General features: G+C 45.4%; 85 protein-coding genes. 63 read left to right on the forward strand and 22 right to left on the reverse strand.

Going from position 1 to position 115,343, the window contains the following annotated elements; translation table 11 throughout:
- The 3 genes from J2736_RS10955 to J2736_RS10965 form a co-directional block, all read left to right on the forward strand.
- A partial coding sequence (locus tag J2736_RS10955; RefSeq protein WP_310226391.1) for a hypothetical protein occupies positions 1–209 on the forward strand: 209 nt, incomplete at its 5' end.
- A 158-nt stretch (positions 210–367) separates the two neighbouring features.
- On the forward strand, positions 368–1,828 hold the full coding sequence (locus tag J2736_RS10960; RefSeq protein ID WP_310226393.1) for an RICIN domain-containing protein: 1,461 nt from the start codon (positions 368–370) through the stop codon (positions 1,826–1,828).
- Between the two features lie 198 nt (positions 1,829–2,026).
- The gene (locus J2736_RS10965) at positions 2,027–4,240 is read left to right on the forward strand and encodes a sugar-binding protein (RefSeq protein WP_310226395.1); all 2,214 of its coding nucleotides are present in this window, start codon (positions 2,027–2,029) and stop codon (positions 4,238–4,240) included.
- Between the two features lie 57 nt (positions 4,241–4,297).
- Here the strand turns inward: J2736_RS10965 and J2736_RS10970 are convergent, their stop codons facing one another.
- A complete protein-coding gene (locus J2736_RS10970) occupies positions 4,298–6,160 on the reverse strand; it encodes a right-handed parallel beta-helix repeat-containing protein (RefSeq protein ID WP_310226397.1) in 1,863 nt (620 codons plus the stop codon).
- A 214-nt stretch (positions 6,161–6,374) separates the two neighbouring features.
- Between J2736_RS10970 and J2736_RS10975 the strand changes: the two genes are divergently transcribed.
- Positions 6,375–13,007, forward strand: a complete 6,633-nt coding sequence (locus tag J2736_RS10975; RefSeq protein ID WP_310226400.1) for a chitobiase/beta-hexosaminidase C-terminal domain-containing protein — start codon at positions 6,375–6,377, stop codon at positions 13,005–13,007.
- Positions 13,008–13,090: 83 nt separating this feature from the next.
- Positions 13,091–13,456 carry a helix-turn-helix transcriptional regulator gene (locus J2736_RS10980; protein ID WP_310226402.1) on the forward strand — a complete coding sequence of 122 codons (366 nt, stop codon included), beginning with the start codon at positions 13,091–13,093 and terminating at the stop codon, positions 13,454–13,456.
- A gap of 55 nt (positions 13,457–13,511) precedes the next feature.
- Here J2736_RS10980 and J2736_RS10985 read toward each other — a convergent pair whose 3' ends face one another.
- On the reverse strand, positions 13,512–13,733 hold the full coding sequence (locus J2736_RS10985; protein WP_310226405.1) for a hypothetical protein: 222 nt from the start codon (positions 13,731–13,733) through the stop codon (positions 13,512–13,514).
- 420 nt (positions 13,734–14,153) lie between these two features.
- Here J2736_RS10985 and J2736_RS10990 point away from each other — a divergent pair, with 420 nt between their 5' ends.
- Positions 14,154–14,774 carry an IS1595 family transposase gene (locus J2736_RS10990; protein WP_310226407.1) on the forward strand — a complete coding sequence of 207 codons (621 nt, stop codon included), beginning with the start codon at positions 14,154–14,156 and terminating at the stop codon, positions 14,772–14,774.
- 35 nt (positions 14,775–14,809) lie between these two features.
- Here J2736_RS10990 and J2736_RS10995 read toward each other — a convergent pair whose 3' ends face one another.
- Both J2736_RS10995 and J2736_RS11000 read right to left on the reverse strand, forming a co-directional pair.
- Positions 14,810–16,468: a response regulator transcription factor gene (locus J2736_RS10995; RefSeq protein ID WP_310226409.1), complete on the reverse strand. Its 1,659-nt coding sequence runs from the start codon at positions 16,466–16,468 to the stop codon at positions 14,810–14,812.
- Positions 16,465–18,228, reverse strand: a complete 1,764-nt coding sequence (locus tag J2736_RS11000) for a sensor histidine kinase (RefSeq protein WP_310226411.1) — start codon at positions 18,226–18,228, stop codon at positions 16,465–16,467. The genes J2736_RS10995 and J2736_RS11000 overlap by 4 nt, the downstream gene beginning before the upstream one ends.
- A gap of 271 nt (positions 18,229–18,499) precedes the next feature.
- On the opposite strand from J2736_RS11000, the gene J2736_RS11005 reads away from it, so the two are divergent.
- From J2736_RS11005 to J2736_RS11085, 17 genes are all read left to right on the forward strand, one after another.
- Positions 18,500–19,999 carry an ABC transporter substrate-binding protein gene (locus tag J2736_RS11005; RefSeq protein WP_310226413.1) on the forward strand — a complete coding sequence of 500 codons (1,500 nt, stop codon included), beginning with the start codon at positions 18,500–18,502 and terminating at the stop codon, positions 19,997–19,999.
- A gap of 90 nt (positions 20,000–20,089) precedes the next feature.
- Entirely contained in the window at positions 20,090–21,079 is a 990-nt protein-coding gene (locus J2736_RS11010) for a carbohydrate ABC transporter permease (protein WP_310226416.1), read from the forward strand.
- Positions 21,076–21,918, forward strand: coding sequence for a carbohydrate ABC transporter permease (locus tag J2736_RS11015; protein WP_310226417.1), 843 nt, complete (start codon positions 21,076–21,078; stop codon positions 21,916–21,918). The genes J2736_RS11010 and J2736_RS11015 overlap by 4 nt, the downstream gene beginning before the upstream one ends.
- Positions 21,919–21,963: 45 nt before the next feature.
- A complete protein-coding gene (locus J2736_RS11020) occupies positions 21,964–25,095 on the forward strand; it encodes an alpha-mannosidase (RefSeq protein WP_310226419.1) in 3,132 nt (1,043 codons plus the stop codon).
- A gap of 25 nt (positions 25,096–25,120) precedes the next feature.
- Positions 25,121–26,236, forward strand: coding sequence for a type I phosphomannose isomerase catalytic subunit (locus tag J2736_RS11025; protein ID WP_310499096.1), 1,116 nt, complete (start codon positions 25,121–25,123; stop codon positions 26,234–26,236).
- A gap of 75 nt (positions 26,237–26,311) precedes the next feature.
- On the forward strand, positions 26,312–27,049 hold the full coding sequence (locus J2736_RS11030; RefSeq protein ID WP_310226422.1) for a GntR family transcriptional regulator: 738 nt from the start codon (positions 26,312–26,314) through the stop codon (positions 27,047–27,049).
- Positions 27,050–27,265: 216 nt separating this feature from the next.
- Positions 27,266–28,234 (forward strand): phosphotriesterase family protein, encoded by a 969-nt coding sequence (locus J2736_RS11035; protein WP_310226425.1) that lies wholly within the window; start codon positions 27,266–27,268, stop codon positions 28,232–28,234.
- A 19-nt stretch (positions 28,235–28,253) separates the two neighbouring features.
- Positions 28,254–29,027, forward strand: coding sequence for an SDR family NAD(P)-dependent oxidoreductase (locus J2736_RS11040; RefSeq protein WP_310226426.1), 774 nt, complete (start codon positions 28,254–28,256; stop codon positions 29,025–29,027).
- Between the two features lie 22 nt (positions 29,028–29,049).
- Positions 29,050–29,841, forward strand: a complete 792-nt coding sequence (locus J2736_RS11045; RefSeq protein ID WP_310226428.1) for an SIS domain-containing protein — start codon at positions 29,050–29,052, stop codon at positions 29,839–29,841.
- Positions 29,810–31,135, forward strand: a complete 1,326-nt coding sequence (locus tag J2736_RS11050) for an FAD-dependent oxidoreductase (protein WP_310226430.1) — start codon at positions 29,810–29,812, stop codon at positions 31,133–31,135. Before J2736_RS11045 ends, J2736_RS11050 begins: the two co-directional genes overlap by 32 nt.
- 123 nt (positions 31,136–31,258) lie before the next feature.
- Positions 31,259–32,902: a response regulator transcription factor gene (locus tag J2736_RS11055; protein WP_310226433.1), complete on the forward strand. Its 1,644-nt coding sequence runs from the start codon at positions 31,259–31,261 to the stop codon at positions 32,900–32,902.
- A 37-nt stretch (positions 32,903–32,939) separates the two neighbouring features.
- Complete coding sequence (locus J2736_RS11060) at positions 32,940–34,640, forward strand: sensor histidine kinase (protein ID WP_310226435.1); 1,701 nt, start codon at positions 32,940–32,942, stop codon at positions 34,638–34,640.
- Between the two features lie 159 nt (positions 34,641–34,799).
- Positions 34,800–35,774 carry an ABC transporter permease gene (locus J2736_RS11065; RefSeq protein WP_310226437.1) on the forward strand — a complete coding sequence of 325 codons (975 nt, stop codon included), beginning with the start codon at positions 34,800–34,802 and terminating at the stop codon, positions 35,772–35,774.
- A gap of 24 nt (positions 35,775–35,798) precedes the next feature.
- On the forward strand, positions 35,799–36,710 hold the full coding sequence (locus J2736_RS11070) for a carbohydrate ABC transporter permease (RefSeq protein ID WP_310226438.1): 912 nt from the start codon (positions 35,799–35,801) through the stop codon (positions 36,708–36,710).
- Between the two features lie 72 nt (positions 36,711–36,782).
- Entirely contained in the window at positions 36,783–38,357 is a 1,575-nt protein-coding gene (locus tag J2736_RS11075; RefSeq protein WP_310226440.1) for an ABC transporter substrate-binding protein, read from the forward strand.
- A 22-nt stretch (positions 38,358–38,379) separates the two neighbouring features.
- Entirely contained in the window at positions 38,380–39,732 is a 1,353-nt protein-coding gene (locus tag J2736_RS11080) for a hypothetical protein (RefSeq protein ID WP_310226442.1), read from the forward strand.
- A gap of 700 nt (positions 39,733–40,432) precedes the next feature.
- Positions 40,433–44,653 (forward strand): glycoside hydrolase family 9 protein, encoded by a 4,221-nt coding sequence (locus tag J2736_RS11085; protein WP_310226444.1) that lies wholly within the window; start codon positions 40,433–40,435, stop codon positions 44,651–44,653.
- Between the two features lie 151 nt (positions 44,654–44,804).
- Here the strand turns inward: J2736_RS11085 and J2736_RS11090 are convergent, their stop codons facing one another.
- The gene (locus J2736_RS11090; RefSeq protein ID WP_310226446.1) at positions 44,805–45,224 is read right to left on the reverse strand and encodes a MarR family winged helix-turn-helix transcriptional regulator; all 420 of its coding nucleotides are present in this window, start codon (positions 45,222–45,224) and stop codon (positions 44,805–44,807) included.
- Between the two features lie 204 nt (positions 45,225–45,428).
- Here J2736_RS11090 and J2736_RS11095 point away from each other — a divergent pair, with 204 nt between their 5' ends.
- Complete coding sequence (locus J2736_RS11095; protein ID WP_397340470.1) at positions 45,429–45,884, forward strand: CBS domain-containing protein; 456 nt, start codon at positions 45,429–45,431, stop codon at positions 45,882–45,884.
- A 29-nt stretch (positions 45,885–45,913) separates the two neighbouring features.
- Positions 45,914–47,749 carry an LTA synthase family protein gene (locus J2736_RS11100; RefSeq protein WP_310226448.1) on the forward strand — a complete coding sequence of 612 codons (1,836 nt, stop codon included), beginning with the start codon at positions 45,914–45,916 and terminating at the stop codon, positions 47,747–47,749.
- A gap of 224 nt (positions 47,750–47,973) precedes the next feature.
- Here J2736_RS11100 and J2736_RS11105 read toward each other — a convergent pair whose 3' ends face one another.
- Positions 47,974–48,636, reverse strand: coding sequence for a DNA-binding response regulator (locus J2736_RS11105; protein ID WP_310226450.1), 663 nt, complete (start codon positions 48,634–48,636; stop codon positions 47,974–47,976).
- A gap of 151 nt (positions 48,637–48,787) precedes the next feature.
- On the reverse strand, positions 48,788–49,681 hold the full coding sequence (locus tag J2736_RS11110) for an AraC family transcriptional regulator (protein WP_310499097.1): 894 nt from the start codon (positions 49,679–49,681) through the stop codon (positions 48,788–48,790).
- A 127-nt stretch (positions 49,682–49,808) separates the two neighbouring features.
- On the opposite strand from J2736_RS11110, the gene J2736_RS11115 reads away from it, so the two are divergent.
- From J2736_RS11115 to J2736_RS11145, 7 genes are all read left to right on the forward strand, one after another.
- Positions 49,809–52,322: a glycoside hydrolase family 2 TIM barrel-domain containing protein gene (locus J2736_RS11115; protein ID WP_310226452.1), complete on the forward strand. Its 2,514-nt coding sequence runs from the start codon at positions 49,809–49,811 to the stop codon at positions 52,320–52,322.
- Positions 52,323–52,346: 24 nt separating this feature from the next.
- Complete coding sequence (locus J2736_RS11120) at positions 52,347–53,501, forward strand: glycoside hydrolase family 88 protein (RefSeq protein WP_310226454.1); 1,155 nt, start codon at positions 52,347–52,349, stop codon at positions 53,499–53,501.
- 126 nt (positions 53,502–53,627) lie between these two features.
- Entirely contained in the window at positions 53,628–55,931 is a 2,304-nt protein-coding gene (locus tag J2736_RS11125; RefSeq protein WP_310226456.1) for a helix-turn-helix domain-containing protein, read from the forward strand.
- Between the two features lie 219 nt (positions 55,932–56,150).
- Complete coding sequence (locus J2736_RS11130) at positions 56,151–57,770, forward strand: extracellular solute-binding protein (protein WP_310226458.1); 1,620 nt, start codon at positions 56,151–56,153, stop codon at positions 57,768–57,770.
- A 76-nt stretch (positions 57,771–57,846) separates the two neighbouring features.
- Positions 57,847–58,815 (forward strand): ABC transporter permease, encoded by a 969-nt coding sequence (locus tag J2736_RS11135; protein ID WP_310226460.1) that lies wholly within the window; start codon positions 57,847–57,849, stop codon positions 58,813–58,815.
- Positions 58,816–58,845: 30 nt separating this feature from the next.
- Positions 58,846–59,742 carry a carbohydrate ABC transporter permease gene (locus J2736_RS11140; protein ID WP_310226463.1) on the forward strand — a complete coding sequence of 299 codons (897 nt, stop codon included), beginning with the start codon at positions 58,846–58,848 and terminating at the stop codon, positions 59,740–59,742.
- Between the two features lie 13 nt (positions 59,743–59,755).
- A complete protein-coding gene (locus tag J2736_RS11145) occupies positions 59,756–62,017 on the forward strand; it encodes a glycosyl hydrolase family 95 catalytic domain-containing protein (RefSeq protein ID WP_310226465.1) in 2,262 nt (753 codons plus the stop codon).
- 186 nt (positions 62,018–62,203) lie between these two features.
- On the opposite strand, the gene J2736_RS11150 is transcribed toward J2736_RS11145, so the two are convergent.
- Both J2736_RS11150 and J2736_RS11155 read right to left on the reverse strand, forming a co-directional pair.
- Entirely contained in the window at positions 62,204–62,680 is a 477-nt protein-coding gene (locus tag J2736_RS11150; RefSeq protein WP_310226468.1) for a CBO0543 family protein, read from the reverse strand.
- Positions 62,681–62,790: 110 nt separating this feature from the next.
- Positions 62,791–63,867 (reverse strand): YncE family protein, encoded by a 1,077-nt coding sequence (locus J2736_RS11155; RefSeq protein ID WP_310226470.1) that lies wholly within the window; start codon positions 63,865–63,867, stop codon positions 62,791–62,793.
- Positions 63,868–64,035: 168 nt separating this feature from the next.
- On the opposite strand from J2736_RS11155, the gene J2736_RS11160 reads away from it, so the two are divergent.
- Positions 64,036–64,926 carry an SMP-30/gluconolactonase/LRE family protein gene (locus tag J2736_RS11160; RefSeq protein ID WP_310226473.1) on the forward strand — a complete coding sequence of 297 codons (891 nt, stop codon included), beginning with the start codon at positions 64,036–64,038 and terminating at the stop codon, positions 64,924–64,926.
- Positions 64,927–64,973: 47 nt separating this feature from the next.
- Here J2736_RS11160 and J2736_RS11165 read toward each other — a convergent pair whose 3' ends face one another.
- Positions 64,974–65,840: an AraC family transcriptional regulator gene (locus tag J2736_RS11165; protein WP_310226475.1), complete on the reverse strand. Its 867-nt coding sequence runs from the start codon at positions 65,838–65,840 to the stop codon at positions 64,974–64,976.
- Between the two features lie 144 nt (positions 65,841–65,984).
- Here J2736_RS11165 and J2736_RS11170 point away from each other — a divergent pair, with 144 nt between their 5' ends.
- On the forward strand, positions 65,985–67,967 hold the full coding sequence (locus J2736_RS11170; RefSeq protein WP_310226477.1) for a glycoside hydrolase family 127 protein: 1,983 nt from the start codon (positions 65,985–65,987) through the stop codon (positions 67,965–67,967).
- A 65-nt stretch (positions 67,968–68,032) separates the two neighbouring features.
- Here the strand turns inward: J2736_RS11170 and J2736_RS11175 are convergent, their stop codons facing one another.
- Positions 68,033–68,899 carry a phytanoyl-CoA dioxygenase family protein gene (locus J2736_RS11175; RefSeq protein WP_310226479.1) on the reverse strand — a complete coding sequence of 289 codons (867 nt, stop codon included), beginning with the start codon at positions 68,897–68,899 and terminating at the stop codon, positions 68,033–68,035.
- 139 nt (positions 68,900–69,038) lie between these two features.
- On the opposite strand from J2736_RS11175, the gene J2736_RS11180 reads away from it, so the two are divergent.
- The 3 genes from J2736_RS11180 to J2736_RS11190 all read left to right on the forward strand — a co-directional run bounded on the left by J2736_RS11180 (position 69,039) and on the right by J2736_RS11190 (position 72,765).
- The gene (locus tag J2736_RS11180; protein ID WP_310226482.1) at positions 69,039–69,893 is read left to right on the forward strand and encodes an AraC family transcriptional regulator; all 855 of its coding nucleotides are present in this window, start codon (positions 69,039–69,041) and stop codon (positions 69,891–69,893) included.
- An 89-nt stretch (positions 69,894–69,982) separates the two neighbouring features.
- A complete protein-coding gene (locus J2736_RS11185) occupies positions 69,983–71,899 on the forward strand; it encodes a glucosidase family protein (protein WP_310226485.1) in 1,917 nt (638 codons plus the stop codon).
- A 155-nt stretch (positions 71,900–72,054) separates the two neighbouring features.
- Positions 72,055–72,765 (forward strand): YebC/PmpR family DNA-binding transcriptional regulator, encoded by a 711-nt coding sequence (locus J2736_RS11190; RefSeq protein WP_310226487.1) that lies wholly within the window; start codon positions 72,055–72,057, stop codon positions 72,763–72,765.
- A gap of 75 nt (positions 72,766–72,840) precedes the next feature.
- On the opposite strand, the gene J2736_RS11195 is transcribed toward J2736_RS11190, so the two are convergent.
- From J2736_RS11195 to J2736_RS11210, 4 genes are read right to left on the reverse strand one after another with little or no spacing between them, the layout of a single operon-like run.
- A complete protein-coding gene (locus J2736_RS11195; RefSeq protein WP_310226489.1) occupies positions 72,841–73,533 on the reverse strand; it encodes an LrgB family protein in 693 nt (230 codons plus the stop codon).
- Positions 73,530–73,928, reverse strand: coding sequence for a CidA/LrgA family protein (locus J2736_RS11200; protein WP_310226492.1), 399 nt, complete (start codon positions 73,926–73,928; stop codon positions 73,530–73,532). Before J2736_RS11200 ends, J2736_RS11195 begins: the two co-directional genes overlap by 4 nt.
- 49 nt (positions 73,929–73,977) lie before the next feature.
- Positions 73,978–75,786: a cache domain-containing sensor histidine kinase gene (locus J2736_RS11205; RefSeq protein WP_310226495.1), complete on the reverse strand. Its 1,809-nt coding sequence runs from the start codon at positions 75,784–75,786 to the stop codon at positions 73,978–73,980.
- 3 nt (positions 75,787–75,789) lie between these two features.
- Complete coding sequence (locus J2736_RS11210; protein ID WP_310226498.1) at positions 75,790–77,409, reverse strand: response regulator; 1,620 nt, start codon at positions 77,407–77,409, stop codon at positions 75,790–75,792.
- A gap of 223 nt (positions 77,410–77,632) precedes the next feature.
- Between J2736_RS11210 and J2736_RS11215 the strand changes: the two genes are divergently transcribed.
- The 8 genes from J2736_RS11215 (at position 77,633) to J2736_RS11250 (ending at position 86,910) form a co-directional block, all read left to right on the forward strand.
- Positions 77,633–79,033: an ABC transporter substrate-binding protein gene (locus J2736_RS11215; RefSeq protein ID WP_310226500.1), complete on the forward strand. Its 1,401-nt coding sequence runs from the start codon at positions 77,633–77,635 to the stop codon at positions 79,031–79,033.
- An 81-nt stretch (positions 79,034–79,114) separates the two neighbouring features.
- Positions 79,115–80,011: a carbohydrate ABC transporter permease gene (locus J2736_RS11220; protein WP_310226502.1), complete on the forward strand. Its 897-nt coding sequence runs from the start codon at positions 79,115–79,117 to the stop codon at positions 80,009–80,011.
- 11 nt (positions 80,012–80,022) lie between these two features.
- A complete protein-coding gene (locus J2736_RS11225) occupies positions 80,023–80,853 on the forward strand; it encodes a carbohydrate ABC transporter permease (protein ID WP_310226504.1) in 831 nt (276 codons plus the stop codon).
- A gap of 45 nt (positions 80,854–80,898) precedes the next feature.
- Entirely contained in the window at positions 80,899–81,819 is a 921-nt protein-coding gene (locus tag J2736_RS11230) for a dihydrodipicolinate synthase family protein (protein WP_310226507.1), read from the forward strand.
- 16 nt (positions 81,820–81,835) lie between these two features.
- A complete protein-coding gene (locus J2736_RS11235) occupies positions 81,836–82,516 on the forward strand; it encodes an N-acetylmannosamine-6-phosphate 2-epimerase (protein ID WP_310226509.1) in 681 nt (226 codons plus the stop codon).
- Positions 82,517–82,532: 16 nt separating this feature from the next.
- Positions 82,533–83,489, forward strand: a complete 957-nt coding sequence (locus J2736_RS11240; protein WP_310226511.1) for an ROK family protein — start codon at positions 82,533–82,535, stop codon at positions 83,487–83,489.
- 176 nt (positions 83,490–83,665) lie between these two features.
- Entirely contained in the window at positions 83,666–84,520 is an 855-nt protein-coding gene (locus tag J2736_RS11245; RefSeq protein WP_310226514.1) for a helix-turn-helix domain-containing protein, read from the forward strand.
- Between the two features lie 101 nt (positions 84,521–84,621).
- Positions 84,622–86,910 (forward strand): copper amine oxidase, encoded by a 2,289-nt coding sequence (locus J2736_RS11250; protein WP_310226516.1) that lies wholly within the window; start codon positions 84,622–84,624, stop codon positions 86,908–86,910.
- Between the two features lie 96 nt (positions 86,911–87,006).
- Here the strand turns inward: J2736_RS11250 and J2736_RS11255 are convergent, their stop codons facing one another.
- Positions 87,007–87,807, reverse strand: a complete 801-nt coding sequence (locus J2736_RS11255) for an AraC family transcriptional regulator (protein ID WP_310226518.1) — start codon at positions 87,805–87,807, stop codon at positions 87,007–87,009.
- 139 nt (positions 87,808–87,946) lie between these two features.
- On the opposite strand from J2736_RS11255, the gene J2736_RS11260 reads away from it, so the two are divergent.
- On the forward strand, positions 87,947–88,717 hold the full coding sequence (locus J2736_RS11260; RefSeq protein WP_310499098.1) for a phytanoyl-CoA dioxygenase family protein: 771 nt from the start codon (positions 87,947–87,949) through the stop codon (positions 88,715–88,717).
- 54 nt (positions 88,718–88,771) lie between these two features.
- On the opposite strand, the gene modB is transcribed toward J2736_RS11260, so the two are convergent.
- Entirely contained in the window at positions 88,772–89,443 is a 672-nt protein-coding gene (gene modB / locus J2736_RS11265) for a molybdate ABC transporter permease subunit (protein ID WP_310226520.1), read from the reverse strand.
- Between the two features lie 2 nt (positions 89,444–89,445).
- On the reverse strand, positions 89,446–90,276 hold the full coding sequence (modA, locus tag J2736_RS11270) for a molybdate ABC transporter substrate-binding protein (protein WP_310226523.1): 831 nt from the start codon (positions 90,274–90,276) through the stop codon (positions 89,446–89,448).
- Between the two features lie 171 nt (positions 90,277–90,447).
- Between modA and J2736_RS11275 the strand changes: the two genes are divergently transcribed.
- From J2736_RS11275 to J2736_RS11300, 6 genes are all read left to right on the forward strand, one after another.
- Positions 90,448–91,401, forward strand: coding sequence for a helix-turn-helix transcriptional regulator (locus J2736_RS11275; RefSeq protein WP_310226525.1), 954 nt, complete (start codon positions 90,448–90,450; stop codon positions 91,399–91,401).
- Between the two features lie 447 nt (positions 91,402–91,848).
- Positions 91,849–92,895 carry an ABC transporter ATP-binding protein gene (locus J2736_RS11280; protein WP_310226529.1) on the forward strand — a complete coding sequence of 349 codons (1,047 nt, stop codon included), beginning with the start codon at positions 91,849–91,851 and terminating at the stop codon, positions 92,893–92,895.
- Positions 92,895–93,704 (forward strand): ABC transporter permease, encoded by an 810-nt coding sequence (locus J2736_RS11285; RefSeq protein ID WP_310226532.1) that lies wholly within the window; start codon positions 92,895–92,897, stop codon positions 93,702–93,704. Before J2736_RS11280 ends, J2736_RS11285 begins: the two co-directional genes overlap by 1 nt.
- A gap of 4 nt (positions 93,705–93,708) precedes the next feature.
- A complete protein-coding gene (locus J2736_RS11290) occupies positions 93,709–94,530 on the forward strand; it encodes an ABC transporter permease (protein WP_310226534.1) in 822 nt (273 codons plus the stop codon).
- A gap of 444 nt (positions 94,531–94,974) precedes the next feature.
- Positions 94,975–95,703 (forward strand): hypothetical protein, encoded by a 729-nt coding sequence (locus J2736_RS11295; RefSeq protein ID WP_310226537.1) that lies wholly within the window; start codon positions 94,975–94,977, stop codon positions 95,701–95,703.
- Positions 95,669–96,502 carry a hypothetical protein gene (locus J2736_RS11300; protein ID WP_310226539.1) on the forward strand — a complete coding sequence of 278 codons (834 nt, stop codon included), beginning with the start codon at positions 95,669–95,671 and terminating at the stop codon, positions 96,500–96,502. Before J2736_RS11295 ends, J2736_RS11300 begins: the two co-directional genes overlap by 35 nt.
- 313 nt (positions 96,503–96,815) lie before the next feature.
- Here the strand turns inward: J2736_RS11300 and J2736_RS11305 are convergent, their stop codons facing one another.
- Entirely contained in the window at positions 96,816–98,327 is a 1,512-nt protein-coding gene (locus tag J2736_RS11305; RefSeq protein ID WP_310226541.1) for a sulfatase family protein, read from the reverse strand.
- Positions 98,328–98,480: 153 nt separating this feature from the next.
- Between J2736_RS11305 and J2736_RS11310 the strand changes: the two genes are divergently transcribed.
- The 7 genes from J2736_RS11310 (at position 98,481) to J2736_RS11340 (ending at position 107,203) form a co-directional block, all read left to right on the forward strand.
- Positions 98,481–99,323 carry an AraC family transcriptional regulator gene (locus J2736_RS11310; RefSeq protein ID WP_310226543.1) on the forward strand — a complete coding sequence of 281 codons (843 nt, stop codon included), beginning with the start codon at positions 98,481–98,483 and terminating at the stop codon, positions 99,321–99,323.
- 100 nt (positions 99,324–99,423) lie between these two features.
- Entirely contained in the window at positions 99,424–101,172 is a 1,749-nt protein-coding gene (locus tag J2736_RS11315) for a sensor histidine kinase (RefSeq protein ID WP_310226545.1), read from the forward strand.
- Between the two features lie 3 nt (positions 101,173–101,175).
- The gene (locus J2736_RS11320; protein WP_310226546.1) at positions 101,176–102,738 is read left to right on the forward strand and encodes a response regulator transcription factor; all 1,563 of its coding nucleotides are present in this window, start codon (positions 101,176–101,178) and stop codon (positions 102,736–102,738) included.
- A 95-nt stretch (positions 102,739–102,833) separates the two neighbouring features.
- Positions 102,834–104,168 carry an ABC transporter substrate-binding protein gene (locus J2736_RS11325; protein ID WP_310226548.1) on the forward strand — a complete coding sequence of 445 codons (1,335 nt, stop codon included), beginning with the start codon at positions 102,834–102,836 and terminating at the stop codon, positions 104,166–104,168.
- A gap of 220 nt (positions 104,169–104,388) precedes the next feature.
- On the forward strand, positions 104,389–105,291 hold the full coding sequence (locus tag J2736_RS11330; RefSeq protein WP_310226550.1) for a carbohydrate ABC transporter permease: 903 nt from the start codon (positions 104,389–104,391) through the stop codon (positions 105,289–105,291).
- Between the two features lie 64 nt (positions 105,292–105,355).
- Positions 105,356–106,135, forward strand: coding sequence for a carbohydrate ABC transporter permease (locus J2736_RS11335; RefSeq protein ID WP_397340652.1), 780 nt, complete (start codon positions 105,356–105,358; stop codon positions 106,133–106,135).
- A 24-nt stretch (positions 106,136–106,159) separates the two neighbouring features.
- Entirely contained in the window at positions 106,160–107,203 is a 1,044-nt protein-coding gene (locus tag J2736_RS11340) for a glycoside hydrolase family 88/105 protein (protein WP_310226554.1), read from the forward strand.
- A 127-nt stretch (positions 107,204–107,330) separates the two neighbouring features.
- Here J2736_RS11340 and J2736_RS11345 read toward each other — a convergent pair whose 3' ends face one another.
- Both J2736_RS11345 and J2736_RS11350 read right to left on the reverse strand, forming a co-directional pair.
- A complete protein-coding gene (locus J2736_RS11345; RefSeq protein ID WP_310226556.1) occupies positions 107,331–108,089 on the reverse strand; it encodes a YheC/YheD family protein in 759 nt (252 codons plus the stop codon).
- Positions 108,090–108,202: 113 nt separating this feature from the next.
- On the reverse strand, positions 108,203–110,197 hold the full coding sequence (locus tag J2736_RS11350) for a beta-galactosidase (RefSeq protein ID WP_310226557.1): 1,995 nt from the start codon (positions 110,195–110,197) through the stop codon (positions 108,203–108,205).
- Positions 110,198–110,450: 253 nt separating this feature from the next.
- Here J2736_RS11350 and J2736_RS11355 point away from each other — a divergent pair, with 253 nt between their 5' ends.
- From J2736_RS11355 to J2736_RS11365, 3 genes are read left to right on the forward strand one after another with little or no spacing between them, the layout of a single operon-like run.
- A complete protein-coding gene (locus J2736_RS11355; RefSeq protein ID WP_310226559.1) occupies positions 110,451–111,422 on the forward strand; it encodes an ABC transporter permease in 972 nt (323 codons plus the stop codon).
- Positions 111,423–111,455: 33 nt separating this feature from the next.
- Positions 111,456–112,340, forward strand: coding sequence for a carbohydrate ABC transporter permease (locus tag J2736_RS11360; RefSeq protein WP_310226561.1), 885 nt, complete (start codon positions 111,456–111,458; stop codon positions 112,338–112,340).
- A 48-nt stretch (positions 112,341–112,388) separates the two neighbouring features.
- Entirely contained in the window at positions 112,389–113,975 is a 1,587-nt protein-coding gene (locus J2736_RS11365; RefSeq protein ID WP_310226563.1) for an extracellular solute-binding protein, read from the forward strand.
- 87 nt (positions 113,976–114,062) lie between these two features.
- Here the strand turns inward: J2736_RS11365 and J2736_RS11370 are convergent, their stop codons facing one another.
- Complete coding sequence (locus J2736_RS11370; protein ID WP_310226565.1) at positions 114,063–114,485, reverse strand: VOC family protein; 423 nt, start codon at positions 114,483–114,485, stop codon at positions 114,063–114,065.
- A 206-nt stretch (positions 114,486–114,691) separates the two neighbouring features.
- Between J2736_RS11370 and J2736_RS11375 the strand changes: the two genes are divergently transcribed.
- The gene (locus J2736_RS11375; RefSeq protein ID WP_310226566.1) at positions 114,692–115,240 is read left to right on the forward strand and encodes a hypothetical protein; all 549 of its coding nucleotides are present in this window, start codon (positions 114,692–114,694) and stop codon (positions 115,238–115,240) included.
- The last annotated feature ends 103 nt before the right edge of the window (positions 115,241–115,343 follow it).

The following is a 115,343-nucleotide window of genomic DNA, read 5'->3' on the forward strand; positions in this document are numbered from 1 at the left end:
AATGCGGCACCTTCTCCGGAATAATCGGATTAGGTGCCGCATTTTTATTTTCTCGCTTGAATTTACTCAAAAACCTTAAGTTTTTCAGTGGCCTCCTGCTCAGCGAGGCTCTTTTTTTTGTTGTTCTTGAGCATTTCCTTGAAAAGGACAAGCAAAAAGTTCAGGAATGTGATGAAAGTGGGGAAGCCCATTGTTCGAATTGTTCATAGAACTTGTAATTATTCACTAGGAGTCAGCCTATAAAAGCGATAGCATGAATCTTAGAAAGACAATAGGAGGTGAGCTTAAGGAAGACACGAATCAAGTAGATGGCCATGCAAGACAAGAATCACCGCTTGTCCCACATTAGGACGAAAGGATGAGAGCCGTGTACGTACATTCAATTCGAAATGTAAGGAAGTTAGTGATCATAAGTTTAATCATTGCTCTATTTGTATCCTTGTTTCTATCCGCACAAAAAGCAGAAGCAGCGAGCGTAACCATTCCAAGTAATGGTGTTCAAATAAAGGATTCGGCAGGCAATCTTTTGCAAGCGCATGGTGGGGGCATCATTAAAGTAGGATCGTATTACTACTGGTTTGGTGAGAATAGAAGTGGAGATAACTTAGTCGCTTGTTACCGCTCAACAGATCTCAAAACATGGGAGTTCCGCAATAATGTACTCAAGCATTCTTCAGCTCCTGAACTCGCGACTGCGAATATTGAGCGTCCGAAAGTCATTTATAATGCTTCTACAGGTCAATTCGTCATGTGGATGCATAAAGAAAATGGTGTTGATTACAGTGAAGCAAGAGCAGCGGTGGCGTACTCTTCGACCGTTGATGGCAACTACACCTGGCAGGGCAGCTTCCAACCACAAGGTCAATACATGTCTCGTGACGACACCTTGTTCGTAGATGACGATGGTTCGGCGTATTTCATTTCTTCTGCCAGAGAGAATTTAGATACGCATATCTACAAGCTTTCATCCGATTATAGATCCATTGCCTCCTTAGTTCAGAAGGTTTGGGTGGGAAGTCAACGTGAAGCGGCAGCGATGTTTAAAAGGAATGGCGTGTACTTCCTTGTGACCTCCGGAGCGACCGGCTGGGCGCCGAATCAAATGAAGTATGGGACAGCAACGAGCATTGCTGGCACATGGAGCGCCTTGAGCAATGTTGGAGACGGTACTTCGTTTGATTCCCAGCCTGCGTATATTCTCCCTGTTCAAGGCACTTCAACAACCTCCTATCTCTACATCGGAGATCGGTGGGCTGGGGCATGGGGCGGCATTGTGAATGACTCGCGGTACGTTTTCCTGCCGATTTCATTCCCTTCCAATACATCGATGAGCCTAACGTATTATGATAAAATAACGATCGATACAGCGACTGGCACCGTTTCTGGATCCAATTATAGTTTTAACACCACAACGAATTATAAGATTCTCAACCGGAATAGCAATAAGTCTCTAGCTGTCAGTGGAACGGATAAAAATCTCAGTGCAGCGCCAATCCAGCAATTTACGGATACGACTGCGCTTTACCAAAGATGGCAACTTGTGAAAAAGGCGAACGGCTACTACAGTATTATCAACAAACAAAGCGGTAAATACATGGATATCAATGGTCAATCCACGGCGGATGGCGCCACGAACATTCAATATGCAAGCAATGGTGGTAAGAATCAAGAATGGCTGTTGGTTGACCTAGGAAATGGTTATTATGCCATCGAGAATCGTAATAGCCGTAAATTTATGGACATCAGTGGCAGCTCTACAGCCGATGGGGGTCAGAACATTCAATATACGTGGAATGGTGGCAATAATCAGCAATGGACGATTAATTAAACAGTTCGAGAAGCGAGGCATGGAGCAATTCCATGCTTCGTTTTTTATTTTCTTCGTGCTGTGATTCTGTCTATATCATAGAAATATACACATCGGTCGTAGTAGCGTCGGATATAAAGGGATAAGCATCGTTGTTACAATACTGTTGAGAAAGCGCATTCATTAGTAGATGCAATTATTAAGTAGGAGGAAATCAGAATGAAACGTACTTTGTTCGTAAAATGGATGTCCTGTATGACGTTAGCAGGCATGCTAGTCACATCAGTGGGGACGGCTAGTGCAGCCGGAGTTTCCACAACATCAACCGATCAGCCTATTTCCAGATCGGAATTCGTCACATTAATGAATCGTACTTTCGGATTTACGGAAAAAGCGAATATTTCATTCAGTGACGTGAACCCGGGCAGTGCCAATTATGATGAAGTAGCCAAAGCTGTGAAAGCTGGATACATTCAGGGATACGAGGATGGCACCTTTGGCGCGAGTAAGTCCATCAGCCGGCAGGAAGCTGCTGTGATGATCGCTAGAGCGAGGGGCTTATCCTCAGCTCCAAGTACAGCAACTCAGTTCTCGGATAACAATTCTATAGCGAGTTGGGCGAAGGACGCGGTAAATATGACTGTCGCTCGTCGCATATTAATTGGGAATGCTGTCGATCAAACGTTGCGACCTCTGGACCCTATTAACCGTGCTGAAGCGGCGCTCGTACTGCATCGGGCTGCAGCACCGTTGCAGAGCTTGTCCATTCTGGACTATGGTGCCGTTCCGAATGATGGTAAAGATGATTTGCCAGCCATTAAACTTGCGGTAGAAGCGGCTAAAGCGAAAGGGAAGGGCGTTTACGTACCAAGTGGAGAATTTAATTTGAACGGTGTGCTGACACTAGATGCCGTCGATCTGACAGGTGATGGAGATACATCCATTCTAAAAAGCATGGATCTTAAATTCCAAGCCATCATTTTAACGGGTGAAGGCACAGATCTGAGTGCAGTAAAGTTAACCTCTGTGCCAGCTTCTGTTCGATTGACCAACGATGATTCCGCTCGGGTACGTGTAGGTCCGAATGCGAAGAATTATTCGATTACCAACATTGTGATTGATGGTGGATCTTCCGTAGGGTTTTTTAATGCGGGGACGAACGGGGTCATCAGTGGGAATACAGTCAAAAATATGCTGGCAGACGGTATTCATATCACCGCCTTATCCAGTGAAATTCTCGTTGAGAACAATACCGTCAATCGTGTCGGGGATGATTTCATTGCTGTAGTATCCTATGAGAAATTTGGCGGTTGGGTAAAGAATGTTACCATCCGAAACAATAATGTTTCTGATGGCGAGGCGCGAGGGTTAACTGTTTCAGGCGGGGAAAATGTGCTTGTAGAGAATAATAAAGTGTCCGATATTGATGGGGCTGGTATTTATCTCAGCTCGGAGGGCAATTACAAGACGTATGCGGTGAAAGATACCTTCGTACGCAATAACACAGTTGTGAATGATAGTCGTGATGGAGGAAGTCCGACACAAGGTGGTCTTAATATTACGGCAACGAACAAGAATCCAAGTTTGGTTAACGTCGTGATTGAAAATAATACATTCACAGATTCACACGATAATGGTGTATTGATTGCGGGTACTTTTGAAATTAAAGGTGTTCAGTTTAAAAACAACACCATTGTGAATCCGAAGAATTACGGTATTCTTATTGTGAAAACAATCGTTGGCGACATTAACATTGCAGGAAATAAGGTAACGAAGTCAGGCAAAGCCGTGTATGCCAATCAGTCTAGTGATAAACGCATAACAAGTGATCTGGCGAGTGAAGGAAGCGGCAGTGGAGGCGCAGGGACAAGTAGTGTAGCCGCATATGGGACACCTAAGATTGACGGTGAAATCGATGGGTTATGGGCAGATGCAAGCGTTCTGCAGATGAATACGGCAGCAACAGGTACGACAGGCACAGCTAAAATCGCATGGGACGAGAAAGCCCTGTACTACTTATTTGAAATGAAGGATACCACGCCTTATGCTGTAGCGGTTAATGAGAAAAATGACTCCGTTGAAGTGTGGGTGGATGAGCTTAACAAGAAGAACGGGGCCAAAACAACAGGCGACTACCAGATGCGTGTCGATTTGAAGAATGCGGTAACCACTTCAATGAAAGGCTTGAACTTAACCAATGTGGTTAGTGCTGTAAAAGAAGTAAAAGGCGGCTACATCATAGAGTTCGCCGTACCTTACAGAGAGCTGAAGCCTGCGGCTGATACCATCATCGGATTCAATGCCAGTGCGAATGATGATTCGAATGGCGACGGTGTGCGTAACGCTTTCGTTACTTGGGTAGATAAGAACCTGCCGTATTGGGCAGATACGAAGGTTTATAATGAAGTGAAGTTGGCAGCGCCGAAAAAATAAAGCATGAAAGAGGCTAGCTCAAGGGTCGAGGACCTTAGAGCTAGCCTTTTGCGTGCGTTAAGGTGTCGGTACAGCAGCGCCGTTAATGTAAGATTGCAGTGGCGAGCTATTGCCACTATAGGTTTGCGTGGAGCCGTTCACGAGCTCCTCTAGGAAGTAATTGATCGCATAACCAGCAGGATTGGTATGTGTGTTGTTTTGGATTTTGACACTTGTAACAGTGCCTGTTTCCAACTTAATGACATCGTTTGCTGCTGTATTCGAGGTGTTAATGTCTTGGAACGTATTGCCTTGAACATTCAATGTGCCTGCGGTCATGCCGTTTTTCCATTTCAAACCATTCGTTGCGGTGCGGACAAAAGTGTTGCCGGTAAACGTAGCTGTACCTACAAAGCTGGAGTCAATAAGGGCTCCTTCGGTACTCGTGCTGGATACGCTAGGGGATGTGCTTGTAATGGTATTATTCGAAAAAGTTACGCTTTGAACATGGTCGCCGGTAACATTAATCCCCATTTTGCGAGAGTTATATAACTTATTATTCGAAAAAGTGACGTTGGAAACGTTGTTAAAGCTAGATGAAACCATTAAAGCACCATGACTTGTCGTTGTACTACCTCCATTTGTAATCGTGTTGTTGTCTACGGTAACGTTATTTACACCGAAGGTGGAATAGGCAGATTCAGATGCAATTAATATGCCTGCATTCAGCGGATTCGTAATCGTGTTGTTTTGAATCGTTACATTGTTTCCGCCAATGACTGTCATTCCCCGACCTGCTGTTGGTTGGTTAGAAAACTGGTTATTCGTAATCCACACATCGTGGACAGCTTGAGGATCTTTTAATTGGTAGCTGACAACCGCAATCCCATCGTCACCTGTGTTGCTGACATTATTATTATGGATACGAATATTGTAAGAGCCTGCTGTTGTATGGATTCCATCAGCTAATGTGTTTGTCACCGTATTATTTTGAACGAGCCCATTGCTGGCCCCTTTAATCATTATACCAGCGCCATTTGCGCCATCTACCGTTACTCGCTCAATCAGAAAATAGCCAATGTTGCTCGTACCGCCTGTAACAGCGCCTTCCACATAAATGCCGCAGGTCGTGTTAGCTGCTGAACGAGTAGAGGTGACAGCCGTCAGCTTAAGATCAGTTAATACAGCATTCGTATTGGTCATGCGTACGGCTTGATTCGTTTGATTCGTAGCAGCGAGGATGGACGACTGTCCACTTCCGTACATAACAACACCGTCTAATTGAATGAGACCAGCGTGCTCGAACCGACCACTTGGGACATAGACCGCGGAGCCTGAAGCTTTCGCTGCGGTAATGGCATTGTTAATCGCAGTCGTATTGTCCGTGCCTGATGTCGCAACAGCACCGTAGCTCGTAATATTGACATTTGGTTTGCCATAAACCTGGATTTCATTCGCCGAAGCAAATGCATTAGCTACCGATGAGCCAGTCACGGTAATTCTTACATACCTGCCCACATCCAGAAAGTTATCGTTTGTATCTCCTAACGTCGTGTTGCTCGTTTTATCGACAACGGTTGTAAAAGTGACATTGTCTGGGCTTACTTCGATTTTATATTTGTAAGAACGACTAGCGCCTAAGTACCATTGCGAGGAAACCTTGGTTAATGCTCTCATTTCGCCGAGATCGACCTGCCACCATTGGGGCATGGTGCCGCTGGATGATGCCCAGCGAGTAGCGGTGTCACCATCATTGGCATTGCTGCCTGGATTGCCCGTTTGAGTTGAGCTTACGGTTACTGCTTTCCCTTGGGACAAAATGGCGTCTGCGGCCAATACAGTAGAAGGACTCAATCCGCTAAGACCGACGCTAAGTGCGACGATCAGCATAAACGAAAGAAATCTCCTCCATGCTTGATGGAACTGAAATTGAATCATCATATTCATTCTCCCTTTCTAATTTGGATTAACGTACATCCTAAGTATACGGGGGAGAAATTGCACTTTTTTGCTTGGAAATAGCACTATTTTACGAATGTACAAACTTCATAGAAATATGCACATCATTCGTAGCATCATCGGATATTGAGGCAAAAAGACTGTTGATACAATAATTGAGAAAGCGTATTCATGTAAAAAATTAGGGGGGATTTATTTGAAGGCGTTCAAGCAAAAATGTTCGCTTCTTTTGGTTTTGGCCATGCTCTTAAGCTTACTGCCATTACCTGTAGTTGGGGATGTAACCACAACGCCCGCTTACGCGGATAGCGTCATTCCGACAGCTAATCTTGATCTTTGGTTAAAAGCAGATGCTGGAGTTACCGCTGATGCGAATGGGAAAGTAAGTCAGTGGGCTGATCAGTCCGGTCAAGGCAATCATGTATCTCAAACAGTAGACGGAAAGTTTCCTAGTCTTGTCACGGATGCTGTTTACGGTAAACCAGCTATTCGGTTTGATGGAGATGTGAATGGAAATAAAAAGCAGTTTCTGAGCAAACAGTTGTCAGTACCCTATACTGGAAACAGTACCGTTATTATGGTTATGAAGTTGAATTCGCTTAAACAATTCAGCAATAAAGGAATTTTTGCTACTGATATTGCCAGCAATATTGGCGCGTGGGCTATCGCGACCAATTATACGAGCGACCCTTCTACTGCGGTGCAGAAGCTGATTGCTTTTGGGCCGTTAAGTTCGGGAACAGCCAACAGTGACTTGGAAAGCGCTTCTACCTTGAACACAGCGATACTCACTGTTACACATGATCAGGATAAAGGTGAGGTGAAGGCGTATCAGAACGGTGTGTCATCCGGGGGCAGGACGAATGATTCGTTGAAGACCATGGGAACCTTTAAACACTATGTGATAGGTAAAAGCTACAGTCCTAGTAACTTGCACATGGCTGCTGATGTATCTGAAGTCCTTGTATACCAACGTGTTCTATCTACTTCGGAACGTCAAGCGGTTGAAAACTATTTAACGAATAAATATTACGCAGTTTCACCTGTTGTTGCAAATGTACCTTCGGGTGCAATAACGGCTGGTCAGGCAGTGACACTTTCCACTCCGACCGTTGGAGCATCTGTGTATTACACGCTTGACAGCAGTGACCCGCTGACTTCAGGTACTCGTCTGTTGTATTCGTCTCCGATTGTTATTTCGAACAACACGACGATTAAAGCGGCAGCAAAAGGGAATGGACTAACGGACAGTCCTGTCTCCACTTTTACGTATACCCTAACAAACAAGTTGGTAGCACCGACTTCATCTGTACCTACGGGTAACGTGTCATTCGGTAAAATGGTAACGTTGACCTCATCTGCAGGGACAACGATTCGCTATACGATTGATGGTACTGATCCGAAAACATCAGCTAGCGGCAAGGACTATACGGCTCCTTTCTCCATTGTTGCAAATACCAAGCTCCGTGCGTATGCAATCAAAGCGGGCATGACAGATAGTGACGAGTCCGTATATAACTATACAGTAACTTTAGCTGAGCCCGTGAAGGCCAATGCAGTTTCAGGGGCGATTTTTAACGGTGGAAAAATTAAGCTGACATCAACGATTGACGGGGCTTCCATTTATTATACGTTAGATGGCAGCGATCCTGTTTCTTCGGGAACCAAGCTGTTATATACAGCGCCAATCGTCGTAACAGCAGCAACAACAATTAAAACGTACGCAGAATTAAACGGTACTGTCGGCACGGCTGTTGCACAATATGAATATACCATTTACACGCCAACGTCAACGTCATCTGTGACGAACTTGCCTGACAGTTACTACAACAGAGACGGGCTTGAAAACATGCCACATTTGAATTATGAAGCTATGAAAGTGGCCAACGTAAAAGATTTTGGAGCAATTGGGGACGGCAATGCTAGTGATGCTGAGGCATTTGAAAAGGCGATTAATGCCTTGAATTCTGTCGATGGCGGTGTTGTCTACGTACCAAAAGGATTTTACTATTTCCCGTTTGACTTGACCGATCCATTGAATCGCTGGGCATGGAAGCGCAATTACAACAATGTTCATTTTATTGGTGAAGGTGATGAATCGGTTATTCGCTTCAAACTTCCTGGTATTCCAACATTGCCAGAAGGAAGAACATGGACGAATAGAAACGGTGTATTCTCAGGATTTGCTTACGGTTGGAGGATTGATGGCAAGGATATCTCCTATAAGGATCTGGCCTTCTCCTGGTACCCTAGGTATGACGCGAGAGGTGGAGCAGGAGGGTATACGGTTGCAACATCCGGCGAGAATATCCAAATGAATCGCGTAACAATCGATCAAGGGAATATTGGAGCGGTTTTTTGGCAAAATACGAAAAACGTCTATGTCGTCGATACGCAAGTCCGTAACACGGCGGCAGACAGTATTCACTTTGCGAACGTTGCAAATGTAGTGGCTGCTTACAACCTCGTCGATGGAGCCAATGACGATTCCATCGCTAGTATCGATGACAAGGAATACAATGTTGCAGATAATCATCAATATTTGCACAATACGATCTTAAACAGCTATTGGGGACGCGGGATTACCGTCACGGGGACGAATAGTCGTGTTGAAGACAACTGGCTTGAAAATATTAAGTCATCCGGCGTCTATACAAACAACGGCGGTCAGAGCAGTGTGTCCGGTAACGGTCATGATACGGAGCATTTATTAATTAAGAATAATACGATCGTTCGCTCCGGGCTCATGGGCTTGAATGATAATCAAAAAGGTGCCATTGCATTTAACCAGTATAAAGATGATCTAATCGTTGATAATAACCATATTTACGGTGGGCAATCGCATGGGATATATTTCAATCCGTGGGGACCTGCATCCACAATCAGCAACGTTCGTATTAAAAATAACGAAATTGCAGCTGTTGCTGGAAGTGCCATGGTATTTAATTCCAATATCAAAGTGAATAACATTGATATTATGAATAATGACATGTTCGGCAATGAATTACGTTTACCTCCCATTGATCCTAGCATTAATTTTAATGCTTCCGTCTTATCAGGAAACGTAAATTTGTCAAATAATAAGGTTTCAGGTACGGTCTCCAACACGACATATGCATACGGATTCCCAAAAGTTACGACCCAGCCTGTGTATACGGATCCGTATGCAGCAATTGCTGCAGAGCCTTCTGAGATCGCTTGGGCAGGAGCTCCAATCGTCACAACTGCTGCAAATGAAATCAACGTCAAGAATTATGGTGCAAAAGGCGACGGATCAACGAATGATACGCAAGCTTTTTATGATGCCTTAGATGCGATTCCAGCTTCTGGCGGCACACTTCGCATTCCAGCTGGCACCTATGTATTACCTCCAATGCCAGGCAAAGAAACACGACCATATAGTCAAATCAAACATCATCTGCTGCTTGAAGGTCGTGACAATGTCCACATTGTAGGGGATGGCGATAGCTCTGTACTGCACTTTACAAGCGCGGATCATTATGGCATTCGTCTTCTGAATGCAACGAATTCATCCATACGCAACGTGAAGCTAGAGCTTGCGAATAAGCCGTTTTTACGCCATAATCGTTCGCTGCTTGATATTACTGGCAGCAAAGGCATCGTAGCTGAGCATGTGACAGTGGCGAATTCAGGTGGTTCCGGTATACAAGTGGATGCATCCACTGGCGTATCTATTCAAGGAAGTACCGTAATCGGCTCCAACATGAGTGGTATCCTTCTAGTGGCTTCCAGACAAGTATATGTGGAGAATTCGACGTTGAAAGGCAATCGTGACCATGCCATCTTTGTGAATAAGCAGGGCAGCCTCGCCCGTCAATCCGAGTACATTCGACTTGCTGGAAACGTAATAGATGGTGAAGGGAATTCAGAACAAAGCGGTATCGCGTTTGCTTCTGGCGACAATATTTTAGCTACCGGCAATACAATTAAGAACACGCACATGGCTGGAGTCTTGTTCTATTACACAAGTGAAGTCTATCCGACAGATAAGATTACAGTGACGGGCAATACACTGATTAATACGAATACGGGGACAAATACGCTTACATACGGCGCAATAAGCTCCATGATGTCCAAAGGCGGGAATTTCACGATTACTGAAAATACGATTCAATCTACGCCTTATTCGGGAATTTGGGTCAAAGACAGTACACTTCAATCGCTGAAGTTAACTGCCAACTCATTTACCGATACTGCAACGAAAGGTGGGGCGATTATTGATATCGCCAGTGATCAATTAAAGACTATTCAGCAGTATACAGCTAATACGGATCAAATTGCGGTTCAGACCAAACCCGAACGGATTTCTAGCGGCTCTGGTTGGGCAATCGAAGTTACGATTCAAAACTTAATGACACTACAACCAAGCTCTGGAGGTACTGTCAGTGTAACAAGTCCAATGGAATGGGCAGCTAGCTTTGCTCCTGTCACTTTTGGCGAGATCGCTCCTAGTCAATCCACAACAGTACGGATTCCAATTCCAGCACCACTTCCAGCCAACATTGGAGCTGTACCTTATTCATTGAAGATTGATCAAATCGGCACGATCACCAATCTTACCAGAAGCGTGAATTTCTATGCCTCCGCTGAGACGCAAATGCCGCCAGTCATCGATGGGACTGCATCAGAATGGATGGATACGAATGCTGCAATGCTGAATCAGGCTAGTCAGGTTAAATTCACTGCATCGGATTGGGCAGGTGCTGACGATTTGAGTGCAACGGGATACGTGAAGCATGATGCAACGAACCTGTACTTCTCTGTAGTCGTCAAAGATAACGTACACACTCAAACGAATACGGGCTCCGATATTTGGCGAGGAGATAGCTTGCAACTTGCGATTGATGCGGGTAGAGCTACAACAAGTGGGCAGTCTGGCTATTCGAGCGAGCTTACATTTGCATTAACAGCGGATAATCAGCCTGCAAAGTGGAGATCAACAGCTCCAAACGGCAAAGCAACAGGTAATCAGTTCAGCAGCGCGTTAGCTGTTAAACGGGATGAAGCTAATAAAACGACAACATATGAGCTCGCATTGCCATGGACTGAAATCTTACCAGATGCTTTAATAAATGCACCTGAACGGATCGGCATCTCATTCTTGATTAATGATGACGACGGCGCAGGAAGACGTGGATGGATCGAATACATGAGTGGTATCGGATCTAGCAAAAATCCAAGCTTATATGGTGATCTATTACTTGTACAAACGCCAACTAACATTGCTGCAACAGGTGTCATGTTAGATAAGGGGACCTTACAGTTTGATTTGGTTAATCCACAAACAACACAAAAACTGACAGCTGCTGTGCTTCCAGCTAACGCGACCAATAAAGACGTGACGTGGATCTCAAGCAATCCTGCGGTAGCAACCGTAGCTGTAGACGGAACGGTGACTGCACATGCTGTAGGTAACTCTGTCATTACGGTAACAACAGTAGATGGTGGTTTTACTGCAACAAGTCAAGTGACAGTAGGGAACTCGACGACTACAAATTCATCATCCCCTATTGGTGGATCAGTCGGAATTAAAGAAGGAAAGGTTGAACTTACTGATGCGGGTATTGTGATTTCGCTGGATGCGGCTAGTAAGGTTAGCGAGTCCAAAGACGGGAACAAGTTGACGAGCATCCAAGTCAATGACGATTTAATGGCTAAAGCACTGGACGCTATCGAGAATAACGGTAAAGGAAATAAAACGATTATAATCCAAGAAAATGAAAGTAGCGGATTACAACTAGAAATTAGCGGGAAAGCAGCAGCGGCACTAGAAAAAGAGAAGGATACCATGCTAACGCTAATCGTTGGCAAACAAACAATGAATGTGCCAGCTAGTCTTTTGGATTTTGAACAATTAGCCCAAGAGTGGCAAGTAAAGCAGGATGATCTGAAGGTGAAGTTTGTTGTAAAGCCTGCATCACAAGATGACAAGAAGAAAGTGAACTCACTCGCTACCACGACAGGAGTTACGCTTGCCACTGAAGTTATCAACTTCGGGATCCTCGTAGAAGCGGGAAATCGTCAACAAGACATTCATAGTTATGGAAGTATGTATTTGACACAGACTATGACATTTCAAGCTATTTCGAATGTCAATAAGGTAACAGGTGTTATGATCGATCAGACAACTGGAGAGATGGTATTCGTGCCTGCGACATTCACCGTGGTGAATGGTCAAACAGTAGCTACCTTGCGTAGTAACGGAAGTGGAATCTTTGCCATTGTTCAATCGGATAAAAACTTCAAGGATATGAAGGGACATTGGGCGGAAGATGACGTCATTACATTGGCCTCGAAACTACTGGTCAAAGGAATGACATCTGACGGGTTTGATCCAGAAGCGGCTGTGACAAGAGCGCAATTCGCGGTTATGCTGTCACGCTCCCTTGGATTAACACATCAAAAAAGTACTAAGCAAGAGTTTAAAGATGTCCACGAAGCAGACTGGTTCAGTAGACAACTTAATGCAGCCCTACAAGCAGGGTTAATCGATGGTTATGCTGATGGAACCATGAGACCGAATGACACGATCACTCGTGAACAGATGGCTGTCATGATTGCAAGAGCATTACAATTTACAAAAAGCGATATTCAACTTGTAAATGGTCAGAAACGACCACTAGTATCAAGCTTTGCAGATCACGCCTTAATGGAAGAGTGGGCGAAAGATGCCATTAACAAATGCTTAGAAACTGGCCTTATGCAGGGAATATCAGAAAGTAGCTTTGGCGCTGATGCAAATGCTACTCGTGCACAAGCGGCAGTAACATTAAGCAGACTACTCAAATACGCGAAATTTATCAACTAATTACTAGAAGAGACAGGCTGAATAACTTAGCCTGTCTTTTCTAGCCGTTTCTAATCAAGCCCAGCTAGAAGGAGGGAAAGAAATTGAAAACGGATGTGCTGTTGTCAGAAGCAAGTTTTTTCAAACGCTCCACTCAGTATTCAATGAAAATGATGGAATGGGTGGATGCCAATTATCATCATAAGTGTGTATTAGAAAGACTAGCGGCCGTACTTTACCTATCGCCATCTCATATTTCACATCTCTTTCATCATGAAACAGGAGGGACCTTATCGGAGTATCTAACCACAAGGAGAATGCACGAAGCAAGCAAGTTACTGAAATCTACCTCCTTACCCATTCAGGAAATAAGTAAACAAATCGGATATAACAGCGCGTCCTATTTCACTCGCGTATTTAAACGCCATAAGGGTATTACCCCCTTTCATTACCGACAAGCAAAACCCTAGTATTAGGTAAAACTAACTCGATCCCCAGAACCATTCCAATGTTTTACTAAACTGCTCACGAACCTCCTAAGAACCACCCAAGAACCACCCAAGGACCACCCAAGAACCACCCAAGAACCACCCAAGAACCGCCCAAGGACCACCCAAGAACCACCCAAGGGCCACCCAAGGACCACCCAAGAACCACCCAAGAACCACCAAAGAACCGCCAAAGAACCGCCCAACGAACCATCCACGAACCACCAAAGAACCACCCAAGAACCACCCAACGAACCATCTACGAACCACCTCCATGTCGCTCGAATTGGGGACTAGAGATTCTATGGGAACTAATTGGAAGATCTCTTGTGTGCCAGGAGGTTATTATATCAAAAAAAACAATTTTCTGAGGTATCTACAAAGAAAAGAATTATGTCTGTAGGGAATTTAAAACACCTACCACTATCGACGCATGGGGGGCCTGAGCGAGCGTTGTGTCTTCCGGATTCAAATGTGTTCTTCGCACCCTTATTCCTATCTGTATCAGTTGTTGTTGCGCTGAATAGCTATACACTTTAATGATTAACCCAATTTGTAGATATCTCAGAAAGTGTTCTAATTCGAAATATAATTCCATAATATACATTTTCTTCTTTACATGGAAACAAATGTTTGGTATAATAAGAACATAAGTTCTTATGTCGAGGTGGTTGTGATAATGGACATGTGTTTTGTAGATTCGTTGGACGATACTTTCCAAACAGAGGAAGATTGTGAGATGTTTTTGATGAAAAATCGCTGGGCGAATGGGTTCTGTTGTCCGCGATGCGATCATGATTCTTTTTATAAAGTAAAAACGCGCAGCTTACTTGAATGCAAGGAGTGCCGCACACAAGTGTCTATTACGACTGGCACTGTTATGCATAAATCGAAGTTATCTTTATTACTCTGGTTCAAAGCCATTCGTTTATTAATTCAAGACGATTCTACTTATTCGATTCCAACGTTTGCCGGTTTACTTGGTGTAAATTATCGAACTGCTAAGTTGATGATAGAAAAAATTCAATTAGCTTTATATAAGCAATACGCATGTAGGAGCAATAAGAAGTTAGTGAATCCCCTGGAAATAACAATAGAAGAAGACGGAGCGCAGTCCTGCAGTGAAAATGAAACCCCCAAGTCTGCCCAACCCAAAGGGAATACAAGTGTTCTGGCTGCGTATTTATTTAAAACCCGCAGAAATATCAGATACGAAGAACAAGATATGTTTAGAAAATGGATGAATGGGTTCTTTTCAGTGCGTTTATATCCACATTTTTTACGGTATTTCCAATTATAAAAACCCCTAACACGAATAGCATGATAGGGGAAGGATTATGTCGGAATTTTGGATTGTTCGCGGAAGGCGCTAGGTGTTTGGCCCGTGGATCTGCGAAATAACCTAGTGAAATATTTGTAATCTGGAATGCCAACTCGTTCAGATATTTCTTGGACTTGCAGTGTAGTTTCCTTCAGTAACTTTTTAGCAGCTTGCATGCGATAGTGCGTGACGTAATCAGAGAAGTTACTGCCTGTTTGGGCTTTAAATAAATGACTAAAATAATTTGGACTTATTTGATGATGTTGACACACATCAGTGACGCTGATCGGTTTATGGAAATGAGTATTAATATAATCAAGCGCATCCTGAATTTCGATGCGATAGTGATGATCTTTGCTGGATAAGACTTGAACGGTTCGTTTCCAGTGCATTAATCGAAGTAAGTAAGCTTCAACATCCTGAAGGACCTCAACAAGCTCAAGGGAATCGATTAGCGCTGTAGCACCCAACGGGTCATTCGCTGTCCAATACTTGCTGAGCTCCTCAAGCCAGCTAATCAGCTGTGCGGGCTGAACATGCTGCTCTTGAATTTTACTGATGACTTCCTCATGGAGGCTTCTTCGCAGACTACTGTCATCTAGGAATGGATTAATACTTTGCAAACTATTGTTTAAAGCTTGTTTCTGAGCTTCACCTAATGTGTGATAGGGCACGAAATGGGAATAAGTGTACACCATGCCTAAATTATTGTAGAAGCGCTGTGAAGTAGCGCTAATAGCTTCATTCACTGCTTCCTTCAAGCGTGTAGGAAGCTGACCGTGATCCAAAGAAATTCTCTTTGCCTTACTGAAACCGCTAGTCACGGTAAAGGGCAAATATAGCTTGATAAATTCATTGATTTTTTGAAACAAGGCATAGACTTGCGACTCCGCTTGTTCCATTTGATAGGCTGAATCCCAATGAAGCCATAAACAAAGTGAGTTCTCTTCTGTCCAAGGGAATAGATTGCCATTGTAGTGGGTTGAACTAACCTCTTCGATCATCTGCATCAATACATATTTGAATAAGGAAATGTCCCGCGAATGAAAGGTTTGTTTCAGTTCAGGAAATTTATCAATTTCCAGGTAGGCAATCGTAAAGCCATAAGATAATGGATGAAGCTCGAGCATAGTGAATTCCTTATAAAGGGATTCTGGCGTAGCATACATCTGGTCCATCACATTCATGATGAATTGTTTGCGAAGCAGAGGTTTACTTTGCTGGAAGCGATGACGTTCTTGTATTTTTTCTAGTAATAATTCACGGTCTAATTCTATTTCTTTTCTTGCGCGTTCAAGCAGGTCGAGGAGCTCGCGATGACCGGAAGTGATTTTTAAAAGATAGCCAATCGCTCCAAGTTGAACTGCTTTGCGAGCAAAATCGAATTCTTGATAGTTGGACAAGATGATGACTTTTACACGTGGCATCAAGGTTTTTAAGTGTTCAGTCAACTGCAGTCCGTCCATCCTTGGCATGACGATGTCGGTAATGACGATATCAGGATTGAGCTGCTTGCACAGCTCTAGGGCCTCTTCGCCATCTTCTGCTTCCCCCACGATTTCAAAGCCATTCTCAGCAAGCGGAAATCCGATACGGAACCTTTCCCTCACCAAGTCTTCATCATCCACGATAATGCAACGTATATTTTCGCTTATAATCACATTCGATTTCATAAGCTGTCATCTCCTTTCATGGCTGGCATGAGAAGTTCAACCCGAGTGCCTAGTCCTTCCTGACTCGTAATACTTAATCCATATTCCTTCCCATAGTGAAGCTGGTAGCGCTCATGTACGTTTCGTAAACCAATTGAATTAAATCCACTTGGCCTAACAGGCGAAGGGGCTCCTAAATTATCAATAAGCAGCTGTGCGAGCCGCTCTGGGGTTATTCCTGTACCGTTGTCTTCCACAAATAATAGGATTGTGGTTTTGCCATTCGTGAAGCCGCCTCCGATGGTTATGAGGCCTTCGCCTTTTTTCTTGCCTTTAATACCATGGAATATCGCATTTTCGACGATCGGTTGCAAGGAGAGCTTTAGCATTTTGTAGGATAATAATTCATCATCAAAGGAATAGTGTACCTCAAACTTATGTTGGTAACGTATTTGCTGGAGATAGACATATTGCTCAAGACCTTCTAGTTCCGCGCTTAACTCTGTAAATTCAAGCCCATGATCCATTGTATATTGAAACAATCGTACGAGCGCATTCAGCACTTTGGGAATCTCATCTGTGCGATTCAGATCGACAAGTGCGTTAATCGAATTTAGTGTATTGTATAGAAAATGAGGATTAATTTGCGAACGCAGCGCTTTGAGTTCAAATTTCTTTTTAGCTTTCTCAATGAGTACTTTTTCATCTACTAAGGTTTCGATCCGGTCGAGCATTTCATTAAAAGAGTCTGCTAAGGATAAAAATTCATCCTGACGCTTAAGGCGAATACGGATATGCAGATTGCCATTTTTGATTCGATTCATTTGAATGATTAACTTTTGGATCGGTTGATTAATCGACCTCGCCAAGTAGAGGGAAAGGATGAACACGATTAAGGTGAAGACACCAGCGAACCAAAGTGTATAATTTTTAAACTTTTCCACTTCACCCAAGAAACGATCTTTATTAACGAAGTGTAGCAATTTCAATTTGAACAAATCCGGTGTACTGATCCGTACGATATATTCATCATTATGGATATTAACAATTTTGGTTTCATTATTTGCTGTGTACACGAGCTCCTGTAGAGCGGGAAATAGCTCGGAGTATTCCTGCTGTTGAAAGGTGCCACGCAGCTTGATGTCACTAAGAATGGGACGAAGCTCACTATTAAACACGAGTGTAGAAATTTCTTTATCAATGTTACTATCCATGAATAATTTGTTGATTTTCTCGGAGTTGATATCTATTGCAAGTATTCCTTTGATTTCAGTTCCTTGTCTGACATTCGCTGTGACTGTACTTATGAGACCTTTGGATGGTGAATAGTAAGGTCCGATGTAATTGATTAGTTTACTGCCTGTCTGGTTAATAATGTAATCTGAGATATCAGCTGGAACGGTATATGTGCCGCTAGATTGAATAACATGGCCTGAAGGCTCTATAAAAAATAAACTCTGTGTCAGAGGATATAATGAGTAATTGTACGTTTTGAGAATAGCAGCGATTTCTTTCTCCGATAAATTGGATTGGGCAATCTCACTGGAGATTAAAGATAGTGCTTGTTGTAAGTCACTTGTTGTTCTTGCTAATTGTTCCTCAGTCCGATCTGCTAGTATTTCCATTCGCTCTAACTGACTTTGCGTTACAATTTGGAGCGTGTATCGGTAAGCGAATAAGCCTAATAGCAGTACAGCAGCAATAACGACAGTTGAATTTAGGATAAAAATTTTAAAACGAATGCGTTTAGTGGAACGCAGATAATGTTGAATGATTCCCATGTTGCACCTGTCCTGTTTCGTAATCGTTCCTATAAGTAATTGTTAAGCAAGCAAGGGTGCATGTCAATGAATTTTGGGGTGTCCATAGATTAATCCACACAGTTTGTAGGATTTTTATATACGAAGCATCTTTGAGCTAGTCTATGATGGAACCGATTCTATAGATTTATCCACCTCGTTTATAGTAGGGTGGGATACTGCACAAGGGTTACGATTGCTACAATAAAGTTGTAAACAAAATCAAACTAGCAAATAAGGGGAGTCGAACACATTGAACAAAAAAGTCAAAACGTCGGCATTGGCAGTATTAGCCTTATGCACAACGATCGTGTCCGCTGGCTGTTCCAATAACGCTGCAGAACCTGCTCAAAGCGTTGCTCCAGCAACAAGCAAACCTACTGCTCAACAGCCGCCAAAAACGGTTAAAGTTGTATTGCCTTCATCTAGAGCAGAAGATGAAGCTTTCTATAAATCAGAAGTTAAGAAGTTTATGGACAAAAATCCAGACGTTAAAGTTGATTTGCAAATGAACCCTTCCGCACAGTATAACAATGCGGTGCAATTGATGTTTGCGACGAATGAAGGGCCAGACGTATTCTTCATCGTAGGTGGTAAAGCCCAGTGGCAGCTTGCTTCCGATAATGGTTGGATTCAACCGATTGATGAATATTTGACACCGGAATTCAAAGCCAGATATCCGCAAGGTACCTTCGACAAGGATAGCTGGTTGCGTTATAAAGACAAGGTGATCGGTGTGCCTTTGGCGGATCCGCGCTACAGTAAAGTGAGACCTTTATTCTACAATGTCGACATTTTGAAACAATACGGAATTGATACACCTCCGAAAACGTATTCCGAATTCAAGAATATGTCTGCAAAAATCACCAAAGAAGGCAAAGGACAAGTGTATGGTACCTCCATCATGGGCAAAGACCTTGGCGCTTTCTCCGCTACCATCGCAGGCTTCGCCGTATCTAACGAAGGTGGGGTTCTTCAGCAAGAAGGAGACTGGCCGATTAGCCTCCTAACGGGTCAGGCAAATGCAGCTTCCATGGCTCCTGCGGTTGAAATTTTCCGAGATTTGAATGCACAGAAAGTACTGGCACCTGGTTGGGAGAACTGGGATCCAGCGCAAATGCATCAGCAATTTGCTGCAGGCAAAGTGGCGATGTTCGTTGGAGCAGCGTGGCAAGCTGCTGAAATTCTAAAGCTGAAACCAGATATTAAGCTTGGTATCGCTGCAGCACCAGTACCTGACACAGGACGCAAAGGCTTTAGAGATGTGCCTACACCAGCTGAGCCTAAGTTCGTGATTGGATCTGGCTCCAAAGTGAAGGATGCAGCTTGGAAAGTACTTGATTATTTCGGATCTGCTGAATTCCAAAAATCATACTTCCAGTCTTCCAAGGAAATGGTAGTTATTCCTAAGGCATATGATGGTATTGAGTTGGATAGTGTATCGAAACAAGTGTTGCAAGTGATGAACGAGACGTTGCGTTTGGCACCACATGTAAGCTTGAAAAATGCCGATATGGATAAGTTATCCAAACCAATCGCTGACGGATTGCCAAAACCAAGAATCAAAGACCTTGGCGTAAAAGCGATTATTAACAATGAAGATGTGAAAGCTGTATTTAGCGATTATGACAAGAAAGTCAATCAATTAATTGAAGCAGAAATGAAAAAGGCTCGTGATGGTGGAAGTAAAATCACAATCGATGACCTTAAATTCTCAGATTGGGATCCAATGAAAGATTATCTTAGAAAATAAGTGATTTCGTGGGGAGATTCCCTCAAGAGTGAATAATCGCTTGAGTGGAATCTCTTTTCACCTAATGGCTCGGGAAAAGGAGTGGAAGGAATGAACGCACACCAAGAGAGGACATTACCATCCTCGACCTCAGTAATTGGAAGTAGAACATCGACATCTGCTTTATGGAGACGGATCAAGCTGCATCGCTGGCATTACTTGTTTATATTACCTATGCTGGTTTTATTTCTTATGTTTTCAATATGGCCTATTGTTGGCAGCTGGTACTACGCTTTCTTTGACTGGGACGGAACAGGAAGACCAACGAACTTTATTGGTTTCGCCAATTTTATAGAGATATATACAGATCCAGGATTTTGGAATGCTTTCAAAGTTACCTTCTCATTTGCAATAAGTAATGTATGCATTCAATTACCGCTAGCGTTAATTGTGGCTGTTATACTTAATCACCCTGGCGTAAAAGGAAGAAATATTTACCGTTTGCTGATCTTTTTGCCAGTGATCTCGACGACAGCGGTTGTCGGAATCGTATTCGTCATTTTGTTAAATCCGCTTGGCGGGCCAATTAACGATGTGTTGCTGAAAATGGGATTAATCGATAGCCCGATTAATTTCCTCGGGTCTCAGAAACTAGCATTACCTACCTTATTGTTTATTTCGCTATGGAAAAGCTTTGGTACGCCGCTCATTTATTGGCTTGCAGGCTTACAAACCATTCCTGCAGAACTGTATGAAGCTGCGAAAATCGATGGAGCAGGCGCTGTTCAACGTTTTACACGTATTACGATTCCGTTGCTCGTGCCCATTGGTATTATCATTGTCTTGTTGACATTCATAGGCAATCTTCATCCCTTTGACTTAGTCAAAACGATGACGGAAGGCGGACCCGTCAAATCCACCGATGTCATTGATACCTATATTTATCGCTATGCGTTCGAAACAACGGAGTATTCGACTACACGTTATGGTTTCGCGTCTGCTGCGGGGATCGTTTTTAGTATGGCCGTATTCCTAGTCGTACTTGTTCAAGCGGCTGTCATGAAGAAAGTAAGACCTGGTAAAGGAGGACAATCGGCATGAGAACACTACGTAGGGGTAAAACACTGGCTCAGACCGCCATGCATCTTCTCTTTATTGGGATTACCTTCTTGTGGAGTTATCCGTTCTTATGGATGATCTCCTCGGCGTTCAAATCGCAAGGTGAAATGTTTCTAGGCGGCTTACGGTTAATTCCGAAGGAACCGACCTTAGTGAATTTTGTCCGGGCGTGGGAAAGCGCGAAGTTCTACTTATACTTTTTTAACACAGTCTTCGTTACTCTGATGGTCATCTTAGTCGTACTCCTTGTTTCATCATTGGCTGGCTACGCACTCGGTCGCGGTAATATGCCAGGAAAGAAGATCATACTAGCTGCACTTATTGTGGCTATGTTTTTGCCAAAGGGTTTTACGATTATCCCGTTATTTGAACTGATTGTAAAATTAGGTTTTAACAACAGCCTAATGGGCGTTGTATTAGCCGAAGCGGGACCTTCCAATGTGGTCTCCATTCTACTGTTCATGGGCTTTTTCAATTCAATTCCAAAAGAAGTTGAAGAGTCTGGCGTCATGGACGGTGCGAGTCAACCTCGTATCTTCTTCAATATTATGCTTCCTTTAACGAAGCCTATCATAGCAACGGTTAGCATTTTTACTTTTATTGCCGCATGGAATGCTTTCTTAGTGCCATTGATCTTTACCTTAGGTAAACCAGAGCTTCGCACGCTTGGGGTTGGGATGTATAACTTCTTTGGTACGAACACAGTGGACTGGACGGGAATTGCAGCGGGGGCATGTATGTCCTTGATTCCAATTATCATCGTTTTCTTATTCCTACAAAGATACTTTATTGAGGGAATTGCAGGTTCAATCAAAGGGTAATGGCTGGATATTGGGTAAGCAAATGAGATAGGAGAGAATACAAACATGTTGTATACGATAGAAAAATTAGATAAACGAATTGCCGAGCTCTCAGAATATCGTTATAGAGATGCTATTGCCATTCGTTCTCTACAATGTGCATCAGATGAGGAGGGAAATATTGGGGAGCGACCTCCAACTGCATTTGAACAAGAAGCACTCCAACTAGGTGATTCCTGGGAAGGCAATGATACGTATCTTTGGCTCCGTACGGAAATAAAAGCTCCTGAAGCTTGGCAGGGTAGAAAAATTGTCGGCCGTTTCGACTTCGGGACCTCCGGTCCCAATCATATATCGGGCTTTGAATCGCTGCTTTATGTGAATGGCGTACCCTATCAAGGCGTGGATACGAACCATCAAGAGGTGCTGCTGCCGCAAGCATGCGCGATGCAGACGCACACACTCGCATTCCGCTTGTGGTCAGGTTTGAAGGGCTATGGCAGCTGGGGTCCACGGAATAAAGCAGAGCATAAAATGCTCAAGGCAGAGTTGACGTGGCTGGATGAAACCGCAGATGATGTATATTTTACTGCAAAAGCGGCGTTGGAAACGATTAAACGTCTTCCCGAAAACAGTGCAGACAAGCAAATGCTGCTTGCAGCGGTGAATAAAGCATTTTTGCAAATCAGCTGGGCAGAACCTGGGTCCCCAGCGTTCTATGAAAGCGTCGCAGCTGCGAGTGATGTGCTTCGTAGTGAGCTGGATTCACTAGACAAGAACTCTGCGATTACGGTTCACTGCGTAGGGCATACGCATATTGACGTAGCGTGGTTATGGCAATTGAAACATACGCGCGAGAAATGCGCGCGTTCATTCTCAACCGTGCTGCGATTGATGGAGCAGTATCCGGAGTATTTGTTTTTACAAACGCAGCCGCAATTGTACGAATATATGAAAGAAGATTATCCAGAGATTTATGAACAAATTCGTACACGAGTCCAAGAAGGAAGATGGGAAGCGGACGGTGCGATGTGGTTAGAGCCGGATTGTAACCTGACTTCAGGTGAATCCTTGGTTAGACAAATCTTGTATGGCACGCGATTCCTTCGTGAGGAATTTGGCGTGGAATGCAGCTACTTGTGGTTGCCCGACGTATTTGGTTACAGCTGGGCGTTGCCGCAAATCCTGCAAAAATCAGGCATTCATACATTCATGACGACCAAAATTAGCTGGAACCAATACAATCGCATGCCGCATGACACTTTTATGTGGCGGGGGATTGACGGTACGGAGATTTTAACTCATTTTATAACGACACCTGAACCTAATAATACGATCTACACGTACAATGGCATGGTTACCCCTGAAACGGTGCAGGGGATCTGGGATAATTATAAAGATAAGGCGCTCAACAAGGATTTATTGCTTTGTTATGGGTATGGAGACGGCGGTGGCGGTGTAACGCGCGAGATGTTGGAGATGCGGAGACGTTTGGATGAGCTGCCTGGCTTACCGAATGTGAAGACGAGTCGGGCTGATGATTACTTCGCAGGACTTCAGGAGCGGGTAGCCGCAAGTGACGAATATGTCCATACTTGGGATGGCGAGCTATATCTCGAATATCATCGCGGGACGTACACAAGTCAAGCACGCAATAAGCTTTTGAATCGTAAAGCGGAGCTTCTATTGAGAGAAAGTGAATTTACTTTCGTCCTAGAAGGGCTTCTGAAAGAAGATTGGTCTACGTATCCAACGGACGAATTGTTAAAGATTTGGAAAACCGTTTTACGCAACCAGTTTCATGATATTTTGCCAGGAACTTCGATTCGTGAGGTGTATACGGATAGTTGGAAGGAATACGAAGAAGCGGATTACTCCCTTGTTCATTTGTGGAAGCAAGCATTAGCAGAGCTTACTCGGGTTGAAAGATCCGCAGCTAGGAGCACTTATACGATTTATAACTCCGCATCATGGGAGCGAGGGGAAACCGTATACATCCCTGAGGCTAATTCAAATGGGATATGGCTAGCTGCCAACGGGTCTGAACTGCAGGCTCAGCGCAGCGGAGATGGTTGGATTGTTCAAACGAACAGCGTACCTGCGATGGGGATATCGGAGATTCATTTCCAGGCAGGAGAAAGTCAAAGTGAACTTGCCCATGGGTTTGGCTTCCAAGCAAATAGTCTAACTACGCCGTTCTATGAGTTGGAGTGGAACGACTACGGCCAGCTGACGCGTATCTATGACAAAGAAAATGATCGAGAAGTGCTTAAAGCTGGTGAATACGGGAACGTTTTGCAGGTGTTTGAGAATAAGCCGCTGCGTGATGACGCATGGGGAATCGACATCTATTACGGGGAAAAGAAACGCGAAGTGAAGGAGTTAGTTTCCGTCGAACTGAAGGAAGTTGGCCCCGTTAGGGCGGTTGTTTGTTTTGCATGGACGTTCGGCCAATCCCAGATCGAGCAAGAGCTAATCGTCTATACACATAGCCGTCGAATGGATTTCCAAACGAATGCGAATTGGCACGAACGCGAGCAAATGTTGAAGGTTGCTTTTCCAGTGAGCATTCGCTCGACGGAAGCATCGTATGATATTCAGTACGGGAATGTGAAGCGTCCGACGCACTGGAACACAAGCTGGGATTACGCACGATTTGAAACGGTTGGTCAACAATGGGCAGACTTATCTGAACATGGTTATGGCGTTAGTTTGTTGAATGATTGCAAGTATGGCTACGATATTAAAAATCACGTCATGCGCTTATCTCTCATTAATTCCCCGGTATTTCCGGATCCAGAGGCAGACCGCGGTGAGCATGAATTCACTTATGCGCTGTTGCCGCATGCTGGTGATTGGAGAGAGGGAGAGACTGTGCGTGAAGCTTGGTCTTTAAATAGTCCACAAACGGTCACGGTTGGCGGAACTTCGCATGCTGGTTTATCGCTATTTACGCTATCTTCGCCACATGCCTTCATTGATGCTGTGAAAAAGGCAGAAGATGAGAACGCAGTGATCTTGCGTATTCACGAATTTGCCGGTGCGAGGGGCCAATTAGAGATTACGAGTAGTTTGCCAATTCGCGGCTGGGCGGAGTGCGATCTCATGGAACGGATTGAATCCGATAAGCAAGACAGCAGCATCATTAGCTGTACGATGAATCCGTATGAAATCAAGACGTTTGTGGTGTATTTTTAAATCGGAGACGAAATGAGTGAATGGCATGCAAGGTGTTAATGAGAAGTTGAGCAGCAGGCCGCATAAACTTGCTTCCAACCGAGTATGGCGGACATATCATGGCGGCAAAATGCTGGAAGCCTGGCAGGGCGGGGAACAGCCTACGGACAATTCCATGCCTGAAGAGTGGATTGCTTCCGTGGTACGAGCACGCAATGTGGGCAGGGAGCATATCGTTGAGGGTTTAAGCAGGGTTCTGACGGAAGGTGCTGAAGAAGTTACGTTGCAGGATTTGATAGCAGCGGATCCGGTTGGTTTTCTTGGTCGGCGACATCATGAGAAATATGGCAGCGAGACCGGTGTGCTAGTCAAAGCTTTGGATGCAGCTGAACGCTTGACGATTCAGGTCCATCCGGATCGCGTAATGGCACAGGAGATCTTTCAGTCCCAATTTGGCAAGACAGAAGCTTGGTATATCCTAGGAGGCAGGGAAATAGAGGGACAGCCCCCCTATATTCTATATGGGTTTAAGCCAGGCATGACACGCGACACATGGGAGAAATTGTTCTGGGATCAAGATATTGAAGGCATGATTCAAGCCTTACACAAAATTGAGGTGCAGCCGGGTCAGGTGATTCTAGTAGAAGGCGGGATGCCGCATGCCATTGGCTCGGGTTGCTTTTTAATAGAAATTCAAGAGCCAACTGACTATACGATTCGGATAGAACGCACGACACCAACTGGTCGTGTGATCCCTGACGCAATGTGTCACCAAGGTGCGGGCTTTGACCGCATGTTCGATTGCTTCCATTACGAAACTTACAGCCTAGATGAGATTAAATCCCGGTATCGTTTGCAGCCGAAGCTGATTCAGAAGACGGAGAGCTTCGAGAAATACGCGCTCCTCTCTTATGAAAATACACCGTACTTTGGATTGGAATCGATTGAGATTAAGAAGCAGTACGCTTTGCATCAGCATGGCGAGTTTTCGGTGTTGGTTGTTGCAGAAGGAGCAGGCACGCTTTCTTGGGAGAATGGTCGTGTACGCGTAACGCGAGGCGATCAAATCTTTTTGCCAGCAGGGGTGGATGCCCTTATCTGTGAAAGTGAACATGGAGACGAACCGCTGCATCTATTGCGTTGCTTGCCACCTCGTACCTAAATAGAGCTCCTCGTCATTCACAAAGTACGGAGAATATGATACTATTGTTCGTACAAAGGACATACGAGGTGCACGATGCAACAATTAAATCGGGAATTGCCCATTCCGTTATATTATCAAATTTTTCAAATGCTTGAAGCCGAGATTTTGGATGGGACCAGGAAATCTGGTGATTACTATTCCACAGAATTGGAGCTTCAGGAACGATTTCAGGTCAGTAGGGCGACCATCCGTAACGCACTCACCATGTTGGAGAACAGTGGTCATATTAATCGGATAACAGGCAAAGGGATTTTTCTTGCACCTGAGAAGCTGAAAGTAGATTTACCGAATCTGCTTAGCTTTAGTGAAGAAATGAAAAGACGAGGCATGACGCCAGGTTCGCGTCTTCTCGCTGTTGCCCGTATGGATCCGCCGAAGGCAGTCGCTACAGCATTAGCTTTAGGTCAAGAGGAGCAGGTTGTATTGGTGAACCGTATCCGCACAGGGAATCAGACGCCTATCGTATTTTCGCAAGCCTATCTGCCAATGTCGCTTGGTATGAGCCAAGCGTTGGATTATTCAGGATCGCTGTATGAATTAATTCAGCAGCAGACAGGTCGTAGTGTGAGCGAAGCCCATCATGTTATTGAGGGCGCTGTGCTGGAAGGTGAGTCTGCGGAGCATCTTGGACTCGATGCAGGATTCCCAGCATTACGGTTTCATCGAACCGCATTTGATGAATCCGGTCGCCCGTTGGTTTACGAAGATGGTATCATACGAGCGGATATGTACTCTTACGAGATTCGGCTACGAAAAGGATTTGAAAGCTAAGACAACGCAAATTACAGGAATAGATCGTTTATCCAACTCGTTCTTGAGGGATAAGCGATCTTTTTTTCGTGGCTGTGGGCAAGCTGTAAAAATAAAGGTAGACAAATATAGAAGACGTCGCCTAATATAATAAGTATGATTGTACGTACAAACATATTTTAATTGTACAAGGAATACAGGAAATAATAATCAAAATCAAAGGGGATGCACGGACACATGGAACAGCGCATGGTAAGGACGGTGCTGGGGGATATTCCCGCGGAGCAATTAGGAATTGTATATGCACATGAGCATCTAATCATTCAAGGCGGATTAGGGGTAATGAAGAATAAGGATTTGCTCCTGAACCGAATTGATCATGCCATAACCGAGGTACAGGAATGTATGAGCTACGGCGCGCAGACGTTTATTGATTATATGCCCTTGGATTGCGGCCGAAATCCGGCGGCGCTCGTGGATATTGCGAAGCAGACAGGCGCTCACATCGTTGCGGTCACAGGCTTTCACAAGCCGATGTATTATGATGATTTGCACTGGATTTATCAGTATTCGGTCGATCAGATTGCTGAGCTTCTCATCGCGGAGTGTGAGGTGGGGATGGATCGACACAGCTATAATGGACCGTTGGTGGATCGGCTATCGGCAAAAGCTGGCGTCCTGAAGGGAGCCTCAGATTACCATGTGACTGCAGCCGTATCGCAAAAGCTGTTTGAAGCCGTCGCTATCGCTCATCTCGCCACAGGGATGCCAATTGCTACGCATACGGAGCACGGGACGTGTGGCTTGGAGCAGATTACCTTATTGTCCAAATTCGGTGTAGATCCGAAGAATGTCATCATCTGCCATATGGATCGCAATCCGGATCTCTATCTGCATAAGGAACTGGCTGCTACAGGCTGCTTTTTGGAATACGATAATGCCTCACGAATCAAATATCACTCGGATGCCCATAGCGTTGCACTTATTCGGGGCTTAATCGAGGCTGGCCACGAGCGCCAATTGCTGCTGGGCACGGATTTTGCACTGCGTTCATATTGGAAAGCCTATGGCGGCGGTCCGGGAATGGCTCATATGCTGGCAGCTTTCGTCCCAAGGCTCCGTGCAGAAGGCATATCGGATACCTATCTCGATTTTATGTTGAAGAGCAACCCAGCAGACGCATATGCCATGAAGAACATTAACTAAGCGCAGGAGGTGGCAGGATATGAAATTTCTGAATCAGAATGCGCTTGTTATCGGCGGTACGGGTGGGATCGGGCTTGAGACGGTAAAACGGCTCTTGGCGCAAGGAGCTCAAGTCGCCGTCATGGGCTTAGAGCCCGAGGAGCAGCTTTCGGAAGATCAGATGAGCGTCTTAGCGAATCCGAATGTCCATTATTTTCAAGGTAATGCCGCTGAGACTTTAGATATGGATAGAGTAGCCGCAGAACTAGAGAAACGATTCAACAGACTGGATGTACTTGTTCATGTAGCCGGGATCAGTGCGAGACGTTATGGCGACGGACCACTTGATGAATGTACGGAGCTGGGATGGGATCAGGCGATGAATATAAATGTCAAAAGTGTGTATCAGAGCAATCGCATAGCCTTGCAGCGAATGATGAAACAGCAGAAAGGCGCGATCGTCAATATCTCATCCGTCCTTGGTATGGTGGGAACGAGGGAGCACTTTACTACTCATGCGTACGCTGCTAGTCGTGGTGCAGTGATAACGCTTAGTAAATCTGCGGCTGTCTATTATGCCAAAGATCATATTCGCATTAATGTTGTATGCCCAGGACTGCTAGATACGCCGATGTCGCAGCGGGCCATTCAAGATCCAGTGATCCGCGAAGCGCTAACTGAACATCAACCATTATCCCCGCATGTAGGGTATCCCACCGATGTTGCAGAGGCCATTCTCTTCCTTGCTAGCGAGGATGCTAAGTTTATTACAGGCATTGCATTACCCGTAGATGGCGGCTGGAGCGCACAATAAACCAAACGAAGGAGTGTTAGGTATGACAACAATAAACAATGAGGCTTACCGTGCTTTAGAAACGAATTATATGGATGGCGTGCAGAAAGTAATTCAGCGTGTTGAGCAGACACAGATGGAGGCAATCGATCGTGCTGCGGAGCTATGTTTTCAAACTATTCATAAGGATGGCTTGGTTCACCTATTTGGCAGCGGTCATTCACGGATGGCTGTAGAAGAAATGTATCCTCGTTACGGGAGTTTCCCTGGGTTCCATCCCATGGTAGAACTATCGCTGACAAATCATCATGCGGTAGTGGGCAGCAATGGTCAGCGTCAGGCTATGTTTTTGGAAAATGTAGAAGGTTTCGGGCGTGTCATTGCCGACAATTTTCATTATGGGGCGCATGACAGCATTATTTTATTCTCCCATAGTGGAGCAGGCAGTGTTGTCATCGATATCGCGTTAGCCATGAAAGAGCGGCAGATTCCTATCGTCGCGGTGACTTCGGTGGGACATAGCCAACTTAGCAAATCCAAGCATAGCACGGGTTACAGGTTATTTGAGCTTGCGGATATTGTTATTGATAACGGCGCAGTTCCAGGTGATGCAATGGTCAAAATAGAAGGGCTCCATACGCCGGTTGGTCCTGGTTCGACGATCGGCAACACGATTATCGTGAATTTGATTAAATGTAAAGTTGCTCAAAAGCTTACAGATGCGGGCAAGCCTCCGAAAGTCATCACGAGTGCCATTTTTGTAGGTGATGAAGCCTCTAAGGAATTGTTTAACGCTTCCTACGATGAGTATTGGCGGACAACAAGATCGATCTAATGAAGGAGGGGGCTATACAGTGAGCGTGAATCAGAAAAGTGTAGATGTTCTTGTTCTCGGAGGCGGAGCAGCAGGCGTATGTGCGGCCATTAGTGCTGCACGAAGCGGGTACAACGTACTGCTCGTAGAATCTCAAGGTTGTTTAGGCGGTTCTCGTACGGCGACTGGTGTGGATACGTTTTATGGTTTCTATACGCCAAAAGAACAACGCCGTATAGTTGGCGGCATCCCTTGGGAAATTGCGCAGCACTTGGTATCGCAGAAGGCGGCGTTCGAACGACCGAACACCTACGGTGCAGGTACAGGAATTACCTATGATATCGAAATGCTGAAGATCATTTACGAACGAACGGTACTGGATGCTGGCGCCGAGTTGTTATATCACACCTATGCGAGTGTGGTTCACACGGAAGATGGCGTTATTAGCCGTGTTGTACTGGCCAATAAGCTAGGGCTTACTGAAGTGACTGCCCGTATGTACATTGATACAACTGGCGATGGTGATATTGCTGCTCGCGCGGGAGCGCCCTTCGAGAAGAGTGATGTTGCGGAGTTACAATCATTATCGACGATCTTCTTCATGGCTAATGTAGATACCACAGAAGCGAAGAAAATTTCACACAAAGAGCTAGCGGAGCGCATGAAGGCTGCGAATCAATCGGGACAATATGTGCTCCCGCGCGAGGAAGGCTCTTGGCATGTGACCCCGCATCCGGGCGTGATCCAAGCGAACATGGTGCGGGTTAGCGGAATCGATGCGACAGATCCTTACGCACTGACGTTAGCGGAAGTGGAGGGTCGTCAACAAACGCAACAGTATGTTAACTTCTTAAAAGCTTATGTACCAGGCTTTGAGAATGCCTTTCTGATTAGCACAAGCCACCATATTGGCGTTCGTGAAACGAGACGAATTCTTGGCGAGTATATCTTAACAGAGGATGACGTTGTCAACGGACGCAAATTTGAAGATGGCATTGCCTGCTGCGGAGCTCCGGTAGAAGATCATGGCGCGGGGAAGGATACGCGTTGGGTTTATGTCGCTGGGGATGGCCATTATCATATTCCTTATCGGTCGTTGCTGCCAACCGGCGTGAACAACTTGCTTGTTGCTGGACGTTGTTTGTCGGCAACTCATGGTGCTCAAGCCTCAGCACGAAATTCTGCACAGTGCATGGCAATGGGGCAGGCAGTGGGTGTTGCTGCTAGCCTGGCGATTGAGCGGCAGGAAGCCGTCAGGCAAATTCCTGCATATCGCCTTCAAGAGCTGCTTCGTGAACAAGGTGCAATCGTTTAAGGAATGACCATGAATCCATCACGTTCTTCCCCGAAATTATCATAGACAGTGCAAAAAGCCAGAGCTAACATGGTATCATAGAGGATAATTGGCAGTAGGTTGTCTGACAAGGGGGAACCGGCGATGGTTAAAATTCTGGTCGTGGATGATGAACCGACAGTAAGCACGGGGATTAAGAGCTATTTGATGAGATCAGAACTGGGAATTGATCATGTGGAAACCGCTTCGAATGGCTTTGAGGCGTTGGATTGCTTACGCATGGACACCTACGATCTCGTTTTGACAGATATTCAGATGGGTATGATGAATGGGATTGAACTGATGGAAGCGATTCTTTTGGAGCAGCCACATCTACCGGTTATCGTTATTTCGGCTCATGAAAAATTTGATTTTGCCAAGAGAGCACTCAGGTTAGGTGCCAAGGATTATCTAATCAAGCCTGTTGAACTGGATGAGCTGATGCGAGTGGTGGGCAAAGCGCTCCAAGAGAAGAAGGAATTGGGTAGACTGACGTTGCAGCGTCCCGATGTGGGTGCAACCCAAGATGTGCTTTTGCTAAAAAAGAGGCACGAAGCGCTTATCGAATTGGTAACGGAGACCGATCTGCAGGACAAAGATTATGAAGATCTTCTGCGTGAAATTGGGAGCTCACTGAAGGATCAAGGTCATTGGTATGGCATTGCCGCTGTTCATTTAAATTTGAGCAAGGGTGGATTTAGCAATCAAGAGATCACATTAATGGATCGCAAATTATTGAAATATGCCTCGGTCAATATATTGGAAGAAAGCCTATCGGATTGGTGCGGCGTAGCTTTTTATGGATTTGGGAATCAGCTTGTTTGTGTGATTCAATTGGAAGCGACTGACTCCGTGGATGCCAGACTGCCGATGAACTCCCAGCTTAATCTGATCGGTCAGACGATTATTTTTAATCTCAAGCAGTATTTGAATGTGGATGTGACGGTCGGGATGAGTACGCTGAGTCTCGATTTGTCCATGCTTCCAAGGTTGATGGAAGAGGCGAATGCGGCGATTGAGTGGCGCAAGCTGCATCCCGATAATCATGTGCTTTATTATGAAGATATGTCGGCCTTGGGCAACATGAGGATGATAGAGTGGGCAGATAAAGTCGAAGAACTTGTTCTTCACATGAAGACCGTGGATGAAGTGCAACTTTCTCAGGAGCTTCAGTCCGCTGTCAAAATATTGTCTAACTTGAGCACTCATTCAGAAGGATTGTTCCACAGCTGCTTTGGATTATTAGTGTACCGTTTGTATGGATTGCTATTCGATAATGGCCAAGAATCGAGCAGTAATTTCCGTCAATTTGACCCGGATGTCTATTTTAGAGGGATGGAAATTAGCCGAAAGGTAGCATCGTTACACGCTTATGTGCAAGGGCTTTCAGAGGTCATTCAGGCTTGTATTAGCGAGCGCGATCAGACGGTTGTGTCCCGCATATCCGCTTACATTTACAATCATTATGGCAATCACGAACTTAAGATTCAGGATATTGCTGGAGAAGTTCATTTCAGTGCGGCATATGTCAGTTATTTATTCAAAAGAGAAACCAACAAAAACGTCTGGGACTTCGTATCCGAAGTTCGGATCGAAGAGGCCAAGCGTTTGCTTGCCGTTACAGATTTGAAGCGATATGAAATCTCGTATCAAGTGGGTTATCAGTCGCCTGAGCATTTCAGCCGAATGTTCAAGCGTTTCATCGGCATCTCCCCGGCTGATTATCGCAAAGAGATCAGGGGGAATTAAACTGAGGCTCCAATACAAGGTGATTGTTGCATTCTGTTTGTTTATCATCGGGCCATTTCTAATTGTTGGATGGATCTCTTTCTCACGAACTTCTGCAACGATTAAAGATGAAGTTGGGAAGACGATGCTTCAACTAGTCAAGCAGAATCACGCTACAATGGAGAATACGTTGTCTTCAGTCAGAGATAAGACGATAACGTTTCTGGATAATCATTTTTTTAGCAACCCCAAGCAGTTTGCTTTCTGGACTCATATTGAGACGATTAATGCATTAAGTGAAGCGGATACGATATTAGATCGTTGGTCAACGGATGGCACCGAATATGCGATCTATATGGGGAATAGAGGGAATCAACCTTTCCCAGTGAATGCGCTTTATAAAAAGCAAGGACTTATTTATCTGGATAGCAGCACGACATATCCGGAATGGGCTTTACAGACCCAAGAAGAGAAAGGGGCTGGGAGCCTTCGACTAGCCAAGTCGAGTTCAGGGCAGCCAACGGTCACGTTCACACGAAGTATTTTGAATCCAGAAAAATATGACGAACTGCTTGGCTTTCTTGCTGTTTCCAAACTGGAGGTTGTATTGAACAAAAATCTCGTTTCGGTGCAACTGCCCGATCATGCAGGGGTTTTCTTATTCGATAACCGTGATGAATTGCTGTTGAAGGCCGGTTCCGCAGACATGGAGCTATCCGAATTGCCAGAAGTACTACGCAATAAAGCAAATGGCTATCATTATTCAGAATCGAAAAATCATAAACACCTCTACGCGGTTTCCTATGAATTTGGTTTCAATACCCGATTGATCTATAAAATTCCGTTGGAATCCATTATGGGGAAACAAACGAGCTTTCAGCAGTTAATTATGGTAATGCTTGCGATTTATCTGATTCTGGTATTGCTGTTCGTCTTGTATTTACTACGAAATATCATTAAACCTTTGGCACGTTTAGTAACTTTCACACGTGTGTATGAGTTAGGTAGACCCTTTGACTTCGGGAAGTCGTCCTCGCGTTCACGATCGGATGAATTTGGTGTCCTGTATACGGCTTTTATTCGTATGACTGGCAGGCTGAATGAATCTATTGAAGAGAATTATGGGATGAAAATCAAACAAAAGGAACAGGAACTGAACACGCTACATTCCCAGATTACGCCGCATTTGCTATATAATACGCTGGACTCGATTTATTGGTATGCGCTGGAAAGCGGCAATGAGGATGTTGGGGGCATGGTCAAAGATTTATCCAAGCTGCTCCGGATTGGGCTAAGTAAAGGGAAAAGTTTGATTCCGATTAGCGAAGAGTTGGAGCATGTTCGTGCGTATATTCGACTGCAAATGAAGCGCTATCCGGGGAATTTCGAAGTGTTTTGGGATATCGAAGATGATCTCGAAGCGTTTAAAATGCCAAAAGTGATGATTCAACCGCTTGTCGAAAACGCGATTTTCCACGGAATCCAGAGTATGGATGGGGAAGGTCATCTATGGATTCAGCTGAAACGGAAGGATGACGAGATTCATATTCATGTGGAGGATAACGGGTTTATCCCTGTGAACCTCGAGAAGCTCCATATGATCGTACATGGCGAGATTGATGATAAAGGCTACGGTATCCGTAACGTACACCAACGTATTCAGTTGCATTACGGCGAAGCCTATGGTTTAAGCTATCGACTACGCGAAGGCGGCGGGCTGATTGCCACGATTAAAATCCCGATTCATCCCATAGAATAGGCTGTAATGATCCGACCTTTGGTCGGATTTTTTGTGCTACGGAAGTGATAAATGCGTGGATGCATTGAAGAGAATCCATCACGTTCTTATACAGATACATCATCGAAATAGGGGGTCGCGTATCCTATACTAAATATAACAGAGAAAGGAGTGGACGCAGTGAGAGAGACGACCGCACCTCCACAACAGGCCGTGCAGACACGGTATCGTACAAAGCGAAGTAAGATATGGCAGAACTTCTGGCAATTCCGAACATTAACGTTGATGCTCTTGCCTGCAGCCATCGTACTATTGCTTAATAATTATTTACCGATGTTCGGGCTATTCATTGCCTTCAAAAAAATCAACTATGTCGATGGTATTTGGGGCAGCCCGTGGATTGGTTTCGATAATTTCTCATTTTTATTCAACAATGGATCGCTGTGGAGAATTGTAAGAAATACAGTAGGCTACAGCCTGACATTTATGATTGTGAATTTGATCTTATCGGTGGGTATTGCCTTGGCGCTCAATGAGCTCCGGAGTCGAATAGCGGTGAAGAGTTATCAGACATTCCTAATCATGCCTCATTTTTTATCGATGATCGTCATTAGTTATCTCGTTTACGCGTTCCTGCATCCGACACATGGCTTTATTAATTCGACCGTGATGGCATGGCTGGGTAAAGAACCAGTGTCCTGGTATATGGTGAAGGAATATTGGCCATTTATTCTTACCTTTGTTAACGCATGGAAAGGCGTCGGTATCGGTGCTGTCATCTACATCGCAGCCATCGCCGGTATAGATAGCGAGTATTATGAAGCAGCCGTCATTGATGGAGCCTCAAAGTGGAGACAGATGATGCACATTACCATTCCCTCGATTATGCCGATTATCGTTATCATTACAATTCTAAATATGGGACATGTGTTCAACTCCGATTTTGGACTCTTTTATCAAGTGCCGTTGGATTCTGGTGTGTTATATCCAGCCACCGATACAGTAGATACGTATGTATACCGTGTTTTGACGCAAATGAATGATATTGGCATGTCCTCAGCAGCAGCGATGGCACAGTCGGTTCTAGGCTTCATTATGGTATTTGCAACGAATGGAGCGGTCCGTAAAATAAATAAGGATCAAGCTTTATTCTAATTGATTGGATGGGAAGTGAACCTAATGATTTCCAAATCGTATCGCAGAGAAAATCGCATTTCCCCGCTGGCTGAGACGATAATTAATTTCATATTCGTCTTACTAGCGTTAGCCTGCATACTACCTGTCATTCTCGTCATTATTGTATCTGTCACACATAATGATTCTTTGATCAATGAGGGATACAGCTTTTTTCCTGCGAAATGGTCGTTAATCGCGTATCAGACCGTATTCAAAGATTTTGAGACGATGGCCAACGCTTACAAAGTTTCAATTGGGGTTACTATCGTAGGTACTCTTTTAAGTGTCTTACTGATGGCTTTATACGCGTATCCCTTATCTCGCAAGGATTATCCGTATCGTAACATATTTACTTTCTTTCTTTTCTTCACGATGTTATTTAACGGGGGATTAGTGAGTAAATACATGATCTATACCCAGACACTTCATCTAAAAGATACCTACATGGCGTTAATATTGCCGCTCTTGATTGTTCCATTCAATGTCATTATTATGCGTACATTTTTCCAGACAACGATCCACCCAGCTTTAATCGAATCAGCGCGAATCGATGGTGCAGGGGAGCTGCGTATCTTCTTACGCATTGTACTTCCCTTATCGCTGCCAGTGCTGGCGACGATGGCGTTATTCTCAACTATTAATTATTGGAACGATTGGTTCAATGCCTTGCTCTTCATCAATAAGGAGCACATGTATCCCATACAGTTCCTCATGTTGCGCGTGCTGAAAGATGTTCAGTATATCCGTGAAAATCTGACGATAGCTTCTCAGAATCCAGAGTTGCTTAAAAATTTGCCCAATGAGTCTCTGCAAATGGCCTTAGCTTTTATAGCGATGGGACCGATCCTGGTTGTCTACCCGTTCTTTCAAAAATATTTCGTCAAAGGCCTAACGGTCGGTGCCGTTAAAGGTTGATTCACCGGTTGCGAATTGCTGCTCGCTTTCGTTAGCCGATTCATATAACATATTTTATAGGAGGGTCCACCCATGAAACGTAGAAAGTCAGTGATGCTAGCCCCAATGGCGCTAGCACTAGGTTTAACCGCTGTACTACCAGCGTGTTCAAGTGACAAAACAGTAAGTACCTCAGCAAGCCCTGCTGCAACTGCTGCCAGTTCAGCAGCTCCAGCTAGTCCGAAAGCAGCTTTGGAGCCTTATGATGTATCTCTCCTCTATCAAGCAAAACCGATGAAGGACGATGCCCTCGTACAGGAAGAATTAAATAAATATTTGAAAGAAAAAATTAACACAACGGTTTCCCTACAGCCGATTGCATCCGCTGATTACAAGAAAAAGACCGAGCTGATGATGAATACGGGGGAAAAGATGGATCTCGTATTTACAGCATCATGGCTAGATTTCTCTGCTAACGTAACCAAAGGAGCTTTCCTTGAGCTCGATTCGCTGCTCGATAAATTTGCGCCAGAAACGAAAAAAATGCTTCATCCGCTCTATCTAGAAGCACCACGCTTTAAAGGGAAATTGTATGCGGTTCCAACGGATAAAGAAATCACACAGGGGAAAGCCTGGACATTCCGGAAGGATATCATTGATAAGTATCAAATTCCGATTGATAAGATTAATAAGGTGGAAGAATTGGAACCGTATTTTGAAAAGATAAAAAAAGACAATCCTGATATCATTAATAACTATGTCGCTGGCGGGACTGCGAACGGTTCAAGCTTCATGATGTATGAATCCAAATCGAATTATCGTCCAATCGGGCCAACTCCTGGTAAAATGCCAACGTTCTTCTTGGATTATAAGTCAACGGATATGAAGGTCAAAACAGTGCTGGATCAAGATATCGTGGATTTGAATAAAGCCGATGCTGAGACGTACCGTAAATATTTTGAAAAAGGGTACACGAATGCGGATGCAGCTACGGTAACGACCAATATTGGGGAGATCCGTAAACAGGGTAAAATTTGGGTGCAATCGACCGTGTGGAAGCCAGGTTCTGATATTGAGTTGAAGATTGCCGATAACGGCGCGTATGACTGGGTTTCCCACGTTATTGAAGAGCCAATTGTGACGACAGATCTAGCTACAGGTTCTATGTTGTCCATTTCCAGAACATCGAAAAACCCAGAGAGAGCGATGATGGTACTCAACTATCTGCATACAGATCCGTATGTAATCAATCTTTTAGTGAATGGGATCGAAGGTAAGCACTATAAAAAAATAGGACCGAACCGCATTGAGCCAATTAAAGATTCTGGCTATGACAGCCAAGTGTTCTGGGTACTGGGTAACCAATTCCTGAACTATATGAAACCAGGTCAACCCGATGATCTGTACGATAGCTGGAAAAAATTCAACAATGACGCGAAGCGCTTCCCATTAATTGGATTCGTTTTCGATGATACGAATGTGAAGAACGAGGTCGCGCAATTGACGACGATTGTGAATGAGTACAAAGTGATCGCCACAGGAGCTGTTCCTAATCCTTCCAAACTGATCGATGAGCGTAACGCGAAGCTGAAAGCAGCAGGACTTGAAAAAGTGAGTGCTGAGCTGCAGAAGCAAATCGATGCTTGGTGGAAAGAGAACAAAAAATAGGAAGAGCCAGAGGTGATTCAACTTGAAACCCCAGAACCTCATCTACACGTTCGTTAGCTATGCATCTCACTACGATACCCCTTGGGGACGTGGAGTAGCTGTCGATGGTGTGGAGCGGACAGCAAGATTAGCCCATGCGCATGGCATACCCGTGACATGGATCGTCAACCGTGGCTCAGTTCCCGTACTAGGTGAGCAAATTCGGCAATGGCATGAGGCCTATGGCGATGATATCATTCTTCAAAGCCCTTTCTTTATGGAAGATTGCGGGATGTCCAAGGACGCATTTAAAGCTAGACTTGCGAGCGATTGGCAGCTCGTGCAAGAAGCATTTCCTTGGGCGACGACCAAGGTTGCAGCCAGAGGCAAGATTTACAATGAAGTGATCGAAGCGCTGGAGGAACTGGATTTCCAGGGCATGTGGGGTTATTGTTGGGAGCAAGTATGGTGGGACGGGATTACCCATAAGGGGATCCCGTGGGGCTCCTGGTATGTTGATAGCCATCGGTACAAGGTGCCGCATCCGGGTAAAGGTCAGGTGGTCGCCTGCGAGTGGACGGCTCGTGATTTGCACGCGTCGTATCACACAGGCAGTCCGGTCATTTACTCAACCGACCCCAATGATGTGCTGCGCGCTGGATTGTGTACAGGCGAAGACATTGCGTATTGGCAGATGCTGTTTGACGAATATTTGGAAAATACGGACCATAATGATCAGGTGTTTTTTCTTCAGCAGCAAGAGGCGCATGAGATGGAGTTCACCGATCGCTTTCAAGTGTTTCCTGCTTCACACGTGGAGGCTTGCGCAGGGATGCTAGACCGATTCTTCGCCTATGTGGCGGGATGCGGTGCAACCCTAACAACAGTGCCGAAGGCGCTGGCGATGTATCATGAGCGCAATGCGAGTACGGCGCCGTCCTACATGTTAACCAAAGATAAGCCGATTCGTCCAGCAGTCAACGACTATACGATGACACTTGGCGGTGTAGCTGCCGGGCCATGGCCGGATACGTTTCTCTTCTATGACAGCCAGTGTCAGATGATTTTCGTCAAAGGGGAATGCAAACCACGGCTTGTCCGCAACTATGTCGGCCAGTGGAATATGCAGGATGATTTCGAGGAGAAGATTCCTCCGTTATTCATCACCACGTACGAGAAAACGAGCGATCGGATCGAGCTGGTGTACGAGATCGGCAACTGGAAGCCGATGCCGTTCGGGCTAACGTATTGGGATGATGAACTGAGTAGCTATGAGATCAAAAGCTGCTCAGGTGATGTAGAGACGAAGATGATTAAGGATGAGTTGGTGTTTCTTCGCTTTAATTTGACGGGCGAGAAGAGAACGATTCGCTTGGTGTTAAGCAAAAAGCAGTGAGTTGAGGGAGCCTCGCGGGAGCGGGGTTCTTTTTATTGCAGGGCGTTAGTAGGAGCTTTGTGCGCTCTGTCTGGTGCGCTAGGCATATGATGCTGCCGCCGGGGTGCATGCGCCAAGCTTTTGATTCCGCTGCCGGGTCCGCTAAAAGCTTCTCCTTTGGACGCTGGAATCCCGCGTATAGTCCGATTTCCCCGAACTAAATCGCGGTTTCAGCACGAAAAATGACCAATAGTCCGTTTATGCCGAACTAAATGGCCATTTTTCGTGGGGGACGATTGATTTCGGCGGTTTAGTTGGGCAAATTTGGACTAATTAAGGGAAGAGAGCTTGGGCAGCGGAAATAGTTCGGTAAAATCGGACTGCTGGTGGTTCGGGTGCAGATGTGTCATTGAGTAAGGAGATAGTCCATAAAACCGACTAACTCGGTGGGTAGAGGGCTAAGTGGCAGGAGATAGTCGATAAAACCGACTAACTAAGCGGGTAAGAAGGCCAAGTGGCAGGAGATAGTCGATAAAACCGACTAACTCGGTGGATAGAGAGGCACGTTTGTTCCACCTAATTATGCGCACTTACTCACCGCCCAACATCAACCAGAATCCATCACAAGAAGTCGAGTTTACATCATCGCTCGGCCTGAGGAGGTTAAGTATAATTAGTTTGTAAGCGATTTCACCATACTTTTAGCATGGGAGGAATGTTAATGTCCAGCACCACTCGGATGAAAGGAAGGGTAAGTAAATTTTGGTGTCTTTGCTTAGGGCTGATTCTCGCCTTAAACGCGCTTCTGATCGCGCCAAGCACAAGCTCAGCTGCTGTTACGCCACTGCCAGGTCCAGCAAATCCACTCATGTACGACGACTTCAATGGAGGAGGTCTCTACAAACAGAATTGGACCAACTGGTTTAACCAAGCTGGTGGTACAGGTACTTTTTCCAAGACGACTGTGGATTCACGTCAGGTAGGATTGTTCACTCAAACACCGACTTCGAGTTCTTCGTGGGCCAAATTTCAGCCTATGAATGAGACGGTTGATTTGACGGGCTATCGTTACTTGAATGTCACCATGAAAAATCCGGGTTACGCGAATTCACTTATACGCGTTGTAGTCGGGGACGGAACGACGAATTACAATCTAACCGCTGGCTGGGTTGCGATCCCAACAACATGGACGACAAGTCAATTTGATTTGAACGCTTTGACGCCAGCCCTGAACAAAAAGACAGCTAGGTTTGAAATCTGGCTTCGTCAGTCCGGTGGCACGTATGGGGAGACCCTCATTGATGACATCTTTGCATCGACGGATAGCAGTGGTACCGCACCTACCTTAACGGGCAGTATGACAGCCAACTCGGCGAGTGGCTATAATCAGAATACCTCGTTTACATTTAAAGCAACGTATACGGATGTGGACAACGAGAAGCCATTCGCTATGCAGCTTGTCGTCGACGATACGCTCTACGATATGAGGGAAGAGGATAACGCAGACACCACCTACTCCAATGGCAAAAATTATTACTACATTACGAAACTTCCTGTAGGTTCGCACACCTATTATTTCCGAACGGCCGATTTAACGTCGAATCCCGTATCGACGACAGTCCAGAACGGACCCGTCGTTACGAACTCCGCGCAGGTGATCGATGTCACCGTTAGCCAAGCAGGCTATAATGCCGGTGCATTTAAAAATGCCAAGGTGACATCGCAGCTTGCATTGACGGATCTGTCCTATGTCGTCAAAAATGGCGCTACAGTTGTGAGCACAGGAAATATGACATATGACGGATTTTTCTGGAATAAGCACGTTTATTCCATCGATTTCTCGTCTATCACAGCAAGTGGAACGAATTATTCCATTGTCAGTAACAGCATTTCATCGTTCCCTTTTGCGATTCAACCGAACATTTGGACGAATTACAAGGATGAAATGACAGCGTTCTATCGTATCTTGCGTGCGAGTGTGGCGACGTCGGATGCCTATCCTGCCGGTTATAGCTCGGTAGCACCATCGGCTAATATTTTCCATGCGGCTGGCCATTTAGACGATGCACAATCAGCGGATGGATTGACGCATTATGACTTAACGGGCAGCTGGTATGATGCGGGAGATTACGGTAAATACGGAGGCAATCAGTGGGTAGGCAGTGAAATTGCCTTAGCTTATATAAGGCATGCCGACGCAGCTAGCTCCAAGTTCGATAATGACACCAACGGCGTGCCTGATCTGGTGGATGAGGCGATCTGGGGCAGTGAGTATTTAGTCAAATTTGCCAATCAACTCGGTGGCGAAATGTATGATCTCAAGAATAACGCAAGCTTCGTTCATCCGGCCAAATCGACGGATAACATCAATGGCACAGCGGATGATCGCAAGCTCTCCGGCTTAGGCGTGGGTGGATCAGCGAAAGCAGCTGGAACGCTTGCAGCAACAGCAAGGGCTATCCGCACGGCAATTACCAAGGGTGATATCGCGCCTGCCAAGGTCACAGCACTCACAACGTTCGCTAACAATTGTGAAGCTGCCGCTGTTGTATTTTACAATTATGTCGTCGCTAATCCGAATGGGCCAGTAGGTTCCTACTCAACGCGTGGCGGCATTCCAAATTCCAAGCTTCTTGCGGATGTTGAGCTCTACCTTTTAACAAATAATGTATCCTACAAAAATGCAGCAACAGCCAATATCAACACACTCACGTTTGCCGATTTGGCCTCAACAAACTATTGGGATATGAGACCGATGTCCTTGGCTGAATTTTACCCTGTGGCTGATTCTGCAACGCAATCTCACATTCAGCAGCTGTTGAAGCAGCAGGTTGACTTCTTCTTGTCCTCAGCAGACGACACACCTTATAGCGTGCTGAACCAATTTAAGAATTTCGGCGTGAATGAGCCACACGTATCTTATCTTGGTGACATGATGCGCTACTATGAACTGTTCCAGGACCCTGCAGCCCTGCGCGCGGTGGAGAAGGGGATGTACTGGGTTTTTGGGGAAAATCCATGGAATATGAGTTGGGTTTCTGGAATTGGATCAGACTTCGTTACATACCCGCATACCCGATTTGACGAAGGTTCGAATTCCAAACTCGGTGCTGGTGTCGTGTTCCCTGGCGCGATGGTCAGTGGTCCCAATATGAAAGATACCAAAGATAAAACAAGTGTCAGCCCGTGGTATGAAGATCGTTCACTGTATCAAGATGATACGAACCAATGGCGTTATAACGAGTTCAGCATTAGTATTCAAGCGGGTCTTCTCTACACGATTATGGGATTAAGCGCGAATGCAACCGCAAGTTCCACTGGAGGAACGACGCCAGCTGTTCTGCCTATTACCTCACCAACGATTGGCGATTATGTTCGCGGTAACGTAACCGTGTTCAGCGGGGCGACAACTGGATTGAGCAACATCCAGTATTCGTCAACAGGTACCACAGGTACATTCCTGCCGATGTCTGTCTCTGGCGCCGTATATGCAGGGACGGTTGATGAAAGTGCATCCGTGGCCTATGCGAATAAACGTGTGGACATCCGAGGCACAGATGCTTCAGGTAAACAAAGTTACAGCTCGACACACTATACGGTTGCTGCACCTCTGCCAGATCCTTCAACTCCACTTCTTTATGATGATTTTGGCGGTGGCGGTATTTGGGGATCGGTTGGAGGAAATGGGGAATGGGTGAACTGGTACACGCAAAATGGGGGGACAGCAGCATTCGAGAAAACAACGTTGGATGGCTTAACGGTTGGTAAATTCTCGCAAACGCCGACCGCCGTTAATTCCAATGCCAAATTCCAACCATGGCATGATTTCGTTGATTTATCTGGCTACCGTTATCTCAATTTCAAGGTCAAGAATCCAAGCCATGCCAACTTGAAAATGAAAATTGAATTAAATGATGGTACACGCACCTATAATTTGACAGGCGGCTGGGTAACGGTTCCTACTACTTGGACAGATTTATCTTATAATTTGGACGCCCTTACACCTATCATAAATAAAAAGAAAACGACCATGTCGATCTGGTTGAACCAAACCGCTGTAGGCTATGGTGAAATGTTTATGGATGAGATTAAAGCTACGAATGTTGCGAGTGGAACAGCGCCGACGCTTAGTGCGATTAGTGTAGATCAAGCTACAGGTGATGCAGCGACTAACTTTACATTCAATACCACATACACGGACGCGCAAAATGAGAAACCATTCGCCATGGAGCTTATCTTGGATGGCATCGTTCGTCAAATGGAAGCTGTGGATCCGACCGATGTTACTTACAGTGACGGTAAAGCTTATAAATATACAACCAAATTGCCGGTAGGTAACCATTCTTATTATTTCCATACGACGGATACCACTTCAAATGCGGTAAGTAGTGCGGTTCAAACAGGGCCATCCGTTACGCAGCAATTGCTTTTCAATGATTTTAATAACGGCTTAGCCACCGGTTGGACACCTACGAGCGGAACTTGGTCTGTACAATCGTCACAGTACAGCGGGCAAGCGAGCAGCGCTAGCAGCTTCTCGGTTGCAGGAGATTCTACATGGACCGACTACACGCTTGAAGCGAAGGTCAACATTACCAACAACACTAACGGCAACAAGGATGCAGGTTTATTGGTTCGCTACACTGACGTTGATAACTACTACTTACTGCTCTTGAAGAACAATGATAGAACCGGCAGAAAGATGGAGTTAATCAAATCAGTTGCTGGCGTCAAGACCGTATTGGGCTTCACGAATCCTAGTATTGCTGCGGATACCTATTACACGTACAAAATTGCTTTAAATGGCAGTACCATAACTGTCTACAAAGATGGTGTACAGCAGTTCAGTGTAATAGATACGTCTCTCGCTAGCGGGAAGATCGGAGCGCGGACGTATGCGAATACAAAAGCCTATTTTGATGATGTGCTGGTGACAAAATAAATAATAGCTATGCAGCTTCCAGTCATGTGACTGGAGGCTTTTTCGTAACTAAAAGAAAAACCGCCCTGCGAGACGCGCAAGACGGTGCCGAAAACAAATTTCTGGAAACCAAAGGAATGATTTTACGTAAGAGGAGATATCCCTACAATTATTAGGGGGTAGAGTTAAATTTATGAAGCAATTCACCGAACCTTATCTGATCTTCCGAAGTCCAATCTTGCAAATGCTTTGTTAAATAGGCTAAGCGTAATTGTTTATTTAACGCCAATTCCGCTATGCCGCTTTCTGTAATTTGCAGGGAATACGCGCGACCGTCTTGGGGATCGGGTATTCGAAACACATAGCCTTTTTGCTCCAGGGCGGCTGTTTGTCTGCTAATGGTCGACATATCGAGATGGAATTCCTCGGCTAATGCTTTGACACCGGCGGACCCATGAGAGGAAATTTGATGGAGCAATAAGTAGGCTGCACGATCCAAATTACCGACTTTTTTATTGGTAGTTGCGGCTATAAAACGGCGTATAAATACGGCTAATTCAATCTCAATGGATTCAATGGGAGTTTTTGTCATTGTGTGTACCTCGTATTTAGGTGTTTTCATTCATTTATGCTTGTATCGTAACACACAGCGAATGATTTGAATATGTTCCAAATAGGAGTAAACGACTTTATATAAGGATTGACTTCACTCGACATAGTTGTATAATGCAAGTATATAGTGTCATGATACTTCTTCTTTCAACAGAAGGCAATAGCAGACGGGAGTGGGCACAATTTGAAGGCAAAGGAAATTATGGTTCGCCAAGTTTATAAGGTAAAAGAGGAAGACACGGTTCGCGCGGTTATTGAGAAGTTTCTCAGTCATCGGATTAGCGGACTTCCTGTCGTGAACGATCGGAATGAAGTCGTTGCCTATATTAGTGACGGAGATATTATGCGATATATCGGCAAACACGACGATTATATTTTTGGGTCGTATCTGTACACCGCTGTGATCAAAGGTGATAATAATGAGTTTCAAGATAGAGTGCGCAACTTGCTGCCTTTGAATGTGATGAAAATAGCTCAAAAGAAAGTGATTGCTGTAGATGCTGAAGAGGATATTGAGCAAATCGCGGCGATATTGGGTAAGAAACGGATAAAGAAGTTACCTGTTCTTAACCGTGGTGTACTCGTAGGAATCATTAGTAGAGGAGATGTAATTCGACATTCCTTCCAGTCCATATTATGACCATGTTATAAATGAAAGGAGCTATCTGTATGTTGGAAAAGCTCAGACATCGCTTGTTTTTATTTCCATTATTTATTGTTATTAAAATTTATGTCGCTTGGATGATTTTATTTGAAACAGGTCCATCGGCGAGGATTCTGTTAACAGAAATTCCAGCAATTTTGATCACATATTGTGTGATTGAGTACGTTGTGAAGAAGCATAAGCTCGCTTGGTATTTGGCTGTTGATCTGATTATTACCGTTTTGTTTTTTGCACTCGTTATCTATTATAAACATTTCGGCGTTATCGCGACGTACCACGTTTTAACCCAAGCCAAGCAAGTAGGCGCAGTCCAGAAGAGTATTTTCTCTGTTATCGAACCCCAGTATCTGCTGTTCTTCTTGGACATTGTCATTGTGGGACTCTTTGCATTCATGAAACCTAAAACAAGAGAATGGAAGCCGCTTAGCATGAAAATCGTTGCTAGTGTCGCTTGCTTCTCTTTACTACTTTGTGCACTTAGTGTGATTCCTAACCGCAGTTCCTTTAATGAAAATGTAAAAGCAAGCAAAATGGGCATCTTAAATTATGAAATGTACAATTTGCTTTCTCAGAAGAAAGAAGAAATAATTAGTCCCGATCTGATTACTCAGACAGCGATTGATAGCTTAAAGAATAAAGCAGTCGTTGAACAGCCCGTCTTGCACGGCGCGGCGAGCGGGAAGAATTTGATCATCATTCAAATGGAATCTTTTCAGAACTTTATCATCGGATTGCATATTGATGGAAAAGAAATTACGCCGAATTTGAATCGGTTGGCTGGGTCCAGCTATTATTTCCCGAAATTTTATCAGCAAATTGGTCAAGGGAACACGTCAGATGCTGAGTTCATCGTGAACACGTCATATTATGTACCTCCGGATGGCGCGGCTACACAAGTCTATGGGAAAAAGGATTTACCTAGCCTTCCTAAGCTCCTTCAGAAGAAAGGCTACACGACGATGAATTTCCATACGAATGAAGTTGGATTCTGGAATCGGGATGATTTATATCAGGCCATTGGTTACGATCGGTACTATGATAAGCAATACTTCAAAGATGAGGATGCGTTCTTCTATGGCTCGTCCGATGAAGTGTTGTACAGGAAGACGGCCGAGGAATTAGCTGGCTATCAAAAGCAAGGAACACCATTTTACGCACATGTCATCTCTATGAGTTCTCACAACCCGTTCACGATACCGGAAGAAAAGTATAAGATGACATTGCCTGAGCGTTACGAGGGCACCTTTGTAGGCGATTATATACGCGCAGAAAATTATGCGGATTATGCACTTGGTTTGTTTATCGATGATTTGAAAAAGCGGGGCATATGGGAGAACAGTGTCGTGGTTCTCTACGGCGATCACCGCGGCCTTCCTTTATTTTCTTTGAAAGCTGACGACAAAGCGCTGATGACGGAGATTCTTGGTCATGAATACGGCGAAAAAGAACTCATCAATATTCCTCTTATTATCGCGTCCGAAGGCGTGACCACGCCTCAATTGAAAATGCAGTTAGGTGGTCAAGTTGATATTTTACCTACGGTTGCTAACCTTTTGGGTGTATCGTTGACTGACTACATTCACTTTGGTCAAGATTTGCTTAATCAGACGTCCTACAATTTATTGCCCCAACGTTACTACCTGCCGACAGGCTCGTTTGTAAACAACGAAGAACTCTTTATGTCAGGCAAGGGGTTCGAGGATGGCAATTATTTTACACTTGCCGGCAACGCCACCGAGCATCAATCGGCGACGGAAGACGAGTTTAATCACTCGTTGAAGCTGCTGCAATTGTCAGATAGCTTTGTGAGCCAGCTCCCTGATCGACCGGAGCCTGAGTAACCTATATGTATACGATTCACTCAAGCCCAAGATAAGATGATGCCATCAGATGCCATCATCTTATCTTGGGCTTTTTGCTATTCTCGCGGGAAATAGAGTGATGGCGTAACGCTAAAGCGTTCAATTCGTGAGGAACCACCCATTTATGGAGTTAATAGCGTTATGGCATAACCTTAATATGCAGCTGTGGCGGCTTTGGAGCGGAATTGCGTTGTACGATAACGTTATATGTAGTGATGCATGGCCTTGTTACCTAAACGGTAGGTACGAATGCGATTAGAGCCTGATGCGGGAAGCAGCAACTCAGATTGGACCAATTCGTGAAGTAATTTTCGAGCATGCTGTCCCTTAATGGCAAGGAGCTCGCATACCTCTTGAGGCATGAAAGGTCTCTGTATTTGTGTGGCAAAACGAAGAATTTCCCGCTGCTTTAATGAAAGTTTCACATCAGTAGTAACACCCCCACCACCGTAAAGTTTTCCTAACACTTGCTGGATGAATTGCTGACAACGTCGTGGTTTCTCTTTGATGGCATCCAGTGGTAAACGATATATCTGCCAGCCGTCTAGCATTAATTGGTTTTGTCTTTCGCGCTCGTATTCAAAACTTCGACGGGTCACCTGTTTGCCATGCGAGCTGAAATCGTCCACTTCCCAATTGATTAAATAGGGAGGTCTGATATAGGCGAAGTCTAAATAGAAGAATCCGTCCCGAAAATTGGTAACCTCATACTCGGCATGCAAAAAGTCTAAGTTGCCTACGGCAGGCAACCATAAATCATGTACAAATAACTTCTCATTGTGCGCATGTCCTTCATTTAAACGACGTAGAGCTTCACCCGTAAGACTTTTCCTCTGTTTGTCCAACCATGCCTCGTATATATCCAAGAACATTCCCCCCTCACTTAAGAACAAAAAAACACCGCGCCTTCCCCGAATAGGGAGGGAGCGGTGTGCTTCACACGCGTCGATATGATAATTCCTACTATAGAAGAAAAGCAACTTTTTGTCACTAACTTTGAAAAAAAGTAACGTTGTCTCATTCTATGAAAATCGTATACGCACTCATCCCCTTGAATTTGTAAGGTGTGAACCCCACATGCTTCTTAAAGAGTTGGCAGAAGTACGAGAAGTTACCTAATCCGACGGACTCCCCGATATCTTGAACGGACATATCCGTCGTGCGCAGCAGCCAACAGGCTTGTCGGATCCGGCGGGCCGTCAAGTACTCGGTTATCGTGCTGCCAATAGATTGATGAAAGGTGGCAGATACATGGTTTGGTGTTAGGTGAACCGCCGAGGCTAACTCGTCCAGTTTGAAAGGCTCCATGTAATGGGCCTCGATCCACGCAAGCATTCGCTCGGCGGTTGACGAGTTTTTGGGCGTAGGCAGGGGAACAGAATCAGACTGTGAGAAAGCAGCTTTATCCGAGTCCGTGCGCAGCTGGTGCACGAAGGCTGTTAGGAAGAGCAACTGTTCTTCCAACAGTCGCTCTGGCCCTCGATCTTTGGCGGCATCAAGCCTGAGTCTATAGCTGCGAAACATCGCTTCAAGTGCCGAAAGATCATCGCTTCGGAATGCTTGCGGCACGAGCGGCTCCTTCCAGAGCTTTCGTAGAAAATCGCGAAGAGCTGGGAAGGCAGAGAGTGCTGCCTCAAGAACAACAGGCTCAAGTACGAAAAGCGATCGGATGTAGCGATCCTGAGGCAGATTATGAATTCGAATGCGATGCAGCTGAAACGGTCTGAAGCAGATAATCGTGCCAGGCTGCAGCTCGACAATTTGTTGTTCTATTACGACAAACCCAGTGCCTTCGTGGACGACGAGAAGCTCCATACCCTGATGGGCATGAAACACTTCCTCAAATGAGTTTGTCCGATCTTTAAAAAACGATAATTGCACAGGATGCACATTTAAGTTTAAGTAATTCATTAGCTTCAAGGGGGAATCACCTCATCGTATTCTAACAACATTTTATCATAAGAGGGCTAAACTTTTTTAGCCTTTTTTTTGATACGATGGAGACAAGTGAAAGCGCAACTAGGAGGAGTCATTTTACATGTTGAAGCAACGTTTAATAGAGCAATGGGAGCACTATCGCGGATCCTTAGGCGGGGTTTGGGAGGTATGGCGTTCAGACAAGCTGCAAAATCATTATAATGTGCCGTGGGAATCGGTTACGCTTCCACACACGTATAACGGATATGATGTGATGGATCCCGATCATAAATATTATCAAGGACAAGGTTGGTACCGGAACAAGCTGGAGGTAAATAATCCTTATCCGAAGGGCAGAACACTGCTGCATTTTGAAGGGGCAGGGCAGCGCACGGATGTATATGTCTACACGGAAAAGGTGGATTCCCATCTAGGCGGGTATGACGAGTTTACGGTTGATATTTCCGAAGCGGTTGAGCGAGCCCATGGCATAGTACGGTATGCAGGGCTTGTGCCTGTCGCAATCGGATGTGATAACAGCCGAGAGCTGGAGACGATTCCTTCGGATGCGAGTGATTTTAATCTATATGGCGGTGTATATCGCTATTTGAACCTCGTCTATGTGCCGCAGATTTCCTTGGCTCAAGTTCATGTGGAATCTCAACTAGAAGACGTTTCTGCGCAAACACCAAGAAGTGGGAAAGTCAGTGTACGTGCGAAGTTGTACAATCCGGATCAGCTGGCTGAGACGATCAAACTCTCCATTGTGCTGAAGCAGCAGGATGGGGCGATTGTTGGGCAAACAGAGCTATCGTTGCCAACTTGGCAGGATGAGCAGGAGATTGCGGTCTTCTATGTGCAGGATCCACATTTGTGGTCAGTTTCAGATCCTTATTTATTCGACTGCTCCGTCGTCCTCCAATGTGAGGATGGCGAAACGACAAGTCAAGAACGGTTCGGCTTCCGGACATTTGAATTTGTGAAACAAGGTCCGTTTAAGCTCAACGGCGAGCGTCTCTTGCTGCGCGGTACACACCGTCATGAAGATCATGCAGCAGTTGGGGCAGCGATGACGGAAGCGATGATTCGTGAAGAAATGCAGCTGATCAAGGACATGGGGGCTAATTTCATACGCCTCGGGCATTATCAGCAGTCGCGTATTGTTCTAGATTTATGCGATGAGTTAGGGATTCTCGTTTGGGAAGAAATCCCTTGGTGCCGGGGCGGTCTAGGCGGTCCAGCGTATCGCGAGCAATGTATCGATATGCTTTCGGCGATGATTGCACAGCATTATAACCATCCATCCGTTATTTTATGGGGATTGGGCAACGAGAACGATTGGGAGTGCGATTTTGATCATTTCGATCAGCAAGAAATTCGCACTTTTATGAAAGAGCTGCATGACCTGTCGCATCAACTGGACCCAAGTCGATTAACGGCGATTCGTCGATGTGAATTTTGTAAGGATATTATCGATGTGTACTCCCCTTCTATTTGGGCAGGATGGTATCGTGGCGTCTATACCGACTATGAATCAAGCTGTCAGACCGCGTTTGAGAATGTGGACTCGTTCTTCCACATGGAGTGGGGCGCGGACAATTTGCCAACTCGGCATGTGGAGAAACCGTTCACGGGCTTTGCTTTTATGACAAATACGGATGGCGTCACGGATGAGCGTGATGGGGATTACTTGTTAACGGGTGGCGAACCTCGCGTATCGCGTGATGGGGATTGGTCGGAAACGTATTTCTGTGAAATGATCGACTGGTATTTGAAATCGCAGGAGAAGATGGATTGGCTGACAGGTGCAGCGCAGTGGTCATTCAAAGATTTCGCAACACCAGTTCGGCCGGATTCTCCAATTCCATATTTGAATATGAAAGGGATCGTCGAGCGCGATCTGACACCGAAGGAAGCCTTTTATGTGTTCCAATCCTACTGGTCAGACAAGCCGATGGTTCGTATCTACGGGCATACAATGCCAACTCGCTGGGGCATAGAGGGCGAACGTAAGCTTATCAAGGTGTACTCGAACGCGGCACAGGTTGAGCTTTTCCTCAACGGAGTGAGCTTGGGCGTGAAGAAACGTGATTCACAAGACTTCCCTTGCGCAGGTCTTCGTTGGGAAACGGCGTTGACAGCGGGTGTATATCATCTGCGTGCTGAGGCCATCGTGGAAGGCGAGGTTGTCAGCGACGAGCTGCAATTTACCTATCAATCGGACACATGGGGGGAGCCTGCCGAGATCCAACTAACGACGGAAACCTTAGCGGATGGACGTGTGTATGCAGAAGTACGGGCTTATGATGCAAATGGCATCTTTTGCCCCGATTCAGCTTTATTTGTTCGATTTGGATTAGCTGGAGATGGGAAACTCCTTGATAATCTTGGTACAATTCGTGGTTCAAGACAGGTTCAGCTCGCCAGTGGTCGTGCAGGAATTTTCTTAGACCCTACGGGAGGCTTACCTGCTGGCATAACGATCACGGATTTCGTGAGTGCAGGTGGCCCAGCATCCTCTTTGGCCTCCCAATCCAAAGGTGATCGTGTTGCACAGCGGAGATATACATCAGTCATTAGTGCTGCATGTGAAGGGATGTCTACCGTAACAGCAATCATAGAAGTTGTGAAGTAAACCCACTTTGAGGAGGATTTTAAGATGAGTGAACTTAAAAACGCCGTAAACTGGCAGAACGCACAGAAGCTTGGGGATATTTTGCCTGATGTCTGGAAAGAGCTTCAAGTGAAGGTTGATCGCATGATCGAGCAAATCGGGGACAAATCCCCGCACGTAGCCAAAGAAGACGGTATCTATGACGATATGCGGGTTGATTGGTGGACTTCAGGCTTCTGGCCAGGAATTCTATGGATTATGCATGAGATGACAGGCAAAGAACACTACAAGGAAGCAGCTTGGGAGTGGGATGGTAAGTTCGAGCAAAAAAGTATTCAAGATCATAATTTCCATCATGACGTCGGTTTCCAATACTTGCCGACAGCAGTGATTAAACATAAGCTGACTGGGGATACAGATGGTTTGCGGCGCGGCCTTCAAGCAGCTAATTTCTTGGCGGGTCGTTTCAATATGGCAGGTAACTTCCTTCGCGCTTGGAACCAAGATAAGCATGGTTGGGCGATTGTTGATTCCACGATGAATTTGTCTATTTTATTCTGGGCAGCAGAAACGACAGGAGATCCGCGCTTTGAACATATTGGAAGAGCGCATGCCGATACGGTTGTGGAGAAGTTCATCCGGGAAGACGGCTCCGTTAATCATATCCTGAGTTTCGATCCGCAGACAGGTGAGCTTATCGAATCGCTTGGCGGTCAAGGATTCGGGCCACAATCGGCTTGGAGCCGAGGAGCATCGTGGGCTTTGCATGGCTTAGCCAATGTATACCGCTTTACGGGAGACGCGAAGTATTTAAAAGCTGCACAGCGCGTAGCGAACTACTTCTTGGCTTGTCTGCCAGAGGATGGCGTAGCGCATTGGGACTTCCGCGCAGACGAGTCGCTGGATAACGAGCCAAGAGATACATCTGCAGCTACCTGTGCTGCTTCCGGATTAATTGAATTAGCTGCCTTCCTGCCGCCATCCGAAGGTGCGGTCTACCGTAATGCGGCTGAACGTACGCTATTGTCACTTACGCAGAAGTATGCGACATGGGATAAGCCAGAGCATCAAGCTATTCTACTGGAAGGTACAGGGCATAAGCCAGCTGGCCAGAACGTGAACGTTTCGCTCATTTATGGAGATTACTATTATGTTGAGGCTTTAGCTAAATTGTTAGGCTGGAAGCAACGGATATTCTAATTTGGGTAGTCAGTTATCTCAACACCACTTTTCTTTTTCAATAAGGGAAAGCGGTGTTTCTTTTTGCTTTTCGTGTATAATGAATTGAAATCAATTCCATGCGAACACGGGGGACTAGCTGTGACAATGAAAAACTTACGATTCAGCAAACGGAGTGTCATGGTGAATTGGCTCATATCCTACATGTCTGTACTGCTCGTTCCAATCCTGATCAGCGGCATTATTTATACGGCAACTTGGCATGTGATTGAATCGGAAGTTAATCGCGCCAATGAATCGCTGCTCAAACAGATTGAGCAAGCGATTGACAGTAATTTGGCTGGTATCGAACGCTTAAGTGTTGAGATGGCGCTAAGCAAACGTCTTGCAGGATTCATTACGGTATCCAAACCGTTGAAGGATGAGCAATATTATGACGTCGTTGAAATTGTTGATGATCTGCGCAAATACAAAGTAGCCAACGATTATATCGATCAAATTTATGTGTATTACAAAAATAGTGATACGGTCGTCTCCACACGCGATCATATCAACAGCCGCCAATTATATGATAGAGTTCGGACTCGCGAAGACATGAGCTATGAGGAATGGCAAGCTACTTTTGATAAAAGATATATTCAAGAGTACTCACCAGTGACGATTCGTGAAGATGGACAAGCGGTGAAAGCCGTGATGTATGCCAAATCAATCATTCTCGATACACCAGAACAGCCAGGTGCAATTATCTTATTTACGATTAAAGATTCGAAACTGCTTGAGAATATCATGCCAGCGAATCATTCGTCTATCGCGGTACTCGACCGCCAGAATCGCTTAATTGCTTCAACGGGATTAGATAAAGATCCAGATTTTCTATCTCTCGATAAGCTCACAAGTGAGAACGGTTTCTTTTATGATAAATTGATAGACAAACAGTATGCGGTTTCATATACAACTTCGAATAGAGCCGGCTGGAAATACATTTCGATGATGCCTGCGGATCTTTTTGATGAAAAAATGAAGTATGTCAAAAACCTGATCTCGATCAGTATCGCGCTCAGTCTCCTGATTGGCGGCATTGTCACATTTTTGATGCTCAAACGTAATTATGATCCGATAAGCAAGCTGATTCGAAGTTTATCTACGCGATCTAGCATTTCTTTCAAGGAAGGCTCTAATGAGTATGGTTATTTGCAAGCAGCGCTGAATGATACCTTTACGGAGAAGGAGCAAATCGGTCAACGCCTGGAGCAGCATCGGGACACGATTCGTTCCCATTTCCTCCAAGGCTTACTAAAAGGCTCACTAGAACGTAATGTACCTGTGCATGAATCACTTGCGGTTCATAATATGAAGCTGGAGACTTCCCATTTTGCTGTATTACTGTTTCAAGTTGATCATTATGGCAAATTGGAGTCCACTGAGTTTGCTTTCGCCGAGAAGATCAAGCATGTTCAGTTTATTATTATGAATGTCGCAGAGGAAGTTGTTGGCATTGGGCACCAAGCCTTTTCAACGGAGTTAGACAATCTACAAGCGTGTATCATTAATTTTAAAAAGAACCCTGAATCGGATGAGGTACAAGATATCGCCGAACAAGTGAAAGCGTTCATGTTGGAGCATTTTCATGTGCATTTGACCATCGCTATTAGCCGTATTCATCAAGACTTGTCTGGCATCCCAGTTGCTTATCAGGAAGCACTTTCGGCACTTGAATATCGCATGGTGATGGGAAGCGGCGAAATTATTCGCTATAGTGATTTGCCGGATGCGGAAACGGAACGGGAATCGAGCTATTATTATCCCTTGCATGTGGAACAGCAGCTCATCAATTTTGTGAAAACGGGTGACTACGATCAGTCGAAAGCGATGATTGATGAGATTATCGAAATCAACGTATCCAGTGCATCCTTATCGGTACCTCTGGCGAAATGCTTGATGTTCGATCTTATTTCTACCATGCTCAAAACCATTGATGAAATCGGCGCAAGCAATAAGCGGGAATTCATGAATCAGGTTAACCCGATTGACCGTTTAACGGCGTGTACGACGATTAAAGATATGAGAGTGCAGATCAGCGATGTGCTGAAGCAAGTATGTCAATCTATTCAAGAAGAACGCAAGCAAGATCATAATCAACTCAGTCAACAAATCATTACCTATGTGAAAGAGAACTTCAGTTCCACGGATTTAAATATTACGATGATCGGGGATGTGTTCAACTTAACCCCGTCCTATTTATCAAAGCAATTTAAAGCTCAGACTGGTGAAGCCTTGCTCGAACACATTAACAAGACGCGGATTGAAGAAGCGAAAAAGCTTTTAGCGGTACAATCGACCTCTATCGTGGACATTGCTAGACGAGTGGGTTATGAGGATATCAATAGGTTCAATCGTATTTTCAAGAAATATGAAGGAATTACACCAGGGAAATACAAAGACTTTGTATAGCCTGGCTAGGGAAGTTGCCACCATTTGTGTGGCTTTTTCTCTTTTTGCACGTGAGTTCCAATTTTAAAGATGTGAAAATACAGATTTTGATGATGGTTTTCTGTTTTTGATGATACCCAAACAGCGCTTTACTTCGCATAATAACGTTATCGGTGCACTACACCAGACAGTGTGAGCTGCATGAGCAAGTAGGAATACGCAATCACGAGGGGGATATCTATGAAAAAGCAGATGAAGACAATTGGAACGACACTCTCCATTATCTTGGCAACAACAAGCTTGTTAGCTGCATGTTCGAAAGAAGAAGCAAGCAGCACACCGAAAGCAACATCGTCATCCGCACCAGCGGTTCAAGCAGCGAAGTATCCAATTGCAAGCGCAGGAACGATCAGCTCATGGGAAGAAATTAATCCGAACATCACATCCATTGTACCTAATTTAGGCGAATCGGCATTTGGTAAACAGTTAGAGAAAGAAACCGGCGTTAAAGTGAAATATACGCACCCTGCTGACGGTCAGAAGAAGGAGCAATTCAATCTCTTGATTGCCTCCAATAATTTAACAGATGTCATTGAGTATGATTGGAACAAAGAATACCCTGGCGGACCTGAGAAGGCAATCGCGGATAAAATGATTATTCCTTTGAACGAACTGATTGATAAGTTCGCACCGAATTTGAAGAAGCTTTTACAACAAGATAAAGAGCTGGATAAAATGCTGAAGACGGATAGCGGCAAATACTATGTATTCCCGATGATTCGTCCAGAAAATGGGCTTGTATTCCGTGGTCCTATTCTTCGTAAAGATTGGTTGGATGAATTGAGTTTACCAGTTCCAACGACAATCGATGAATGGTATACCGTATTGAAAGCGTTTAAGGAAAAGAAAGGGGCTACAGCTCCGTTCACTGCGCAATACAGTACAGGCAGCGAGCTCAACATCCAGGATGCGTTCATTGGTGCTTTCAAAACAGCGAATCGCTACTACATTGACGATCAAGGAAAAGTAAAATACGGTCCGATTGACCCGCAGTTCAAAGAAGTTTTAACCCTTTTCCGCAAATGGTATGCAGAAGGCCTGATTGATAAAGATTTTGCCCTGAATACGGATTCGAAATCGCTCGATAACAAGATGCTTAGCAATGCATCTGGTTCAACGGTCGGACTGCTTAGCGTCATTGGCCGCTGGATGGATACGGCGAAGAAGAAAGAGCCGAACTACCATCTCGTCGCAGCACCTTATCCAACCTTGAAGAAAGGTGAGCGTGCTTTTATCGGGCAACGTGATTTCAAATACAATCCGTTAGCGAGTAAAGCCGTTACGACAGCTGCGAAGGATCCAGAACTCGCAGTGAAGTGGCTGGATTACGCTTACAGTGAAAAAGGGGCTACGCTCTTTAACTTCGGTATCGAAGGCGAAAGCTTCAATCTCGTGAGTGGTGTACCAACGTGGTCTGACAAAATTACGAAGGATCCTAAATTGAACTTACAGCAAATGGTATCGCAATATACGAAGCCGAACGGGCCGTTCTTGGGTGATTCCAGAAAGAATTTCAACACGTATCCTGAGCAAAACGATGCTATGAAAATATGGGCTGAGACGGATGCTGTTAAGCACGTCATGCCGACTTTCATTACACCGACGGTAGAGGAAAGTAAGGAAATTGCCAAACTTAACACCGCTATTAGCTCTTACAAAGAAGAAATGTTCATTAAATTCGTTATGGGCAAAGAGCCTATCGATAAATTTGACGAGTACGTGAAGCGCATTCAAGAAATGGGAAGCGACAAAGTGCTCAAAATTTATCAAGATGCTTTCGATCGTTACAATAAGCGCTAAGAATAGGACAGAGAACGTGTCGGCCACCCGCTGGCACGTTTATCTGTAAGAAGACTGTTGAAGGGTGGACTATGATATGGAAGCAATCAAACATGAATCGACACCTGTTTTCTTAGCCAGTAAGGGGAAGAAAGCGGGCACCAAACTCGGTCTGATTCTCGATATACGTAAAAATAAATACTTGTATGTGATGCTGTTGCCTGTTTTGCTGTATTACTGTGTGTTTCATTATGCACCGATGTACGGGGCTATCATTGCGTTTAAAGATTTCTCGCCAAGGCTTGGTATTTTGGGCAGCGACTGGGTAGGTTTTGACAATTTTGAAATGTTTTTTTCAGGGCCTTATTTCTGGCGGACGATTAAGAATACGCTTTTAATCAGCTTAAACGAGCTAATTTTCGGCTTTCCGGCTCCGATCATTTTAGCGTTACTGCTCAATGAAGTAAAAAATGCTTTGTTCAAACGCAGTGTTCAAACACTGACGTATATGCCTCACTTTATTTCACTTGTTGTCATTTGTGGCATTTTGAAAGATTTTACATCCAGCGAAGGCGTTATCAATGATTTGATTGCTTGGATGGGTGGAGAACGTGCAACTTTTTTACTTGATGCCGATATGTTTCGTCCAATCTATGTATCTTCCGGTGTTTGGCAGCATATTGGATGGGGCACGATTATTTACTTGGCGGCATTAACAGGAATTGATCAAGAGCAGTATGAGGCAGCACGCATTGACGGCGCAGGCCGCTGGAAGCAGGCTATTCATGTGACGATCCCAGGGATCATGCCGACGATTATTATTTTGCTCATTCTGGAGATGGGGAAAATGATGAATGTAGGCTTTGAGAAAATTATTTTACTATACAATCCAGGTACGTATGAAACAGCGGATGTCATATCCTCTTATGTATACAGGGTAGGGTTGCAAGAGTTTAATTACAGCTTCAGCTCAGCAGTTGGTTTATTCAATTCTGCGATTAATTTTACATTGCTTATTTGTTCCAATTGGATAAGTCGGAAATTAAACAACACGAGTTTATGGTAGGTGGGGAGGAGGATGGATATGGAGCTCAAAATGAAAGCAAAAACGAATGCAATTCGACCATCTATCGGTGAACGAAGTTTTGATTGGAGCAATGCGGTGTTCTTGACGATCCTGATGATCGTGACCATTTATCCGATTATTTACGTGGCATTTGCTTCACTCAGTGATGCAAGTCAGCTCATGGCATATAGTGGCGTTCTGTGGAAACCACTGGGCTTTTCGTTGGAAGCGTACAAGAGTGTATTTGCAAATCCAATGATTATTAAAGGGTATGGGAATACGTTCTTCGTAGTACTTGTTGGTCTTGTTCTCAATATTTTGCTTACCTCACTAGGAGCGTATGCCCTCTCACGCAAAAGCTTGCAGTATCGCAAGCAAATCATGCTGTTCATCGTGTTCACGATGTTTTTCAGCGGGGGGTTAATTCCTTTTTATTTGACGGTCAAAGGGGTCGGACTTAACAATACTCTGTGGGCTATTATTATTCCACATGCGATCAATACCTTTAACCTTATCCTGATGAAAACGGCATTCGAAGCCATTCCTGATGCGTTAGAGGAATCTGCGAAAATTGACGGTGCAAACGATTTTGTCATTCTGTTCCGAATTATTTTGCCATTATCCATGCCGGTCATTGCCGTTATGCTTCTGTACTATGGTGTAAGTCATTGGAATTCTTGGTTCCATGCGATGATCTTCCTTCAGGACCGCACATTATATCCGCTTCAGCTCATCTTACGAGAAATCTTGCTGCAAGGTGAAGCTAGCTCGATGACAGGTGGGGCTTCGGCAGGTGACGTTGCTATGCTGTCTGCGACTTTAAAATATGCGACGATTATAGTGGCTACCGTGCCAATTCTTCTTGTGTATCCGTTCCTGCAGAAATATTTTGTCAAAGGTGCACTGATCGGAGCTATTAAGGGATAGGAGGTACTCTGGCATGGCAAGTAGTCAGATGAACGAGATTAATTTGGACGTAGATTGGCAAAAGTTTCTGGCACCGAACGACATGGAATGGGTTGTCAAGCCGGTTAGCTGGGATGAAGGTGCGTTCATCGGGAACGGGCTTGTCGGTGCCATGATTTACGGTGAAGAGCATGCGAAGAAACGAAATGTACTGCGTTTCGTGACGGGACGCACGGATGTCATCGCGACGCGGACGGATCGTCCAGGTTTTCCACCTCGTGTACCGATCGGTGAGCTGGACTTGGAGCTAGAAGGGATGATCTATCATCCGACGCAGCTCCGGTTGAATTTGTGGAATGCGGAAGTCAGTGGCCGGATCACAACAACGAAAGGCGAAGTGAAGCTTCGTGCTTTTGTTCATAGTGAAGAACCTGTCCTCTGTGTGGAGATTGAAACGCTGCGTGCAGAGACGGGGGCAGGATTGCAGTGGTATCCGCATGCGGAGGTTGACCCTGTATTGGTGAATGCGGATGGCATCAACTTAAACCAGTTCATTCCTGATGTTCAAGTTGAGAAGATGTTCCAGAATGAGGCAGCTGTCACTGTTCAAACGTATACGACGAATGAAGGCTGTGTAACGGCACTCAAAGAAATGCGATTGTCCGAGACGCGAAGCGTGTGGTATTTGTCAGTTGCCAAGGGCTGTGATGATCAAGCACGAGAAGAGGCTGTTCATGCGGTAATGAAAGCAGCCTCTACGACTTATGAGGAATGGATGGCTTCTCATCGTGCTTGGTGGCATCAGTATTATCAGCTAAGCTTTATCTCCATTCCGGATGGCCAACTTGAAAGCTTCTATTGGATTCAAATGTACAAACTGGCATCGGCAACGAGGGCTGATAAGCCGTTAATCGATAATCAAGGGCCATGGCTTGCGCCGACCCCCTGGGCAGGCGTATGGTTTAACATGAATGTGCAAATGAGTTATTCACCGGTATATACGTCTGGACGTCTAGCCATCGGAGAATCGCTTGTGCGCGCGTTTGAGGATCATTTTGAGCAATTAATACGCAATGTGCCTGAAAAGTTCCAATATGATTCCGCTGGACTTGGACGAAGCTGCAGTTTTGATCTGAATAGCCCCGTCGATGACGAAGTCGGGAATTTGACTTGGATATGCCATAGCTTGTGGAGGCATTATCGTTATACGATGGATGATCGATTGCTCAAGGATACACTGTATCCAATTCTGCATAGAAGTATCAATTACTATATTCATCTTCTAGAAGAAGGGGAGGATGGGTTTCTCCATCTGCCTCCGACGATCTCTCCAGAGTATGGTTCTTTTATGAAAACGAAGGTGAGCGATTGCCACTATGATTTGGCGCTCCTGCGTTGGGGGTGCGAGACGCTGTTGAGCATTTGTGATCGTGTGCAGACTGAGGATCCACTACAAGAAAGCTGGCGCAACGTATTGGAGAGATTAACACCTCTGCCAGTAGATGAGACGGGCTTTATGGTGGGGAAAGATACGCCGCTTGCGTATGGTCATAGACATTTTAGTCATTTACTAGCTGTATTCCCGCTTCATTTAATTGGATGTGATCGTGAAGAGGATCGAGAGCTCATAGCAAAGTCACTGCATCATTGGATTCAAAAGGAAGGCGATCTCCGAGGGTTCAGCTTAACTGGCGCTGCCTCCATAGCAGCAACCTTAGGCAGAGGAAGCGAGGCCTTGCGGTATTTGAAAGCGCTGATGCCGATCTTGAAGCCGAACACGATGTATAAAGAAGCTGGCCCCGTCATAGAGACGCCGCTAGCAGGAGCGGAAGCGATCCAAGATATGCTGCTCCAAAGCTGGGGCGGAACGTTACGCGTGTTCCCGGCGGTGCCGGAGGAATGGCGCGAAGCTGCTTTTCATGATTTGCGTGCAGAGGGCTCGTTCTTGGTAAGCGCTGTGCGGAAGGAAGGACGTACCTCATGGATTCGCGTGAAAAGCTTGGCAGGGGAGCCGTGCCTGATCAAGACGGGATGGCATGGTATCATTCGATGTCAAATCACTGGCAGCGAGGATGCTTACGTTACGGTATTGGACGATACCGAGGAGCTTATTGAAATTCATTTGGCGATAGGGGAAGAAGTCATTCTCTACCCAAGTGTTGAAAAGCCAGAGCTCACGATTCAGGAAGTCCGTGAGGTTGGAAGAGCGATTCGCCCGTTTGGCGGATTGAAGCCTTGGCGATTGTTTGGGTTTCCGACGATGGATGATGGTGACGGCGAGGGTATGGTGAGATGAAGCGCAACGTCTAGGGCAAGGCGAGATAAAGCGCGACGCCGAGGTATGGTGCTGCCAGCTACGTGCTTGCATACAAGAATAGTGCTCAAGCACGTCGACGTGGACTAACCCGGTGTTCACATGAATGTCCCACGCATCGTACGCCAAAAAAGATCCACCCTGCCACTTAACGCAGAGGTGGATCTTTTATTTACGACTTGTGAAATTTACGCCATGCCTTTTCGCGAGCACATAGAATCCATATACCCCAGAAACAGCGATGAAGTAACTGAGCGAGGTCCAACCGATCGTCCAGCCGTGACCATATTCAACTTTACCGACGAGATAAGCGATATATTCAAGGAAAGTCAATAAGATAGAAAGTGAAAGTAGGATCATGAACGGATGCTTTTTTTTGAAATCTATCCAGTAGATCCCGACACAGGCAGCCAAGGGATAGAGGCCAATGTCAAAAGGGAGCGCAGAAATCGTTTCATCATCCTCAATTTTAGGTGTGAAATCCCAAAATTCAACGTGATAGCCAAAAGCGTTAATCAGGGAAGAAATGATGGCAGAGACAGGAAATATAAGTATCGCAATGGTCGGTGCTTTCTTGTACCACGCGAGAGCAAATAACCACGGAATAATAAAACCTATAAGGATATTTACAAGTATACGTCCCACTCCTCTTGATCGTAGTTACTATCAAGTATGACCCGTACCTTTCAACTTAAACCCTTATAGCTTATACTTCTAATAGACGCTGGGCTCTGTTTCACCTTGTTGTGAGCACTCTAGTCCTGAATAACGGAGATCGTCTTTTCCCCTCCGACATACATACGATTCGTACGCGGGTTCAAAAGCAAAGACCCTGAGCCTTTGCCAACGCGGAGTTGTGTAAGCGGATTCAGACTGCTGCCATTATACACCTTTAACGGAACCGTTCCTGTCTCTGTAGATGCTGAAACGAACAAATGGTTCGTCCTCGGATTAATCAGCACATCCGAAAAAGTTGGCACGGTTAACGTGTTAATGATCTTGTTCGTCTTGCTGCAAACGACAAAGAGTCGGCCTTTTATAGAAATTTGTGCGCTTGAGATATAGATTCGGTTTGTAAGGGGATTTATCGTGATATCCCTTTGAAGTCGGCCGAGTTGAATTCTACGAACTTTCATCGTGCGAAGGTCTACAACTGAACAGTACCGGCTTAAGTTATTTGCCACATATAGTTGTTGGGTTTTCCTATCCAGCACGGGTGTGATGACGGGGTTTCTTCCGACTTTTACGGTACTAACAATTTTATTAGTAAGTCCATTAATGACGGACAACGAATCCGTAGTTGTATTGGTTACATAGATGCGGTTGGCCCATTCATTGACAAGCAATTGAGAGGGACGTCCGTTAAAAGCAATTCGTCTGTAAACTCCATTGGTATGTCCATTTATGACGACGACATCAGCGTTCTTCGAATTTAAAGAGATCGTCGATACATAAATAAAATTAGTATGTGTGTTAACTGCGATATGGTCACAGCGTTCACCAACTTTGATTGTGGATATAACACGATTGGTCCGACCGTTGATGACAGATACCGTACCATCGAAGAAGTTGGATGTATAGATGCGATTCGTCCGCGTATTAACAACCAAATGAGAAGCCATCTCACCTATTGGGATAGTGGTTATGATTTTATTAGTAATCGTATTCAGAACGGCTAGGTGATTGTCACCTTGGATAAAATAGACCCGATTCGTGATGGGATTGATCGCGAAGTGAACAGCAGGGCTGCTGACAGGAATCGTTGCAATCAGGCGTGGCAAGGATGCTTTGATTTTTTGCGTAGTTACACGGACTGCTTTACGGATAAGCATGCTGAATCCCCTCCCCCAAGACATGTGGTTCCTAAATCATATTCATGACCTTGCGGAAGGGGAACTGTTGATACAGAAGGAAGTTACAATCTTGCACAACTTTCATTGCATTGGCGCGTCAAAAAAGCAGGAAGATAACCAGCTACGAACAATATAGGAGGCGTTCATATGGAGCAGCAGTATACAGAATTAGCATTGATCTGGGATGGGAAGGCTCAGCTTGGTGAGGGTCCTGTTTGGGATCACCGTGCAGGTCAAATCATATGGGTTGATATCAATGGACAATCCGTTCACTTGCTAAACCCTGCTACAGAAACACATCGGACCATTCAGTTGGATCAAAAGGTTGGAGCAGCTGTACCACGTAAACAAGGTGGCCTGGTACTTGCCATGGAGCGAGGCTTTCATTTGCTTAATCTGGACTCGGAAGCATTGACCCCACTGTACGATCCAGAGAGCCATTTGCCTAACAATCGATTTAATGATGGTAAATGCGACCGGGCAGGGCGCTTCTGGGCGGGAACGATGGCTCAAAATGAGTCGGGCGCAACAGGTTCGCTATATTGTATGGACGTTGACGGTACAGTTCGTACCATCGAGGATGGCTGTATTACCGTATCTAATGGGTTAGGCTGGAGCCCGGATAACAAGACGATGTATTACATAGATTCTCCGACGCGGAAAGTGGTCGCTTATGCGTATGAGGCGGAAACAGGACATGTCTCTGATCCTCGCACCGTCATAACGATACCCGAAGGAGAAGGTTTTCCAGATGGGATGGCTGTGGATAACCGAGGCATGCTATGGATCGCACAGTGGGGAGGATGGCAAGTAGGTTGCTACAACCCCCTAAATGGTGAAAAAATAGGTTCAATTCCTGTCCCCGTGGAGCGAACAAGCTCTTGTGCATTTGGCGGAGAACATATGGATGAATTGTATATCACAACGGCTAGTGTTGGTGTCAGCGATGAGGATAGAGAGAAGCAACCCCATGCAGGCGGACTGTTTCGAATAAAGTTAGATGTAACGGGAGCACATGCGAATTTCTATGGTGGCTAACAGCGAATATAAGGAGTCTTCCAAATGGAAGGCTTCTTTTTTTGAAGCTAAGGCGAATACTGCTTACGGAACCGGAGTGGGGACATCCCGATGGCTGCTTTAAAGCAATTCGAGAAGTAAGGCGCGTTGAGGAACCCAATATGCTCAGCAATTCGCGCAATGGACCACTCCGTTTTGATCAGCAGCAGCTTCGCTTGTTCAATTCGGTATTCGTGCAGATAGGCCATGGGCGTGCAGTCATAGATTTCTTTCATGCACCGGACGATATAGTTGGGATGAAAATGAAACTCTTCGGCGAGTGAAGTATTCGTCACATCGGATTGATAATGTTGGCGCAAGTATGCTTCGATCTTATCGGCGAGCTTCAAGGCAGGTGACGCATCGGTACGGACTTGTTCAGCGTCAAGCAGTCGAAGCAATTCTATGAAAAGCTGCTGCTCGCTCCAATACGTTTCTAAGCGCTGGGAAGCGGAATCGGTCAACAGTTTGCGGAGATGCCGCTCTGCAAGTGCGAACTCCGGTGGAGAGCTATATTGTGGGATGCGAATCCGATATGGATTTTCCCAAGACTTGCGAACTTGCGGGTGAACTATGCCTAGATCTTGCTCCGACGTTTGCTCCCACACACCATGGAAGTCAAAGTGAATCCAATAGAAAATAGTCTCTGTGTCACAAGCTTTGACAGGATAATGGTAGCGGTCAGGGAGCAATAACAATGTCTGGCCTTCTTTCACTTCCCACTCATGCTCATCTTCACCCATATACAGAGCTCCTTTGGTCACCCAAAGAAGATCAAACATGCCTAGATTACGACGGCTTGGATGCATTTCACCTGGATGGTAGGTGGACAAGCCAATCATGAGGTAATAAGGCAGTGGAGGTAGTTCCATCCAGATATGGCCACTTTCACTCATCGTTTCTCCTCGCAGTTTCTGTGTTAAATTTTATATAAAATAGGTTGGTATTGTTCATAGTTTCTCTTTATTTATAAGGATAAACTGTAAGTAGTTGATAATCAAATGTTATATAAAAGTAACTGACAAGAGGAGAATCGACATATGGTGAATTCGACAAGTACACAGGCTGTTAGTAACAGGGTACGCATTCAAGATTCTTTTTGGGATCCGTTCATGGAACTTGTAAGAGGGACGGTTATTCCGTATCAATGGGATGCTTTAAATGATGCGATTGCTGATGCGGAGCCTAGTTATGCGATTCGTAATTTCCGTATCGCAGCAGGGCTGGAAGAAGGCGAATTTGGCGGTTTCGTGTTTCAAGATAGTGACCTTGCCAAGTGGCTCGAAGCGGTCGGTTATTCGCTCGCGATTACGGCGGATCCTCATTTAGAACAACTTGCAGATGATCTCATTGATGTAATTGGCAAAGCACAGCACGAGAACGGGTACATAAATACCTACTTTACGATCAAAGAGCCTGGTCAAGCTTGGACGAATTTGTATGAAGCGCATGAATTGTACTGTGCTGGTCATATGATGGAAGCGGCTGTTGCTTATTACGAAGCGACGGGTAAACGAAAACTGTTAGATATCATGTGCAAATTTGCGGACTATATCGAAACGGTGTTTGGCCATGAGCCCGGTCAATTACGCGGTTATGACGGACATCAAGAAATCGAGCTTGCACTCGTTAAGCTCTCAATGGCAACAGGGGAAGAACGCTATGTGAAGTTAGCTCAGTATTTTATTGATGAGCGGGGCGCAGTGCCGAACTTTTTCGTGGAAGAGTGTAAACAAAGAGATGGGATCAGCCATTGGTCGAAAAAGAAGCAACCGATACCGACAACAGCACAAGTGGCATACAATCAGGCACATAAGCCGGTTCGCGAGCAGGAAGTGGCCATCGGGCATTCGGTACGTGCTGTTTACATGTATACGGCTATGGCCGATCTTGCCAGATTGACCGGAGATCAAGAACTACTCGTTGCTTGCCGCCGTTTGTGGGACAACACAACGAAGAAACAAATGTACATCACGGGTGGTATTGGTTCAACGCATCATGGCGAAGCATTCACATTCGATTATGAGTTGCCCAACGATACGGTTTATGCAGAAACCTGTGCGTCAATCGGTCTCATCTTCTTTGCACAGCGCATGCTTCAGCTAGAGGCAAAGAGTGACTTTGCGGACGTCATGGAGCGGGCGTTGTATAACAATGTCATTGGCAGCATGTCACAGGATGGCAAGCATTATTTTTATGTGAATCCGCTTGAAGTTTGGCCGAAAGCCTCCGAATTGAATCCAGGTCGCTATCATGTCAAAGCAGAACGGCAGAAATGGTTTGGCTGCTCTTGCTGCCCGCCGAATGTGGCACGACTGCTTAGTTCTTTAAATAGATACATTTATACATCTTCTTCTGAGAAAAATACGGTCTACACGCATCTATTCATTGGCAGCAAGGCGCGCTTTGAGCTCGCTGTTGGCGAAGTTGAATTTATCCAACATTCGAAGCTTCCTTGGGAAGGTTATGTGCATATAGAGCTGACAGAAGCTCCACAGGAGAAGTGGACACTTGCGCTGCGTATCCCAGCGTGGAGTCGAGGGCGAGCGGTGTTGAAGATTAACGGCACTCTGACGACGTATGACACGATGAATGGCTATGCTTTGATTGAGCGGCAATGGGCAGTTGGCGACATTGTGGAGTGGGAGCCTGCGCTGGAAGCGCAGTTGACCTCCGCGCACCCACAGATTCGGGCGAACGCGGGCAAGGTTGCCATCGAACGTGGCCCCCTCGTGTATTGCTTGGAAGAAGTAGATAACAAGGCACCATTAGCCTCGGTATCGCTAGTAACAGCAGAGAAGCTGAAAGCTGCTTACGAGGCTGGATTATTAGGTGGAGCCGTCAGTGTTGAGGCAGAAGGCCTCGTCGATGAGGATGCGTCTTGGTCGGACGACACCCCGTATCGTCCGCTGGGCCTGCAAAAGGCTGCCGAGCGAGTGAAACTCAAGGCGGTGCCGTATTATCTATGGGGCAATCGAGGCGTAGGCGAGATGACCGTTTGGATTCGTCAGGGAAGCGTGTAAATGCTGGCATACAAAAACAAGCTAAAGTGAGCGCTTTAGCTTGTTTTTTGTACGTCCATTTATCACTATTCTGTGTGCTCAGGCCTACCTGCAAGCCAATCTTCTAGTGTAGCCACACGCGCGGGGAATTGATGACTCCTAGCTAGAAATCCTGTGCCGTGTTGCAACATGGGATCTTGATCTGTCGGTTGATAACGCAGGTCCACACTCCAGCGAACTTCATTGGACATGTTCGGAGTAGACATATGGAGGCAGCGATCATTGAAAAGAATGGCACTTCCAGCAGGTACCGGGAGGGCGACGGTTTCTGTTTTGCCGAGCTGACTATTCTTCAACGCGGTGTAACCTGTTCCTGTGTGGGTTTCCCGATGCCACTTGAGCACACGTTTCCGATGGGTCTGTGGCTTAATATGGAGGCACCCATTCACCTCATTGGCATCGACCAAAGGGATCCATACGGTTATGACGGGATTGGCATTTGCATCGGGCCAGTATGATTTATCTTGATGCCAAGGGACGGCGCCAGCAGCAACTTTGGGGACCTTCGGACGCACATTGTACACTGGATTCGCGAAAAGCTCTCCACCGATTAACGATTCGACTGCGTCCAAAATTTTGGGATTGCTCATCAGTGTGAAATAGCCTGGGATGCGATCTCGCCAGCTGCGGCCATACTTCAGGAAATTTTCGGCGGATAGATTTTGAAATAACTCAGCTAAGCGATATTGAAAGGGTCGGTGCTCAAGTTTATCAGGTATAAGACCATCTGCGAACAGCTCATTAGCAATCATCGAAACCTTCTGTGTCATCGCTTCTCGAGCAGAGGCTAAATCTTCTTTTGACAATAAATGGGGGATGATAAGATATCCTTGTTCCTCGTAAAATTGTGTTTGTTCGGTAGTTAAACTTCCGCTTGTATGTGATTTGATCACGCTACTCACCCTCCAACAAGTGTTGTAATATAGAAAATAATAACATTGGCTGCGGCTGTTGTATTTGCTCGTATGTTCATCTATTGATCAATTCTTCCGATCATTATTTTCTAAATTCACTAGGATAGTGAGGTCTCATATGTCACCCTTATCTGCCATTAATCCCAATGTAAGAGTAGGACACTATTACAAATTTCCAGTTGAACGAAATCAGGCTGAGGTCGGCAGGATTGGATACTGCTATGCCTTTCATTATGTTATTGGAGGGAAAGGAACGGTTTCCGTAAATGGGAAAACGTATCCTGTGAAGAAAGGCGACCTGATTTATTTTCCGCCGGAGGTGAAGCACTCTTTTTATGCGAATCCAGAGCAACCGTTAACTACGTACAACCTCTATTGTGATCTTTGGGATTATAAAATGGTAAGCAGTCAGCATCTCGTATGGCACGAGAATGACTTTAATCGCGACTTCCTTACAAAGATAGTTCCTTGTTCAGAGCTGGATTTGCTGCCGATCGTTACGCCAATCCAGCACGAGGCTTCACTTGGACAACTTTTTATTCATGCTGTGACTCAGCTGCGGAAAAATGACCGCTACTCGGAATTCATCGTAAGCCATCTAGTTAAAGCCTTACTGCTTGAGCTCGTTCAAATTGCGTCAACAACCTCATTTATCGATTACCGCATCGTGACTATTATCGAACGAATGGATCGGGAGGCGACGGCGAGCCGAGGATACGACGTATGGATGAAGGAATGTGGGCTTCGCAAAACCCAATTTCATGCGTTATTCAAGCAATCTACTGGCTTTTCGCCAAAAGCCTATTGGACCAAAGCCATCATGACGCAAGTGGAAGCTGCTCTGTGGGAGAGTAACCGTTCAATTACAGCCATTGCGGATGATTTCGGGTATTCGTCGGTCCACCATTTCACCAAACAATTCACGCAATTTCATGGCGTATCGCCAACTGAGTTTCGCAGAAGAAAAAGTTGATTGAAAGCAGACGCTAGCCTGCAGGGTCAAGTTGTCATAGAAATTATTTGTGAGAAGTAAATTTATATAGAACGGAAGGTGGTGGAAAGATGCGTTGGCATATAGGTGAAAAAGCCGGCATCGTTTGGGATATTCAACTCAGTGACCTTGCTCACCAGGATCATGTAGAAATGAGTGGTAAAGCGGTTTCTCTCATTGTGACGTACGGTGTAGATGCTAATGGCGGTGTAATACTCACTCGAAAAGTGGTCTGGCCTGGTCTGCGAACAATTCCAAATAACACGCATGCCAGCTTAATGGAGGAGTTCGGCCAGGAGCAATTGCCTGCTATGCGCGTAGAGGGGCAACTCGTCCAGGAGAAACTATACCGAGTTACTTTCGATGGCATGCTGCAGTTAGCGTCGGTCTCGGATCAAGGCGTACTCGTACGCAGAACCATATTTCCTGCGCGAAATTTACCCCATGCGTTAGAACGTGTAGAAGTTCAGAATATGACCGAAAGCGCGTTGCGGCTTGAGATTGCAGGGATCGCATCGACAACGTATCGTAGAGGGACCAAGGGGATTTATGCTGTGGAAGCGGGTCATGATGCGCCAGAGGATGTGGTTCTGGAAGCAGGAGAATCGTTGGTTTACAAGGGTTGGATTTGTGCGTCTACGTTACATAACCCAAAGCAAATCGTGGACATTGCAGGTGAAGAAGACAAACGGCGGCACTTCCTGGAGGAACTCGATGCATCTCTGAGGCTTGAAACACCTGAGCCGCACCTCAATCGTATGTTTGATTTAGCTAAAATTCGCGCTGCGGAAAGTGTTTTTCGCACCAATGGCGGTTTGATGCACTGTCCAGGTGGCGGCTCTTACTACGCGGCGGTATGGACCAACGATCAGGCGGAATATGCCGGGCCTTTTTTCCCTTTCCTCGGAGAGGCAGATGCGATGGAAGCTTCGTTGAATGCCTATCGATTATATAGGCCGTTCATGGGTCCTGCCTTCCAACCGATTCCTTCTTCGATCATTGCGGAAGGCATCGACATCTGGGAAGGAGCGGGTGATCGTGGCGACGCGGCCATGTATGCCTATGGTGCAGCCCGATTCGCGCTGGCAAGCGGCGTAATAGGAATAGCCGAGGAGCTGTGGCCGGCGATCGAATGGTGTTTGGCCTTTTGCAGGCAAAAGCTCACCAAGCATGGTGTAATTGCATCGGATTCGGATGAACTCGAGAATCGCTTTCCAAGCGGCGATGCCAATCTGTTCACATCATCTCTCGCTTATGGCGCCTTGATTTCTTCGGCACAGCTTGCTCGGGAATTGGCCAAGTCGGATAGGGCTGCTCAGTATGAGGCGGAAGCAGCCGATCTTCGGCAAGCGATTGAATCCCATTTTGGCGCGACCATAGAGGGGTATGAGACTTATCGGTATTATGAAGGGAATGACGTTCTACGATCTTGGATCTGCGTGCCGCTGACGATGAATATCTGGGAACGCAAGGAGCAAACCATCGCGGCATTGTTATCATTTCGGTTGTGGGTAAATGGCGGACTGGTCACCCAAGCCGGAGAAACGACGTATTGGGATCGTTCAACCTTGTATGCACTACGAGGCATTCTCTATTCCGGTGAAACCGAGCTAGGCATCACGCGATTACTCGAATATTCTCGCAACAGACTGCTTGGCGAACACGTTCCCTATGCGGTTGAAGCTTATCCAGAGGGGAATCAGCGCCATCTTTCTGCGGAGAGTGCGCTTTACGCGCGAGTGATTATAGAAGGATTATTCGGCATCGTGCCCACGGGACTTCGTTCATTTACCTGTGTTCCCAGGCTGCCTGAAGGCTGGAACTCCATGGCGCTTCGTTCGATTCGCGCGTTCGACATTTGTTGCGATCTGGTCGTTACTCGTTGTGACGAAGGGGTGTTTGTCGCATGTGTGACTCCAGATACGCAGGAAACTTATCTCTGGAATCTGGAAGGCTCGCTTACCATTCATCTTGGGGAAATCCAATAAATCCTCAGAATTTCTTCAAAAAATACTCCACACGTCGCTAGAAGTTTGATATTATCTATAATGACCAAATCTACAAGATCTGTGGAAACATTTTAATTTCGTGTGAAAATAGGTTATGATAGAGGAAGAAATCATAATAGAAAGTGGGATCCATAGTGGGACGTAAGTGGAATAACATAAAAGAGAAGAAAGCTTCAAATGACGCAAGTACGAGTCGAGTGTATGCGAAGTTCGGACTTGAAATCTATGTAGCAGCACGTAAAGGCGAGCCGGACCCTGAATCGAATCGCGCGTTGAAAGTCGTTCTTGAACGTGCCAAAACGTATAATGTACCGAAAGCGATCATTGATCGTGCCATCAATAAAGCCAAAGGCAGCTCCGATGAAATTTATGAAGAGCTTCGTTATGAAGGCTTCGGACCGAACGGTTCCATGGTTATTGTGGACACGCTAACGAATAATGTAAACCGTACCGCGTCAAGCGTGCGTGCCGCTTTTAGTAAAAATGGCGGTAACATGGGTGTAACAGGTTCTGTTGCGTACATGTTCGATGCAACAGCAGCGATCGGTATTGAAGATAAGAGTATCGACGAGGTTATGGAGATTCTAATGGAAGCGGACGTAAATGTGCGTGATCTTCTTGAAGAAGAAGACATGGTCATGGTGTATGCAGAGCCAGAGGAATTCCACGCCGTTCAAGAGGCACTCAAGAAGGCTGGCATTACGGAGTTTGCTGTTGCTGAGTTGACGATGATTGCTCAAAACAACGTCACGCTTTCCGATGATGCACAAGCTCAATTCGATAAAATGATTGATGCTTTAGAAGATTTGGAAGATGTTCAACAAGTGTATCATAACGTGGAATAGGTAGACAGAAATCAAAGAAGCCCTCAACCTGAAGCAAACGCTTCATGCTGGGGGCTTTATGCTTTTTATGCTAGACTAACTAAACCACCAATACACCGGAATAAACAAAATCGACGTCACGATCCCAGCGGCCCCCATGGCGAAGCCGCTCATGCTGCCTTCCTCTTCGGAATCCTTGAGGAGTCGTGCGGTGCCAATGCCGTGTGCCGCAGTTCCGACGGCGATGCCGATTGATAGCGCGTCTCGGATACCGAGCCATGACAGCAGCTTGCGGCCAATCATGCTCCCGAACAATCCGGTGAGCACGGTGAGCACAGCTGTTAACTCTGGCAAGCCGCCGAGATGGCGCGATATCTCCAAGGCGATCGGCGAGCTCACCGACTTCGGCAGCATGCTGAGGAGAATGTCGCGGCTTCCGCCGAGCAGTCCTACCAGCGCAGCGGCACCAAGGATGCCGGTTAGCGAACCAATGGTCACCGCGACCATGATGCTGGTGATATGCTTTTTGATCAATCCCGCATGCTTATACAGCGGAACACCTAGTGCAACAGTTGCTGGGCCAAGCAGCACGGTAATCATGTCGGCGCCAACCTTGTAGGCAGCATAAGGGATATGGAAGCTAAGCAGGATGCAGAGGATGAAGCCAGAACATACAAAAAGCGGATGCAGCCATCGCCACCGCTGATGAATGTACTGAGCAGCCGTGTAGGCTGCGATACTGAGTGCAATGCCGAAGATCGGGTTCATGAGCCAAGCGGAAGTTGTCATTTCATCCCGCCTTCGATGGTCTTTTGCCCGCTGGAACCGATTGGCATGCGTTGCGCCTGATCCTCACGACGTTGCAATTTAGACGTAATCAATCCAGTAACAAGTAGGACAGCAACCGAACTCCCTATGACGCCAACCCCGATGGATAGCCAATTTTGGCCGATCAGCGGAAAGAACGCCATTGTCCCCACGACAAAAGGCAGAAAAAACAACATCATGTGTCCAGTTAGCCAATTTGCCGTCGTTTCCACCCACTCTAGTTTAATGAGCTTCGTGAAAAGTGCGATTGTAAAGAGAATAAGTCCAATCACATTCCCCGGAAGCGGGACGTGAAAGCTGGTTTGAAGCCAAATACCAATCATATTAAAAGCTAGTAATATCGCGAGTCCTCGCATAAGGTCCCCCTGTCTGTTAGTCGCAAGTTGTCGATGTTGAACCATCCCCCTACCTTGCAGGAATTCGTATGCTTACCATTGTACCTTCACCTGGCCGACTTTCCAACTCAATTCCGTAAGAATCACCGAAATAGAAAACGATGCGATCATGCACATTTTTGATGCCAATATGTGTTTCATCGAGTGTGTCTGATGGTTGAGCTAGTCGATTTCGCAGGAGTTGCAGTTTCATTTCATCCATGCCAACTCCATTATCCTTCACTTGAATGAGTAAGTCATCCCCCGAAATGTGGGAAGATACCTCAAGCAGTCCTGCCCGACTACTCCGTTCCAGTCCATGTACGAAAGCATTTTCGATCAGCGGCTGTAACGAAAAGTGCAGCACTTGCAACGTCTCGCTATTCGCTGCCAGTTGTTCACGATACTGAATTTTTTCCCCGAAACGCAGCTGTTGGATTTTCACATATAGTCGAATGTGGATCAATTCCTCTTGCAGGGTAATCGTTTCCTTGCCAGTTTGAATATGAATGCGGAATAGGCGCCCAAGAATGCCAACCATTTCTCCGACATCGCGCTGTCCGCTCATAATGGCCTTCATTTGAATCGTTTCCAAGACATTGGCAAGAAAATGCGGATTAATCTGGCTTTTCAAAGCGCCATATTGCGCGACTTTTTGTTGGGCTTTGGCCATGGAGGAAAATTCAATATAGTTTTGCAGATCTTCTAACATTTTGCGAATCCCTTGGTACAGCACGCCGAACTCGTCTTGCCGATCAGAGCGAATATCGACATCGAAATTACCTAAGCCCACCATTTTTACCTTGCGACTTAGAAGAATGATCGGTTTCGTCACGCGCGCGGAAAGAATGAACATGAAGAGCACGGCAGTTCCTAGGGATAAGAAGGCTAACGCCAAAATAATTTTGATCAAAACCGTCGCTTGCTTCGTCATCTCTTTCTCATCGATAGATTGAATGACCTTCCACCCCGAGTAGGGCGAGGTCACGAAGTTAATGAACGAATTGGCACCGGCAAAATAAGCGTAAAAATTACCATTTTCATCATGTAGAACCGTTTGAAGCTTCTGAGGATCTAACGTAATCGGTACATTTGCAGTTGCAGGCGTACTTTCGGAGTTGTAAATACTGGCTCCCTCGCTATCCATAATGGCGAAGTTCCGTTTACTGGTTTCCGACAGTGTCAAAATTTCACGTAGCGAATCTAAGCGAATATCAATGAGCATAACTCCTAGCGGCTGCTTACTTCCGACCTTATTAATGACTCTCGCAATGGAAATAACAGGATCCTTGGCATTGACACGATGAAAAGGAAGGTGGGTCCCGAACAGCACGATACCGCCTTTGCTTTGCTGTGTCTGTATGTACCAGGCCTCCTTGGTGAAGTCTTTCACATCATAATCCGAGCGATTGAAGTTGGCCGAGTAGAAGACACGAGAACCTGCATAAATTTGCACGCTATCCACGTTTTTAATCGTCATTTCAATGGAACTGACAAAGTTCTCAATCGTGTTGCCATATTGAATAAGTTGATCATTGTTGTTCGCATCCCCGTCCGCGATCCAATGCGCTAACGCGTTCTGCAACTGTCCATCCATTTGCGCGTTGAGGGTGCCTTTTTCAATACTTTGCAAATATTGGTCAATATTGAAGGACAGGTTGGTGAGAATCAGGTTTGAGGAGCTTTGGTACTCATTTTTAACAGCTTGGATCGAAAAGAAATAGATAATGACCGAGATGATCAACAAGGGGACCGTGATAATCCCAATCATGAGTACGAATATCTGGTGATTCACATGTTTCATCCGATAGGTTTGCGAGAGCCGCCGCCATGCGTTCAAAGGTTACCACCCCCACTTTTTTCGATAGTCGGTAGGGGTCATATGCGTGATACTGCGGAACGTTTTGACGAAATGTTTGTAGCTTTTATACCCGCACATCGTGCATACATCGGTAACCAAGTATTCTGGCTTCTTCAAGCATTCTTGTGCATATTGGATACGAATTTCGGTCACAAACCGCATGTAATTCTTATCTAGTTTTCTTTTGAAAATACGACTTAAATACGAGGGGTTATAGAAGAAACGATCGGCAACCATTTGCAACGTAATATCTTGGTCAATATGCTCTTTAATATAAGCTTCAATATGTTCAAAAATAAGCACATCCGGGTGATTAGCTAGGGTGGACTCATTCCGATATACTTCGCTGACCTGCACCATCCATGCAGCAAGCCAGCTGAAGAGAGCCTCAAGCGTTCGGAAATCATCAACACACGTCAGTTTAAGCAGTTTCTCGCTGTAAACGCCTTCCACAGGAATTCCGTTTCGATGAGCGAAACGAAGGGTGATCGCGATGATTTCTTGTATAAAGGCGAATCCACGGTCCGTCGACGTGTGGGGCAAATGAGTGATTAAATCTTGGGCAAACTGGTGCATGAGCTGCTCAATATCCGTTGTATTGCCAGTTTCAAGACCAGAGATCACACGGTTCTTAACCCCTTCATCCAGGAGCAATCGTACATCTTTGGCACGGGCAGGAACCTCACTTACTTCAATCGGAAAGAGGACCTGTCGATTCGTTTGAAAATAGCGTTGGTACAGGGCTTGATCCGTTAGTCGGAGCCGTTGCGTTAATTGGGAACTGTCCGTTGTTGATCTGCCAATGGCCATAAATAAGCTGGAGTCGGTGGTTGAAAGAGAGGCATTCATAATCTCCTGCATGTTCTTATGATCTTCCATGACGGCGATTGCATAGCATTTTGCACGATCTATATAGACGAATAGGTGCATGGGAATACTTGTGCCATACATGGTTTCCAGAGCTGTCTGAATGCTATGCTCGGCTTTTTGGCGAAACGCTTTTCTTTCATAAGTTGGAGTGGTAGCTATAGGGAGCCAAGTTAAGACAAAGGGTTGATACGTAAACGCCATGCTTCCGAAGTCACGCAGCTGAAGAGAAATACCTTCCTCCCAAGCGGCATGCTCATCTTCCAAAAGGAATTTAACCAGTTGATTGTTCTTAAAGCTAGTAGTTTCTCTGGCCTGTTGTTCCAATTCCGTACGCAGGATCTTGTCGTTACGTCTTTGTTTAAGTGTTGCCATACAGCTTTGAATCGTTGACAAGCTTTCCTCATATTCCATAGGCTTAAGAAGGAAAGCATGCACGCCGCCAAGGCGAATTGCCTTTTGAGCATAGTCAAAGTCATTGAATCCAGTCAATATGATAAAGAGGGTATCCGGCAGTGCCGCTCGAATGTGTTCAATCATCTGAAGTCCGTCCATCTCTGGCATACGAATATCGGTAATGATCAGGTCGGGTTCCTCGCGTAGTGCAGTGAGCATGCCCTCCCTGCCATTATCAGCTTCAACAATCGTAGTGACACCAAGCTCTGACCAATTAAAATAGTGATGTAAACCAGCTCGGATCAAATGTTCATCCTCGACAATTAGCAGTTTATACATGAAGTTCCCCCAGATTGTTAGGACTTGAAACCGTTCTATTTATAAAGTATACCATTAAAATTATTGAAAAAGAGGCAGTCATTTGCTAGAAACCGAACAAGTCAGAATACGACCATGAATGTAAAGATACAGGGATTCTTCTTGTTTTCAATATGATTTATGCTTAGCGCAAGGAATGAAACGAAAGCGATTTTATTCCACAAATGATAACGGGGGTGCTCAAATGAGGGCTATGAAAAAAGGGCTTATGACACTGATCGGCGTTGCTCTTGTCGGGTCACAGTTAGTTGCATGTACGAACACATCGACGAATACACCAACGAACACAGCCACGAGTACTGAGAGTGGTAAGACGACTTCACCAAGTCCGGTGGCTGCGAAGCCAGTCGAGATTACGTGGTGGAATTTCCCGAACTTTCAACCGCTTGATGGAGAAGTTGGGAAATATGAGAAGGGGATTATTGCTGCTTTTAACAAGAAACATCCCGAGATTAAAGTTAACCTAGAGATGATTACGTTTGAAGGTGGTCCCCAAAAACTGAACGTTGCCATCGCTTCGAACTCGGCGCCAGATGTGATCTACGATGCTCCGGGACGTATCATTGACTGGGGGAAGAAGAAGCTTCTTGCTCCGCTGAATGACATCGTGACAGAAGATGTGAAGAAAGATATTACGCCAGCACTATGGAAGCAATCCATGGTTGGCGATCAGATCTACATGTATCCGATCAACACAGCGCCGTTCATGATGGCTGTAAATAAGAGCGTTTTTGAGAAAATCGGTGCCCTCGATTTGCTTCCATTAAGCCGTCCTGATCGTACTTGGACTGTGGCTGAATATGAGAAAGCGCTGCAAGCCGTAAAGGAGAAAGCGCCAGAAATTATTCCAACTGGCTTCTTTGCTAAAAGCACCGCAGGTGACCAAGGAACACGGGCATACATTGCAAACTTAGGTGTTTCAAGATTTCTAAGCGAGGATAATTCCAAAGTAGCCATCAACACCGACAATGCTGCTAAAGCACTGGATTGGGTCGTCAAAGCGACGAAGGATAAGCTCAGTGTCACTGGCTCAGCTTCGCTTGCAGCTGCAGATGTAAACGATTTATTCCTACAGGGGAAGTTAGCTTTTACACTCAACTACTCCGCTGTGCTGAAAGCGCAAAATGTACCGAACAAAAAAGTGCAATTCGAAGACATTCTCCTGCCGTTCCCTACGATGGATGGATCCAAGCCAAAGCTTGAGCCGTATTTGGGTGGTATGGCGGTGTTCAATAATGGGAATGCCGACAAGATTACAGCTTCCAAAAAACTTATCGACTTCATTGCAAACGATCCTGAATACGCCAAGAAGAACTTAATTCAAACGGGTGGACTCTCTGTTCGAACGTCCGTTACAGGTCTCTATAACGATCCTGAATACAAATACGCAGAAATCGCGCGTGAATTCATTACCGATGCACCTACAATCGCGGATGGCTATGCGGAAATTCGTACCTTCTGGTTCCCTGAGCTGCAACGTGCACTAACTGGCGGAGCAACAGGGAAAGAAGCGCTCGACGCCTTTGCTGCCAAAGCGAATGAAGCCATCGCCAAGGCCAAAAAAGATCAAGCAGCTACCAAATAAACGAGAGGCATGCCCTCTGGGAGTAGAGTGCGTGCGTGCTCTACTCTTTTTAAACTCACATGAGAAGGGGAGGGAAGCATAATGGAGGTAACGGTTCGTAAACCGAAAGGCTACATACGTCGAGACTGGCTGATGAGCTATTTATTTTTACTGCCTGCTCTAGGATTCTTTCTACTATTTGTTGCATATCCGATGTTAAAAGGGATTTATATTAGTTTTTTTGATTACTCTTTGCGTACATTTTCTTTTATTGGGTTCGATAATTATGTGTCACTCATTCATAATGAGACTTTTCTGAAATCGATGCGAAACACATTGCTGCTTGTTGTCATTACGGTTCCTATCGTCATCGTTTTTTCGCTTTTCGTAGCCGTATCCATCTATAAGAAAAAGGAATTTGCACGTTCCTTCTTTCGAGGCGTTTTCTATTTACCTGCTGTATCTTCCGTTGTAAGTATCACGGTTGTTTGGGGCTGGATTTACCATCCGAATTATGGGATTCTCAATTATTTGGGCAGTTTAATCGGTCTTGATCCCGTTTCTTGGCTGGGCGACCAGCGCACAGCGTTACTAGCGATTATTGCCGTGCTTATCACAACTTCTGTCGGTCAGCCGATCATCTTGTATGTAGCATCCCTAGGCAACATCCCAACTTCGTATATTGAAGCAGCAGAGATTGACCGAGCGACGCCTTGGCAAATTTTTATCAAAATTATCTGGCCCATGCTCATGCCAACCAATCTGTATATTATCGTCATCACGACGATTAATACGTTCCAGTGTTTTGCCTTAATCCAGTTACTTACATCGGGTGGCCCTGTTTATAGTACTTCTACGGTGATGTACGGTGTGTACGAGCAAGCTTTCGTGCTTGGTCATTTCGGCAGCGCATCAGCGATGGGTGTCTTTTTGGCCATCATAATCGGCCTTATTTCACTCATTCAATTCAAATTTTTTGGCAGCGATGTTGAGTACTAGGAGGGGACATCATGAGTTCATACGCTAGTCAAAGGGTATTTAAAGGCTTTTCGACCTTATTGTTGATCCTTTCTACGTTGTTTTTTATTTTTCCATTTTACTGGATTGTGACCGGTGCTTTTAAAATACAAACCGTTGCCACTCAGATTCCACCGGAATGGTTTCCGCTCAAACCGACCTTGCAGAACTGGACGGATTTGTTCAAAAATCCCGTGTGGCGCTGGACATTTAACAGCTTTGTCATCGCTTTGCTCGAAATGTTCGCGATATGTCTCGTCTCTGCTTCTGCAGGTTATGTATTGGCGAAAAAGGTATTCCCTGGCCGTGTATTCATCTTTACGATGTTCATCGCTGCCATGGCGTTGCCTAAACAAGTGATTCTAGTCCCACTGTTCACGATGTTAGCTGACTTTGGATGGGTCAATACGTATCATGGCCTCATTCTACCGGCAATCGGATGGCCATTCGGCGTTTTCCTGATGAAACAATTTTCACAGACGATCCCCGGTGAATTAATTGAAGCTGCTAAGATCGACGGTTGCTCGGAGTTTCGACTATTTGGGACGATCATCCTACCACTCTTGAAACCTGCTTTAGGAGCGTTAGCAATCTTTACTTTTATTGCATCCTGGAACGACTATTTCAGTCAGTTAATTATGACGAGATCCACATCAATGATGACCTTGCCACTTGGCGTGGCGACGATGCAGGGCGAATTTACAACCAATTACGGAATTATGATGGCAGGAGCGGCACTCGCGTCTGTTCCCATGATTGCGATCTTTCTCGTGTTCCAAAAAGCCTTTACACAAGGCATTACGATGGGTGCTGTAAAGGGATAACAAGCTTTATTAACATGAAACTAACCACTCGGAGGTTATCTACCTATGAAAACTTATGACTTAGACGCATTTCGGGGCATCATCATTGCCCTCTATTCCAGCTATGATGAACACGGCGAAATCAACACGAAAGCAGTGCGCGAAATCGCCCGTCACTACGCAAACGTTGGTGTAAAAGGGTTATACGTTGGCGGCAGTTCAGGCGAAGGGATGCTGCAGTCTGTGGAAGAACGCAAGCTTGTTCTTGCTGCAGTTATGGCAGAAGTCGGTGATGAGTTGACGATCATTGCTCATGTCGGAGCGCCAGCTACACGAGATAGCGTTGAGCTTGCAAAGCATGCTGCGGAAGTTGGCGCACACGCCGTTTCGGCGGTGCCAGCCATTTATTATCGCTTATCCCCGCAAAGCGTGGAAAGCCATTGGCAAGCGATTATCGATAGCACGTCATTACCTTTTATTATTTATCATATTCCGCAAACGACCGGCTTTCACTTATCTAAGCAGCTGTTAACTAAAATGGCGGCACAAGACAAAGTCATTGGCGTGAAAATATCCGCAGAAAGCACGTTTGAACTGCAGCAATTTAAAGCAGCTGGAGGCCGTGATTTTCTGGTTCTCAATGGTCCTGATGAGCAGTATTTGGCAGGGAGAAGCATTGGCGCAGATGGCGGAATTGGGGGAACGTATGGCGTGATGCCGGAGCTTTTTCTGAAAATAGAGCGATGCTATGTGCAAGGGGATTTGGCTGAAGCACAGCGTTGGCAGTTCATCGTCAATGAACTGATTGTTGAATTGCTATCGTTCCCATCCCTATACGGGGCATGCAAAGCGATTTTGAAATTGCGAGGCTTTGATCTAGGGGAGCCGAGAATGCCGTTGTTGCCAGTGGTGACGGAGGCAGATCATGCGCGAATTGAGCAATTGAATGCGAGAATACTGTCTTATATCGAGCAGGCGAACGCTTAAGGAGAGGGGGGTTCGGATGATGCGAAATGATATTTTTCCTGTGAGTGGTCTAATCGTTTCCTGTCAGGCGCTTGAAGATGAACCTCTGTATGGCGGAGACACGATGGCGAAGATGGCGAGAGCAGCTGTTCAATCCGGGGCTATTGGCATTCGGACGAATGGGGTTTCTGATATTTTGATGATAAAAAATGAAGTGAATGTCCCTGTGATTGGTCTTATAAAAAGAGTGATTCCAGGCTCTGAGGTGTTTATTACACCGACTTTGGAGGAAGTCAAAGCGATTGTGATGGCCGGCGCTGACGTCGTGGCCTTGGATGTCACGGACCGGGAGGGGCGATTGGAAGCGGTGAAGCCGCTTATTGCTTGGGCGCAGGCGATGGGCACTGCGGTTATGGCGGATATTTCTACCTTCGAAGAAGGTTTGGCAGCTGAAGCGCTCGGCGTTGATTTCATCGGGACGACACTTTCGGGGTATACGTCTTACAGCACACAGCAGGAAGGGCCTGACTTCGCATTACTGCGTGCGCTGAGTGATCGTGTTAAGGTACCGGTCATTGCGGAAGGCCGTATCTGGACACCCGAGGAAGCTGTGAAAGCCATGGCATGCGGAGTGTCGCATGTGGTGGTAGGGAGCGCGATCACACGACCGCAGTTGATTACGGAGCGGTATGTCAAAGCGTTGCGTCAGCGTGTCTAGGGGGGATTGTTATGTTATGAAAACATATATAGGAAATCCCTCTGCGTCTTACGCCATCGGCGTTGATATTGGCGGAACCAAAATTAATGCTGGTCTCGTAAGTGCGCGAGGTGAAGTGATCCATTTCGTGAGCGTAACGACATTGGCTGGGGAAGCGGATACGATAGATCGTATTTTGCTGGCAATTGGAAAAATAATGGAAGTAATACCATCTTCTCAGCCTGAGCTCAGCTTGAGGGGGATTGGTGTAGGGAGTGCAGGCCAAATCGAGTGGGAAACGGGCACGGTTCGTTCGGCATCCGAGCTGATTCCTGGCTATGCAGGTACACCGCTCAAAAGTATCCTGCAAGCACATTATGGGCTGCCGGTTATCGTCGATAACGATGTGAATGTGCTAGCCCTAACGGAGAAATATGTGGGAGCTGGGCAAGGTGTCGAACATTTTCTATGCCTTGCATTAGGCACAGGCGTAGGTGGCGCCCTCGTTGTGGAGGGGCGACTAGTTCACGGTGCATGGGGCGGAGGTGGTGAGCTCGGCCACATGTCCGTCGATTTTGGCGGTATCCCCTGCGTGTGCGGCGGAGTCGGCTGCTTGGAGCAGTACGCGTCAGGAACCTCCATTGCGAAGCGAATGCGCGAAAAGCTTGCCACTCTTGGTTTAGGGGAGGAAATGGTAGACTCTCGTGAAGTATTTGCCCGCTGGCAACTCGGTGATCCTGTGGCGACAGAGCTGATGAATGAAACCTTGGCAGCGCTTAGCGCAGCCATTGCTTCTTTGATTCATATGTTCAATCCTTCGTTGATCGTCATTGGCGGCGGTGTTTCGGAAGCGGGAGAGCGATTGTTTGTGGAACTAAGGCAAGAGGTATCGCGTAGAATAATGCCTGCGATGTGGGAAGGTGTTCGCATTGTGCCAGCCTATCAAGGCAATTCAAGCGGTATGATCGGGGCTGCTTTGCAGCTGTGGGAATGATGAAATGGCAGGAAAGAGTCTCGCTGGTGAAGCGAGGCTTTTTGTTGTTCTGAAAGAGATACAGATGGCATGTTGTGTTAGTTAAAACAATAATTGATGTTATATATATTGACATTAATTGTAGTGGTGCTTAATATAAGGACTTAAATAAGTTCGGAATAGGGAGAGGTGAGGAGATGATGAATGCTTTTGAGAAGGAATCGACCCAAGGATATATCCCTTTGCAACCTGAAATGGCGTGGTGTAACGCAGGTTATCAAGAATATAAAACACCTGGCGACGCTCATCATATCCCTGCACTTTTTTATCAATTTCGCTCCAAAGATGTCGAATCGCCAGAGTTTGTCGCCATTCCTGACGGTCATGTGGACATGTTATTTTGCTGTGACGCTAGTCAGCCTGACATCCAAGTATATGGCTCTGTGCTCTCCAGACACACGATTTTACTGAAAAGAAATACCGACTACTTTGGTGTTCGGTTCCTTTCTCTTCATATGACTGGTAAATCAAACATTGAGATGAAAGACTTGATAAGTCACTCTTGTAGCTTATTAGACTTTATCAAAATAAGTCCAAGAAGCATCGAACCTATTTATACAGCGGCAACGTTCACTGAAAAGATACGCTTCTTTCAGGAAACACTCGGTGAAGTGCTAACTATTCAGCAGGATTCACGACTCATACGTTTTGCTTTAAATCAAATGATCATATCCAAAGGGAATATGAGTGTAAAGGATCTGGCGAGCGAAACTGCTTATTCGGAGCGTTATCTTCGTAAGCAATTTGAGCATTTTGTCGGCTTATCCCCAAAAGTGTTTGGCCAAATTACAAGATTCCAGCACGCATTGAATGGGTTAATGACTGTGCCACAAGCCTCTGCGATATGGGAAACCATTTCGGAACATGCTGATTATTATGATCAAGCTCATTTTATTAATGAGTTCAAGAAGTTTTATCAAGAAACGCCACATGCATGGATGAAGCTTCACTCCTCTCATCTCAGCAACGTTTTCAGCTTTGATGTTACATAAACTAACATGATGACCGTTTTTTCCAATATTTCCACAATTCCTTCTAGTATACTAACGTCATCGAGATGAACTAAACGCTAGAACAGAAGGGGACTAAACGGATGAAAATGATGAACTCTTTGAAAAAGACGGTAATTCTGGGCACGATGTTAACTATGGCAATCACGCCATTAGCGCCATTTGGTTCGCAGCAAGCTTATGCACATGGCGGCAGCTTTGAAGATGAATACATGGCGTTACGACCAACACTTGAGGAATTTGGGGCTGCGGTGTACTGGGATGAAACATCTAAGACAATTCAAGTCGTGAAGGATGGTAAAGTTGCTAAACTTCATCTAGATAGTGCCAGTGTCAGTGTGAATGGTACGCTTCGAACACTTGCAGGGCCTGTTGTGATGAGGAATGGTATCACGTATGTATATCATGATTTTATCAATGAGATCTTCCAATCTGATGTAGTCTCAAATGTCCAAATTTCAAAAGATACGAACCCACTTAATCCGTTAAGCGCTGGAGAGATTGAGAAGGCTGTCAGCATTGTCAAAGAATCTGAAAACTATAAAGAGACGATTCTTTTTACAGAAATTTCTCTGAAACCCCCCGCGAAAAGCGATGTGTGGAACTATGTCCTAACTGGAGAAAGGAGTAAAGTTCTTCCTAGAGTGGCTGAATTCGTAGCATTGAAAGGTAAACATGTTATTGAAGGTGAAGTAAATCTCGCCGATGGCAAGCTGACCAAATGGGAAACAAAGGAAGGCGCTCACGGCATGGTTACACTGGACGATATGATAACAGTTCAAAGTGTAATTGAAGGGGATGCTGCGTATGCCAAGGCTATTGCGAAGCGTGGTATTTCGGATATTAAGAAAGTTGTAACGACACCTTTGACGGTAGGTTATTTTGGGGGCGAGGATGATCTGATTGAAGATGCCCGTCTATTGAAAGTAGTGTCTTATCTGGATACAGGAGATGGGAACTTCTGGGCACACCCGATTGAAAATCTTGTTGCCGTTGTCGATTTGGAAAAGAAACAAATTATTAAAATCGAGGATAACGGAGTCATTCCTGTTCCGATGCAAGCGAATCCATATGATGGTCGTAATTTTGCAGATAAACTAGCACAGAAGCCTCTTTCAATTGAAGAAACAGCGGGAAAAAATTACAATTTAACAGGTAATATGATCTCTTGGGGGAACTGGGATTTCCATTTGCGATTGGATAGTCGTGTGGGACCTATTCTTTCGACAATGACGTATAACGATCAGGGAGAGAAGCGGAAGATTATGTACGAAGGCTCGCTCGGCGGTATGGTCGTACCTTATGGGGATCCGGATATTGGTTGGTACTTTAAAACGTATTTTGATTCTGGAGAGTATGGTATGGGGACGCTGACATCTTCTCTGGTCAAAGGGAAAGATGTTCCGGACAACGCGGTGTTACTAGATGCTGTTACGGCCGATACACAAGGGAATCCTCGTACGATACCGAATGCGATGGCTATTTTCGAACAATATGCAGGTCCTGAATATCGGCATGATACGATGTCCGCGCAAGGTACCGACAGTAAAGAGCGTAGAGAATTAGTCGTGCGCTGGATCTCTACCGTGGGTAATTATGATTATATTTTTGACTGGGTGCTGCAACCAAATGGTACGATCAAAATCGATGTAGGGGCCACTGGGATTGAAGCGGTAAAAGGTGTCTTAACCAGTAATATGCATGATGCAACGGCGGTAGAGGATACGAAATATGGCACATTGATTGATAAAAATATTGTTGGCACCACTCATCAGCATATTTATAATTTTAGACTCGATATGGATGTGGATGGAGAGGACAATTCTTTTACTGAGATTGATCCGAAGGTCGCCGAGAACATGGATGGCGGGCCGCGTAAAAGTGTAATGATTACAGAGCAAAAATCCATAAAAACGGAACAAGAAGCTACGCAGAAATTCGATCCATCTACAATCCGAATTCTAAGTAACCCGAATAAAGAAAACAAAGTAGGTAATCCGGTCTCTTATCAAATCATTCCTTTTGCTGGTGGTACGCATCCGATTGCCAAGGGAGCGCTATTCAGTGCTGATGATTGGCTATTCAAACGTGCAGGCTTTATGGATAAGCAAATTTGGGTAACGACTTACCATCCGGATGAACGCTATCCTGAAGGGAAATATCCAAATCGCACTGCGAAGGATACAGGTTTAGGACAATTTACAGCTGACAATGCCTCGATTGAGAATACGGATGACGTGGTGTGGATCACGACAGGTGCTACACATGTGGCTCGTGCGGAAGAGTGGCCTATTATGCCAACGGAGTGGGTACACGCGATGTTGAAACCGTGGAACTTCTTCAATAATACACCAACTTTGAATCTGCCATAAAATAGTTTATCTAGGTAATCAATCATTAGGCAGATTATAGCTAGACAAGAAGCTGTTCGCGCGTAGGAGTTAGTTACGCTGAGAACAGCTTCTTTGTCATTCTCCCCGCCAGTTACCATGCCGATAGTCGGATGGTGTGGTGCCGGTTGAAGTTTTGAACAAGCGAGCAAAGTGAAACGAGTTTTTGAAGCCGCAGCGCATAGCGATTTCGCCAATGGCTAAGCCTGTTTGTGTCAATAATTCGTTGGCCCGCAGAATGCGATAGTTCCATACGAATTTGATCGGAGTGATCCCTTCGTGCTTACGGAATAAGCGAACGAGATGTTCAGGAGAAAGGCCGACTGCATTGGCAATGCCTTCCAGCGACAGATGGTCATGGAAATGCCCTTCGATATATTTCTTCGCGTGTAGAACAGAAGGATGTGTAAGCTGCATGTGGTTGCTAGTTGTTTCAGCAATAAATAACTGAAGGGCTGCTAAACCTAAGCTGCAAAGCGTTTCTGAGCCTGCGTCATAGCGTAATCGTAAGGATATCAGAATATCAGTTAAACGATTCATTTCCTCACTAATGGATTGAGTAGCTGGTAATTGCTCCAACTGCTGACGCTGATGTACGGAGAGCTCATCCACATGGACAGCAATCCAGCGATGCCAGGTTTCATGTTCCTTTGCGAATGTGAACTGTTCATTGTGGCCCGGCGTAAGAAGGATGACTTGACCGGGCTGGACGCAATGAGGAACCTCATCAATATATACCGTCATTGAGCCAGTATGCAGCAAGACGAGCTGAAGATCCGTTTGTATACGGGGGCCAAAGCGACTCCCGGGCGGATACACGACAGTTCCGCCAAAAGTAGACTTGACTTTAGGTATTCGAATAATGGGTTCTGTACTCATAATCGTGATCCTTTTCAATGAGTTAGTTGTAACATCCATATCAATTACAGATATATTTCAATCAATCACAGCCATGTTCGAAATGCGAGTTCGTCTGTATGCTAAGTATATAGCTGGAGCTTACAATTTGAAAGGGGAAATGGATGTGCAAAGTCAGGTTAAGGAACGATTGACACCTATCGGTGAAAAGGAATTAGCATTTTTCCATGAGCATGGGTATTATTTGTTGAAAAAAGGTTGCAGTGAAGATCTAGTTGATGCCTTTAATGGACATATTCACTCGATACGATCAGCAGATGAGATTGCCGAATGGGCGCTCCCCAGAAAAGGCGGTCAAGAAATCTCTCAAAAAGACCGCTTCTCTGTGCGATTATTTAATCCGCATAAGCAAGATGGTTTCTCACAACAAGTCATGAAGCTCCCTGTTATACGTGGCGCTCTCGCTCAAATGATGGGGGAGGAGGCTGTATGTGTGCAAAGTATGTACTTCTATAAGGAACCAGGTTCACCAGGTCAAGCTCCTCATCAGGATTACTACTATATCAAGGATGATCCAAAGTCGATGATTGCTGCTTGGATCGCTTTGGAGGATCTTGTGGATGAAGAAAACGGCTGTTTATGGGTCATTCCAGGCACGCATAAGCTGGGTTTACTGCCACATGGAAAGGTAACGAATCTTGAGGAGCATGAGAGCTGGACAGATGAAACTGAAGGTGTTGATTTGAAACAAGAGATTCCAGTTGTGATGGAAAAAGGGGACATTTTATTTTTCCATGAGCTGCTCATTCACTCGTCCTACAAAAATCGCAGCAAAGACCGTTGGCGCCGCTCGTATGTGTGTCATTATATTCGCAATGATTCCGTTGTTCTGTTCCGGGAAGACCTACGGGTCAAATATCCCCTGTACTAAAGGAAAAAAGCAGCATCTTCAAGAGGTTAGCCCTCATGGAGATGCTGCTTTTTTTCAGCTCTTCGTTCTGTGATTCGCGATGAACAGTAACCCGAAGGAAATCAGAATAATGGCTGCTGCCCAGTACCAGGCAAGTGTTTGATTTCCAGATTCCACTGCGATGTAAATAGCAGTTGGCAAGGTCTGTGTCTTATGCGGGATGTTGCCCGCGATCATGAGCGTTGCCCCGAATTCACCAAGCCCTCTGGCAAAGCCAAGGATGTACGCGGCAATGATAGAACGCCAAGCCAAGGGTAGCGTAATATACCAAAGGACCTGCCACTCGCTAGCTCCGATGGATCTTGCTGCATCCTCTAGGTCTTTGCTGACCATGGAGAAGCCGGTTTTCATCGTTTGGTACACGAGTGGGAAAGCCACCACGACTGAAGCGATCACAGCGGCTCCCCATGTGAAAATGATCGATTGATGGAACACATAGTCCATCCCATGTCCGATCCAGCTCCTTTTGCCTAACAGTATGAGCAAAATGAAGCCGACGACGGTCGGAGGCAGCACCAAAGGCAAGAGAAAAGTGGTCTCGACGACGATTTTCCCGGGGAAGTTCCGACGTGTCATTTTCCAAGCAGCTAAACCACCGAAGATAAGAACGTACACACTGGATACAATGGCAACTTTTAATGATAAAAGGATCGGATTAAGAAATTCAGTCCAGTTGATCTGTTCCATGCTTATTTAGGGATCGAGAAACCGAATTTAACGAATACATCTTGGGCTTCTTTACTTTGCAGATAGGTGAAAAAGTCGGACGTTTCTTTGCTATGTTTGGTTGCTTTTACGATACCGGCAGGGTATTCAATCGGTGTGTATGTTTTTGGATCTACGCTGAAAGCAACTTTAACACGCTTGGATGTAAGTGCATCGGTTTTATACATGAAGCCAGCTTCGGCGTTGCCTGATTCTACGTATGTAAGGACTTGGCGTACATCTTTGCCTTGCACGATTTTTGCTTGCAGGGAGTCCCAAAGTTTCACATTCGTTAACGCTTCTTTCGCATAGCTGCCAGCTGGAACAGTTGCAGGTTCACCAATGGCTATATGTTTAATGCTGTCACTGGAGAGATCTTCTGATTTCGTAACGGCTACTTTGCCATCCGCAGGAACGACAGCCACGAGTTCATTGATTAACAAGTTTTTTTGCTGTGCAGTATCGATCAATTGTTTGTCTACCAAAGTCTTCATATTTTTAGTTGCTGCCGAGAAGAATAGATCCGCAGGAGCACCTTGTTCGATTTGCTGTTGCAAGGCGCCGGAAGCACCGAAGTTGAAGTTAAGTTTGATTTGTTTGTTTTTGGTTTCGTAGTTCGTTTGAATTTCTTTCAATGCATCGGTTAAGCTGGCTGCGGCAGAAATCGTTAATTCTACTTTCTCCGTAGGTACTGGCGTTGCAGTTGGTGCTGTGCTCACTGCTGGTTGAGCTTTTTCACTGGAGCATCCCGTGATGATCATTGTTGCGATTGCAAAACCAGACAAAACCGCACTAAACTTCTTTAAATGTAACATAAGCCACCCTCCGATAATTGTTTTCTATCTATTTAGATATAAATAAAAATATTTAATTATAATTTATTATATATAACGATATTTAAATCGTCTATATCAGGATTGAAATACAACTTGTATCACCTTATGATAGGGAAGAATGGTTTCGAAAGATACCTAATGGAGGTTCCTATGACAACTGACGTTTCCTATACAACCGAAGAGATAGCAAAACTTTTGAAAATCTCCAAATTAACCGTTTATGATCTGATCAAAAAAGGGGATCTAGCCGCCTACCGTGTCGGTAAGCAGATGCGTGTAGATGCAGCGGATCTTGAAGCCTATAAAACACGTGCCAAAGGTGGCAAGGCTGCAGTTGTTTACCATGATGTAACTGAGTCTAATGCTCAGCAAGTGGTGTATGCCGGGCAGTCGCCCAAACAGTCCATTGTCATTACTGGACAAGATGTAAGCTTGGACATTCTGGCCAAACATATCGAAAGACAAATCGTCCCCTACAGACCGCTTCGTGCCTATGTCGGAAGTCTGGACAGTCTGATCTCCATGTACAAGGGTGAGTCGGATATTGTGAGTACGCATCTGCTCGATGGGGATACAGGTGAATATAATCTGCCTTATATCCGGAAATTGCTGATTGGCTCCTCCTATGTGGTCGTGAATCTGGTCTCGCGATCGGCGGGGTTATTCGTGCAAGAAGGCAATCCGAAGCAACTCCATGGTTGGGCAGATCTCAAAAGAACTGATCTTCGCATGGTGAACCGTGAAAAAGGTTCTGGAGCACGTGTTCTTCTTGATGAGCAGCTCCGTCTTCAAGGCATCTCATCGCAGTTGCTCCGCGGTTATGAGCACGAGGAATCTAATCATATGGGCGTAGCAGGTAAGGTTGCGTTAGGGGAAGCAGATTTCGGAGTCGGTATTGAGAAGGCGGCATCCATGGTAGGCGGCGTTGATTTCATCCCGCTCATTCAGGAACGTTATGATCTTGTGATGTTAAAAAAGCCAGAAAATCTCGCTTGGATCGATCGCGTTCTGCGAATTTTACAGTCGGAAGCGTTTCAGAATGAATTACGTCCTATCCGCGGCTATGACTTATCGTTGACAGGGCGTGTGCTATACGAGACATGAGTAGCAATTGTTTGAATGAGAAGCCGATCTTAAGGTTGAGCTTTTGCATATTAGGTCGCGCTAATAATAAATGGAAAAACTCCAGTTAATATTGAGCTAATCGGCGAATTTACAAGTATAACTGTATAAACTACAGTTAATGTTAACCATTTATCCGATTATACGAAAAAGGTGAAATTTAACTGGAGTTTTTACATCTAATTTGTAAAATCAGCTAATTCCGAAGAAATTAACTGTACTTTATACATCTATTGGCAGATTTCCGCGAATGAAAGACCGCATATCTGGTGGGTTTCCTTGTGGGATGGTCCTTAAGAGTTCGTGGGCTTGTGGTTTGCGGGGGATCCCAAATGAATGCTGGAAAAAGTAGTATCAACCCATTGGAAATCCTTGGTATAATGGATGGGATTCTTTTCAGACAATCGTAAAACAGAAGGAGAGAGTGCTTTGTCGTTAATTGAGGTTAAACATTTACGTAAAACGTTCGAAACCGACGTGAGACGTACGGGGCGATTTGCAACGTTAAGGAGCTTAATTAAGCCCGAGAAGCGCGAGATGGTCGCGGTGGAGGATATTTCTTTTTCTATTGAAAAAGGGGAAAGTGTTGCCTACTTAGGGCCGAACGGCGCGGGCAAATCGACCACGATCAAAATGCTGACGGGCATCCTCGAGCCAAGTGGAGGCACCATTGAAGTAGCGGGGTTGGTCCCGCACAAAAGTCGCAAGCAAAGCTCCTATCAGATTGGTGTCGTATTCGGACAACGGAGTCAGCTGCTATTCGATCTTCCTGTGAAGGATTCCTTCGATCTGCTTCGGTATATGTACAGCATTTCCTGGGACAATTATCACAGAAATTTACGTGAGTTTGCCGAGGTTTTGGAAGTGGAGCATTTATTAAACCGTCCAGTGAGAACGCTTTCACTTGGGCAGCGGATGCGATGTGAAATCCTTGCTTCTTTACTGCACGAGCCGGATATTCTCTTCTTGGATGAGCCAACGATCGGGCTTGATGTTGTCGCGAAGGAGCGCATTCGTGCTTTTATTCAGAAGATTAATCAAGAAAAAGGTGTCACGCTGCTACTCACGACACATGACATGCATGATATTGAGCGGTTATGTCATCGGACGATGATTATCGATAAGGGCCGCTTAATCTATGACGGCACCTTGCAACATATTCGCGATCATTTTGCGACGGAGCGGCAAATCAAAGCAACGTTCGAAGAGACATGGCTCGCTGAAGCGGCAGCCTCGTTGTTTAAGGGCTATGAGGTCATCACGCAAGTAGAAGAACGGATGCTCAAAATCTCGTATGATCAGCATCAAATCGATACGTCAACATTGCTGAAACATTTATTAGAGAAGACACAACCGCGGGACCTTACGATGCAAGATGAGAACATCGACGCCTTAATATCTCGGATTTATCGCGAGGGAATTTCCGGTCCATCACTTGGGTCTCATCCTAAGTCGGAAGGTGTGGTCATTCGCTAATGGATACCTTGAGACGGCTTGGCGGCATGTCCCGCATTGCGGTTCGACAACGGATGCAGTTTCGATTTGATTTTATCATGACACTGGTGTCAACGCTGATGTTCTGCGTACTTTATTACATGCTCTGGAAAGCGATTTATACCTACGGTACGGGGCAAGTGTTACCTTGGGAACAATTGATTACGTATATTATGGTTGGGCAGACGATTAACTTCGCACGGTGGTCACCCGCGGAGCGAGCTCCTACGTATGCGATGGCGTTACGCGTTCGTTCGGGGGACATCGCACTTGATCTTATTCGACCGGTGGATTTTCAAGTTCAGCGATTTGTAGAAGCTGCAGGCTTTTTTATCGTGGAAATGGTGTGGGTCAATATACCTGCTTTACTCTTATTGATTTTCGGACTGGGGATATTATCGCCGCCGAGCTTGGGGGCAGGAGTTGGCTTTGTGCTAAGTCTTTTCATAGGCTTTTTAGTGGCATTCAGTATTAATTCCATTATTATGATGATTTCGTTTATGACCACGAATACGTTCGGCGTACAGCTGGCGAAGCGGGCTATTATGGATATTTTCGCAGGTACGTTGATCCCATTCGATTTCTTTCCAAGTGGTTTGCAGACGGTTCTTACCTATTTGCCTTTTCAAGCTATGGCTTATATTCCACTTTCGATTTATACAGGCAGATTGACGGGGATACATATTGGCTATGCACTATTGGAGCAGCTTGCGTGGGCACTAGTGATGATTGTGATTAGTCGATTATTGTGGATGAAAGCGGCGAAACGACTCGCAATAAACGGGGGGTGAAAGAATGCTTGCACCGAAGAGAAGCTGGATACAGCAAGTTGTGTATCTCATAGGAATGTATGGTCAATTTTTAAAAGTGTATGTCAAAACGTTGGTTGAATATCGGGCGGATACACTCATCGCGGTCATTGCGGGGATTGTTGCTCAGGGGAGTACATTGATTTTTTTGACGGTGATATTCAATCGAATTCCGACGCTAGCCGGCTGGGACTTCTATGAATTGGTCTTTATGTTTGGACTTGCCGCAACGGGGCGAGCGCTGAATCAGACCTTCTTTAACGCGCCATTCCTGTTAACAGGATACATTCGGAACGGACGCATGGATATGATGATGGTGAGGCCAGTAGGCGTGCTTTTTCAAGCGATAGGGTATTCGCAAGAGTTGAATGGCGTCGGTCAATTAATCACAGGGTTTGCGATAATGGGGTATTCGGCTTCGCACTTGGATATGGCGTGGACATTCTTGAGCGTTCTTTACGTGGGGATCGCTTTGCTATGCAGCGCGTTCATTCAATTCTCAATCTTGCTGACCATCAGTGTACTTACCTTCTGGATTCAAGAGGTACGCTCACTGATCTATCCGATCACATGGCTTTATGATTTTACAAGATATCCTTTGCAAATTTTTCATCCGCTGCTTCGTGGACTGTTAACTTACATCATTCCGTATTCATTAGCCAGCTTTTATCCGGCCGCTTACTTATTGCGACCAGAGCAATACGGCTGGGCCGTTTGGGGCGTTCCAGCCGCTGCTATGGTGATCGTGATGATGGCCTATTTTATATGGTCACAGGGGTTAAAGCGTTATTCGAGTGTTGCGGGATAAATTGTTCGTTGCGACTACAGTCAATATACATCGGATACACGGTTTCCTGAGTGGGAAGGGCTACCTTGGTGAGCACTTTTGGAACCGTTGGGGTCAGGGGTTCTTGTAAGCTCATAGCAGTCTGTCTGAGGCGTTTACTCTTCTCGAAAACATCGATGACGAGATAATACATAATACATAGCACGATAAAACCCAATCCGCAGATTTGTAAGTTTTGCATCCTAGTACGCCTCCTATGAATCATTTTTCATAGATTAACGCACTTTGATTGCAATGTCGCTCGAAAATCGGTGTCGTTTTGTGACATTTTGTCAAGGAGCTTCTACATGTGTTCGTTTTTCTTGACAATACAAGTGAGAACCATTATCATTCGATGTAGTGAGTGAATGAAAATGATTATCAATCGCTGACGAGATGAACGACATCATGAGGGGGCTAGTCGATATGAATCATAGCGAGAACGGTATTGGCGTCGGGACCTTGCAGGTCATAGCAGATTATCAATTAGAACGCTGGCTGCATACCCTCACTCATGAGGATCGTGGTACGGATTCCGAAGATCTGAATTGGCAGCAGCTAACGCAATACGCGGCTTATCATGCCATTAACGCATGGTACACCATGCCCATAGCAGCTCGAACGCATCGTGCGTTAACGCAAGAGTTCGAAAAGAAATGGACGAATAAAGTCCAAAAATTCGGCTCAGATCCCTTTTATAGCAATGTTAAGCATAATGTCATTGAGCAGTTGTATGGCATTCTGTCAGGTGAGGGCCGGATGGAATGGCCGATCCTTTTATTTGAAAGCATGGATGTGTGGGTTGATGAGCTTGATATGGGTTTATCGATGATCGTGCAAGCGATGGACTCGTCGCAGCAATCCATTGTCATACATAAATTTATCATGGAAGACAGCGCGGCATCGCTTGCCCTGTTTACACATATGTCGGTTGTTTTTTGCAATAAAGCTTTCGGAGGGATTCCTGTGCAGCTGCAACTTGTCAATTTGATGAGCGGCAAGCAGCATCGTATAGAGACGAACCATTTCACTATGGAACAATCGTTGGATTATCTCAGACTTGTGAAAGATGTGTATTTGGAAAGTCGCAGATGTACGTGCTGCAGAGAGGATGAACTTCATGGAAACAAATTCGACATGGCAATCCACCAATGATTTGCTATCCTTACGATTTACGACATTGACTGCCTCTCCAGACGGGGTTTTATATGCGGGGACTGAAGGGCACGGTGTGGTTCAGTTCTCGCCGTTACGATCATGGGAAAGCGCCTCAGAAGGCTTGCCGGCGCAGGTTCATGTCTATCGCCTAGATTGGTTGGAGACGCAATTATTCGCTTCCACAAGCCACGGATTATATCACCTAGAGGAAGATGTATGGCAGCAAACAACGGTTACGGATCCCTGTTATCGGGCAGTTGGCTGGGGTGATCGATTCGTGCTCACGGAGAATGGTCTGCTTTGCGGGAATCAGGAGGAATGGCTGCCACTTGCCTTTCGAGGGAAGAAAACCTACGATTTGATGGTGACTCCTCATTTCATATTCTTAGGCTATGAAGATGGCATCTCCTATTACGATTTATTTACCGGGGACTGGTGCAGCATGCCGCTCACGCAAGCGGTGACCAGTTTAGCTGTGTTCAACACGCTGCTTGTAGGAACAACGGAGCGCGGAGGCTTAGTCGTAGGCAATAAAAAAGGCGGTTTGCATCAGCACCGGTTTGAGGGCATGTTCTTGAACCGATTGGTCGCGCATCGCGGTGACGTCTATGTGTGTGCCGATACGGGGCTGTATAAACTGATCGAGTTCAGAGGCAACATCATGCTTCATGCATTGAATGCACAAGCCGAGGTGACAGATCTGCTAATTTGGCGAGATATGATGGTTATCTCCACACGTGGATCAGGGATTAAATATAAACATGCCGATAAGACAGGCTTTCAAACGGTTCTATAAAAAGAGAGAAGCTCCCTGAGATGGGAGCTTTTTTGATGTGTATTCAGCATTTCGATAGGAGCTGAGAACTGCAAAAATACATCTTTTTTAAGGAGAATAGACCGTTTATCGAGGAATTGCTGCGAAAATACATCCTTTTTTACCAATACGCCATAAATAGTATAAATGCGGTGGAAAAAGATGCATAATCGCATCTTTCCTAGCAAATCACGACTTTTCTAGTGGAAAAGGATGCGGATTCGCATCTTTTTTAGATTCTGACTTGCCAAGGACGGAGCAGCCGTGGTTTTTTTTGACGTATATACCCTTGTACCTACGCGCCCCAAATCCGTGGCATCGCCACAGGCTCTTTTCCCAACTCCGCCCAAATATAAGCCAACAACAGATCAGCTTTCAATTCTTTGAACGCAGGCTCATCCCATAAATTTCTGATCTCACCTGGATCCTCTTGGAGATCAAAAAGCTCGCCATATGTTTGATTATAGTAGACGGTTAGTTTATAGCGATCGTTTACATATGTTTTCTGATGAATGGTCGTCTTCTCGTGGCGGAATTCACAGATGGCATGATCGCGTACACGCTCTGCCTGACCTGTCCATACGCTGCTTTGATCTACGCCCGTCATGAAGCATGGAATTGGCAGCCCCGCCATGGATAGAAAGGTAGGAGCCAAGTCGACGAGGGACTGGATGGCATTCGAAGTTGTGCCAGCAGGCACATGACCAGGATATCGGACAATAAAGGGGAGCTTAATCAGATCCTCGTAATGGAAGCCACCTTTATACTGCAGACCATGCTGCCCAAAGAAGTGACCATGATCCGTTGTAAAAACGACAATGGTATTCTCGGCAAGTCCTAGCTCTTCTAATCGGTCTAGAATACGGCCGATATGTGCGTCCATACAGCTAATCATCCCATAATAAGTCGCAACGAGCTGTTTGCGCTCGCTTTCTGGCAGGCGGGAATGCGATTGATAACCATGAATGCCATGGCCGCTTTCTTTTAAATGGGAAAAGTCAGGATTCTCTTCTTGTGTTAAACGGAAATGAGGTGGGTTCTTGTCGTGCTCGCCAGGTGTGACCGTCGGGATCGTTAGCTTCTCCGGATCATACATGGTATCCCATGGCGAAGGGACTAAATAGTCAGGATGCGGATCAAAGAAGCTCGACCACAGGAAGAAGCCTTCATCGGATTGTTGGTATTGTTCCAGAAGGGCATTCGTTCTTTCAGCTATCCAGGTATTATAGTGAAACTCTTCGGGAATGTCCCAATGATGCAGCTGATTAGGGTCCATCGTTCCTGTTGGAGCTAAGAAATAATCGCGCCAGTTGGTGAGCCCTTTCTCTTCCATCCATAGGGCATAATGTTGTCCTACGTGTGCTTCATTCGTATGATTGCGGGCTAATTCAACATGGTCAAAACCATAGAATGGCTGATCAAAGGTTTTCCAGAAGTCGAGGTCCTGAAGAATCGGATACGATTCAAGAGAAGGGTATTCTTCTGTGCCTTTGAGCGGTTGGAAATGTGCTTTCCCGACTAAGGCAGTTCGATAATCCGCTTTCTTGAAATCTTCACCAACTGTATGTCGATCTTCCAGCAGCTTGGTACCTAGTGTCCATGCGCCGTGCTGACTCGGATATTGTCCTGTAATGATGGAAGATCTAGTCGGGGTGCAAGTAGGGTTTGGGCAATAGGCTCTGGTAAAGGTCGTACCTTCGTTGACAAGGCGATCTAAGTTAGGGGTGGATAGCTCAGGGTTAAAAGCTCCAATCGTATTCCAATGCTGTTGATCACTTGTGATGAGTAGAATATTAGGTTTCTTCATAAGGCTGCTGCCACCTTTCATCTGCATGTTATTTCCTATGATTAGTATAAAAATAGGAGGAACATATCAACATGATCGAATGTTAGAAGTTGTCATTATGTTGGCTTTTAATTATGCTAGGTAGATCAGGCATATAAGAGGAGCTGTGTCCCCATGCAAGAGTTAGAGATGGAATATGCAAATGTCTGGCTGGCGATTCCCCGTCCTTTTCAGAGTGCAAGCGGATGTTGGGTTGTACGTGCGGGGCAGAATCTGGCTAAGCCTAGCTACCACATTGGTCCCAGAGTGATTGAACAAACAAGCTTTCATTGGGTCATGCAAGGCAAAGTGAGAGTGACTTCGCTTGATCTTACTGTTGAATTAAGTGAGGGAGATTTATTCTGCTTATTTCCCGGACTTCCCTATGTGTATGAAACCATGCAATCAGATGACGGCATACCCCCTTTGAAAATGATTTGGCTCGCGATGGAAGGGGAGCAATTGCCACTATTAATAGCGGAGTTCGGTCTTAGAGCAAGTAAGTATTGGTTGCATGACATTGTGAGCAATGAAGTCGGCGAATCGCTGCGAAGTGTGATAGGGGCAATATCGGGGGCAAAGAAAGACATGTTTCTCGAACAACGAGCACTCAGTGATCTTTTTTATAAAATGAATCTGCAAATCAACCGTTCTTCCTCGAAAGAGAAAGAAAACTGGTTGGCCCAAGTTAAAGATTTCTTCGATCTACACTATACCGAGCATATTCGCGTTGAGGATGCAGCCCAGCATTTTGGCTATCATCGATCCCATTTATATACCGCATTTTTGAATAAATATGGGATCTCGCCACAGCGTTATTTGGCCCGGAAAAGGTTGGAAAAAGGGGCAGAGCTCCTCAAGACAACGACGCTGTCTGTGACAGAAATCGCCTACTCATTAGGCTATTCTGAGCTGTACGCCTTCACACGTGCATTCACGTCGTATATGGGGGTCTCGCCGCGGGCCTATCGGGGGTAATCTGACCACGACACAGAGGGCTTGCCAGTATCAGACCGTTGACCATTGGCCTTCTGGATGCCATAATCGATAACAAAACGAAATAGGGAGTCGGCCAGCCATGGGTTTACGTTCCGTCCTAGATAAGTATCGGCACATGAAGATCAAGAACAAATTATCCATTTTGATAACGATGATTATCGCGGTTTCGTTGACATTCACTATTTTGATACAGCAATATGTCTTCTCGATCTATGATGGGCAAATCTATGAGAAGTCCTCTCGCGTGCTTAATTTATCGTCGACCGCCATCGAAACTGAGCTCAAGCGATTGCAGCAGCTTTCTTATCGGATTTTGGCCGAGGAGCAAGTGCAGGAATGGTTGACATCACTTAAAAGGAATCCTTCGGATTATGATCGTCTGATCATTAGTCAATACTTGGTTGATCGGCTGATCAGTTATTCGGGGGAAGAGCCCTATCTGTTTTCGATTCAAATTATGGATGCCAAAGGAAATGAGCATGAAGGCGGTAATATCATGCGAATGGATGCGGAGCGGAAAAAGCATATTTTGGATGTCGCCGCTGAGGGCATGGGAGAAAACCGTTGGCTATATCCCGACAGTAAAGATTCGGCGTTGATTGCGACGCGGGAAATTCGCTCGTTTCATAAAACGAACTTTGATTTGGACTATTTAGGTACGCTTGTCATTCGGATTAATATTGATAAGATTGTCCGTGATATTGCGCCCGAAGAGGGGGACGTGATGATCGTTTCTAATGGAAACGTTATCTTCCCAAGTAATCCCTCTTTTGATTGGACGCGGATCGCCGCTCCGATGAACAATGGGAAGGGCTATGAAATCCAGAAAATTGACGGCGAAGAGTATTTCATTGCCCAAATACAGTCCTTGAATACGGGTTGGACGTATTTGAATATTACGCCGTTTAATCAGATTTTTGATCGGATTATTTTTATTAAAGAAATGGTTGTTTTCGTGTTTATTACCATCTTTGTGGTTGTCATTCTTATAGGCATCCGATTCTCGTACAGCTTAACGCGGCCGATCGACGAATTGATGGTACGCATGAAGCTTGCAGAGAAAGGAAACTTCGAGGAAGCGAATTTATTCCCCCCTGGTGGACAGGTTGCCATGAATGAAATTGGTCTCTTGCAGCGAAGCTTCCGATTCATGATCGAGCGTATTAACACCTTAATTCAAGAAAATTATGCCAATCGTCTGTTGATTAAAGAAACGGAATTTAAAGCGTTGCAGTCTCAAATCAATCCTCATTTTCTCTATAACACGCTGGAGTCGATCAACTGGATGGCAAAGGTGAATCGCCAAGCGAAAATTTCGGAGATGGTGGAAGCGCTAGCGTATTTGCTGAGGCACTCCGTCGATTTGAAGGAACCGATTATTACACTCGGTGAAGAAATCGATATTGTCCGAAGTTATGTGACCATTCAGAAAATTCGCTTCGAGGAGCGACTGGTATTCAAGCTGGACGTACCTGAACACTTAATGAATCGTCCCATTCCCAAGCTGACACTCCAACCTTTGATGGAGAATGCGATTCATTATGCACTAGAGTCAACGATTGAACCTTGTGAAATCTCGATTCGAGGCTGGAGCACCGAAGACGGGATCTTCCTTGCCGTTGAGGATACGGGGCCAGGCATCCCGAAAGGGATGATTGATAGATTACGTAGTGGTGAAGTAACGACGAAAGGCAAGGGGATTGGACTTTTGAATATCGATGATCGGATAAAGCTTGCCTTCGGGGAAGATTACGGGATTCGTGTAGACGAGGCAGTGAAGCATGGGGCTTCGATCATACTTAGTTTACCAAATGGTCAGGAGGAATAAGTGATGTACAAAGTATTATTAGTTGACGATGAGAGAATCATTCTAGATGGCATTTCACGTATGATGGATTGGTCCTCCTTACAAACAGAGCTAATCGGGACTGCGCGGAACGGGGTGGAAGCCTTCGATTTCATACAGGTGCAGATGCCGGATATTATTATCAGTGATATTCGCATGCCTGGCATGGATGGGCTCGAGCTTGTGGCACGGGTGCATGAGGCGTATCCTCAGATTCGCTTCGTTCTGTTGTCAGGCTTCGGTGAGTTTGATTATGCGAGTAGAGCCATGCAGTACGGGGTTAAGCATTATTTGTTAAAGCCAACAAACGAAGGCAAAATTGGCGAAGCGCTGCAGGAAATTGTAGCTGAGCTTGAACAAGAGACGAATAAAGAGTCGTTCGTTCTGAACATGAAAGCTGAACTTGAGAAAGTGATGCCGCATGTGAAGGAACAATTTTTAAAGGAATTTGTGACGAATAAAACGTATGGCCATTGGGATTGGGACTATTTCCGCAGCTTATTCAAGCTCGATTTTGACTATCAAATCCGTCTTCTTTTATTTCAGTTGGAAGGTGACTTTGAGTTCGAGCATCTGTTTGCAATCAAGAATATTGCCCAGGAAATCCTAGAGAGCCCATTGCTCAGTACGACAATCGGCAATCATGTCTTAATTCTCCTGGAAGAATCCGACCATATCGATCTGCTCCATGAGCGGATCTATCATATACGAGATACGTTCCAGACGTATTACAAAATGGACACAACGATTGCCCTTAGTGAACCCAGTCATATTACGAAAGCTAGACATCTGTATAAGCAATGCTTGCACCTGTTGAATTATCGCTTTTATTTGGGAGAGGGCAGCTTAATTACCCGCAAAGATACCGAAGTCTCGCAAGAAGCATCGCCGAGAGAGCTAGGTTGGGATGAGGAGCGGCTCAATATGTCCGTGAGATCCGGTCACCGCGAGGAAGCGGAGGCTGCTTTGCACGCTTTTATTGCAGGATTGAAGGAAGCGCAGCTGGACATTGATGTAACGAAGTCTTATGTCATTCAGCAATTCGTTTCCCTAGTTCGACAATGCGCACCTGAAGAAATGAATCATTATTTTACGCAAATCCCCTTGATTGTGGACATGCATACGCTTCAGAATATTCAGACTTTCATGGAAAATGTGGTACTCACCATGACGGAACGCTTTTATGGCCTTAACAAAGTGAAGCACAGTGCGATTGTTCAGAAGGTGATGGATGTGATTAACTCCCAACTTGGGAATACGGAGCTCAGCTTGAATTGGGTTGCACATGACATGTTGTATATGAATGCGGATTATCTCGGAAAACTATTCAAGAAGGAAACGGGAGAGAAGTTTTCCAATTATGTCATGAAAGCAAGAATTAATCGTGCGACGGAAATGATTGCGGAAGACACGGATATCAAAATTTTTGAACTTGCGGAGCGACTTGGCTTCGGAGACAATCCTCAATATTTTAGTCAAGTTTTCAAAAAATACCGGGGTTCGACACCTTCTGAGTATATGAAATCGACAGACACCTCTGCATTTTAAACAAATAGGACTGTATTTTGGATTAACCTTTCCTCCTTCCAGCGCGATAATACGAATAGAAAGAAACCGATTACAACTTTGGGGAGGAAATACAGATGAAAAAAGTTATGTTTACGATTATCTCGGCTGCAGTACTGCTTGCAGGTTGTGGTACAAGCGGTTCTAGCGGTTCAACTAGCTCACCAAGCACAGGTTCTAGCCCAGCTACGAGTTCAGCTCCAACGACAAGTGCCAAAGCAGATCCAGTTACATTGCGCGTTTCTTGGTGGGGCGGTCAAGCTCGTCATGACTATACGTTGAAAGTCATTGAGTTGTATCAACAAAAATACCCGAATGTGAAAATTGAGTCGGAGTACGCGGCATTCGACGACTACTGGAAGAAGCTTGCGCCACAAGCAGCAGCGAATGGCTTGCCAGACGTATTTCAAATGGACATCTCTTACCTGACACAATATGGCGGTAGAGGGCAATTAGAAGATTTAACACCATTTACAACAAGCGGCGTGCTTGACGTGAAAAACATTGCTGAAAACAATCTTTCCGGCGGTAAAGTGGATGGTAAACTAGTAGCATTAAACGCAGGCTCCAATGCTCTAGGTGCTACGGTGGATACACAAATGCTGAAAGATAATGGCATTACACCGAAAGAAGATTGGACATTTGGTGACTTGGATGCAATTGGCGCTACACTGAAAGCCAAAGGCAAATTGCTTGCCGGCGATCTTCGTCATGACGTGTACTTCCCGTTCTATCTGAGAAGCGTTGGACAAAAGCTATACGCGGCTGATGGTGCTGGACTTGGCTATGCGGATGATAAAGCGTTTGTTGACTACTACACGATGTACAAAAAATGGTATGATTCCGGTTACCTACTGCCGCTCGATAAGCTAGCACAGAAAAAAGGAACCGCGGAAGACGACGAAATGGTTCTAGGCAATGCGGTTGCCACATTCGGTTGGTCCAATCAGTTCATAGGCTTCAATACAGCTGCTAAACGTACGCTGGATGTCAACAAAACACCAAGCTGGGGTCAAAACAAAGCGTTGTTCTTGAAACCAAGTATGTTCTGGTCTGTTGCAAAAAGCTCCAAAAACAAAGAAGAAGCAGCAAAATTTATTAACTTCTTGATCAATGATATCGACGCGAACAAAATCATCATGGGTGAGCGCGGTGTACCGGTTTCCTCCAAAGTGAAAGAAGCTTTGATGCCGCTCTTGACGCCTGAACAAAAGAAAGTATTTGAGTACGTAGCTTGGGCAGAGAAAAATGCTTCCCCGATGGATCCGCCAAGTCCAATTGGCTCCGTTGAAGTCGAGAAATTGCTGAAAGATACTGCTGAACAAATCATGTACAAAAAGTTGACTGTTGAAGAGGGCGCAGCGAAATTCCGTAAGGATGCGACCGCCATCTTGGCTAAAAACAAAAAATAAGCTCGGCCCGAAAGCCTCTGCATGTTCCTTATGCGGAGGCTTTCTTCGTGCTCGGCAAGCGTGTTGTTAGAACCGTGTAAACGCTATTATCACTCTGTTATTTATACAAACAGAACGGTTTTTTGCCTTCTGACAGGGAATCAACTCTTTTATAATAAAGGTAGAGAAGAGAGGAAGCGAGGCTTCCACTTCATAAATCAAGGTTAGGGGTTGATCACCAATGAACAAGCTGCGTTATAACGATAACCTGGTGGGGTACATATTTGCTTCCCCTTTCATTCTGGGGTTTCTCATTTTTACGCTGTATCCGATTATTTCTTCACTCTTTTATTCATTTACGGATTACAATTTGTTTGATGCACCGAATTTTATCGGCTTTGACAACTATGAAAAAATGTTTACAGCGGACGACAAGTATTGGAAATCAGTCAGTGTAACCTTTACTTATGTATTCGCCAGCGTGCCATTGCGACTTGCCTTCGCCTTAATGGTGGCGGTAATTCTGAATAAAGCTGTCTCAGGTATCGGCATTTACCGCTCCTCGTTTTACTTGCCTTCGCTGATCGGCGGAAGCGTGGCGGTATCCATCATGTGGACGCAAGTGTTCGGGGATAAAGGTTTGGTGAACTCGGCTCTAGGTGTTATCGGGATTCATACAGACACGTCCTGGATCGGAAATCCGTCAACAGCGCTATGGACACTGATTGCATTGTCCGTCTGGCAGTTCGGGTCTTCCATGCTGATCTTCCTAGCAGGTCTCAAAAACATTCCAGCTTCTTATTATGAAGCGGCTAGCGTAGACGGGGCTAATAAAGTTCGCCAGTTTTTCAAAATTACACTCCCGTTGCTCAGCCCAATTATTTTGTTCAACTTGATTATGCAAACGATCTCTGCGTTCATGACCTTTACGCCAGCTTACATTATTTCCCGCGGCGAAGGCGGACCGCTAGACAATACATTGCTTTACTCGTTGTACTTATACCGCCGAGCGTTCCAATTCTACGAAATGGGTTATGCTTCCGCAATGGCGTGGGTGATGCTCATTCTTGTCGGTATCATTGCACTCGTTATTTTCCAAACTTCGAAATACTGGGTTTACTACGAAAACAAAGGAGAGAAATAACATGGCATACTCCAACAACTACAAACGCTTTGGCTATCATCTCCTTCTAGTGCTATTGTCGCTCATGATGATGTATCCTATCATTTGGTTGCTTGCAAGCTCGTTGAAGCCCAATAGTGAAATATTTTCAACCGCGTATAGCTTAATTCCGAGTAAGATTGCTTGGGAGAATTTTCAAACAGGCTGGAGAGGCTTCGCAGGTAATTCATTCGGTCGCTTTTTCATGAATTCATTCTATATCGTAATCCTGTCGACGATCGGCGCGGTAGTCAGCTCAGCCCTCGTTGCGTATGCTTTTGGCCGCATCCCATTTTTCGGGAGAAACTTCTGGTTCGGCTGTATGATGCTAACGATGATGCTTCCGCATGACGTTACAATCATTCCACAATATGTTCTTTTTGCGAAGTTAGCGTGGATTGGTTCCTTTAAACCGATTATCGTGCCGCAATTCTTTGCGATTCCATTCTTTATCTTCTTGATTATGCAGTTCATTCGGACGATTCCGATCGAGCTCGATGAAGCTGCTAAGATGGATGGCTGCAGTAAATACAGCATCTTTTTCCGGATTTTGGTGCCACTTATCGTTCCAGCGCTCATTACATCAACGATCTTCTCCTTTTACTGGCGCTGGGAAGATTTTATTAACCCGCTGCTTTACTTGAACAAACCGAGTATGTACCCCGTTTCTCTTGCCTTGAAGCTTTTCTTGGACGGAGAATCCGTGAATAACTGGGGAGGCATGTTCGCCATGGCATCCGCGTCACTTGTACCGATTGTTGTTGTATTCTTCATTTTCCAACGGTACATTGTTGATGGAATTAGTACGAGTGGTTTGAAAGGATAGAGGATGAGAGGAGAACTTGAAGATATGCCTAAATTAGTATTTGACGAAAATGAAATCAGATCAGCAATTGACCGCGTGGTAGATCGTACATTTCGAATGGATTTCGGCTGGGATTGGCCCGGAGGTGTCGCATTTTATGGTGTTAGTGAGGCCTATGCAGCGACAGGGAATGAAAGCTATCTTACTCGGTTAAAGGCTTGGGTGGATGAAAATATGGAAGATGGCTTGCCGAAGCTTTCGGTTAATGCGGTGTCCATCGGACATTCCTTACTCACCTTGTATGACGTGACGAAAGAAGAGAAATATTTGGACACGGTGAAGGAAATGGCGAATTTCCTAACGACAGAAGCGGAGCGCTTTGGGGATGATATCCTCCAGCACACCGTTAATTCCGAAACGTACAATTTCCCCGAGCAGGCTTGGGTAGATACCATGTTTATGGCTGGTTACTTCCTGCTGCGTGTAGGTAAATTACTGAATAACGACGATTATTTCGAGTTAGGTTTGAAACAGTATCATGGACATGAAAATGTCCTGCAGGATGCGAGAACGAACTTGTACTATCATGGATGGGACAATATTGCTCAAGATAATATGTCCGCCATGTTCTGGGCACGCGGCAACTCATGGGCAGCGCTCACGATGGCACGCGCACTCCACCTCGTAGAAGTCACACATCCTTCATTTATGATTATTGATGGCTCCTTGCGAGATCAACTAAGTGCACTTGTTCGACTACAGGATGAGTCAGGCTTGTGGCACACTATTCTGGATGATGTAACAGCTCCGCTGGAAACGTCCGGATCATCAGGGATTGCGACAGCTTTACTCACGCGAGGAAGACTGTACAATAAGTATTCACAGAAGTCGATCGACGGTATCTTGGCGCGAATTACCGAGGATGGCACAGTAACAGGCGTATCGGCTGGTACAGCTGTCATGAAAAATGCGGAAGGCTACAAAGGCGTACCTGACAAGCGCATCCAAGGCTGGGGACAAGGATTAACGTTGACTTTCCTGGCCGAGGTGTTGAATTCTAAGAAAAACAGTTTTGGGAACGGGTGTTAGTAGTAGCAGCAAACCCGCAATTTGGTTTAAATGGAAAACCTCCAGTTAATAATGGTCATTCTCTGCGAAACGCACAGAAACGCCAAACTTAACTGGAGGTTTTTCTTTGAGTCATGAATCTAGCTATTTACTTCTTCCGCCCATACTGCTTGCCTGTGTTCACCATTCGCTGATACAACTTGCGATTAGACATGTTCTTCAGCGGATAAAACTGTGGACGTGTATTCACTTCCAAGATCCAAGGATTACCTTTGGAATCGATTGCGACATCGAGACCTAGTTCACGGAAACCTCGCTTGTGATAATCAAAGGTATTGCCGACCGTTACACCCATCTGTTTCAAATGCGTTTCCCGCTCTTGGATATCGGCCTTCGAATAGCCTGCACCCCGCATCGTCGATTTGAAATACCCAATCGTTCCGCCTTGATTATAATTGGTGGCTACTTTGCCTGGTCTTCCAATTTTGGTGAAGAGTCCCGTGGTGATCCAACTTCCTTGATTCGTTTTTTGCACCATAACACGGATGTCGAAAGGTCTTCCTTTTGTTTTTGCAAGTGAAATTCCTTTCTGCAGTAAATAGGACCGCTTACCAGCATGATTGGACAGCCGGGTAAGCAGTTTCTTCTGCGTGGAATAGAAATTTTTCTTGCGATTCAATTGGGTCTGGAAGCCTTTCGTTTTCCGTTTGATACGGATAATATTTGAACCGCCTGAGCCGCCTGTAGGCTTAAGAAAGACAGTTTTATACGAATCAATCATGGTATCCAAATTCGTTTTCGTAAAAAGCAACGTCCGAGGGACATATTGGCGTAATTCATAATGTTGAAGCAGCCATTTCGTTTTAACCCACTTGCTCTTTATTGAACTGCTTTTATAAGCTGCCATTAGGTGTGCACCTCTTTTTAGACAGCGTATGTGAGGCGAATGCTGCTTGTCAGTGCGTTTACCCAGTGGATTGCTTCAAAAAAGGTACATTCGTTGATAAAATGGAACGGTTTCTACAAGAGGCCGGCAAATTGAATGACCTTATGCTCGTATCGACCTAACGTTAGTTTCCCTTCACGGTATTTCATACCTGTGACAGGGTCGATGCCATCCTGTGGGAGTGTCACAATGCCGCCATTACCGTCCATGTTAACGACGATCCACACATCATACCGGTCTCCTCGTCTCGGAGCGACAATTGTACCTGCGGACACATCGGTGCGGAGGGTAACGCCAGCATCATCCGCATAATGCATAATGAGTTTGTTCAATAGCAGCTCGCCTTTCTCGCCAGTTGGCATGGAGCCCAGCATGACGATTTTGCCTTGGCCATAGGTCCGCTCAGTAAGGAAAGCTAACCCTGGTGTTAAACCTGCTTCCACGGTTCCAATAGCAATGGCTTCCTTCGGCTGGAAGACTGCGCTCCACAGCGATAATGGAGCCGCGATATCAAAGGCACTGCCGATCGATCCACTGCCGTCCATAGGGAACGTGTAGATCGTCTCTACACCAGCGAGTTGCTCCAAATCTCCTAAGGCTGCATGCGTATGCAAGGTGTGTTCCTCCGTTCGTCCACCAGTGAGTGGGCCAACAACCCATACTCCGCCTTCGGCAACGAATGCTGTAGCACGTTCCATGAAATCCGATGAAATATAAGGGAGGAAGGGTGTGAATAGCAGCTTGTAACCCGCTAGTTCCGAACCTTCCGGCACGATATCTCGGTGAAGCCCTAGGTGTAGGATCCGCTCATAGAACGAGGTTACAAGCCCGCGATGATTCAGCTTCTGATGCGGTTCGGTTTTCAAGAACGCTTTGGAGCGATCCGAATAGGTCATGGCAACCTCAGCTTGCGTAGGACGAGTAGCTAAGATCGTAGCTTCAATCTCTTTTCGAGCCTGCTCAACCTCTAACACATTCGGGAAACCAACCGTAGGCTTGCCCCAAGTGCTGATTACAGAACCATGAGGCTGCTCACAGCCAGCACGCTGCTGTCTCCACAGCCAATAACAGAAGGCTTCTGCGCCCAAAGCATAGGCAGCGACAGCTTCGACTTTGAGATACCCATTCGGATGTGGCTTCGCATAACTCGCCAATGAAGCAGCATGGGAGGGGCTTGTCTCCATGATCCAATAATCCCGTCCGCGCTTAAAGTTCCGCCACAGATCATTATTTAATAAATAGTTGGCAGGGTGATCATAGGTCGCGTACGTATCGAAAGAGGCGAAATCCAGCTCACGGAACAAACGTTCATTATCCACACTGAAAGCAACGCTGCTGTTATGCGTAATGGGCGCGTCAGAGAATTGGCGGATGATAGCCGCTTGTTCATCGGAGAACTGGGCTATTTTTTCCATTGAGAATTGTTGATACATCGTACTCAGGGAGGAGTTGTGCAAGAACGGTACAGGACCAGGCTGTGGCACTTGCTCAAAGCTGTGGTAGTATTCACTCCAAATTTGCGTGCCCCATGCTTCATTCAGCTTCTCAACGGTTTCATAACGTTCTTCCAGCCAGTCATGCCACTGCGTAAGGCAAGTTCCACACATACATTCCGAGACATGTGCTTTAAACTCATTGTCGATCTGCCAACCGATAAGACCTGGTAAGCGTCCAATGGCCTGAGCAATGTGCTTAGTGATGGCGGCAGCCTTTTCCCGGAAGTAAGGATGATTCGTACAGGCATGCTGACGGGAGCCATGGCCCATGACTTGCAGCTGCTCATTCACATACATCCGCTCAGGATGTCCGTGCGTGAACCAAATTGGCGGTGTAGGCGTCGGCGTGCACATCACGGTATCAATCCCATTTTCATGCAAGAGATTGACCATGCGAACAAAAAAAGTTAGATCAATATTTCCTTCCGTTGGTTCCATATTGGACCAGGCGAACTCGCCAATTCGTACGACATTCATGCCTGCTTGCTTCATAAGTTCAATATCTTGTTCAATAACTGTTTCATTCCAAAGCTCAGGATACCAGGCAGCACCGTGATACAATTTGTTTCCCATGTCCATCAACCATCCTCTACATCTAAAAGTTAGTTTCTACTATAAGTGCTACCATGCCCAAGGGCAATAACACATTCTTGCTGGAAATATTAGGGTGTTTCAACTGTTTTGAACGGTTTGCACTTTTTTGATAGAGGTAGAAAAATCGCATGTGGAAGGGCTTACAAAAATGTCTGATAGGCGGTAAATGCCACGTGTTGCATAATAGGGCTACAAACGCTCACAAGGCGATCATGACATGGAGGTGAAAAGGATGAAGCAGGCAACTGCTCCTAATAACAGAGAGCTGGTACAAGTGAGCGAGGCGAAAGGGCTTCGCAGATCGCAGGTGTGGGCAAGATTACGCAAGGATAAATGGATCTACGCATTGCTAGCACCGGGATTATTATATTTCATTATTTTTAAATATGTGCCCATGTGGGGCGTACTGCTTGCCTTTAAGAATTATCAGCCTTTTCTAGGCTTTTGGAAGAGTGAGTGGGTTGGCGTTGAACATTTTCGCGTCTTTTTTGCAAATCCAGAGTTCTTCATGCTCCTCCGCAATACCCTGTTGCTTTCCTTATATAACTTGGTGTTTTATTTCCCGGCACCGATTATACTGGCACTCTTATTAAATGAGATCAAGGTCAGCGTGTATAAACGAACCATTCAGACGCTAATTTATGTGCCGCACTTTATCTCCTTAGTTATTGTGGCCAGCTTAACTTATGTTTTTCTTACTACGCAAGGCGGATTGGTTAATGAGCTTTTGCAGCAACATTTCGGTTATAAAATTGATTTCTTAGCTAGTCCGGAATGGTTCCGGCCGATGATCATTATGCAAACGATGTGGAAGGAATGCGGGTTTGGCACGATTATCTTCCTTGCAGCGCTTGCTGGGGTTGATGTGGAACAATACGAAGCATCTATTGTGGATGGAGCCAATCGCTTGAGACAGTTATGGCACATTACACTGCCATCCATACGGAGCACAATCGTTATTCTCCTAATCCTGCGTATGGGCGATGTGTTGGATAACGGCTTTGAGCAAATTTTCCTCATGCTGAATCCTCTGAACAGGGAAGTAGCCGAAGTATTTGATACCTATGTCTATATGATGGGGATCACGCAGGGGGCATTTAGTTACAGTACAGCAGTTGGTTTATTTAAAGCAGTTATTGGTGTCATTTTGGTACTTGGTGCGAACTGGACAGCGAAGAGATTTGGACAATCTGGCATTTATTAATACGAAACTTATAGGTAAAGGAGGAGAGCGGTTTTGGCAAAGCAATATAAGAGCGTTCCCGGAACCATCTTCGATATAAGTAATTATCTTGTACTAGGTATTATTGGTATCGTTTCTATACTGCCATTTCTGTATGTTATCGCAGGGTCGTTCGCATCTGATGCCGAATTGACACAACGTGCGGTGTTCCTTATTCCGGAGACGTTTACTTTAGCGGCTTATCGCTTTATTTTCTCAACAAGCACGATTATCAAAAGTATTGGGGTATCCCTCTATGTCATGGTTGTTGGGACCTTCGTGAACTTGTTCTTCACCGTTACGATGGCCTATGCCTTGTCGAAGCGAGGTCTCATGGGACGGAATACCGTTCTGAATCTCATTATTTTCTCGATGTTGTTTGGCGGCGGTTTAATTCCTACATTTTTAGTTGTACGTGAACTTCACATGTTGGACACCTACTGGGCATTAATGATTCCAGGTGCGATTAGCGCTTTTAACTTGATTATTGTTAAAAATTTCTTTCAAGAGATTCCTCCCGAGTTAGAGGAAGCTGCGAAAATCGACGGCTGTACAGAGATCGGTCTTCTCTGGCGGATCGTACTCCCGTTATCCATGCCGGTCTTGGCTACTTTTACACTCTTTTATGCCGTCGGTCATTGGAATAACTTTTTCTCAGCTTTGCTATATATCAACGATCCTGCCAAATGGCCGCTTCAAGTCATGCTGAGACAGATTGTTTTATTGTCCCAGGCTGCTGCGGGGGATATCAATTCCATGGATCCGAATTTCGTCAAACCACCCGAGCAATCCATTAAAATGGCCGTGATCGTCGTGGGCACCATACCGATTTTGCTTGTCTATCCGTTCCTGCAAAAACATTTTGCCAAAGGGGTCTTGATCGGCTCGGTCAAGGGGTAACGGATGAAAGATAGAGGCAAGTCCAAACCTTAGAGGAGGCATGTTTAGATGAAGAAAAATGCGAAAAAATGGGTTACCGTAGCAACCGTAGGCACAGCCGTCATGACAACAGTCGTTGGTTGCAGTAGTGACAAAGAGAGTACGGCAACACCAGCAGCATCCGCTTCCGCCACACAAGCAGCAACACAGACCAAAGCACCAGAGAATCTGGCACCACTTGATCTGAGCATCATGCTTCCGATTTTCAAAACAAATTTTCCGAAAGATGATGGGCCGGTTACAACTGAAATTGAGAAGAAAACGAACACGAATATTCATTTGGAGTGGGTGCCGAATGCCTCCTACACAGATAAATTTAATATCACATTGGCCTCAGGCAAGCTGCCTCAAATCATCTATGTGGGTGATGTGAAGAACCCAAGTTTCGTTAACGCGGCGAAATCGGGCGCTTTCTGGGAAATTGGGAAATATCTGAAGGATTACCCGAACCTGAGTAAATCAAACCAAGTCATTATGAACAACTCGTCCATCGAGGGGAAAAACTATGGTATTTATCGTGGCCGTGCTTTAGGTCGTAATGGGATCAACTACCGTAAAGATTGGCTGGAAGCTGTTGGTTTGCAGCAACCCAAAACGATTGATGATTTCTACGCGATGCTGAAAGCATTCAAAGAGAAAGATCCAGATAAGAACGGTAAAGACGACACGTATGGCATGGTTTTGGTCAAATGGACAGGACAATGGGCAAGCGGATTTGATACGATGAAGCTTTGGTTCGGTGCGCCGAACAAATGGGGCGTTGTAGATGGGAAGCTCGTGCCTGAACATCAAACAGCGGAGTATATGGAAGCGCTTAAATTCATGAAGAAGCTATATGATGAGAAGCTAATTAACCAAGACTTTGCCGTCTTTGATTCAGCGAAGTGGAACGATCCGGTTGTTAACAATCAAGCTGGTGTTATTGTTGACGTAACCGATACTGCTGCACGTATCGATGATCGTATTCATGCGGCATTAGCGAAGGATGGCAAAGATAATCCAAACATTCACTATGTGGATAATATGATTGGCGTTACGGGTAAAAATGGCTTAAAAGCATTGCCAACCTCTGGATTTGCCGGGATCTTGGCGATTTCCAAATCAGGTGTGAAGACGGAAGAGGAACTGAAGCGCGTTCTGAAATTCTTGGATCAAATGAACGAGCCTGATCTTACAACCCTAGCTGGCTATGGCATTGAAGGCAAGCATTACACGAAAGACGGCGATGCAGTGGTGCCAAGCAAGGAAACGGCGCTATTGGAATCCGAAGTAGAAGGCTTGAACCAAATGCTGCCGTTTATTCCGGAAGATCGCGGTTTGAAAGTGAAGCAAACACCGCTTCGTCTACAAACGGCTAAGATTCAAAAAGAGGCAGAAGCCAACATCGTTGCCAACCCTGCAGAGCCGTTCATCTCAACGGTTTACTCACAAAAAGGTCAACAATTGGATAACATCATCAATGATGCTCGTATTAAATTCATCGTCGGTCAAAGTGACGAAGCGGCTTTAAAAACAGCGTTCGAAACTTGGAAGAAATCAGGCGGGGATGATTTGGTAAAGGAAATGAACGATCTTTATACAGCTGCAAAGAAATAAATAAGATGGAAAAGCACCCGTGAGGGTGCTTTTTTAACATAGTAAGCATCTCGCTATGAGCAGAGAACTGCAAAAATACATCTGACATTATTCTGCGCTATCCCACTGTGGATTCCAGACAACTTCCCAAACATGACCATCTGGGTCTTGGAAATATCCTGAATATCCTCCCCAAAAAGTGTCATGAGGGGAGACGGTTATGGTTGCGCCAGCTATTCTCGCCTGTTTCATGACTTGATCTACTTCTTCTTTGCTAGAGACATTATGTCCAAGTGTGAATTCAGTTGCACTAGGTTTTGTCTGTTGTAACTTCGTATCATAAGCGATACTGGCACGATGCCAGATTGCGAGTTTCAAACCAGCTTGTAAGTCGAAAAAAGCAACGGCACCATGTTCAAATTCTTTTCCAATAATGCCATCTGTGGACCAACCTAATCCATCTCGATAAAAATGTAATGATTTTTCTAGATCATCTACACCTAATGTTAAGACCGTAATTCTTGGTTTCACAATAAAACCTCCCCTGAAGACTCGTAATTAACTTACTTGTCTTATTCGGCGTTGCAAGCGAGAGTTCCTCGCTGTGTATTAAGAATACGCTGAAGGCAATAAAGCTTAAGAGACAAATAATATTGTTCTTAAAGCGCAATCCAATCTTGTCTGCTCAACATAAGATAGCAAGATTAAGTATGTCTACTAAAGGATGCGTGAGCAGCATGAAGACCCAACATCAGAGCAAAAGGCAACAAAGACGTGGTTATCAAGGGCAAAAATCGGCCTATGGCGCGACAGTCAAAATTGCTGCACAAGCCAAAGCTAATTTAGGAACTCCTGTCTGTGTCGTGCTTAAAGATGGATCCTATTACTATGGCGTGTTGAAAGACATTCAAGCCAATCAAGTTATCCTGCAAGGTTTTAAAGGAAAGCAGAAACTCCCTCGCAAAAAGGGGAATTCGAAAGCGCAGATCTCCAGTTTAGGTAGTTTAGGTGGTTTGGGTAGCATGTTAGGAATGTTTGGCGGTGGTGGACTCGGCGGATTGCTTGGTGGCGGAGGATCCGGCGGAGGTCTTGGCGGGCTACTTGGCGGTGGAGGTTCTGCCGGCGGATTGTTAGGTGGACTCGGTCAAGGTGCAGCCGGTAAAGCAGCGGGCGCAGGAGCTGGTGCAGGTGCAGGGGGCCTCTTTGGCAACATCGGCAGTTTTATGAAGCTGGGTATGGGCGTTATCTCCTTCATTATGCCACTGATGAAAAATTTCTCGATATAAGTGATAGGCAGCAGCTCCCTGATTTTTGGGGGCTGCTTTTTTTATGGCGTGCATCCTACTGTGGGACGCAGAGTTGGTTACCACTGCATTTTAAACACAAAAA

Origin of the sequence: Paenibacillus qinlingensis (assembly GCF_031455095.1) — a bacterium.
Lineage (GTDB): Bacteria > Bacillota > Bacilli > Paenibacillales > NBRC-103111 > Paenibacillus_E > Paenibacillus_E qinlingensis_A.

What these genes read in the sequence shown, in the direction of transcription:
- J2736_RS10965 (WP_310226395.1), top strand. Translation starts at nt 2,027, where the DNA reads ATGAAACGTACTTTGTTCGTAAAATGGATGTCCTGTATGACGTTAGCA.
- J2736_RS10970 (WP_310226397.1), bottom strand. Translation starts at nt 6,160, where the DNA reads ATGATGATTCAATTTCAGTTCCATCAAGCATGGAGGAGATTTCTTTCG.
- J2736_RS10985 (WP_310226405.1), bottom strand. Translation starts at nt 13,733, where the DNA reads ATGGTTCGTTGGGTGGTTCTTGGGTGGTTCTTTGGTGGTTCGTGGATG.
- J2736_RS10990 (WP_310226407.1), top strand. Translation starts at nt 14,154, where the DNA reads ATGGACATGTGTTTTGTAGATTCGTTGGACGATACTTTCCAAACAGAG.
- J2736_RS10995 (WP_310226409.1), bottom strand. Translation starts at nt 16,468, where the DNA reads ATGAAATCGAATGTGATTATAAGCGAAAATATACGTTGCATTATCGTG.
- J2736_RS11000 (WP_310226411.1), bottom strand. Translation starts at nt 18,228, where the DNA reads ATGGGAATCATTCAACATTATCTGCGTTCCACTAAACGCATTCGTTTT.
- J2736_RS11010 (WP_310226416.1), top strand. Translation starts at nt 20,090, where the DNA reads ATGAACGCACACCAAGAGAGGACATTACCATCCTCGACCTCAGTAATT.
- J2736_RS11015 (WP_310226417.1), top strand. Translation starts at nt 21,076, where the DNA reads ATGAGAACACTACGTAGGGGTAAAACACTGGCTCAGACCGCCATGCAT.
- J2736_RS11020 (WP_310226419.1), top strand. Translation starts at nt 21,964, where the DNA reads ATGTTGTATACGATAGAAAAATTAGATAAACGAATTGCCGAGCTCTCA.
- J2736_RS11025 (WP_310499096.1), top strand. Translation starts at nt 25,121, where the DNA reads ATGCAAGGTGTTAATGAGAAGTTGAGCAGCAGGCCGCATAAACTTGCT.
- J2736_RS11030 (WP_310226422.1), top strand. Translation starts at nt 26,312, where the DNA reads ATGCAACAATTAAATCGGGAATTGCCCATTCCGTTATATTATCAAATT.
- J2736_RS11035 (WP_310226425.1), top strand. Translation starts at nt 27,266, where the DNA reads ATGGAACAGCGCATGGTAAGGACGGTGCTGGGGGATATTCCCGCGGAG.
- J2736_RS11040 (WP_310226426.1), top strand. Translation starts at nt 28,254, where the DNA reads ATGAAATTTCTGAATCAGAATGCGCTTGTTATCGGCGGTACGGGTGGG.
- J2736_RS11045 (WP_310226428.1), top strand. Translation starts at nt 29,050, where the DNA reads ATGACAACAATAAACAATGAGGCTTACCGTGCTTTAGAAACGAATTAT.
- J2736_RS11050 (WP_310226430.1), top strand. Translation starts at nt 29,810, where the DNA reads ATGAGTATTGGCGGACAACAAGATCGATCTAATGAAGGAGGGGGCTAT.
- J2736_RS11055 (WP_310226433.1), top strand. Translation starts at nt 31,259, where the DNA reads ATGGTTAAAATTCTGGTCGTGGATGATGAACCGACAGTAAGCACGGGG.
- J2736_RS11070 (WP_310226438.1), top strand. Translation starts at nt 35,799, where the DNA reads ATGATTTCCAAATCGTATCGCAGAGAAAATCGCATTTCCCCGCTGGCT.
- J2736_RS11075 (WP_310226440.1), top strand. Translation starts at nt 36,783, where the DNA reads ATGAAACGTAGAAAGTCAGTGATGCTAGCCCCAATGGCGCTAGCACTA.
- J2736_RS11085 (WP_310226444.1), top strand. Translation starts at nt 40,433, where the DNA reads ATGTCCAGCACCACTCGGATGAAAGGAAGGGTAAGTAAATTTTGGTGT.
- J2736_RS11090 (WP_310226446.1), bottom strand. Translation starts at nt 45,224, where the DNA reads ATGACAAAAACTCCCATTGAATCCATTGAGATTGAATTAGCCGTATTT.
- J2736_RS11100 (WP_310226448.1), top strand. Translation starts at nt 45,914, where the DNA reads ATGTTGGAAAAGCTCAGACATCGCTTGTTTTTATTTCCATTATTTATT.
- J2736_RS11110 (WP_310499097.1), bottom strand. Translation starts at nt 49,681, where the DNA reads ATGAATTACTTAAACTTAAATGTGCATCCTGTGCAATTATCGTTTTTT.
- J2736_RS11115 (WP_310226452.1), top strand. Translation starts at nt 49,809, where the DNA reads ATGTTGAAGCAACGTTTAATAGAGCAATGGGAGCACTATCGCGGATCC.
- J2736_RS11120 (WP_310226454.1), top strand. Translation starts at nt 52,347, where the DNA reads ATGAGTGAACTTAAAAACGCCGTAAACTGGCAGAACGCACAGAAGCTT.
- J2736_RS11125 (WP_310226456.1), top strand. Translation starts at nt 53,628, where the DNA reads ATGAAAAACTTACGATTCAGCAAACGGAGTGTCATGGTGAATTGGCTC.
- J2736_RS11130 (WP_310226458.1), top strand. Translation starts at nt 56,151, where the DNA reads ATGAAAAAGCAGATGAAGACAATTGGAACGACACTCTCCATTATCTTG.
- J2736_RS11135 (WP_310226460.1), top strand. Translation starts at nt 57,847, where the DNA reads ATGGAAGCAATCAAACATGAATCGACACCTGTTTTCTTAGCCAGTAAG.
- J2736_RS11140 (WP_310226463.1), top strand. Translation starts at nt 58,846, where the DNA reads ATGAAAGCAAAAACGAATGCAATTCGACCATCTATCGGTGAACGAAGT.
- J2736_RS11145 (WP_310226465.1), top strand. Translation starts at nt 59,756, where the DNA reads ATGGCAAGTAGTCAGATGAACGAGATTAATTTGGACGTAGATTGGCAA.
- J2736_RS11155 (WP_310226470.1), bottom strand. Translation starts at nt 63,867, where the DNA reads ATGCTTATCCGTAAAGCAGTCCGTGTAACTACGCAAAAAATCAAAGCA.
- J2736_RS11160 (WP_310226473.1), top strand. Translation starts at nt 64,036, where the DNA reads ATGGAGCAGCAGTATACAGAATTAGCATTGATCTGGGATGGGAAGGCT.
- J2736_RS11165 (WP_310226475.1), bottom strand. Translation starts at nt 65,840, where the DNA reads ATGAGTGAAAGTGGCCATATCTGGATGGAACTACCTCCACTGCCTTAT.
- J2736_RS11170 (WP_310226477.1), top strand. Translation starts at nt 65,985, where the DNA reads ATGGTGAATTCGACAAGTACACAGGCTGTTAGTAACAGGGTACGCATT.
- J2736_RS11180 (WP_310226482.1), top strand. Translation starts at nt 69,039, where the DNA reads ATGTCACCCTTATCTGCCATTAATCCCAATGTAAGAGTAGGACACTAT.
- J2736_RS11185 (WP_310226485.1), top strand. Translation starts at nt 69,983, where the DNA reads ATGCGTTGGCATATAGGTGAAAAAGCCGGCATCGTTTGGGATATTCAA.
- J2736_RS11195 (WP_310226489.1), bottom strand. Translation starts at nt 73,533, where the DNA reads ATGACAACTTCCGCTTGGCTCATGAACCCGATCTTCGGCATTGCACTC.
- J2736_RS11200 (WP_310226492.1), bottom strand. Translation starts at nt 73,928, where the DNA reads ATGCGAGGACTCGCGATATTACTAGCTTTTAATATGATTGGTATTTGG.
- J2736_RS11210 (WP_310226498.1), bottom strand. Translation starts at nt 77,409, where the DNA reads ATGTATAAACTGCTAATTGTCGAGGATGAACATTTGATCCGAGCTGGT.
- J2736_RS11215 (WP_310226500.1), top strand. Translation starts at nt 77,633, where the DNA reads ATGAGGGCTATGAAAAAAGGGCTTATGACACTGATCGGCGTTGCTCTT.
- J2736_RS11220 (WP_310226502.1), top strand. Translation starts at nt 79,115, where the DNA reads ATGGAGGTAACGGTTCGTAAACCGAAAGGCTACATACGTCGAGACTGG.
- J2736_RS11225 (WP_310226504.1), top strand. Translation starts at nt 80,023, where the DNA reads ATGAGTTCATACGCTAGTCAAAGGGTATTTAAAGGCTTTTCGACCTTA.
- J2736_RS11230 (WP_310226507.1), top strand. Translation starts at nt 80,899, where the DNA reads ATGAAAACTTATGACTTAGACGCATTTCGGGGCATCATCATTGCCCTC.
- J2736_RS11235 (WP_310226509.1), top strand. Translation starts at nt 81,836, where the DNA reads ATGATGCGAAATGATATTTTTCCTGTGAGTGGTCTAATCGTTTCCTGT.
- J2736_RS11240 (WP_310226511.1), top strand. Translation starts at nt 82,533, where the DNA reads ATGAAAACATATATAGGAAATCCCTCTGCGTCTTACGCCATCGGCGTT.
- J2736_RS11245 (WP_310226514.1), top strand. Translation starts at nt 83,666, where the DNA reads ATGATGAATGCTTTTGAGAAGGAATCGACCCAAGGATATATCCCTTTG.
- J2736_RS11250 (WP_310226516.1), top strand. Translation starts at nt 84,622, where the DNA reads ATGAAAATGATGAACTCTTTGAAAAAGACGGTAATTCTGGGCACGATG.
- J2736_RS11255 (WP_310226518.1), bottom strand. Translation starts at nt 87,807, where the DNA reads ATGAGTACAGAACCCATTATTCGAATACCTAAAGTCAAGTCTACTTTT.
- J2736_RS11260 (WP_310499098.1), top strand. Translation starts at nt 87,947, where the DNA reads ATGGATGTGCAAAGTCAGGTTAAGGAACGATTGACACCTATCGGTGAA.
- modB (WP_310226520.1), bottom strand. Translation starts at nt 89,443, where the DNA reads ATGGAACAGATCAACTGGACTGAATTTCTTAATCCGATCCTTTTATCA.
- modA (WP_310226523.1), bottom strand. Translation starts at nt 90,276, where the DNA reads ATGTTACATTTAAAGAAGTTTAGTGCGGTTTTGTCTGGTTTTGCAATC.
- J2736_RS11275 (WP_310226525.1), top strand. Translation starts at nt 90,448, where the DNA reads ATGACAACTGACGTTTCCTATACAACCGAAGAGATAGCAAAACTTTTG.
- J2736_RS11285 (WP_310226532.1), top strand. Translation starts at nt 92,895, where the DNA reads ATGGATACCTTGAGACGGCTTGGCGGCATGTCCCGCATTGCGGTTCGA.
- J2736_RS11290 (WP_310226534.1), top strand. Translation starts at nt 93,709, where the DNA reads ATGCTTGCACCGAAGAGAAGCTGGATACAGCAAGTTGTGTATCTCATA.
- J2736_RS11295 (WP_310226537.1), top strand. Translation starts at nt 94,975, where the DNA reads ATGAATCATAGCGAGAACGGTATTGGCGTCGGGACCTTGCAGGTCATA.
- J2736_RS11300 (WP_310226539.1), top strand. Translation starts at nt 95,669, where the DNA reads ATGGAAACAAATTCGACATGGCAATCCACCAATGATTTGCTATCCTTA.
- J2736_RS11305 (WP_310226541.1), bottom strand. Translation starts at nt 98,327, where the DNA reads ATGAAGAAACCTAATATTCTACTCATCACAAGTGATCAACAGCATTGG.
- J2736_RS11310 (WP_310226543.1), top strand. Translation starts at nt 98,481, where the DNA reads ATGCAAGAGTTAGAGATGGAATATGCAAATGTCTGGCTGGCGATTCCC.
- J2736_RS11315 (WP_310226545.1), top strand. Translation starts at nt 99,424, where the DNA reads ATGGGTTTACGTTCCGTCCTAGATAAGTATCGGCACATGAAGATCAAG.
- J2736_RS11320 (WP_310226546.1), top strand. Translation starts at nt 101,176, where the DNA reads ATGTACAAAGTATTATTAGTTGACGATGAGAGAATCATTCTAGATGGC.
- J2736_RS11325 (WP_310226548.1), top strand. Translation starts at nt 102,834, where the DNA reads ATGAAAAAAGTTATGTTTACGATTATCTCGGCTGCAGTACTGCTTGCA.
- J2736_RS11330 (WP_310226550.1), top strand. Translation starts at nt 104,389, where the DNA reads ATGAACAAGCTGCGTTATAACGATAACCTGGTGGGGTACATATTTGCT.
- J2736_RS11335 (WP_397340652.1), top strand. Translation starts at nt 105,356, where the DNA reads ATGATGATGTATCCTATCATTTGGTTGCTTGCAAGCTCGTTGAAGCCC.
- J2736_RS11340 (WP_310226554.1), top strand. Translation starts at nt 106,160, where the DNA reads ATGCCTAAATTAGTATTTGACGAAAATGAAATCAGATCAGCAATTGAC.
- J2736_RS11345 (WP_310226556.1), bottom strand. Translation starts at nt 108,089, where the DNA reads ATGGCAGCTTATAAAAGCAGTTCAATAAAGAGCAAGTGGGTTAAAACG.
- J2736_RS11350 (WP_310226557.1), bottom strand. Translation starts at nt 110,197, where the DNA reads ATGGGAAACAAATTGTATCACGGTGCTGCCTGGTATCCTGAGCTTTGG.
- J2736_RS11355 (WP_310226559.1), top strand. Translation starts at nt 110,451, where the DNA reads ATGAAGCAGGCAACTGCTCCTAATAACAGAGAGCTGGTACAAGTGAGC.
- J2736_RS11365 (WP_310226563.1), top strand. Translation starts at nt 112,389, where the DNA reads ATGAAGAAAAATGCGAAAAAATGGGTTACCGTAGCAACCGTAGGCACA.
- J2736_RS11375 (WP_310226566.1), top strand. Translation starts at nt 114,692, where the DNA reads ATGAAGACCCAACATCAGAGCAAAAGGCAACAAAGACGTGGTTATCAA.